Below are 114583 nucleotides of genomic sequence, written 5' to 3'. Positions count from 1 at the left end.
GCACCCCCCTCTGTCCTGCCGGACCTCTCCCCCGCAAGGGGGGAGATTGGCAGTCTTGCCGACGGCCTCGACCTGGCAACGTTGGAGATAGGCGAAGACAGGACGTACAGCTGATCTCCCCCCTTGCGGGGGAGACGGCCGGCAGGCCAGAGGGGGGTGCCTGGGCGAAAACCGCTCATCCTCAATTCCCCTCGAACACCGGCTTTTCCTTGGCCACGAACGCCTTGTAGGCGCGCTCGAAATCGCGCGTCTGCATACAGATCGCTTGCGCCTGCGCTTCCGCCTCGATCGCCTGGTCGAGACCCATCGACCATTCCTGGTTCAGCTGCGTCTTGGTGATGCCGTGCGCGAAGGTCGGGCCGGAGACGATGCGCGCCGCCATGTCGAGCGCGTCGGCTTCGAGTGCCGCCGCATCGACCAGCCTGTTGTAGAACCCCCAGCGCTCGCCTTCGGCTGCCGTCATGGTGCGGCCGGTGTAGAGCAGTTCGGCGGCGCGGCCCTGGCCGATGATGCGCGGCAGGATCGCGCAGGCGCCCATGTCGCAGCCGGCGAGGCCGACGCGGGTGAACAGGAAGGCGGTCTTGGCTTCCGGCGTGGCGATACGGATGTCGGAACTCATGGCGATGATGGCACCGGCGCCGACCGCGACGCCATCGACCGCGGCGATGATCGGTTTGCCGCAATTCAGCATCGCCTTGACGAAATCGCCGGTCATGCGGGTGAAGGCCAGAAGCTGCTTCATGTCCATCTTGACCAGCGGGCCGATAATGTCGTGGACATCGCCGCCGGAGCAGAAATTGCCGCCATTGGAGAGGAACACCACGGCGTCGACATCGTCGGCGTAGACGAGGTCGCGGAATGTGTCGCGCAGTTCCGCATAGCTGTCGAAGGTCAGCGGGTTCTTGCGCTCCGGCCGGTCGAGCCGGACCTTGGCGATCCTGCCCTCGACCTCCCACAGGAAATGCTTCGGCTTGAGGTTGGCCATCGCGGTCATTCGCGTCCCTCCCAGTTGCTGCGGAACGAGGTCAGCATGCCGGTCAGCCGGCGGGCATCCTCTTCGCTGACCTTGCCCAGCAATTCGCCGATCCAGCCCTCATGCGCCGCGGCGATGGTGGCAAAGGATTTGGTGCCTTCGTCGGTCAGTCGCACCATGGACGTGCGGCGGTCACCATTGCGGCGCGCGCGGGCGACCAGTCCCTCTGACACGAGCCGGTCGACAATGCCGGTGACATTGCCGTTGGAGACCAGCAGGAAACGCGACAGGTCGCTCATCAGCATGCCTTCCGGCACGCGGTAGAGTGCGGCCATCACATCGAAACGCGGCAGCGTCGTATCGAATTCTTTCTTCAAGCGTTCACGCAGTTCGGCCTCGATCGTGCGCGAGGCGCGCAGCAGCCTGATCCACAGGCGCAGCCTGTCCTTGCCGGGTCCCGACGGCGCGGGCAGGGGGCCGGCTACCATGTTTCGCCTCCTGAGATCGAAATTGCCTGTCCGGTGATCGATGCCGCCGCATCGCCGCACAGCCACAGCACGGCGGCGGCGACTTCCTGTGGCTGGATGAAGCGGCCTTGCGGATTGGTCGAGGCAAGGCTCGCCCGCGCCTCACCGGCCGAGCGGCCGGTCTTTTCGACAATCCGCTGGATGGATTCTTCCAGCATGTCGGTCTCGACGAAGCCCGGGCAGACCGCATTGACGGTCACGCCCGATTTCGCCGTCTCGGCGGCAAGCGCCCGCATCAGTCCGACGACGCCATGCTTGGCGGCCACGTAAGGCGCGACATAGGCGTAGCCCTTCAACCCAGCCGTGGAGGCGACGAATACGATCCGTCCCGATTTCCGCGCGGCCATGCCGGCCAGCGCCGGCTTCACCGTCAGGAAGGCTCCCGTCAAATTGACGTCGAGCGTCTTTTGCCAGTCGGCGAGCGTGGTCTTGTGCGTCGGCGTGCTGCCGGCCATGCCGGCATTGGCAATGACGATGTCGAAGGTCCCGCGCGCGGCTTGCGCCGTCTCATAGAGCGAGGCCATGGACGCCTCATTGGTAACATCGGCGGCGATGCCGAAAATGCCTTCGCTTTCGCCGGCCGTTTTTGCGAGTTCTGCTTCGCGGCGGCCGCAGATGGTCACATTGATGCCGGCGCCAGCCAATGCCAGTGCGATGGCCCGGCCGACGCCGGAGCCGCCACCGGTGACCAGCGCGTGCTTGCCGGAGATCGCTGTTGCGGCCGTCATACTTTCAGCCCCGCGGCGGCATCGCGCTCGGCCAGCCGGTAGATCTGGTCGCGCCCGGGCAGATAGGGATCCGGCCATTTGACGCCGCGGTCGCCAAGCGTCACCGCCGCATGCAGCGTCCAGTAGGGATCGGCAAGATGTGGCCGTGCCAGTGCCACCAGGTCGGCGCGGCCGGCCATCAGGATCGAATTGACATGGTCCGGCTCATAGATGTTGCCGACCGCCATCGTCGCCATGCCGACCTCGTTGCGGATGCGGTCGGAAAACGGCGTCTGGAACATGCGGCCGTACACCGGCTTCGCCTGCGCCGAAGTTTGCCCTGCCGAGACGTCGCAGATGTCGACGCCGGCCTCATGCAGCAGCTTTGCGATCTCCACCGCGTCGGCGGGTGTGACGCCTTCGATGCCGACCCAGTCATTGGCCGAAATGCGCATCGAGATCGGCTTCTCCGCCGGCCATGCGGCGCGCACCGCATGGAAGATTTCGAGGGGATAGCGCATGCGGTTCTCAAGCGAACCGCCGTAGTCATCCGTGCGCCGGTTGGTGACCGGCGTGATGAAGGACGATAGGAGATAGCCATGCGCGGCGTGGATCTCGAGCATGTCGAAGCCGCAACGGTCAGCCATCTCGGCCGAGGCCACGAACTGCTCGCGCACCAGATCCATGTCGGCGCGGTCCATCGCCTTCGGCACCTGGTTTTCAGGCGACCATGCGACAGACGATGCCGCCATCACAGGCCAGTTGCCCGAGGCCAGCGGCACGTCGGTGCCTTCCCAGCCGAGCCGGGTCGAGCCCTTGGCGCCGGAATGGCCGATCTGGGCGCAGATCTTTGCCTCGGTCTCGGCATGGACGAAATCGACCAGCCGCCTCCACGCCACCTCGTGTTCAGGCGCGTAGAAGCCGGGGCAACCGGGCGTGATGCGCCCTTCCGGGCTGACGCAGGTCATCTCGATATAAACGAGGCCGGCGCCGCCCTTGGCGCGCTCGGCATAGTGGGTGAAATGCCAGTCGGTCGGACAGCCGTCGACGGCCTTGTACTGCGCCATCGGCGAGACGACGACGCGGTTGTTGAGCTTCATGTCGCGCAGCTTGAACGGCGCGAACATCGGCGCACGGCGCAGCCTGTTGCCGCCGGCGCCCGCCTGGCGCTGGAACCATTCTTCGGCGCCGCCCAGCCACTCGGCATCGCGCAGCCGCAGATTCTCGTGGCTGATGCGCTGCGAGCGGGTCAGCAGCGAATAGTTGAACTGCACAGGATCAAGACCAAGATAGCGTTCGACCTCCTCGAACCATTCCAGCGAATTGCGGGCCGCCGACTGCAGCTTCAGCACCTCGGTGCGGCGCGCGTCCTCATATCTACGGAAGGCTGCATCGAGGTCCGGCTCGGTCTCGACATACTCGGCCAGCGCCACCGCGCTCTCCAAAGCGAGCTTGGTGCCGGAGCCGATCGAGAAATGCGCCGATGCCGCCGCGTCGCCCATCAGCGCCAGGTTCTTGTAGGACCAGCGTTCGCACAGCACGCGCGGGAAATTGATCCAGGCCGAACCCCTGATGTGGTTGGCATTGGTCATCAGCGCATGGCCGCCGAGATGCTTGGCGAAAATGCGCTCGCACACCGCGATCGATTCCTGCTGCGTCATCGCGCCGAAGCCGAAGGCAGCCCAGGTCTGTTCGCTGCATTCGACGATGAAAGTCGCGGTCTCGCTGTCGAACTGGTAGGCGTGCGCCCACACCCAGCCATGCTCGGTCTTCTCGAAGATGAAGGTGAAGGCGTCGTCGAATTTCTGGTTGGTGCCCAGCCAGACGAACTTGCATTTGCGCGTATCGATGTCGGGCTTGAAGATGTCGACGAAGGTATTGCGCGCCCTGGAATTCAGTCCGTCGGCGGCGACGACGAGGTCATGCGTCTCCATGTACGGACGGGGATCGGCGATATCGGTCTCGAACATCAGCTTGACGCCGAGCTCGCGGGCGCGGCGTTGCAGCAGGATCAGCAGCCGCTTGCGGCCGATGCCGCAGAAGCCATGGCCTGACGAGACCGTGCGCACGCCGTCATGGATGACGGCGATGTCGTCCCAATAGGCAAAATGCTTCTTGATCCAGACGGCGCTGACCGGATCGTTTTTGGCGAGATTTTCGAGTGTTTCGGCCGACAGCACGACGCCCCAGCCGAACGTGTCGTCGGCGCGGTTGCGCTCGAACACCGTCACATCGTGCGCGGCGTCCCTGAGCTTCATCGAAATGGCAAAGTAGAGGCCGGCTGGTCCGCCGCCGAGAACCGCAACCTTCATCCGTGCGATCTCCTCTTCGCTTGCTGTCTCGTCCAGTATCGCGCTGGCGGCAAGATATTTCAAGCTTAAAGTTTTATATCGAAATCATTGTGCGGACATCGGCAGCGCGCTTGCGTGTCGCCCCGCAAGCGCGCGCTAGAGCAATTCCAGGAAAAGTGTGAACGGTTTTCCGTCCGGAATTGCGTCAAAACAAAAGAGCTAGAGCAGTCCACCGTTTCCGTGAAACGGTGGACTGCTCTAGCTGATCACTTTTCCGGGTTCTTCGGGCTCCACAGCACCGTCTCGGCACTCTTCTCATAGGCCATGCCGTCGGGATAGCTGATCGCTTCCAGTTGCAAGCCCCACGGCGCCTGGAAGTAGAGAATGGTCTGGCCGGCGGCGGGGCCTTCCTTGACCGGCAAAGGCCCCATGCGCGTCTTGACGCCCTTGCCGTCGAGATAGGCTTTGGCGGCGGCGACATCGTCGACATAGAGGGCGATGTGGAATCCGCCAATGTCGCTGTTCTTCGGCGTCAAATCCTTCTGGTCGGGCGCGGTGTATTTGAACAGCTCGATGTTCGATCCATAGCCGCAACGCACCATCGTGACCTGCTCGATGACCGCCTTGGGATCGACGCCCAGCAGATCCTGCATGAAGGTGCCTTTGTCGTCGGCGAACGGGCCGAACGACATCGCCTTTTTGCAGCCGACCACCTCGGTGAAGAAGTCGACCGCCTGCTTCATGTCGGGAACCGTGATGCCGGTATGGTCGTGGCCGCGCATGCCGGGGATTGAATCCGCCGAGGCCATGCCGACACTGCCAAGGACAGCGGCGGCGAGCGTTGCATTTCGAAGTATCGTCTTCATGTCAGTCCTCTCCATTGGCGGGACCTGGGTCTTTGCGCTCGCACGTCCGAAACCCGCTTTTCGGCATGCGTATGCCTTCACACCGGCGGCTTGGCCGCCGAAGGGATGTCCAGCCAGCCGGCGTCGATTTCAGGCAGCGGAATGGCTGCGATGAGGTCGCGCGTGTAGGCCTGCCTGGGATTGTCGAACAAGGCGTCGGTGGCGCTGGCCTCGACGATCAGGCCTTCGCGCATGACGATGACCTGCCGGCACAGCCGCCGGATCACCGACAGATCGTGGCTGATGAAGGCGACGGTCAGGCCCATCTCCGCTGCAAGCTTCTCCAGCAGGGTGAGGATCTGCGCCTGCGTCGACACGTCGAGGCCGGAGACGATCTCGTCGGCCAGAACGAATTTCGGTGACAGCGCCAGCGCGCGCGCAATGCCGACGCGTTGGCGCTGACCACCCGACAATTCGTGGCGGTAGCGTGTGGCGAAGCTCTGCGGCAGGCCGACCCGCTGCAGCGCTTCGGCGACTCGTTCCTTGAGCCTGTCGCCAAGCCCATTCTGCTTGAGCGGCGCGGCGATGATGCTGGCGATGGTGCGGCGCGGATTGAGCGACGACATCGGATCCTGGAAAATCATCTGCAGGTCACGGCGCAACGGTCGCAACTCCGCCTCCGGCAGATGGGTGATATCGCGGCCCTCGAAGCGGATACCGCCGGCGCTGGGTTCCAACAGCCGCACCAAAGCGCGGCCGAGCGTCGACTTGCCGGACCCGGATTCGCCGACGATGCCGGTCACCGAGCCCCTCGGCAGGTCGAAATCGAGCCCTTTCAAAATCTCGGCCAGCGGCGCGCGGCCGATCAGCGGCTTGCGTGTCATGTCGGGTAGCGCGACCTTCAGCCCGCGCACGGAAAACAGCGGCTCAACCATGGCTGGGCCTCCACGCCTGGTCTGCCGTCGCTATCTCCGCTGCAAGCCCGGCCAGCACCGCCTCATCCACCGGCTTCAGCGAGGCGAACGGGTCGGTGTAGCGCGGCGTCGCCGCCATCAGCGCCCGCGTATAGGGGTGTTGTGGCGCGGCGAAGAGCGCTGTCGTGTCAGCCTCTTCCACCACCTTGCCGGCATAGAGCACCGAGACCTTCTGGCTGATCTTGGCGACGACGCCGAGATCATGGGTGACGAACAGGATCGCCGTGCCGTGCTCGCGCTGCAACGCGGCGATCAGGCGCAGGATCTGCTTCTGCACGGTGACGTCGAGCGCCGTGGTCGGCTCATCGGCGACGATCAACCGGGGTTCGGCGGCGAAGGCGGCCGCGATCAGCACGCGCTGGCGCATACCGCCGGACAGCTCGTGCGGATAGCATTTCAGCACGCGGTCAGGGTCGCGGATCTGCACTTCGTCCAGCAATTGCCGGATGCGACTGTTGGCCTTCTCGCCACTCCAGCCGAGGATGCGCACCAGCCGGTCGGTCATCTGCGGGCCGATGCGGCGCGACGGGTTGAGCGCGGTCAGCGGGTCCTGCGGGATCAGCGCCGTGCGTGCGCCGACCAGCGTGCGCCTTGCCTTCGGCTGCAGCTTGCCGAGGTCTTCGCCCTCGAGCAGCATGTCACCTTCGACGATGCGCACGCTCGACGGCAACACACCGAGCACCGCCTTGCCGATCATCGTCTTGCCGGCGCCGCTCTCGCCGACCAGCGCGCGGACCTCGCCAGGCTGCACGGAGAGTGACACCGAGCGCAGCACGCGCTGGCCGTTCGGCAGCACGGCGCTGAGATTGGCGATGTCGAGACAGGCGCTCATCGCAGCACCGGGTCGAAACGCGCTTTCAGCGCCTCGCCGAACTGGCTGAACGACAGCACGGTGAGGATCAGCGTGATCAGCGGGAACACCAGCACCCACCAGGCCTGATGGATCGACAGCCGGCCCTCGGCGATGATGCCGCCCCAGGTCGGATCGTCGGTCGAGATCGACAGATTGACGAAGGACAGGATCGCCTCGACGATGACGGCTATGCCCATCTCCAAGGACAGCAGCGCCACGATCGACGGCACCACATTGGGCAGCACTTCGCGCAGCATGATGCCGATGCGGCCATAGCCGGCAATGCGGGCATTCTCGACATAATCCATGCGCGACTGGCCCATCGCCTCGGCGCGGATCACCCGGCAAAAGCGCGTCCAGTCGATGATGGCAATCGCCAGGATGACGGAACTGAGGCCTGTGCCCAGCACCGCCACCAGCAGGATGGCGAACAGCACCGGCGGAAACGCCATCCAGATATCGACGATGCGCGAAATGATGCGGTCGGCCCAGCCGCCGAAATAGCCGGCGATCAGCCCGAGCGTCGAGCCGACGAGGCAGGCGGCGATGGCCGCGGCGAAGGCGACGATGAAGGCGATGCGGCCGCCGAAGATCAGCCGGGACAAGAGATCGCGGCCGAGGCTGTCGGTGCCCAGCCAATAGCCGGGCTCGGCGCCCTCGAGCCAGAAGGGCGGCAGCCGCTCCAGCATCAGATCCTGCGCCAGCGGATCCTGCGGCGCGACAAGCGGTGCGAAGATTGCCGCCAGCAGCGCCAGCAGCAGCCAGCCGCCGGCGAGCCACAACCTGGGGCTCAGTCCGCGCCTTGAGGCCCTATCCATGGCGCAGCCTCGGATTGAGCAGCGCATACATCATGTCGACGGTGAGGTTGATCAGCACGAACAGCAGCGCGAAGACCAGCACGATGCCCTGGATGAGCGGCAGGTCGCGGTTGATGACGGCATCGATCGCCATGTTGCCGAGGCCTTCATAGGAAAACAGCCTCTCGACGATGACCGTGCCGCCGATGAGGAAGGTGAACTGCACGCCGACCAGGGTCAGCGTCGGCAAAGCGGCATTCTTCAGCGCCTCGCGCAGGATGACCTGCGTCTCAGAAAAACCCTTCACCCGCGCCAGCACGACATAGTCGAGGTCGAGCACTTCCTTCAGCGACTGTTTCAACAGCTGCGAGATGATCGCCGCCAGCGGCAGCGCCAGCGCTACCGCCGGCATCAGCATGTGTTTCAACAGGTCCCAGGTCAGGTCGAAGCGCAGCCGCAGCAGGCTTTCGAAGAAATAGAACTGGGTGACGAAGGGCAGGTCGAGCTGCGGCGACACGCGGCCGGAAATGTCGAAGATCGGCACCAGCACACCGAACAAAAGGATCAGCACCAGGCCCCACAGGAAATCGGGAATGGAGAGCGCCGCGCCGCTGGCGATGTCGATGCCGGCTTCCACCGCCGTGCCGCGTTCACGCGCGCCGAGGATCGCCGTTGTGCCGCCAAGCAGCACCGCCATGACAAGCGCGACGATGGCCAGCTCCAGCGTCGCCGGCAACCGGTTGAAGACGAGGCCGAGCACGTCCTGCCGCAGCGAAATCGAGGTGCCGAAATCGCCCCTGACGACACCGGACAGCCAGATGAAGAATTGCTGCACGATGGTCTTGTCGAGCCCGTAGAGCGCGCGCAGGCGGGCGATGTCGTCATCCGTCGCACCGGGCGGCAGCATCATGGCGATCGGATCGCCGGGCGCGACGCGGATCACGACGAAGACGACGACGGCCACGCCGAACAGCGTGATCAGCATCGTCAGAAGACGGATCAGGAATCGTTGCAGGAGCATGTAAATCTTTGCAGGAGCCCGCAGGCTCGTATGCCGCAGAAATGCGCGCCGTCGCTCTGGACGGCGCGCGGCAAGTCCAGGCCGATATCAGGCCGGGATCATCAGGGCCGGCAACAGCGCGCCGGAAATGTGCTGCACGACATTGACCTTCTTGGAGTGCACGATCGGCTGGGCGTACTGGATCAGCGGCAGCACATAGGCCTCTTCGGCAATGTACTTGTCTACCGCTTTCCAGCCGGCGATGCGCTTGGCCTCGTCCTTCTCGCCCCAGAGCGGGCCGATCTTGGCATCGAGGTCGTCGGTCTTCCACGACGAATGCGGCGAGGGTCCGAACATGGCGAAGCCGGTCGAAGTGGTCGGATCGCCGATGGAATTGCCCCAGTTGTAGAACGCCGCCGGCGCCAGCTTGTGGGCGGCGCGCAGCTCATAGTGCTTGGCGATCTCATAGACCTCGATCTCGGCCTCGATGCCGACCTTGCGCCACATGCCGACGATCGCTTGCACCATCTCGTAGTCCTTGGGCTTGAAGCCCTTGGTCGTCTGGATGGTGAACTTTGCCGGCTTCTTGGTCGAATAGCCGGAGGCGGCCAGCAATTCCTTGGCCTTTTCCGGATTGTGCTCGACCTTGATCGACGGATCATAGGCCGCGTATTCCGGCGTCTCCAGCGTATCGATCGGCTGGCCGTAGCCGCGCAGCAGCCGCTTGACCAGAAGCTCCTTGTCCACCGCCATCACGGCCGCCTGGCGGACATTCTTGTCCAGCATGGCGTCCTTGTTGTTGAAGAAGATCATGCCGATGTCGGAGACGTTCTTGATCGAGCCGGCGAGCCCGCTCTTCTTGATGAGGCGGTCATATTCCTCGTAGGGGATTTCGAGGGTCACCTGCGAGGAGCCCGACTCGATTTCGGCGACACGGCTCGCCGCATCGGTGACGAACTTGATCGTCACATTCTCGAAGGCCGGCTTGGTGCCCCAATAGTTCGGGTTGGCCTTGAGCCGCAGGAAGGCGTTGCGCTCGAATTTGTCGACCATATAGGGGCCGGTGCCGATCGGTGCCTTCTCGAAGCCTTCGGCGCCGACTTTCTCGTAGTAGGCCTTCGGCAGGATGTAGCCGGTCAGGAACGACATCCACTTGAAATAGACCGGGTCGAACTGCACCACGTCGCCGGTGATCTTGTTGCCGTCGATCTTGAAATTGTTGACGTTCTTCCAGACGAACTGGATCGGGTTGCCGGTCTTTTCGTCGCCCGCCCGCTGCAGAGACCAGACGACGTCCTCGGGCGTGAAGGGCGAGCCGTCATGCCATTTCACGCCCTCGCGCACCGTCATCATCACCTTGGTGCGGTCGTCGTTCCAGCCCCATTCGGTGAGCAGGCCCGGCGCGAAGGACAGGTCCGGCTTTTGCGGAATGATCTGGTCGAACACCGACTGGTAGAGGCCCTGGATGGTCGGATTGACGGCCGAGGGTCCGGTGGTCGGATCCCAGGACGGCAGGTTGACATTGTAGGCGATGGTCAATTCGCCGGCAGCGGCCTTGGCTAATTTCGGCAGGCCAATGGCGGTCACGCCAAGTGCCGCGGCACTGTATCCCAGCAATTCGCGTCTGTTGATTTTCATGGTCGTTCCCCTTGTTGGTTATTGTCTTTGCGCGGCACTGTCCGTTCTTGGGTTCAGGCTTCGTGGGCAGCAGCGCCTTGCCTCTCGTCGCCTCGATAAAATCGTCGGAGCCTACCTCCCGCCAAGCTGTTGCGCGAGCATGAAACCCGAGGCCGCACCGGTGCCGGCGCCTGGCCATGTCGCGGCTCCCGTGAGATGCAGATTGGCCACCGGCGTGTTCCAGCCGGCATAGCCGCGCGCCGGGCGAAACAAAAAGTTCTGCGCCAGATGGTGGCTGCCGCACACCTGGTCGCCGCCGACCAGATTCGGGTTCTCGCGCTCGAGATCGATGGGCGAGAACACCGAACGGCCGAGGATTTTGCTCCGCAGGCCGGGTGCATAGGTCTCGATGATGTCGAGCACGCGCTCGGCGTAGGCGTCCTTAACCTGATCCCAATGCGCGGGCACGATCTTGGCCGACGCATCGCCCAGGATCTCGGCAGGCAGCATCCGCACCTGCACCCACAGCACATGCTTGCCCTGCGGCGCGCGCGACGGATCGATCGCTGAGGGTTGGCCGACGACCAGCACCGGTTCGTCCGGCAGCATGCCGGCCATCGCCTGCTGATAGATGCGCGACATGGCGTCGAGCGACGGTGACAGATGCACATAAGCGAACTGCCGCAACTCGGCCCCGGCGCGCCAGTCCGGCAGGTCGTCCAGCGCCAGGTGGATCATCATCGTGCCTGGCGCATGGCGGAATTTCTGCATTGCCGTGTCGAAGCCGGCATTGCCGGAACCGCCGGGCAGCAGCTTGCTGGCCAGCGCCTTGGGCGCGACACCGGCGATGACCGCCTTGGTCGCTGTATGCGTCTCGCCGGAGGCGAGCCGAACACCGGTCGCCTTGCCGGCGGAAACGGTGATCTCGGCCACCTCGGCGCCAGTGACGATCTTGCCGCCGGCCGACGTGACCATGCCGGCCAGCGCCCGGATGATGGTATCGGCGCCGCCTTTGCCCAGCACCATGCCGAAACTCTGGTTGGCCATCGATTCCAGATAGGGGAACACTGCGCCGCCAGCGATGTCGGGCGCGAAGTCGAGATGCATGCCCCAGGTGGCGAGGGTCGCCCGCACATGGGGCGACTCGAAAGTCTCCTCCAGCCAGGCGCGGGGCGACGACAGCAGCAGCCGGCCGGTGTCGAGCGCGCCGGCAACCCCCTTCTTGCGCCACAGGTTCCACGCCGTGCCGGCAAGCGCACGGGCGCTCATCGGCGAGCCCAGCAGCCGGAACAGATGCTCGGCCTCGGCCGGGAAGGCGGCAACCAGCCTGCGCCATGCCGCGGCGTCCGCAGCGGAGAAGGCAGCCATGCGCGTGGCGGTTTTTTCCAGGTCGTTGCTGACGCCGAACCAGCGTCCGTCCGGAAAGGCGCTGGCGAAACAGTCGGCGACCGGTGCGAATTCCAGCCCCTGTGCTTTCAATTCATTTGCATATTTCTGGTGGAAGGCCGAGCCGGCAAACAGGCTCAGATTCATCGCGCCGAAATCGTGACGGAAGCCGGGAAGGGTGAATTCGCGGGTCTGCACGGCGCCGCCGATTGTTGCGCTGCGCTCGAAAATCCCGGTTTTCCAGCCTTTGAGCGCCAGATGCGCGGCGCATGCCAGACTGTTGTGGCCCGCCCCGACAAAGATGGCGTCGAACTCGCTCACGCCCCGTTCCCATTTCCTTTATGCTTAAAGATAATTGCAGATGCATATGTTTTCGTCTAGTAGGATATTAAGGGCCGAGACGAGCCTCGATCATCATCGACAAAGAGGGAACAGAGACCATGGACACCCAAAAACTCCTCGGCGAAGTCGCCGGCCAGCTACTGTCAGGCGCCATCAAGGTGGTTGACCTCTCGGCACAGCTCGGGCCGGACACGCCGCTGATCAAGCTGCCGCCGGAACTCGCCGTCGACACGCCGAAGGTCGAGATCCACTCGATCTCCCGTTATGACAAGAATGGTCCGTGGTGGGCGTGGAACTGGCTGAAGCTCGGCGAGCATTCGGGCACGCATTTCGATGCACCGCAGCACTGGATCACCGGCAAGGATTATCCGGACGGCGCCACCGACACCATTCCGGCGCAGAATTTCGTTGGCCCGGTCAATGTCATCGACTGCTCCAAGGAAGCCGCCGCCGACCACGATTTCCTGCTCACCGTCGACCACATCAAGGCGTGGGAAGCCAAGCATGGCGCCATCAACCCGGGCGAATGGGTGGTGATGCGCACCGACTGGTACAAGCGCAACGGTTCGGAGGCTGAATTCCTCAACGCCAACGAGACCGGCCCGCATACGCCCGGCCCGACGGCCGAAGCCATCCAGTATCTGATAGCCAAGGACATCAAGGGCTGGGGCTCGGAGACGATCGGCACCGATGCCGGCAAGGCCGGCGGCATGGAGCCGCCATTCCCGGCGCACACGCTGATGCACAAGGCCAACCGCTACGGTCTCGCCAGCCTCTGCAACCTCGACCAGCTGCCGCCGAAGGGTGCCATCCTGATCGCGGCACCGCTCAAGATCGAGCACGGCACCGGCAGCCCGATCCGCGCGCTGGCGCTGGTGTCGGGGCAGTAAGGAGATCTTCGGGAGAAGATCATGCAGGTTGGCGATGGAGTGATGATGGGTGACGGGTGGCAGCCTTGCAGCGCTGGCGCTCACCCCCCTCTGTCCTGCCGGACATCTCCCCCTCAAGGGAGGAGATTGGCAGCTTCCGCGCCCTGCTCATTCTCGCGACTTTGGCGATTGGCGAAAGCCATCGCGACATCCGATCTCCCCCCTAGAGGGGGAGATGTCCGGCAGGACAGAAGGGGGCGCCGTAGAGCGCTAACCTATGCGCCTGAACGTCACTTCGCGACGACCGAGGGCATTCCCCAATGACCGCCCCCGATCACATCATCGTCGGCAGCGGCATCAACGCGCTGGTCTGCGCGGCGATGCTTGGCGGCAAGGGTGCGAAGGTGCTCGTGCTGGAGCGCAATGACCGCATCGGCGGCTGCATGCGCACCGAGGAGATCACCGCACCCGGCTTCATCCATGATGTGATGGCGACGACCTTCGTGCTGTTCATCACCTCGCCGGCCTTTGCCGCATTGGGCGGCGACCTTGCCCGGCACGGGCTGGAGTTCTGCCACACCGGCACGCCGACCGGCGTGCTGCGGCCGGACGGCCGCCATGCCGTGCTCACCACCAGCCGCGCCGCCAATGTCGCCGCCCTCAATGCGATCGCGGCGGGTGATGGCGACCGGCACGCGGATGATGTCGGCGGCATCGAGCGCAATGCCGGCCTGCTGTTCGGCCTGCTCGGCGGCGCGCTGTGGTCCTATCCGACGGCCAAGCTGCTGGCCGGCGACGCCTGGCGGCGAAGCCCGCGTGGCCTTGCCGCCTTTCTCGGCGAAGCGCTGGCGCCGGCGCGCGGCTGGCTGGAAAGTACCTACCAGTCCGAAACCATCCGGGCGCTCTGGGCGCCCTGGGTACTGCATGCCGGGCTAGGCCCCGAGGATGCGTTCTCCGGCCAGATCGCCAAGGTGATTGCCTTCGCGCTGGAGGCCGCAGGCGCCCCGATCGTCAAGGGCGGGGCGAAGAACCTGTTGGCGGCCTTCGAGGCATTGATCACCGAGCGCGGTGGCGTCATCTCCACGGGAGCGGACGTTGCTTCCATCATCCTGGATGGGGGCCGCGCCACCGGCGTGCGGCTGGCCTCGGGCGAAACGGTTCATGCGAAGAAGAGCGTGATCTGTTCGGTCACGCCGACGCAGCTTTATGGCCGGCTGCTGGGCAGCGAGGCGCCCAAAGCCGATATCGAGGCGACGCGGCAATATCGCTACGGCAAGGGCAATTTCCAGATCCACTATGCCTTGGACAAATCGCCGGCATGGCGCGGCGAAGGTCTGGACAAGGTGGCGCTGCTGCATCTGACGCCGGGGCTCGATGGCGTGTCGAAGGCCTGCAACGAGGCGGCACGCGGCATGCTGCCGGAAGTGCCGACCATTTGCGTCGGCCAGCCGCATGCGCTCGACCCGTCACGCTGTCCGGAAGGCAAGGCGATCCTGTGGCTGCAACTGCCCGAGGCGCCGCGCCACATCAAGGGCGATGCCACCGGCAAACTGCAGGCACCGGCTGACGGGCAGTGGACAGACGCGCTGCGCGAGGCCTACGCCGACCGGGCCGAAGCGATCCTTGCCAACCATATCGACGGCTTCAAGGACAGCGTCATTGCGCGCCGCGCCTATTCGCCGGCCGATCTCGAAGCGATGAACATCAATCTGGTCGGCGGCGACCCCTATGGCGGCTCGTCGACCATCGACCAGGCCTTCCTGTGGCGGCCGTTCAAGACCAGCCGCAACCACCAGACCGGTATCAAAAACCTCTACCATATCGGCGCCTCCACCCATCCTGGCGCGGGTCTCGGCGGCGGTTCCGGCTTCCTCCTGGCGGGGAGGCTGTGATGGAACAGAAGGTCGGAGAAAAACGCCAGCGCATTTCGACGCTCGGCCAGATCGGCCTGCAGCAATTCGCGCCCTATCTGATGAACCGCATCATGGGTCGCTACAACGCCACCTTGCGCGACGATTTCCGCAAGCAGGGCCTGACCATTCCGCAGGTGCGCACACTTGCCGTGCTGTCGGTCACCGACGGCGTCACCGTCAACGACCTCTCGGTCTACACGGTCATTGAGCAGTCGACCTTGAGCCGCACGCTCGACACGCTGGAGGGGCAAGGCTTCGTGCGGCGCGAGCAGGGCGTCACCGACAGCCGCATCCGCCATGTCTTCCTCACCGACGAGGGCCGCGCCGAGTTCACTCGCGCCTGGCCGGCCATGCACGACGCGTTCGAGGCGATGTTCGACGATATCGACGATACCGAATATGCGGCACTGATCGCCACGCTTTTGAAGATGCTGAAAAACATTCGCAAGCACGACATCTAGATGTACGCGCCGCCGACCAGCGGCGGCAACGGAAGGAGGCAGAGATGGCCGAACGGTCTTTTGCCAAGGAAGTCGAAAAACTGAGGCTCGGCGCCGGCGAGGAGTTTGCCGGCGAGGGCATCCTCGCCATCACCAAGGCGCTGCTGCAATGCGGCGTCGGCTATGTCGGCGGCTATCAGGGCGCGCCGATCAGCCATCTGATGGACGTGCTGGCCGACGCGCAGGACATTCTGGGCGAGCTCGGCGTGCATTTCGAGGCAAGCGCCTCGGAAGCCACCGCCACCGCCATGCTGGCCGCCTCGGTGCATTATCCCATTCGCGGTGCGGCCACCTTCAAGTCGACCGTCGGCACCAATGTCGCCTCCGATGCGCTGGCCAACCTCGCCTCCGGCGGCGTCACCGGCGGCGCGTTGATCATCGTCGGCGAGGATTATGGCGAGGGCTCCTCGATCATGCAGGAGCGCAGCCATGCCTTTGCCATGAAGAGCCAGGTCTGGCTGCTCGACCCGCGCCCGAACCTGCCGTCCATCGTCAAGGCTGTGGAAGACGGCTTCGAACTCTCCGAAATCTCCAATACGCCGGTCATGCTGCAAGTGCGCATCCGCTGCTGCCATGTGCACGGCCATTTCATCGCCAAGGACAACAAGCGCCCGCCGATGACGGTGGCCGATGCGCTGGAAGCCCCGCGCCGCGACACCGGCCGCATCGTGCTGCCACCGGCCTCGTTCCTACATGAGAAGGAGAAGGTGGCGAAGCGCTGGCCGGCGGCGGTCGACTTCATCCGAAAGAACAAGATCAACGAATTCTTCGGCTCGGACCACGGCTCGGTCGGCATCGTCATGCAGGGCGGCATGTACAATTCCGTCATCCGCGCCTTGCAGCGGCTCGGCCTTGCCGACACTTATGGCGAGACCGATGTGCCGCTCTACGTGCTCAACGCCGTCTATCCCTTGATCGACGATGAGTTCCTGTCCTTCTGCGAAGGCAAGCAGGCGGTGCTGGTCGTCGAGGAAGGCCAGCCCAACTACATCGAACAGGCCTTTGCCGCGATGCTGCACAAGGCCGGGCGTGGCACCCGATTGGTCGGCAAGGAATATCTGCCGATGGCCGGCGAATATACCGGCCAAGTGATGCTCGACGGCATCGGTACCTTCCTGCGCGCCGAGGCGCCGCATCTCTTGCCGGGCGAAGTGCGCGCGCCCAACAAGGTCGGCGACGGCGTCGATACAGCCGACCTGATCAACGTCGTGCCGGGCCGCCCGCCGGGCTTCTGCATCGGCTGTCCGGAACGGCCGATCTTCGCCGCGACGAAGCTGGTCGAGCAGGAACTCGGCAAGCACCATATCGCCTCCGACATCGGCTGCCATTTGTTCTCGATCATGCCGCCCTTCGAACTCGGCGCCACCACCATGGGCTACGGTCTCGGCCCGGCCTCGGCCTCGGCGTTCAATTCGCCAGACGCCAAGCGCCGCTCGATCTCCTTCGTCGGCGATGGCGGCTTCTGGCACAACGGTCTGACCTCCTCGATCGGCAATGCCGTGTTCAACAAGAATGACGGCGTCATCGTCATTGTCGACAATTTTTACTCCGCCGCCACCGGCGGGCAGGACATCCTGTCGTCGCGCGCGGGCAACAAGACCAAGTCGACCAAGCATCCGATCACCGAGGCGGTGAAGGGCATGGGCGTGAAATGGCTGCGCCATGTCGACCGCACCTACGATGTCGGCAAGATGCAGGACACGCTGCGCGAGGCGCTGACGACCGAGGAAAAGGGGCCGAAGGTCATCGTCGCCTCGTCCGAATGCATGCTGAACCGGCAGCGCCGCGAAAAGCCGCTGGTCGACAAGGCGATCAAGGGGGGGACAAGGGTCGTTAAACCGAAATTCGGCGTCGACGAGGACATCTGCACCGGCGACCATGCCTGCATGCGGCTGTCCGGTTGCCCGTCGCTGTCGGTCAAGTCGCTCGACGATCCGCTGCGCGACGATCCTGTGGCATCGATCGACCAGAGCTGCGTCGGCTGCGGCAATTGCGGGGAGGTGGCGGACGCCGCCGTGCTCTGCCCGTCCTTCTACCGCGCCGACGTCGTCCACAATCCGAACCGCTGGGACAGGTTTCTGGAAAGCGCGCGCCGCGCCACCATCGGCCTTCTGCAGCGCCGCCGCGAAAGCCGGCGCCTGACCTTCGCTGATGCTTGACGCTGTCCCCCCACTCCGCGCCAAGGCCGGCGCCCAGGATGACGAGCGTGTCATCAAGCTCGCCGTGCTGGCGGTCGGCGGCCAGGGTGGCGGCGTGCTGGCCGACTGGATCACCGATGTGGCCGAGCGCAATGGCTACGTCGCGCAATCGACCTCGGTCGCCGGCGTCGCCCAGCGCACCGGCGCCACGATCTATTACATCGAGATGGCCCGTGACACCGGCCGGCTGCCGGTCTTCGCGCTGTCGCCCTCGCAAGGCGATGTCGACATACTGATCGCGGCGGAACTGATGGAAGCCGGCCGCGCCATCATCCGTGGTTTCGTCACACCCGAGCGCACCACGCTGATTGCCTCCTCGCATCGCATCGCTGCCGTGTCGGAGAAGATCGAACCGGGCGACGGCCGGGCCTCGTCTTCCAAGGTGCACGCGACTGCGGAAGCCGCATCCAAGCGCTTCATCGCTTTCGACATGGAAAAGATCGCCGCCGACAACGGTTCGATGATCTCGGCCAGCCTGCTTGGCGCGCTGGCGGGGTCGGACGCGCTGCCGTTCACGCGCGAAAGCTATGAACAGGCGATTGGCGCCGGGGGCCGTGGCGTCAAGGCGAGCCTTGCCGCCTTTGGCGCCGCGTATGACCGCGCGCGCGGCACGGCCGCGCCGGCGTCAAAGCCGGCGGAGCCGGCGATTGTCGAATCGGCACTGGGCGCAGGGCGCGTCACCGGCCCGCAAAACCTGCTGCAAGGCTGGCAGGCGCTGGCGGCGCGTGTCGACGCATTGCCGGAGCCGGTGCGCGACATGGCGCTTCGTGGGTTACGAAAGGTCGTCGATTATCAGGACATCGCCTATGGGCGGGAGTATCTCGACCGGCTGGACAAGGCCGTCGCGCTGGATGGCACCGAGCATGCCCATGCGCTGTCGATCGCCGCCGCCAAGCATCTGGCCAACGCGCTCTGCTATGACGACATGATCCGCGTTGCCGATCTCAAGACGCGCTCGACGCGCGACAGGCGTGTGCGCAAGGAGGTCGGTGTCAAGGATGGCTCGATCCTGCAGGTGACCGAATATTTCCATCCGCGCATCGAGGAGTTCTGCGGCACGCTGCCGGCGGGGCTCGGCAGCTATATCGAGAGCCGGCCGAAACTCGCCGCCTTCCTCGACCGCCGCATCAACCATGGCCGCCGTATCCGCACCGACAGCTTCGCCGGCTTCGCCGCTTTGTGGTTCATCGGCGGCCTGCGCCGCTGGCGCCGCGGCCTGCTGCGCCACCAGGTCGAGATGACCCATCTCGATCGCTGGTACGCATTGGCGCTCAGCCACGCGCCCCAGGACTATGCGCTCGCCGTCGAAATCCTCAACTGCCGCCGGCTGATCAAGGGCTACAGCGACACCCATGTCCGCGCCCAGTCGAAATTCGACCGCGTGCTGTCGGCGCTTCCCATGCTCAAGGGCCGCGACGATGCCGCCGACTGGATCCGCCGCCTGCGCGAGGCGGCGCTGAAGGACGAGAAGGGCGACATGCTCGACGGCGCGCTGAAGACCGTGGCGACGCTCTAACCCGGTCCAGCAACTGGGGCGCCCTAATCCCGACAGACTCCACCGGCCGCCGGCTCCGTTTTGGGTGTGGTGAACACCGTTCATTTTTCGCTTGAACAATGTTCAAAACGTGATAGGTTGCGATTATGAACGATGTTCAATTCTGGCGAACCGAAAAGCCACGGATGAGCATCAAGCACAGTAAGGAAGTTTAACCAGCTCAAGACTATCACTGAGATTGAAACAGCGCCTGCAACCCGCGGGGCCTACGGCACACAGCCGTAGGGTTCCGCCAAATGGAAATCGCCATGAACACGCATCTGATGTTGTCCCGGCGCTTTGCGCCTCTGTTCTGGACGCAGTTCCTGTCCGCCTTCAACGACAATTTCCTCAAGAACACACTGGTGTTCCTGATCCTCTTCACACTCGCCGCCGGACAGGCGGCCTCGCTGGTCACGCTTGCCGGGGCCGTCTTCATGGCGCCCTTTCTGCTCTTGTCCGCCCTTGGCGGCGAGATTGCCGACCGCTTCGACAAGGCGCTGATCGCGCGTCGGCTGAAATTCGCCGAGATTGCCGCGGCGGCAGTCTCTGTCGCCGGTATCGCGCTGTCGTCGATCCCGGTGCTGATGACGGCGCTGCTGATGTTCGGCATCATCTCGGCGCTGTTCGGGCCAATCAAATACGGCATCCTGCCCGATCACCTCGAGCGCAAGGAACTGCCCAAGGCCAACGCCTGGATCGAGTCGGCCACGTTTGCCGCCATCCTCGGCGGCACCATCGCCGGCGGCGTCGTTTCCGCCGATGGCATCGGCGTCACCGTGTTCGGGCCGATCATGATGGCCCTGGCCGTCGGCTGCTGGTTCGTCAGCCGCTACATTCCGCCGACCGGTTCGGCGGCCCCCGACCTTGTCATCGACAAGAACATCTTCCGCTCGACCTGGCGCCAGGTCAGCGAATTGCGCACCGACACGCGCATCTGGCGCGCCGGCCTGATGACCTCGTGGTTCTGGCTGATCGGCGCCATCGTGCTGTCGATCCTGCCGACGCTGATCAAGGATTCTCTGGGCGGCAACGAGATCGCCGTAACCGTCTATCTCGCGGTGTTCGCCGTCTCGATCGCCATTGGATCGGCCATTGCCGCATGGATGTCACAGGGGCGCATCGTGCTTCTGCCCGCGCCAGTCGGCACCGCGTTGCTGGCGCTGTTCGGCCTGCATTTGGCCTGGACCATCTGGAGCATGCAGCCCTCGCCCAGGGTGGAGACCCTTGCCCTGTTCTTCGCCGGGCCAAACACGATCCGTGTCGCGATCGACCTCGCCGGCATGGCCATCGCCAGCGCCTTTCTCGTGGTGCCGACTTTCGCCGCCGTGCAGGCCTGGTCGCCGGAAGCGCGCCGCGCCCGCGTCGTCGCTGCCGTCAGCATCGTCAATGCCGGCTTCATGACGGTCGGCGGTATTGTTGTCGCCATGATCCAGACGAAAGTCTCCACCGGCGGCATCCTGTTCGGCCTCGCCGTGGCCAACGCCGTCGCCGCCTGGCTGATGCTGAAATTCCTGCCGACCAACGCCTTCCGCGACTTCGTCTCCATCCTGTTCCGCGCCTTCCATCGCCTGGAAGTCGAGGGCATGGACAACCTCAAGGCAGCCGGCAAGGCGCCCATCCTGGCACTCAACCATGTCAGCTTCCTCGACGGTCCGCTGGCGCTGACGTTGACCGATGAGGAGCCGGTCTTCGCCATCGACTACACCATTGCCCAGGCCTGGTGGATGAAGCCGTTCATGAAACTCGCCCGCGCTTTGCCGCTCAATCCCGCCAAGCCGATGTCGACCCGCACGCTGATCAAGGTCGTGCAGGGCGGCGATCCGCTGGTCATCTTTCCCGAAGGCCGCATCACCGTCACCGGCGGCCTGATGAAGGTCTATGACGGCGCCGCCATGGTTGCCGACAAGACCGGCTCGATGGTCGTGCCGGTGCGCATCGACGGGTTGGAGAAAAGCTACTTTTCGCGGCTGACCTCGCAACATGTGCGCCGCCGGCTGTTCCCGAAGGTCAAGGTGACGATCCTGGAACCCGTCAGGCTCGAAGTGCCACAGGAATTGAAGGGTCGCAAACGCCGCGCCGCGGCGGGGGCTGCTCTCTATCAGGTGATGTCGGACCTCGTCTTCCGCACGCAGGACATCGACAAGACGGTCTTGGAAAAGATCATCCAGACGGCGAACGAACGCGGGATGGGAGAGCTTGCCGTGCAGGATCCGGTCACCGGTTCGCTGAGTTATGGCAAGCTGCTGACGGCGGCCGCCGTACTCGGTGAGAAATTCCAGAACCTTTATGCCGATCAGCAGACGCTCGGCATCATGCTGCCCAACGCCAACGGCTCTTGCGCCACACTGCTTGGCGTGATGTCGGCCGGCAAGGTGCCGGCGATGATCAACTTCACCGCAGGTGCCGCCAACATCCTGTCGGCCTGCAAGGCCGCCGAAGTGCGCACGGTGCTCACGTCCCGCGCGTTTGTCGAGCAGGCAAAACTCGGCGCGGTGGTCGAGGAGATAGGCCGCTCGGTCGACATCGTCTGGCTCGACGATCTGCGCAAAACCATCGGTCTCAAGGACAAGTTGCTCGGCCTGCTGCGCAAGTCGACGCCGCGCGCGAAGCGCTTGCCGAACGACCCGGCGGTGATCCTGTTCACCTCGGGGTCGGAAGGCACGCCGAAGGGCGTGGTCCTTACCCACCGCAACATCCTGGCCAATGCCGCGCAGGCGGCCTCGCGCATCGACTTCCACTCGGGCGACAAGGTGTTCAACGTCTTGCCGATCTTCCATTCCTTTGGTTTGACGGCTGGCACGGTGCTGCCGCTGATTTCGGGTGTGCCGGTCTATTTCTACCCATCGCCGCTGCACTACCGCCTTGTGCCGGAACTGATCTACGCATCCAACGCGACCATCATCTTCGGCACGGATACGTTCCTCAGCGGCTATGCACGGACCGCGCACCCGTACGACTTCCGCTCGATACGCTATTGTTTTGCCGGCGCGGAGCCGGTCAAGGCAGCGACGCGCATGACCTATATGGAAAAGTTCGGCGTGCGTATCCTCGAGGGCTACGGCGTGACCGAAGCGGCACCTGTAATCGCCATCAATACGCCGATGTACAACAAGTCCGGCAGCGTCGGCAAAATCATGCCCGGAATGGAGTATCGCCTAGATGCGGTACCGGGCGTTGACGAGGGCGGACGTCTCTACGTGCGCGGCCCCAATGTAATGGCGGGCTATTTGCGCGCCGAGAAGCCGGGCGTGCTCGAAGCGCTGCCGGATGGCTGGCATGACACTGGCGACGTCGTCTCGGTCGACGAGGGCGGATTCATCACCATTCGCGGTCGCGCCAAGCGCTTTGCCAAGATCGGTGGCGAGATGATCTCGCTCGCCGCCGTCGAGGCACTGGCGGGTGAATTGTGGAAAGGCACGTTGTCGGCCGTCGCTTCCGTGCCGGATGCGCGCAAGGGCGAGAAGCTCATTCTCATCACCGAGGCTCCCGGGGCCACACGCGCGGATTTCCTGGCCTTCGCCAAGGCGAATGGCGCCATGGACCTGATGGTGCCTGCCGAAGTGCGCGTCGTCCAGAAAGTGCCAGTGCTCGGCTCCGGCAAGCTCGACTTTGCCGGCGTGACCAAACTGGTGCGCGGAGAGGACGCGCCGGTCGCCAAGGTCGAGGCCGCCTGATCAAGGTGACGACAAGACGAACGCCGCTGAAGACCGTGGCGTCGCTTGGCGAGCGCTTTAACCTAACGAATATGTGATCGGACCACTCACCCGGCATTCAGCCGGGTGAGTGGTATGCTGTTCCCGGGAATGTCAACCATGGAGGACACAATCATGCTCACCAGATACATTCTGCCAATCGCAGTCGCAGCAGGCACGTTGATGCTGTCGAGCGTAGGCTCGCAGGCCCTGCCCATGGCAAAGCCCAGCGCCGCTCCGTCGCCAATCGAAAGCGCCGGCTGGAGATGCGGCCCTGGCTGGCACGTGAACCGGTGGGGAAATTGCGTGCCCAACCGCCGTCGCGTGATAATAGTCCGGCCGGGACATTGGCGGTACCATCACCACCACCGCTGGCACCACCGCTGGTGATCACTGAGCCGATCGACGCGGCGCCGCCTCCGAAGTGACCTGAGCGTTTTTTGCTAGAGGTGGCGTCCCCTGTGACGCCACCAGTCCTTTTCATACGACGAGATCACGCATCGGCTTCATCGCTGCGGATTCCGGAAACACCTTGTCGCCGAGCACGGCGGCCGAGAGGCCGAACTGGTCGGCGAGCAGGCCTTTCAGCACCGCCCTGACATCGCTGGTCGGCGCCAGATCGCGCTGTTCGTAGAGCTGGGCCGGCTTCAATCCCGGCCAGTCGGCGATCACGCGGCCGCCCTTGATCGCGCCACCTGCGAGCAGCACCACCGTGCCGGTGCCGTGATCGGTGCCGACCGTGCCGTTGATTTGCGCCGTGCGCCCGAACTCGGTGATGGCGACGATCGCCGTGTCCTTCCAGCGCTCGCCAAGACCCTTCTCGAACTCCTCGAAGGCGCCGTCGAGGCCGCCGAGCAGCGTGGCGAGCCGGCCGGTCGCGCCGCCTTCGTTGACATGCGTGTCCCAGCCGTCGAAGGCAAGGGCTGCAACGCGCGGCCCATCATCGGCCGCGATCAGCCTGGCCGCACCTTGCGCGGCCTGCCGCATGCCGGCGGCACTGTCGAGGCCGCCCTTCGGCTTCATAGCCTTGGCGCCCATCTGGTCGTCGAGCGCCATGCGGTCGGCGTCGAGACCTTTTTGCAGGGCCACCGCCAGCACTGGGTCCCGATGCTGGTAGAGGTCGAGAACCCGCGTCGCGAGATCGCCGGCAGGTTCCGGCAGCGATTGCGGTGCCCAGCCGAGCACGGGGGCAGCACCACGGATCACCAGCGGTGTCGACGGTCCGACGGCCAGCCCGCCAAGCGTTGCCACGCGGTCGCCCGCCGGCAGGCTCTCCAGCGCCCGGTTGAGCCAGCCGGTGGCGACATGGCCGGGGCCGGCAAAACCACTTTCCAGCACGTCCTGCCCGTCGAAATGCGAGCGTTCCCGATAGCCTGTCGCCGCCGCGTGCACGACAGCGGCCTGCTTGTCCTTGAACAGGCGCGCAAACACCGGCATCGCCGGATTGACCGCGAAGAAACCATCGAGCGGCAGCGCCGCACGCGGGCCGGCGAGCGACAAAGCGATGTCGCCATGCAGGCCGGCATAATCGGGGTCGCCGACCGGACCGACCGCCGACAGGCCGTCGAGCGCGCCGCGCAGGACGATGACGATCAGGCGCGGATCGCGATTGTCGGCGGCGCGGGCGAAGCGCGGCAGATAGGCCCAGGCAAACAGGGCGCCGCCGGTCATCAGCACGGCGCGGCGGGAGGGGGGTTCACACAGCAGGCTCATGACTTGGTCTCCATGGGAGTTGTCGGCGCCGGACCTGTCGCTCGAACTATCGTCTCTGGAATTCGGGCGCCATCAGCAGCAGCGCCAGGCCTTGCTGCTTGGACTCGGCACGGGCGACCGCTTGCCGCGTCTCCGGCGAGGCGGAAGGACCGATGACGGCGTCGAGCATGTCGCTGGGATTGCCGATATCCTTGACCTGGCGGGCCGCCTGCCAGGCGATGTCGAGGCGGATCTTCATGCCTTCGGCCGACGCCCAGCTGGCCGCCTGGTCGGAAAAGCCGTTCGGTCCCGGTGGCTGCCACAGCGGCTCGCCAAGCGCATTGAGCCAGTTGAGCGACTGGCCGGGATCGTTCGCCGGACCCGGGCCGGCCGCCCGGCGGATGGCGGCGATGTAGTCGAAGGGCGAGCGCATCTTGGCCAAGGGCGCCGACCAGGCCTCCGGCATGTCGATGAGGGTCGCCGCCAGCGCTCTGAGATTGCCGTCGCTCTTGGTGAAAACCTTGGCCAGGCGCGCGACCGCCGCGGGCGGCGGCTCGTCCGCGATGAAATGACGGGCAAGTTCGGTGGCGATGTGCTGCGCCGTCGCCGGATGGCTGGCAATGTCGTTGAGTGCCGCTTCGGCCTGGCCCATGCCGCCGGCCGGATAGGTCTTGCCGAGCAGCACCGCGTCGCCCGGCTCATGGGCATTGGCGTTGAAGACGGAACTGCCGGGTTCGCCCAGCCGGCCTTCGCGCCCGGCCATCGTCCAGCCGGTCAGGATGCGGGCGAAGCTGGTGACATCAGCCTGGGTATAGCCGCTGCCGACGCCGAGCGTATGCAGTTCCATGATCTCGCGGGCGAGGTTCTCGTTGAGGCCGCGCTGGCGGTTTTTGCCGGCGCGGGAGTCCGGGCCGATCGACTGCTGGTTGTCGAGATAGAACAGCATCGCCGGATGCCGCTCGACCGCCATCAGCATGTCCGCGAAACGGCCGAGCACGAAGGGCCGGATGGCTTCCCGTTCGAAGGCGCCGGCGCTCGCCCGCACGATGTTGTCTTTCGCCACGGAGACGCAGAAATGGTTCGACCAGAAATAGACCAGGCGTTCGACAAAGCCGGCCTCGGCCCGAAAAGCCTTATCGAAGCGCGCCTGGGCTTCGGCGCGAAACAGCGTGGCCTCGATCGGCGGTGTGGGTTTGGCCGGGGTCGCGGGCGATGGAACGGGTTGGGCAGGCGCAATTGGGGCCGATGTGGCCTGGGCCGGCATGGTCTGGGCGCCTGCCATTGCCGGCTGTGCTGTGGCGGCCATATGCTCGCGGTCGAGCTTGCGCTGGAAATTTGCCGCCATGCTGGCCTGGATGGCCGGCGTGCTGCCCAGCAGGCCGGCATAGGCAGGGTCGTCAAGCGGGATCATGGCGATGTCGGGCTGCCGCAGTTCCGCCTTCAGGTAGCCGCGCGGGTCGTGGGCCACCCTGTCGCGGTCGCCGGGCCTTGCGCCGAGCCCGAAGCGGTTGAAAGCGACAAGGGCTGGATCTGGGGCTGGATCTGGCGGGGAATTGGAGGCCGGGATAGCCAAGTCAGCTCTCCATTGCTTGGGCTTCCCGCGCGCGGCGCAAGAAGCCCGTTCGAGCCGTTTCGTGCCTGTTCAACTGGGGGCAAGGGGCCGACGAAGGTGTCGGCCCCGGAGGCCCTTACCAGCGATGCCAGCGGTGCCAGTGACGGTGCGGATGCCATCCGTAGAAGGCCGGGCGATGCCAATAGTAGTAACCGGGGTAGACGACCACGCGATTGGGCACGCAGCGCCCCCAGGGATTGGGATGCCAGCCAGGCCCGCAACCCCAGGCGACGTGCTCGACCAGCGCCGGGGCGGCCAGCGGGGCCAGCGGCATCGCCGAGGATGCCGCAACCGTGGCAACCGTTCCTGTCACCGCGAGAGCGGCGGTGATCGCGTATTTTGTCAGATAGTTCATAACCATGCTCCGAAGGTGTCCGAGGTTGAAACCTGTCGGCGCCAGATGGTCCGGCAGGTCCTGCCCTTCATTCCGTTAAACGGGCGCCGTCGGCATTTTCCGTCGGTCGTCACGGCGATTTTTTTGGCGGTGTCGACGGCTGCGGCCCGGCGCGCCTCGAGAGCCCTTCCGCCAGCACGCTGCGATCCTCGGCGGAGCCTGCCGCTGCGAACTCGATGATGCGCTGTTCCAGCCGCGTGCGCACGGTGACGTCGGCATTGCGGGCCCGCTCCAGGGCGGCCGCCAGGGCAGCCGTATCGAGGACTGGCTGCCGCAGCAAATCAGCCGCCTCGCGCCTGGCCCGCTGGCCGTCGCGAATGATTTCGCGCGACTCTTGGCGGACCTCGCGCAGCGCCTTGCGGAACAGCGTGCGCTGCTGGTCGGGAAGCCGGCCGCCGGCCGCCTCCAGCGAAGCGCCCTGGCCCTGCTTGCCGCCTTTTATCCAGACGGCCCCGCCGGCAAGCGCGCCGGCCAGGAAGACGTTCAGCACCACTGACGCGATGAGAAGGTTGCGGCCGGTGCTCATAGGTCTTCCTCGATCGTGTCTGGTCCGGCATCGCCGAAGGCCGTCGCATTGGCATCGAGCACGTAGTGGTCGGGCGGAACCTCGGGCGTGACGACGGTCACCAGGGCCAATCCGGCGATGGCGCCGGCGAGCCCGATGCCGGCAAGCCCCAACCCCAGCCACCAGAAACGCTGACGCCGGCGCCGGACGATGTGCCGGTCGGCAACCTGCAGGATGCTGTCATGCAGCGCCCTGCCGGGGTGCGGGACACTGTAGCTGTCAAGCAGGGCGTCAAGCGTGCCGGCCTTTCGCGAAATGGCCTGGCCCGTCTCGCTTGAAGCAAAGGCGGAGGCTGCTTCGCGCTCCGCTTGCGGCCAGCGCCGCAAATCGCCGCCATAGGCTTCGGCCAGCGCGGCGAAACGCTTGACGTCCATTGCCGGGCCGTCCTCGATGTCTTCAGCCATCTGTCTTCCCCTTGCCTCTTGGTGCCGCGTGCCCACGCGGGTTGGAAACGAGGCGGCCCCGCCGAACGCCGGCAAGGCGCGATGACTGTGCGCCATTCATGGTCGCGTTCTTCTCAGTCATGGACGCCATCCCTGGCCAATATCATGTGCAAGGCCCGCCGGCCGCGCGAGAGCAGGCTCTCCAGCGCATCGACGCTGATCTCCAAGGTCGCGGCCGCCTCGATGTTGGACATCTCCTGATAATAGACCAGGATGATCGCCTCGCGCTGGCGCGGCGCGATCGCCTGCAAGGCCTGCTCGATCCTCTGCGGCTCTTCGCGAGCATCGGGAAGCGGCGCCGGATCGACCATATCCAGCAAATCGTCGGTCACCAACTCGCGACGCCGGCGCAGCCGGTCGTAGCAAAGGTTGAGCGTCACCCGGTGGATCCAGCTGTCGAAACGTGCATTGCCGCGCCGCCAGCTCGAGGCATGACGCCAGATGCGCACGAAGGTTTCCTGGGCGACATCCTCGGCCTCCGCCGCGTCGCCCAGCATGCGCACGGCAAGCGAAAGAATGCGCGGCAATTTGCGCGCGACGAGCGTCTGCACCGCCGCGGAATCGCCGGCACCGACCCGACGAACCAGCTCCTCGTCCGGATCGGCGCTCATCGGCTGGCGCACTCCCGATATCCATCACGCGTCATGGCCTCTTGGTCATTGCTCCGGCTTGGGAGCGGATTTGTGGCCTGGCATCTCGTCGGCCGTCAGAATGCCGTCGCCATTCTTGTCCAGTCTGGCAAAGCGCTTGGCGAAGAATGCGTCGAGCTCGGCGCGATCGATGAAGCCGTCATGGTTCGAATCGATGCGCGCGAAGGATTTGGCGGCGTCGCCCTTGACGTTGCGCTTGGCCTGAAAGGCCTCCCACTCCAGCAGGCTGATCTTGCCGTCACCATCCGTGTCGGCCGCCATGATCGCCTTCTCCCGCCGCTTCTGGAACTTGGCCAGCGTGATGTCCGACTTGGCTTTTGGCGCCGCAGGGGCGGCGGCCGGCGGCGTGGCGCCAGAAGACGTGGCGGCCGGGGGCTGCGTCGCCGTCTGGGCGAGCGCCGCAGCGGTCAGCAGGCTCCAGGCAGCGGCAAGGATCGAACGGCGTATCATGCTTCGGCGTCTCCGGTTGGCGCGTCGGCCACGGCCCATGCCGTGGTCACGCTTCAACCGTTAAACGCCGCGGCGACGGAAATCCGTCGGTTGCCTGTGCCGATACTTTCGATGGTCGGCGATGCCGACCTGGATATTGGTATCGAGAACGACATAAACCTCATCCGGCGTCATCCGAATTCACGCCGGCCGGCCACCACCCGTGGCGAACGGGCAGGAGCTATGCCGATGGGTCGGCGGCCACCAATTGATCCGGCTTGAAACCCGCATGCTGCGGGATCCACACATCGCCCTCGCGGTTGAACCAGTGGCAGAGATACATGCCGGAAGCGGCACCGTCGCTGACCGTCATCTTCGGCCCTCCCGACTTCAGCCTGACGACGTCTCCGGTCTTGAAAGTATTGGGCATTTTCGACCTCCCATGCTGAGGCCCATGAGTTTCCCACCAAAGCTGAGTCTCGACAATGGCGGATATGGGGTGCCGGCAGCGCGATCCACCGCACCCCGCTCGCAGGCCCTTCGTCATTGTCGTCGTATTGCGCTCAGCCGAGTTCTTGGGCGAGGCCGATGAGAAGCCCTCCGGGCCCGCGTATGTAGCAGAGCCGATAGACGTCTTTGTACCGGACGACTTCGCCTGCGAGCTACGCGCCGCGCTTGCGGAGCCTTTCAAGCGTGTCGTCGATGTCGTCCACGGTGAACATGACGCGAAGGTAGCCCAGAGCGTTGACCGGAGCATTGCGGTGATCCTCGACGACAGGCGGCGTGAGGAAGCGGGATAGTTCGAGCCGGCTGTGGCCGTCCGGCGTGCGCATCATGGCAATATCGACGCGCTGATCGGCCAGTCCGGTGACACGTCCGGCCCATTCGCCTTCGATCGTGGCCCGCCCTTCGAGCTCAAGGCCGAGCTCGCGAAAGAAATCGATCGTCTCTTCGAGATCGTCGACGACAATGCCGACATTGTCCATCCGTTTGAGCGCCATGTGTCCAATCTCCAAGGGGCCGTGCAGGCCGCAAACATAAAACTGCTCGCCAGGTGAGCAAGGGTTGATCCAGGGCTCTGGAGGCGAGCCTTGCAATGCGTCGCCGGTTTGAACTGACGGATTTTGAGTGATCGCTATGGCGCCACAAAGAGCAGGGCGCATATCCGCGGCTTTACGCTCGATGGCTTTGACCTTCGCCGAGGCCATGGCGGCGTAATTCGTTGGCCTCGACCCACTGTGATCCTTCGTTCGCTATAGAGCCTCTTTGGCGAAGCGCGGACGCCGTCGCATCCTGAGCGTGCTCAAAATGACCGAGTTGATAGCGGAGCCGATACCAAACCTTCCGCTATCGACTTTCTGAGCCACGATTTGGTGCCCGACATGGAGAACTTTAATTTCCTTGCGTCTGGAAGCCACGAAAACATTGATGGCTTCTTCCGGCCTCGTTTCGATCGGTTGTTTCCGTTCCCAAGCGTAATCGTCCCAGATAATGGTCCCGCCATTCTTGAGTAGAGGCCACGCCAGAAGGGAATCGACGTGAACCGCGTCCCGGTCGTGGGCACCATCGATATAGATCAGGTCGTAAGATTTTTTTTGGTCCTGCAGGTCGAGCAATGCCTTGCTGGAAATCGACTTCAGCTTTGTGACGCGCCCGGCATACGATGCCGTGTTGGCATCGAAGCGCTGTTCTACTTGGGAAAATCCGCCGGCCAAAGTTACGTATTCGTTCTGCCCTCCATCGAATGGATCGATGCACGTAATCCGCGACAGATGGCAGTACTCAAGAAAAAAGATCGCGGAACGTCCTTCCCAAGATCCGATTTCCAAGATGTTGAGAGGTCGATCCCGCATACTTGCAAGGCAAGAGCTCCAGACATGAAAGTTATTAGACGTCCAATCGGAAGAAAATTCTTTCCCTTCATACCACTTAGCAAAATCGACCACTGCTCACTCCTCTATTCCAGGATCGTCTAGCGCCACTCTCCGCTTCAATGCAACCCCGCAAGTGGGACCTACAATTGATCGTCATGTTATCGGGCTGCACGAACGTACCGCTTCCCAGCTTTATCAGCAGATCGGCGCGCTAAACCCGATGCAAGGCGATCTCACACCAAGAACAAAAGGGCAAAAAGCGCCGCCAGGAAGTGCTGCCAGAGTGCTACCACGGCGTTTTTCGCTCTACGCCTCTGGAACCCGCAAACCCTTGGGAAATATTTGGTGCCGCTTAGGTGACTCGAACACCTGACCCCATCATTACGAATGATGTGCTCTACCAACTGAGCTAAAGCGGCCCGGGAGGCCAAGGCCTCCAAGATGGGCTGGGTGATAGACTCAACCGGCGGCGAATTCAAGATGCGACTTGCCAAATCATGCACGAGCGCTCGCCGCGGTCGAAACAAGGGCTTCACGCCACCCGGCATGCGGGAATCGCCGGCATGGTCCGATTTTATTTGCCGGAATACCGCCAAGATGGACTTTGGACGGCCCGTCGAGGCAGAATGCGGCTGCCCGCCCGTTGATTGATTGGTCGCCTACCGCTAACCATCAGGGAAGATTGGGGCAATTTGCAGAGGGATCCCGCTTGGACGCGATCGAAAAAGCGATCCGGAACGCCTTGGAAAAGGGCAATGCCGACGACCGCGCGTTCCGCGAAAGGGTCTATCGGTCGGCCTTTGCCGCGCTCGACCGTGCGCTCCAGGCCAATCCCGGCGTGACCGTGGAAGTCGCCATCAAGCGCCGCAAGGCGATCCAGGCGACGATCACCGAAATCGAATCGGAGTTCCTGCCGGCGGTGCCGGATGTGGGCCTGGAGGTCGACGCACCGGCGGCCGAGCCCGCGGTCGCTGCGGCACCCGCGATCGAGATCGGCGACAAGACGCCATCGCCCGCCGTCACTGTCGACGGGCCCGCAGAGCCCGCGTCCGATGCGCCGCGCTCGCGCGTGCTGCCGGTCGTTCCCGACATCATGCCGGACGCGACGCTTCCAGGTGCGCCGGCGATCGACATGTCCACCCCTGCCGCTTCGGGGGCAGCGACGGAAGTGGCGCCCGATCGCGATGAGCGGCGCATTCGTGGACGTCGCTTGCCGCTGACCGCCATTTTCTTCACCGTGACCCTGCTTGCGGCGATCGGCATCGGCGTGTTCTTCGCCATCCAGACCGGTGTGTTCAAGACGGCGGCACAGCTCAACACAGCGCCGCCGGAGGCGCCGCCAACCGTAGAGGATGACGATTTCACCCCGGCTGACGGCGCCAACGCGCCGGCAAAGCCTGGTGCCGCGGACCAGTCGCGCAACTGGATCAATGTGTTCTCGCCGGCAGACCCGACGCATGTCGCCGCTCCGTCGGACGCCAAGGCCTCGGTGATGAAGGACGACACCGGTCCGTTCCTGCGCATCCAGTCCGGTCCCTCCGGTTCGGCAATCGCTTTCGATGTCGGGCAGGGCGTGCTGGAGAAGCTCGCCGGCAAGCACGCCGTGTTCGATATCATAGCGCGTGCCGAGGATGGCAAGGACACGCAGATTTCCGTCGATTGCAATTTCGGCGAGCTTGGCGATTGCGGCCGCAAGCGCTACGCGGTCGGCCAGCAGCGCAACGAATATCTGTTCGATGTGCAGTTCCCCGCCAAGCATCCGGGCTCGGCCGGAACCATCGCCGTCAATTCCGATTTCGACAAGCAGGGCAAGGCGGTCGACATCTACGAGATCCGCGTCTCGATCGAGCCGTAGGACTTTAGCGGTCGAGCAGCGCCTGCAGCGTCTCGATGCGGTCGGCCTCGTTGGCCGGCTTGTCCCAGCGCAGCCGTGAAATGCGGGGAAAGCGCATGGCGACGCCGGATTTGTGCCGGGTCGAGCGGTTGAGCCCCTCGAAGGCGACTTCCAGCACCAGGCCATTGTCGCGATCGGCCCGCACTGAACGCACCGGCCCGAAACGCTCGACCGTGTTGTCCCGCACATATTTGTCGATCTGCTTCAGCTCCTCGTCGGTGAAGCCGAAATAGGCCTTGCCGACCGGCACCAGTTCCTCCTCGCCTTCGGCCCCGGACCAGACGCCGAACGTGTAGTCGGAGTAGAAACTCGAGCGCTTGCCATGGCCGCGCTGGGCATACATCAGCACCGCGTCCACCGTATGCGGATCGCGCTTCCACTTGAACCACGGGCCTTTCGGCCGGCCGGCGACATAGGGCGAATCCCAGCGCTTCAGCATCACGCCCTCGATGATCGGATGCGGCGGCGCGCGGCGCAGGTCTTCAAGCGCCTGCCAGTCAGCGAAGGCGACGAAGGGCGACAGGTCGAAACGGCTGGGATCGAGCGTCTTGACGAAGGCTTCGAGGCGGCCACGCCGTTCCCGGAACGACAATGCGCGAAGGTCTTCGTCGCCGAGCTGAAGCAGGTCGTAGCAGCGCATGAAGGCCGGATATTGCTGCTGCATCTTCGGTGTCACCGTCTTGCGGTTCAGCCGCTGCTGCAGGTCCGAGAAGGTTCCCGTCGCCTCTCGCGGGTCGCCGACCAGCAACTCGCCGTCCAGCGTCGCGGAAAAATGCATGGCGTCGGCGAGATCGGGAAAGGCGCCGGAGACATCGTCGCCGGTGCGAGAATAGAGCCGGCGGATGCCGCCTTCCGCCACCGCCTGGACACGGATGCCGTCCCATTTCCACTCGGCCGCATAATCCGCCGGATCGAGCTTTTCGAGATCGCCATCGCCGACCGGATTCGACAGCATTACTGGGCGAAACAGCGCCAATGCCGTGTTACGCGGTTTTTCGGCCTTGCCTTCCAGCCAGGCGAACAGCCCCGTGTAGGGCGGCGATAGCCCGTGCCAGAGCTCCTCGATTTCGGCGACCTCGACCTTGCCGAAATCCGCCAGCGCCTGTTTGGCCAGCCGCGCCGAGACGCCGATGCGTAGGCCGCCGGTGACCAGCTTGATGATGGCAAAGCGCGCCGAGATGCCGGCGCTGTCGAGCAGGCTGGCCAGCACCTTCGGCCCGTCGGAGCGGCTTGCCGCCTGCAGTTTTGCCACGACCTCGCCAAGCGTCGGCTCACGGTTGGGGATCTTGCCTGATGTCTGCGGCCAGACCAGCGACACCGTCTCGGCGAGGTCGCCGACATAGTCGTAGGAATAGCCGAACAGCACCGGATCCATGCGTTCGGTGACCAGCATACGCAGCATCGCCGGCTTGACCGCAGCGATTGTGAGGTCACCGGTGATGGCGGCCAGCGCCAGACCGCGATCCGGGTCCTCGACGGTTCGGAAGTAGTCGACCAGCAGCGTCAGCTTGCCGTTGCGCGACGGCGTCAGCACCAGGCGATCGAGGAGTTCGGCGAAGCGGTTCATGGCTGGGTGCGCCCCGCCAATAGCGAAAGCCGGCGCGAGGCACCCCTCTCTGGCCTGCCGGCCATCTCCCCCTCAAGGGGGGAGATCGGATGTCGCGCCGGCTTTCGCCAATCGCCGACGTTGCAGAAAGAGCGGAGCCAATGAAGCTGCCAATCTCCCCCCTTGAGGGGGAGATGTCCGGCAGGACAGAGGGGGGCGACATAAAGCGCTGCATCAACGATTGCTCTCATGCTCAATCGCCCTCATCCTCATAGCCCACCAGATGCAGTGGCCTCGCCGCTATGCCTTCCAGTTCGCACCAGCGGACCAGCGCTTCCTCGCGGCCATGCGTCACCCAGATTTCCTCGGCGCCGGTTTCCTTGATGGTGGCGGTGAGTTCGTCCCAGTCGGCATGGTCCGAGATGATCAGCGGCAGTTCGACGCCACCTTGCTTGGCGCGCTGGCGGATGCGCATCCAGCCCGACGCGAAGCACGAGATCGGATCGGGAAAGCGCCGCGCCCAGCGATCGGCGAAAGCCGATGGCGGGCCGACGACGATGGCCCCAGTGAAGTCATCCTTGCCGCCCTCGACCGTAGCCGGTTCGAGGATTCCCAAATCTATGCCCTGGCTTTGATAATACTCGCTGAGCCTGGCCAGCGCGCCATGGATGTAGAGGGGCCTGTCATAGCCGGCGTCGCGCAGCAGCCGCATCACCCGCTGTGCCTTGCCCAAAGCATAGGCGCCGACCAGATGCGAGCGTTCGGGAAACTGCGCCGCCGACTTCAGCAGGCGGGCGATCTCTTCCGTGTCGGGTGGGTGGCGAAACACCGGCAGGCCGAACGTCGCCTCGGTGATGAACACGTCGCAGCGGATCGGCTCGAACGGCGCGCAGGTTGCGTCCCTTTGCCGTTTGTAATCGCCGGAAGCGACGATGCGCATGCCCTGGTGCTCGACCGATATCTGCGCCGAGCCCAGCACGTGGCCGGCCGGATGGAAGCTGATGTTGACGCCAGCGAGCGCGATCGTCTCGCCGAACCGTGCCGCCTGGGTCGTTCCGGCAAAATCCTCGCCATAGCGCAGGCCCATAATGTCGAGCGTCTGCTGCGTCGCCAGCACCGAGCGGTGGCCGGAGCGCGCGTGGTCGGAATGGCCATGCGTGATCAGCGCCCGGTCCACCGGCCGCACCGGGTCGATGAAGAAGTCGCCCGGCGGGCAGTAAAGGCCTTCGGGCCGGGGATGAAGCAGGTCGCTGGCGCGCATGGTCCCCAAGATAGGATATAATTCCGTTGCGGGAAGTCTGTTGCCACGGACTGCTGACTCCAGCATACAGCACCATCGGCCTCATGCGCCGATAGGACCCATGACATGAAACCGCTTCAGGCCTCGTCCGGCGACTTGAACGCCGATCGCCGCGCCGATTATGCCGAAATGCTCTTTGCGGATGGCGATCACGCCGCTGCGGCGGAATTGCTGCTCGGAGCACTCGAATTGACGCCGCAATGGGCGATGGGCTGGTTTCGTCTCGGCGAAATGCAGCAGGCGGCGGGTGCATCGGATCTGGCCGCGCAGGCATGGAGGGTGTCGCTGCAACTCGATCCGACGGATCGTCAGGGTGCTGCGCCGTACCTGCAATTGATCGGCAAGGCGCCGGTGTCCGACGCGCTCCCCAGCGCTTTCGTTGAAACACTGTTCGACCACTACGCCGGGAGCTTCGATGAATCACTGGTCGACAAGCTGGGTTACCGGCTGCCTGAGCTGCTGGATCAGGCGATTCGAACGGCAAGGCCGGGTCGCTTCCCGCTGGCGCTCGATCTCGGCTGCGGCACCGGCCTGATGGGGCAGAGGCTGCGGCCGATTGCCGGCCGGCTTGAGGGCTATGACATTTCGACCGGAATGCTGAAACGGGCGCGGGCCAAGGGCGTCTACGATTTCCTCGGCAAGGCCGATCTGCGGGATTTTTCCTATGCCGGCCCGAAGGCCGAGCTGGTGACAGTAGCAGACGTCTTCATCTATGTCGGCGCGCTCGACGGCATGGTGAAGACGATCGCCGGCTTGCTGGCCGAGAATGGCCTGTTCGCCTTTTCCGTAGAGAGGTTGAGCGGCAGTGGCGATTTCGTGTTGCTGCCATCGCGCCGCTACGCGCACTCTGAAACCTATGTGCGTGAAATCCTGGCCGCCAACGGATTTTCGATCCTGTCCCTGGAAACAACCGTGATCCGGCAGGATCGTCGGGAACCGGTCGACGGGCTGGTCGTTGTGGCCGGGGAAGTCCACGCAGCCTGAAGCGTTCACAATCGGGTCAATGCGGCGATCCTTCCCAACCTCAAAGGGGTACTGCCCCACTTGTCTCGGTGAAGCTTCTGCTGCGAAAAAGCCCGAATCGCGTGCGCGGTTAACACGGGGCGCGCGCGCGCGGAATATCAGGAGGGAGCATATTCGATGCGCTGGCACATGATGATCTTGGCATCTTGCCTGGCAACGGCCGGCTGCGTCGGCAATTCGATGTCCGAACGCCAGGACGCCAACATCGAGTCCTCCCTGCAGTATGACACCGTGCCATGCGATCAGTTGCTGGTGCAGCGCAATGACCTGGCGCAGCAGAACAACCTTCCGGTGACCGCAAAGCCGACCTTCTACAATCCCGCGATGGGTTTTGGCCCGTTCACGCCCGACATGCGCTCCAAAGCCCAGCGCGACAGCGACAAGGCGGCAGGCGAGATCGATGCCATGAACCGGTCGATCGAGCGCCGCGACTGCGGCAAGCCGGACAATCAGAAGAAGAAGCTCGCTCTGCCCAGTTGAAGATACGAAACAGCTATTGGCCGGGACTTTGTCGCGGACAGCAGGCCGCGTTCTCCTGAAGGTGCGATCGGATGAAACTCTCGGATCTTGGCGACCGCATCTGCATTCTGGGGCCGTCCAACAGCGGCAAGTCGACCCTGGCCGACGCGATTGCCCGCAAGCGTGGCCTGGAGCCCGTTCACCTCGATCTGCTTCATCATCTGCCCAACACCGACTGGGAGCCGCGTCCAAAAGGCGAATTCATTGCCTTGCACGACGCCGCGATCGCCGGCGAGCGTTGGGTCATGGACGGGAATTACTCGATCTGCATGCCGCAACGCTTTCAGCGGGCGACGGGATTGATCCTGCTGGATATCTCCACCCCGGCAAGTCTGCTGCGCTATTTCAAGCGAAGCTGGTTTGAGACGAACAGGCGCGGTGCCTTGGAGGGCAGGCGCGACAGCGTCAAATGGGACATGATCCACCATATTGCCGTGACCACGCCGAAAAACCGCCAGAGATACCAGGCGATGTTCGAAGAGCTCGACCTGCCAAAGCTGCAGCTATCGTCCTTGAGGGAAATCAAGCGATGCTTCGGGCAGTGGGATCTTGCCAGGTAAGTATCCTGGCTAATACCCCGCCTTGCGGTCCACCAGATTCTCGAGCTTTTCGCCGCGCTCGAAGGCGTCCATCTGGCGCAGCATGATCGGCGCCAGATGCATGGGATCGGAGGTCGCCGCGGCATGCGGCGTCACGAACACCTTTGGATGGTTCCACAACGGGCTGGTCTTGGGCAGCGGTTCGACCTCGAACACGTCGAGGCTCGCCTCCTTCAGCGTGCCGTCATCCAGCGCCCGCACAATGTCGGCGTCCTTCTGCAGGCGGCCGCGTCCGGCGTTGATCAGCACCGAGCCGCCGAGGCCATTGCGCTTGCGCAATTCCTTCAGCACGCCGTAATTGATGATGCCTTGTGTGTCCGGCGTCAGCGGCAACAGCACGACAAGGATATCGGTCGCCTTGAGGAAGGGGATCAAACCGACCTCGCCGGAATAGGTCGCGACCCCTTGCATCGGCCGGTCGTTGCGCGACCAGCCATTGACCGCGAAGCCGAGCGACAGCAGCACCGAGGCCGCGGCGCGGCCGAGATTGCCGAGCCCCATTATGCCGACGGAAATGTCGCCGGCCGGCCTCTGTTGCGGCTCGTGCCAGATCTTTTTTTGCTGCTGCTGCCGGTAGAGCAAGCCCTGGCGATGATGATCGAGCACCCGCCAGACGACATATTCGGTCATGTACTGGGTGAGGTTGTCGGCGACGACCTTGACGATCGGCACGTCGGGCAGGCCGGGGTCGGCGAAGATATGGTCGACGCCGGCGCCGATCGAGAAGATGGCGCGCAGATTGGGCAGCGACGACAACAGGTTCGGCTTCTGCTTCCACACCACCGCATAGGTGATAGACGGATCCTTGGCGCCGTCCGGCTCCAGCACCACCTCGCGCTCGGCCGACAAAAGGTCGCGCCAGCGCTGCGGATGAAAGCCGGTGACGGCTAGCAGGATGCGGCCTTTTTCCATCGCGGTATTCTAGTCCTTTTTTATGCAAATTACTCGCTGACGATGCCAACCGGCGCCGTCTCTATCTTGAAGGCGGCCGAGATCAGTGCCCGAGTATAGTCGGTTTGCGGATTTTCAAAAATCTGCTGGGAAGGGCCGGCCTCGACGATCCGGCCATTGCGCATGACGATGACGTCGTTGGCAAGCGCCCGGACGACCTTGAGATCGTGGCTGATGAAGAGATAGGCGAGGTCGTACTTGGCCTGCAGATTGCGCAGGAGGTCGACGACCTGCGCCTGCACGCTCATGTCGAGCGCCGATGTGGGCTCGTCCAGCATGACGAAGCGCGGGTTGAGCACCATGGCGCGTGCGATGGCGACGCGCTGGCGCTGGCCGCCGGAAAATTCGTGCGGGTAGCGGTTGCGGGTCTCCGGATCGAGGCCGACCTCTTTCAGCACGGCCGCCACCTTGTCGTCGCGCTCATCGGCTGACAGCTTCGGCTCGTGGATCTTCAGCCCTTCCTCGATGATCTCGGCGATCGACATGCGCGGGCTGAGCGAGCCGAACGGATCCTGGAAGACGATCTGCAATTCGCGCCTGAGCGGCCGCATGGCGTTGAAGGTCAGCTGGTTGATGTCGCGTCCGTTGAACTGGATGGTCCCGGTCGACGAGATCATGCGCGCCAGTGCCAGGCCGAGCGTCGTCTTGCCCGAACCCGACTCGCCGACCACGCCCAGCGTCTGGCCGGCGCGCACGGTGACATCGATGCCGTCGACCGCCTTCACATGATCGACGGTGCGCCGGAAGAAGCCCTGCTTGATCGGAAACCAGACCTTGATGTCCTTGCCGGTCATCACCGGCTTGGCGCCGGCATTGGCCGCCGGCGGCTTGCCTTTAGGCTCGGCCGCCAGAAGATGCTTGGTATAGGCGTGCTGTGGGTTGGCGAAGATGTCCTTGGTCGGTCCGGCCTCGACGATCTTGCCCTTGGTCATAACGCAGACCCGGTCGGCAATCTTGCGCACGATGCCGAGGTCATGGGTGATGAACAGCATCGACATGCCCTTGCGGCTTTTGAGGCCCGCGAGCAATTCGAGGATCTGTGCCTGCACGGTGACGTCGAGCGCCGTCGTCGGCTCGTCGGCGATCAGCAACTCCGGTTCGTTGGCCAGCGCCATGGCGATCATGACGCGCTGCCGCTGGCCGCCGGACAGCTGGTGCGGATAGGCGTCGAGGCGTTTTTCCGGCTCACGGATACCCACTTCCTTGAGCAAGGCCAGCGTGCGTGCCTTGGCCGGGCGGTCGGCCATGCCCTGATGCAGCTTCAGGATTTCGACAATCTGGTGCTCGATCGTGTGCAGCGGATTGAGCGAGGTCATCGGCTCCTGGAAGATCATGGTGATCTTGTTGCCGCGCACCTGCCGCAACTGCTTCTCGTTCATGGCCAGCAGGTCGGCGCCCTGGAACAGGATCTTTCCCGAGGGGTGGCTGGCCGTCGGATAGGGCAGGAGCTTCAGCACGGACAGCGCCGACACCGATTTGCCGGAGCCGGATTCGCCAACCAGCGCCACTGTCTCGCCTCTGGCGATGTCGAACGATATGTGGTCGACGGCGACAGACTGGCCGCCGCCTTGGCTGAAGGCGACGCTGAGGTCCTGTATGCTGAGCAGAGGCACTTGGCTCATTTGAACGTCTTGCGCGGATCGAAGGCGTCGCGCGTTGCCTCGCCGACAAAGACCAGCAGCGACAGCATCAGCGAAATGACGACGAAGCCGGAAATGCCGAGCCACGGAGCATTGAGGTTGCGCTGCGCCTGCTTGAGCAGTTCGCCGAGCGAGGCGGAACCCGGCGGCAGGCCGAAGCCGAGATAGTCGAGCGAGGTCAGCGTCGAGATCGAGCCAGAGAGCAGGAAGGGCAGGAAGGTCAATGTCGCCACCATGGCGTTGGGCAACAGATGCCGGAACATGATCGTGCGATTGGGCACGCCGAGCGCCCGGGCCGCGTTGACATATTCGAAGTTGCGGGCGCGCAGGAACTCTGCCCGCACCACGCCGACCAGCGCCACCCAGGAGAACAACAGCATCAGCCCAAGCAGGATGAAGAAGCCCGGCGGCAGGATGGCGGCGACGATGAGCAGCAGATAAAGCACCGGGATCGCGGACCAGATTTCGATGAAGCGCTGGAACAGCAGGTCCGTCCAGCCGCCGAAATAGCCCTGCAAGGCGCCGGCGCCGACGCCGATCAGAGCCGAGCCGGCGGTCAGGATCAGGCCGAACAGCACCGAAATGCGGAAGCCGTAGATGACGCGCGCCAAGACGTCGCGCGCCTGGTCGTCAGTGCCGAGCCAGTTCCAGTTGCCGACGATACAGGCCGGATCGGCGGCCCCTTGCGGATACTGGTTGCAGCGCATCTTGGCGTCATATTCCCACGACGGCTTGGCCGGTGCTGCTTCCGGAATGGCGTTGTTGACGGTCTGGTAGGAATAGCGGATCGGAGGCCAGATCATCCAGCCATTGGCGTTGATCTCGTCCTGGATCACCGGATCGCGATAGTCGGTGACGGCATAGAAGCCGCCGAATTTTTCCTCGGGATAGGCGACCAGCACCGGAAACAGGATCTCGCCCTTGTAGGAAGCGATGATCGGCTTGTCGTTGGCGATGAATTCGGCAAACAGCGACAGCACGAACAGGACGAGGAAAACCCACAACGACCAGTAGCCGCGCCGGTTGGCCTTGAAATTCTGCAGGCGACGCTTGTTGAGCGGCGACAGAAATGGCCGTTTGATCCGCGCGGGAACCGTCTCCGCCGTGGCACTGGCCTCCGACATCAGACGTCTCTCCGCTCGAAATCGATGCGCGGATCGACCCAGGTGTAGATGAGGTCGGACAGCAATCCGACAAACAACCCAAGCAGCGAGAAGATGTAGAGGTTGGCGAACACCACCGGGTAGTCGCGCTCGACCACCGAGCGGAAGCCTAGCAGGCCGAGGCCATCGAGCGAAAAGATGTTCTCGATCAGCAGCGAGCCGGTGAAGAAGGCCGAGATGAAGGCACCGGGGAAACCGGCGATGACGATCAGCATGGCATTGCGGAAGACATGGCCGTAGAGCACCTGCCGCTCCGAAAGGCCCTTGGCGCGCGCCGTTACCACATACTGCTTGCGGATCTCCTCCAGGAACGAGTTCTTGGTGAGCAGCGTCGTGGTGGCGAAGGCAGACAGCACCAGCGCCGTCAGCGGCAAGGTCATGTGCCAGAAATAGTCGACGATCTTGCCTGGCCAGGACAACTGGTCCCAATTGTCCGAGACGATGCCGCGCAACGGAAACCAGTCCCAGAAGGACCCGCCGGCGAACAGCACCATCAGCATGATGCCGAACAGGAAGCCCGGAATGGCATAGCCGACGATGACGACGCCGCTCGTCCAGATGTCGAAAGGCGTGCCGTCCTTCACCGCCTTGCGGATGCCGAGCGGGATGGAGATCAGATAGGACAGGAGCGTGATCCAAAGCCCGATCGAAATTGAAACCGGCATTTTCTCGAGGATCAGGTCCAGCACCGAGATATCGCGGAAATAGCTGTTGCCGAAATCAAAGCGGGCGTAGTTCCACAGCATCATGCCGAAGCGCTCGAGCGGCGGCTTGTCGAAGCCGAACTGCTTCTCCAGCTTCTTGATGAATTCCGGATCGAGGCCCTGTGCGCCGCGGTATTTCGAGCTGACATCGCCGGCGACATCGAAGTTGGAGCCGCCCGCATCGCCGCCGCCACCGCCGAGGCGGTCGCTGCCGCCCTGGTTGGTCAGCTTGGCGATGACCTGCTCGACCGGGCCGCCTGGGGCAAACTGGATGACGGCGAAGGAGATCGCCATGATGCCGAACAGCGTCGGGATCATCAAAAGGATGCGGCGCAGTATATAGGCGCCCATCAGGCGTCCTGCCCGCGTTGGACTGCTATCTCAGCCTTTGCCAATTTTTGCCGCCTTGCCCTTATCGACCCACCACAGCGCCTCGACCGGAAAGCCGAAATCGGGTTTTTGCTCAGGAAAGCCGAACATGTCCCAATAGGCGCTTCGGTGATTCGCCAGGAACCAACTAGGAATCCAATCGCACCGCGCGCGCAAGACCCGGTCGAGCGCCCGCATTGCGACCGTCAGGCTTTCACGGTCTTTTGCCGCGCCCACTGCGCCGATCAGCGCATCGATCGCGGGGTCTGACGTGCCCGGCAGATTGCGTGAACCGGAGAGGTTGGCCGTCCTGGAATGGAAGAAGCCTTCGAGATCGTCCCGCGTCGGTGTCGCTGTGAACGAGAAAGCAGCTGACAGCAGATCGAAATCGAACGTCGCCTGCCTGGCCTGGTATTGCGCCGAATCCACCAGTCGGATCGTGGCGTCGATGCCGATCGCCTTCATGTTGGCGACCCAGGGCGAATAGACTTGCACGAAGGTGTCGTCGTCGACCATGAATTCGGCCGAAAGCCTGCCGCCCTTGCCGTTGACGACGAAATCGCCCGACCGTTTCCAGCCGGCTGCGGCCAGAAGCTTTGCCGCCTGGCCGAGCAGCTTGCGGTCGCGGCCGGAGCCGTCGGACGCGGGCTGGGTTACCGCCTCGCCGAAGACCGCCGCTGGCACCTGGCTTCGCAGCGGCTCCAGCAGCGCCAGCTCTTGCGGCGATGGCACACCTTCAGCGCGAAAATCCGATTTTTCGAAGCAGGATTGCGAGCGCTCGTAGGAGCCGTAGAAGAAGTTGCGTCGTGTCCACTCGAAATCGAAGCAGAGCGCGATCGCCTGGCGCACGCGCGGATCGCGAAACTGTTCACGCCGCTGGTTGACCGCCGTTCCCTGCATTGTCGGCCGCTTCTCGGCCGGGAATTCGTGCTTGATCACCTTGCCGGCGGTCAGTGCCGGGAAGTCGTACGCCGTCGCCCACACGCGCGAGGTGAACTCCTCGCGGTAGGTGATTTCACCCTTCTTGAAGGCTTCGAAGCCGGCTGTGCGGTTCTGGTAGAACTCGATGCGGATACGCTCGAAATTGTTCTGGCCACGATTGACCGGAAGGTCGCGGCCCCAATAGTCCGCCACCCGCTCATATTCGATCCACGCGCCGGCCGAGAAGCGCCCGACCTTGTAGGCGCCGGAGCCAAGCGGCGGGTTCAACTGCGAAGAGTCGAACGGATTGGCCGTGTAGAAGGCCTTCGACAGGATCGGGAACTCCACGACGTTGAGCACGGTGCGGGCCGATTGCTTGCCGGAAAAAGTAAGCCGCAGCGTGCGGTCGTCGACGGCAACGGCCTCGACCATGTGCGTCAGGGAAAGCGACAGGTCGGGGTGGCCCTTGTCTTTGTAGAGCTTGAAGGTGAAGGCGGCGTCCTGCGCCGTCAGTGGTGACCCGTCATGGAAGTGCGCTTCCGGGCGAAGCGAGAAGGTGAAGGAGTTCCGGTCGTCGGACAGCGTTACGCCGTCGGCGATCTGGCCATAGACGGCGTCCGGTTCGTCGAGTGCCCGCACCATCAGCCCATCGAAACACATCTCCATGCGCGGCGGCGCATCGCCCTTGTCGGCGAAGGAGTTCATCGTGTTGAAGGTTTGTGTGTCCTGGTTGTAGCCCCAGTTCGGTGGTGAGAAATTGAAGATCCCGCCAGTCGGCGCGTCGACATTGACATAGTCGAAATGGGTGAAATCCGGTCTGTATTTGAGGTCGCCGAAAGCGGAGAGCCCATGCAGCTTGGTGCCGGTTGCAATGTCGGCGAAGGCTTTGCCCGGCAGCAAGGCCGCGGCAGCGGCGGCGCCGCCCAATGCCAGGAAGCCGCGGCGGGGCAGCACTGCCATCGATCGCCGCCCCATCAATTGCCACCCTTGTATTTGGCCGCCAGTGCCTTTTCCTTGTCGAGGTCGATCCACCAGGAGTCGGGATCATAGCCGGCATAGGCGGGCTGCTTCTCGGGAATGCCGAACTTGTTCCAGTAAGCCAGCCAGATCGCCGAGCGGTAATATTGCGGCACGACGTAGAAATTCCACAAAAGTACACGGTCGAGCGCATGGGTGGCTGCGACGAGATCCTCGCGGTCGGTGGCGAAGATGACACGGTCGACCAGCGCGTCGACGGTCGGGTCCTTGATGCCCATCAGATTGCGGGAGCCCGGCGTGTCGGCGGCCTTCGAACTCCAGAAATCGCGCTGCTCGTTGCCGGCCGAATCTGATTGCCCGAACAGACCCGTGACGACGTCGAAATCGAAATGGGTGACGCGATTGACGTACTGCGTCTGGTCGATGATGCGCAACGAGGCGTCGACGCCGATCTTGCGCAGATTGGCGATGTAGGGGCTGGCGATCACCTGGTCGGTGTCGTTCCAGCCCAGAATCTCGAACTTGAACGGTTCGCCGGTCTTGGCATTGACCATCTTGCCGCCCTTGATCACCCAGCCGGCCTTGGCGAAGAGGTCGACTGCCTGTTTCAGGTACTTCCGTTCCGCTTGCGGCGAATCGTAGACCGGCAGCTTGTACTCTTGCGTGAAGAGCTCTGGCGGCAGCTTGTCGCGATACTTTTCCAGGATTTCCAGTTCCTTGCCTTGCGGCAGTCCGCTTGAGGCCAGGTCCGTGCCCTGGAAATAACTGGATGTGCGGGTGTTGAAGCCGAAGAACAGGGTGCGGTTCATCGACTCGAAATCGAACGGAATGGTCAGCGCCTCACGCACCAGCCGGTCCTGGAACAGTGGCCGCCGCTGGTTGAGGACGAAGCCCTGCATCGGCTGCGGCGAGTGGCTCTCGAAACTCTCCTTGATGACGTCGCCAGCCTTGATGGCCGGGAAAGTATAGGCCGTCGCCCATTTGCGCGAGCTGTATTCGCGGTTGAGATCTTCCAGTCCGCCCTTGGTGAAAGCCAGCCATGCGGCATTGTCGTCGAGGATATAGGTGAAACGCTGCGTGTCGAAATTCTCGCGGCCGATCTTCACCGGCAGCTTGGCCGCCCAATAGTCCGGCACGCGCTGCCAGACGACTTCCGAGCCCGGCTTGAAACTGGCGATCTTGTAGGCGGCTGAACCCAGTGGAATTTCCAGCGTTGGCTTGGTGACGTCGCGCTTCTTGCCGCTGGCGTCGGTGCCTTCCCACCAGTGCTTTGGCAGGACGGCGAGGTCGCCGATGATCTTCGGCAGTTCGCGGTTGCCCTTCTGGTTGAAATGGAACTCGACCTCGCGGTCGGAGATCGCCACCGCGTCGGTGACATTCTCGAAATAGCGGCTGTATTGCGGGCTGTTGGCCTTCAGCACCTGGAACGACCAGATCACGTCGTCGGCGGTGATCGGCTGGCCGTCATGCCATTTCGCGCGTGGATCGAGCCGGTATGTGGCCGAGGAATAGTCATCAGGATATTTGTAGGCGTCGGCGATCAGCGGATGACTGGTGCTGCCTTCATCGGTCGCCTGCTCCATCAGCGTGTCGTAGAGCAGGCCGCCGCCGAATCCGAAGAGACCCGCCGCCGGCGATCCCCGCACGATATAGGGATTGAAGCTGTCGAATGTGCCGAGCACCACCGAATTCAACGTGCCGCCCTTGGGCGCGTTCGGGTTGACGTAGTCGTAGTGCTGGAAATTGTCGCCGTATTTGGATTGGCCGATCAGCGATGAGGTGGTGCGCCACTCGTCGGCTCGGGTCGCTTGCAAGCCCGCCGCCAGCAGGCCCGCCGCCAGCAGCGACTTGAGAAGCGTTCGGCCAACCGTCATGCACTATCCTCTTCGCGATGCGTGCCAGATCATCCAGAAAGGCAATCTAGATGATTTGCCGCGCGTGAAAACCGCCATGCGCGGCTTTGTCGCCGCATATGCGTTTTTCCTAACGAAAAAGCCGGGCAGAACCCGGCTTTTCTATGAACGCTTCCATGACAACTTGGTTATTTGGCCGGCGCGGCCGGTGCCGGAGCCGCAGGCTTGGCCGGAGCGGCTGCATCGGCCGGCTTGGCCGGCGCCGTTGCGTCGGCCGCGGCACCCGGTGCCGGCAGCGGCTTGGGATTGTCCGACAGCGTGCGCAGATAGGCGATGACGTTGGCGCGGTCCTCGTCCTTGGGCAGGCCGGCGAAGCCCATGGCCGTGCCCTTCACGAACTTCTTCGGCGAGGTGATGAAGTGGTTGATGTTGTCGTAGGTCCACTTCTCGGTGCCGCCCTTGGAAAATTCCTTCATGCCGGCCGAATAGGCAAAGCCTTCATGCTCGGCGACCGGGCGGTCGACGAGGTCCCACAGATCGGGGCCGACCTTGTTGGGGCCGCCCTTTTCGCCGGAATGGCAGGCCTGGCACTTCTTGAACACGGCAGCGCCGGCCTCGACATTGGCGGTCTGCAGCAGATCGGCGATCGGCTTGGCTTCGGCGGCGGGTGCCGCCGGGCCGCCTTCGGCGGGCTCCGTGGCTTCGATGATGAAGCCGGGCTTTTCCGGGGCCGGCGAGGCAAACAGCGCGTCCGACACCAGGCCGACCGAGAAAACGACGAACACGGTTCCGAGCAATCCGGCGAGCAGTTTGTTGACTTCGTTGGAATCCATACGCCCCTTGCTCCCTTTTCCGGCGGACCGAACCGTCCACTCCGTCCGTCGGTATCGAGACCTGCCCTCCAGAGCCGGTCAAATCGGGCGGAAACTAGGTCTTTTGCTCGGGCGTTGCAACACCTATAAGGGCGCTGCCAGTGAGACCTTTTGCCACTTTTCCCCTCCTCTTTTCGAACGCCTTGCCATAGCGATGTCCACCTTGATCCTGATCCCGGCCCGCATGGCCTCCACCCGCCTGCCGGGCAAGCCGCTGGCCGACATTGCCGGCGCCCCGATGATCGTCCATGTCGCCCGCCGCGCGGCCGAAGCCGGCCTCGGCCGGGTGGTGGTGGCGACCGACACGCAAAGCGTCGCCGAAGCGGTGCGCACGCATGGTTTCGAGGCGGTGATGACGCGCATCGACCATGAATCCGGCTCTGACCGCATCCACGAGGCGCTGGTCGCGCTTGATCCCGGGCGCAAGGTGGAAACCATCGTCAATGTCCAGGGCGACCTGCCGACCATCGATCCCGGTATCATCGCCGCTTCGCTAAGGCCGTTCGAGAATGCGGCGGTGGATATCGCCACGCTCGGCGTCGAGATCGTCCGCGAGGAGGAAAAGACCAATCCCAACGTCGTCAAGATCGTCGGGTCGCCGCTGTCGGCCACCAGGCTGAGGGCGCTCTATTTCACCCGCGCCACAGCACCTTGGGGCGAGGGGCCACTCTATCACCATGTCGGCCTCTACGCCTATCGCCGCGCGGCACTCGAACGCTTCGTCGCGCTGAAACCATCGCCGCTGGAGCGCCGCGAGCGGCTGGAGCAGTTGCGGGCGCTGGAAGCCGGCATGCGCATCGACGCCGAAATCGTCCAGTCGCTGCCGCTCGGCGTCGACACGCCGGAAGACCTTGAGCGCGCCAGGATGATCCTGGCAAATTGACGGTCCCCGTAAACCGAGATCCCTTCGACCCCTTGAATCGAGACCCGGCCCATGCCTGAAAAGACCAACAGAATATCCTTCCAGGGCGAGCCGGGCGCCAATTCCGACACCGCCTGCCGCAACGTCTATCCCTCGATGGAGCCGTTGCCCTGCCCGACTTTCGAGGATGCCTTCAACGCAGTCGAGACCGGCAAGGCCGATCTCGCCATGATCCCGATCGAAAACACCATCGCCGGACGCGTCGCCGACATCCACCATCTGCTGCCCGAATCGAGGATGCATATCGTCGGCGAGTATTTCCTGCCGATCCATTTCCAGCTGATGGTGCTGCCCGGCGTCAGGCGCGACGAGATCAAGACCGTGCATAGCCACATCCACGCGCTTGGCCAGTGCCGCAAATACATCCGCAAGAACGGCTGGAAGGCGGTCGTCGCCGGCGACACGGCGGGTGCGGCCAAGATGGTCTCCGAGGTCAAGGACCGCACCATGGCGGCGCTGTCGCCGACGCTGGCCGCGACGCTCTACGGGCTCGACATCATCGAGGAGAATGTCGAGGACACGGATTCCAACGTCACCCGTTTCGTCGTCCTGACCAAGAGCAAGCAGTGGGCTGAGCGCCCTTCACCGGACGTCAAGATGATGACCACCTTCATCTTCCGCGTCCGCAACGTGCCGGCGGCGCTCTACAAGGCTATGGGCGGCTTCGCCACAAACGGCATCAACATGACCAAGCTGGAGAGCTACCAGCTCGGCGCCTTCACGGCGACGCTGTTCTACGCCGACATCGAGGGCCATCCCGACGATCCGCTGGTCAAGCTGGCGCTGGACGAGCTTCGCTTCTTCTCCCGCGAGGTGCGCATCCTGGGCGTCTACCCGGCCAGCGAGTCGCGCGAGCAGTGGAAGGTGGCGGACTGATCGCTGTTGAGCATGATCTCGGACAAACGGAAACCGTTTGTCCGAGAAAACCGGTTCCCACTTTTCGGGATCATGCTCAAATCACCGCGCCCAGCGGCACATAGTCAATCTCGAGAAATTTCTCGACCTCCGGCACCCAGCGGTCGCGCACGAAGGCGACATGGTCGGGATGGTCGTTGTACCTGGTGTAGGCGGCCTGGTCGGCGAACTCCATCGAGAAGCCGAACCGATAGTCGTTCTTGGGGCTGATCTGCCGCAACTGTTCGAAATGCGTGACGCCCCGGATCGCGGTGAGGATTTTCTTGGCATCGACGAGGAACCGCTTTTCCTCGAGCGAGTGCGGTGCATGCTTCAGCGTGAAGACGACGGTGTGCCGGATCATTTGTCTCTCCTGCAGTGACTTCCAGTATTGGCTATTCGCTGTCGACCCAGGCGCGGATCAGGTGATGCGCGATCGCCCCTTTCGGCGGCGTGACCAGGTTATCGGCATGCTCCCGGGCCAGCATCAGGCGCACCTCGTCGCGGCCGAACCAGCGGCAGTCTTCCAACTCGTTGAGGTCGGCCTGGATGTCTTCATTGAGCGGTTCGCCGAAGCAGCCGATCATCAGTGAATAGGGGAACGGCCAGGGCTGGCTGGCGTGGTAGACGACGCGGCCGAGCCGGATGCCGGCCTCCTCCAGCGTTTCGCGGCGCACCGCCGCCTCGATCGTCTCGCCCGGTTCGATGAAGCCGGCAAGCGCGGAATACATGCCCGGCGCGAAATGCCGGCCGCGCCCGAGCAGGCATTTCTCCCGCGTGGCCGTCAGCATGATCGCCACCGGGTCGGTGCGCGGGAAATGCTCGGTGCCGCAATTCGGGCAATGCCGCTTGTAACCGCCGGCCCGGATTTGAGATTCGGTGCCGCATTTGCTGCAGAAACGATGGCTGGCATGCCAGGCGAGCAGAGCAGCCCCTTGCGCCATGGCGCCGGCGGCCGCCTCGTCGATGAGCCCTTGCATATAGACCGATCGGTAGTCGATCGCCTTGACGGTCTCGGGCAACTGTTCGGCGTCGATTGCGACTGGCATCGCCAGCACCGGCCCCTGTTCGGAAAAGCCGAGCAGCACAGCCCCGGCAAAGGAAGGCTTGAAGGGCTCGCTGTCGGCGGCGCCGAACCATGGGTCCAGGCGGTCGCCCTGGCCGAGCTTCAAGTGGAGCCGGCCGCCATTCATCAAAAGCAGCCGCGTCGTTGGATCCGCCAGCGCCTTGTCGACCGAATCGTCGGCGCGATTCTCGGATTGCCGGTCGATCGTGTTGCCGGCAAAGCCGACGAACTGGCTCGGCTCGCGCAAAGGCGCGTCAAACAGGCGGAAGCTCATGCGGACTCTGGATGCTTTGGGATGAACACTGGGGAAGGCTTATAGCGCCGCCCTTATCGTTTCGGCAAACCGGCGCAGGTCGGAACCTTGATAGGGCTCGCGCAGGCCGTGCCCCCACACCGGGCCGGGCCAACCGGGATCGCCTTCGGACCGTGCGACGATATGGATATGCAATTGACGCACGATATTGCCGAGCGCGCCGGTGTTGATCTTGGTGCAGCCGGTCACTTTCTTCAGCGCCTGCGCCACCATATTGGTCTCGAAGGTCAGCATCGCCTGGTCGAGCGGCGTCATGTCGTGGATTTCTTCCGCTCCTGGCCGCTGCGGCACCAGAAGCAGCCAAGGCCAGCGGCGATCGTTCATCACCCGCAATTCGCACAGCCCAAGCCACATCAACTGCTCGCTGTCCGCCTCCAGCCGGGCATCCAGCGTGAATCCGGCCTTCAGGCCCGGCAGCATCGGCGTTTCCCTTGCTTTTCTTGGTTTACTCAAACCATGAACGCTAGAGCGGCTACATCGGGGCTGCAAGCGAATCTCTTGTGTGATCGCGCCGATTTGCCTGCGCACTTGCATTTCGTCGCGCAATTGCCGATATGGACAGCGGGAGGTTGGTGGTGGACGATCCACTCGCCAACCGGGTCAGGTCCGGAAGGAAGCAGCCCTAACGAGCCCGGAACGGGTCATTGTTCCAGCCTCCCACCTCTTCGGCCCTCCTCGCCACATTGACGACGCATTGCAGCGCGGGCGAGATTATGCGCAGGAATCGGCGCCTTTGGGCGCGGCCTTTTGGAGCTTAACGGGCGAATGAGCGAAGCCGGAAATTCGGGGCCAAAAAGCCTGGAGCCAAAAAGCCCGGATAATGAAAAGGCTGCTGCCTACCGCGTTCTGGCGCGCAAATACCGCCCGTCGAATTTTTCCGAGCTGGTCGGCCAGGAGCCGATGGTACGCACCCTCACCAACGCCTTTGCCACCGGCCGCATCGCCCAGGCCTGGATGCTGACCGGCGTGCGCGGTGTCGGCAAGACCACCACCGCGCGCATCCTGGCGCGGGCGCTGAACTACAAGACATCATCCGTGGACCAGCCTTCGGTCGACCTTGCCGTGCTCGGCGAGCATTGCCAGGCGATCATGGAAGGCCGCCATGTCGACGTCATCGAGATGGACGCCGCCTCGCATACCGGCATCGACGACATCAGGGACATCATCGAGCGCGTGCGCTACGCGCCGGTCTCGGCCCGCTACAAGGTCTACATCATCGACGAAGTGCACATGCTGTCGACGCAGGCCTTCAACGGCCTGCTGAAAACGCTGGAAGAGCCGCCGCCGCACGTCAAATTCATTTTCGCCACCACTGAAATCCGCAAGGTTCCGATCACCGTCCTGTCGCGCTGCCAGCGCTTTGACCTCAGGCGCATCGATGCCGGTGCGCTGGTCGCGCATCTTTCCTCGATCGCCGCCAAGGAAGGGATTTCGGTCGACGACGACGCGCTGGCGATGATCGCGCGCGCCGCCGAAGGCTCGGCCCGCGATTCGCTCTCCATCCTCGACCAGGCGATCGCGCATGGCGCCGGCTCCGTCAGCGCCGAGGCCGTGCGGGCCATGCTGGGCCTGGCCGACCGCGCCCGCATCGTCGACCTGTTCGAACATGTGATGAAGGGCGACGTGGCGGCAGCCTTGGCCGAGTTCCGCACGCAATACGACACCGGCGCCGATCCGGCCGCCGTGCTGACCGATCTTGCCGAGTTCAACCACCTCGTCACCCGGCTGCGTTTCGTGCCGACCGCCATGGACGATGCTTCGCTGTCGCAGGACGAGCGTGAGCGCGGAGCCGATTTCGCCAGGGCGCTGTCGGTCAGGGTGCTGTCGCGCACCTGGCAGATGCTGCTCAAGGGCATTCCCGAGGTGCAGTCCTCCAACCGGCCGGTCAGTGCCGCCGAAATGGTGCTGATCCGGCTGGCGCACGCCGCCGACCTGCCGACATTGGACGAGGCGCTGCGATCATTGGACGGGGCGGCACCGGCTCAGAATGGCGCATCGCGCCCGAACGGCGCGCCTGCGGGTTCCGGCAACGGCAATGGCGGTGGTGCGGGCGCGGTGGCGCAGACGCGCATGCCGTCCGGGTCCGGTGGCGCGCAGACCATGCGGCTGGTCGAGGCCACGCCCGCGCCGGCCGCCTTCGTCGCGCCGCCCGCGCCGGTGTCCGAGCCGCAACACGTGCCGGTCAGGTCGCTGGCGGACATCGTTGCCCTTGCCGGCGCGCAGCGCGACATCGCCTTCAAGGTGCTGGTCAAGCGCTGCATCCGTCCCGTGCGCTTCGAGCCCGGCCGCATCGATGTCAGCCTGACCGACGATGCGCCGAAGTTGCTGCTCAACGATTTGACGACGAAACTGCGTGCCTGGACCGGCCGCAGCTGGCTGGTGTCGCTGTCGAAGGAAGAGGGCGGCCAGACGCTGGCCGAAATGGAATCGACCAAGCGCGAAAACGCCTTCCTCGATGCCAAGAGCGATCCGACGGTTGCCGCCTTCCTGGCGCGCTTTCCCGGTGCCAAGATCATCGACGTGCGCATCCCCGACGCGCCGGAGGCGGAAACGGCCGAGGCCGAAGTGCCGGTCGAGCCGCCAGCGGATGACGACGAGACCTGATAAACCAAGACAAGGACCGGACCATGAAAGATCTTCTCGGCCTGATGGGTAAGGCGAAGGAAATGCAGGCCAAATTCCAGGCCATGCAGGACGAGATCGCCACGCTGGAAGCATCCGGCCAGGCTGGCGGCGGCCTGGTCAACGTCACCTTGACCGGAAAATTCGAGATGAAGTCGCTGAAGATCGATCCGTCTCTGTTCAAGGAGGACGATGTCGAGATCCTCGAGGACCTGATTCTTGCCGCCCACAATGACGCCAAGGCCAAGGTCGAGCAGATCATGCAGGAAAAGACCAAGGCGCTGACCGCCGGCCTGCCGATCCCGCCGGGAATGAAACTGCCCTTCTGATGCATGTCGCCCGGAACCGTGCAGCGGTTTTGGGGCAACGACATGCATGAAAGTTGAACCCAGCGGCGATGCGCCCATGACCGAAGAGCCGTCCGAAAGACTGATCGAGCAGCGTATCCGCAACAGGATCTACGAGATTCTGGAAATCCTTGCCGATAGCGACGCCGGCGTCGATATCGTCGGCATCAAAGGCTACTTCCACCTGTTCGAGGATTTCGTGCACCGCCCGTCGATCGAGGCCGGCACGTCGGCGCTGTCAAAGGAGGAGCGCGCAATCGTGCTGGAAATCGCCGAATTCCTCGAGGCGGCCTCCGAAACAAATCCCGATTTCACCAAGGCCGAATTCATCGACAGCGACTGGCCGGGAAGGATCGCGCCGGCGGCCAGGGACGCGCGGGCTTTGTTCCTCAGGCGCGGCCTGTTTTCGGAGAAGGTCGAGGAGCTCGAGCCGGGTCAGTCGGCCGTGATTGCGGCCGGGCGGTAGCGATTCCCAGGAAAAACGTTACGCGGTTTTTCCTGGAGCAATTGCGGCGAAACCAAGAGAGAGCGGTCATCGCCTTTGTGAAATGACGGCTCGATCTATCTGGAAAGCCTCGAAATTGTGCCTTTTCGGCAACAGTACGTTGTTAATAACGTTTTAGCCATCATTTTGCCTGAAAGTGTCTCATTCTTGCCGCAGCCTGGGGGCGGGCATCGAAGTGAGAGGGTAACCTGTTGATCGTCACGCGATGGAAGGCGCCGCTGTTGCTCGGCGTCATCACGTCTCCCCTGTTCCTGGCTGCCTGCAGCCAGACCACTTCGCACGGCATGTCTGTTGCAAGCCTGACCGATGCCATCACGCCGAGTTTCCTGAGCCGGCCCTTCAGCCACACGCCGAAGGACAGGGAATGCCTGGAAAGGGCGATGTTCTTCGAATCCAACCGGTCGAGCCGCGACGGCATGATCGCCGTCGGCACGGTGGTGATGAACCGCTTGCGCTCCGGCAACCACGGCAGCACCATCTGTGACGTGGTGGGTGAACCCGGGCAGTTCGCGCCGGGCGTCATGACCAGGCCGATGAATTCGCGCGCAATGCCCGATGTCGAGGAAGCCGCCGACGCCGTGCTCAAGGGCGAGCGCAAGGCCAAGCTCAAGAACACCATGTATTTCCACACCGCCGGCCTGCATTTCCCCTACAAGAACATGCACTACACCATGGTCGCCGGCGGCAATGCCTTCTACGAAAAGCGCGGCCGCAACTGGCAGCCGTTGCCGGATGAGCCAATGGTTGCCTCGGTGGCGCCGCAAGTGGTGAAGCCCGCCGCGCCGGTGACGATGGTCGCCTCGGCCGAGCCGGTGAGCACGGCCAAAACGTCCCGCACCGCTCCGGCGCAACAGGTCTTTATGACCGCCTCGGTGGAGCCGACGCGTCCGGCCAAAACCGCTGTTCGCACCGCTCCGTCGCAGCAGGTCTTTATGACTGCTGCTGCGGAACCGACACGTCAGCCCAAGACCAAGACCGCTCCGGTGCAAGAGACTTATGTGACCGCGGCTGCGGCGCCGACGGCAAAGTCGGCACGCGTGACCGTGAAGCAGACGGTGGTCGCCATGCAGGAACCGATGGAAGAACCGGATGCCGCCCGTTTTGGCGGAACCTTGAACACGAAGGTCATCAGTTCGGTTCAGGGGGAGCCGCAAGAGGCGGCGATGGGCTTCCAGTCGACGCCTGAGAACACCGATGCCATTGGCGCGATGATCGTCAGCCAGGGGCGGCCGCTCGAAGCCAACTGACCCGTATCGCCAAGCTTCGCATGGCAGCATGATGGATCGTGCTGGACGGGAACTGTTCCAAAGCGCTCTGAAAAATCCTAGATCAGGGCGATGTCCAAGCGAATCGCCGGTCCCGAGATCGAACGCCTGATCCAGCTGCTCGCCAAAGTGCCAGGGCTTGGCCCCCGTTCGGCCAGGCGCGCCGCCCTTCATCTGATCAAGAAGAAGGAACAGCTGCTGTCGCCGCTCGCCGCCGCCATGGGCGAGGCAGCCGACAAGGTGCGTATCTGCACGACCTGCGGCAATGTCGATACATCCGACCCCTGCATGATCTGCACCGACCCGCGCCGCGACGCTACCACCCTTATCGTCGTCGAGGACGTTTCCGATCTCTGGGCGCTGGAGCGGGCGGCGGCGATGAACGTACGCTATCATGTGCTCGGCGGCACGCTGTCGCCGCTCGACGGCATCGGCCCCGACCAGCTCAACATCCGCTCGCTGGTCGACCGCGTCGCCGGCGGCGAGGTCAAGGAGATCATCATCGCCGTCAACGCCACGGTCGAAGGCCAGACCACCGCGCATTATCTCACTGACCAGCTGTCGGGCTTCGACATCAAGGTGACAAGGCTGGCGCACGGCGTGCCGGTCGGCGGTGAGCTCGATTATCTTGACGAGGGCACGCTCGCCGCCGCGCTACGCTCGCGGACGGCGTTTTGACAACGTTGCGGGAAAGGATGCGGATCATGATTGCTGCGCGTCCTTCCAGGCTGGTGCCAGGCACCCCCCTCTGTCCTGCCGGACATCTCCCCCTCAAGGGGGGAGATTGGCAGTTTCGCGCTTGGCATTTTTTCTTGAGCGGTGGTGGTTGGCGAAAGCAGAGACAACAGTCGATCTCCCCCCTTGAGGGGGAGATGTCCGGCAGGACAGAGGGGGGCGACACAGAACGCGGCATTCGCCAGTTTTGTCTTGTATTCTTCCTGGCTGCTCTCGCCTTCCTTGTCTTTTCTGCCCCTGCCTCCGCCGCCAAGATCGACGACCAGTTCCGCGCCTGGCTGCAGGATGACCTCTGGCCGCAAGCCAAGGCCAAAGGCATCTCCAAACAGACTTTCGATGCCGCCTTCGACGGCATAAAACCCAATCTGAAGCTGCCCGACCTTGTCATGCCCGGCGAGAAGCCCAAGACGCCGCAGAAGCAGCATCAGGCCGAGTTCGGCTCGCCCGGCGCCTATTTCGCCGAGAAGACGGTTCGTGCGGTGACATCGGGCGGACGCGCGCGCGAAGCCACCAACGCCAAGACGCTGGCCGCGATCGAAAAACGCTACGGCGTGCCTGGCGAAATCCTTCTGGCGATCTGGGGCCGGGAGACCGGTTTCGGCGCGGCGAAGATGCCTTACGATGCCTTCGAGGTTCTCGGCACCAAGGCGTTCATGTCGACCAAGAAGGATTTCTTCCGCACTGAGTTGCTTGCCGCGCTGGAAATCGTTCAACGCGGCCTGGCCCCGGTCGGCGCGATGAAATCGTCCTGGGCCGGTGCACTCGGCCAGCCGCAATTCATGCCGACCTCTTTCCTCAAGCATGCCGTGGATTTCGACGGCGATGGCCGTGTCGACATCTGGAACTCGACGCCCGACGTGCTCGCCTCGATCGCCAACTATCTCGTCCATTATGGCTGGGTGAGGGGACGCGGCTGGGGGTTCGAGGTGACCGTTCCCGAGAGCGTTTCCTGCTCGCTGGAAGGCCCCGATCAAGGCAAGAAGATATCTGAATGGGCGGCAATGGGCATCAAGCGCGTTGGCGGAAAGCCGTTTCCGCCGAGCGAGTTGAAGGCGGAAGGCTTTCTGCTGATGCCGGCCGGCCGTAGCGGGCCGGCTTTCATCGCCACCCCCAATTTCTACGTGCTGAAGGAGTACAACACCAGCGACCTCTACGCGCTGTTCATCGGCCATGGTGCGGACCGCATTGGGCATGGCGACCAGACTTTTTCCGGCAACTGGGGACCGGTCGGCGATCTCCACCGTTCCGACATTGCCGGCTTGCAACGGACGCTGGAAGCCAAGGGCTATGATGTCGGCAGCGCCGACGGCCTGCCCGGCTTCAAGACGCGCCGCTCGATCGGCAAATGGCAGGTCAAGAACGGCCAGGCCGCGACCTGCTTTCCCGACGCCGGCCTGGTCGCCGCGCTGAAATAGCGCCGAAATTAGTAGATTTTTCCTTTTCCACGGCCTCGATTGGCCGGCCTGTTCGTCGACGTGCTGCCCGCCATTCTGGTCCAATGGGCCGTCGTATAAATGCTCGTTGCCGGCCACGAGGCCGCCGGATATGGTGTTGACCAACTGGACAAAAACCGCAACGGTAAGGGGTCGGAGGGCCGTCCTTAGGCCCCGAAAAGAGTTCTACAATCCTGAGCCGGGAACTCAGGTCAACAAACAACAAAACAGGGAACAATCACCATGATGATGGAAAAGTTTGCTCTACGCTCGCGCATCCTGCTTGCGGGTGCCGCCATGTCCGCGCTGCTTCTGGCCGGAGCGCCGGCGGGTGCGGTCACGCCCGCCGACACGCTGGTCGAAGGCTTCGCGATCGACGACATCATCTCCATGGATCCGGGCGAGGCGTTCGAGCTGTCGACCGCCGAAGTCACCGGCAACACCTATGATCTACTTGTCCGCCTCGACCTCAGCGATACCTCCAAGGTCAAGCCGGATCTCGCCGCGAGCTGGACCGTTTCTGATGACGGCCTGACCTATACATTCAAGCTCAAGCCGGGCCTCAAATTCGCCTCGGGCAACCCGATCACCGCCGCCGATGTCGCCTATTCGTTCGAGCGCGCCGTCAAGCTGGACAAGAGCCCGGCCTTCATCATCGGTCAGTTCGGCATCAGCGGCGACAACGTCACCGAAAAGGCCAAGGCCGTCGACGACTCAACCTTCCAGTTCACTGTCGACAAGGCCTATGCGCCGAGCTTCGTGCTGAACTGCCTCTCGGCAACGGTCGCCTCGGTGGTCGACGCCAAACTGGTCAAGGAACACGTCGCGGCGGTGACGCCGAGCGCCGACTACAAATGGGACAATGACTTTGGCAACGCCTGGCTGAAGACCGGCTATGCCGGTTCCGGCGCCTACAAGCTGCGCGAATGGCGCGCCAACGAGGCGGTCGTCATGGAGCGCAACGACAATTATTACGGCGAGAAGGCCAAGCTCGCCCGCGTCATCTACCGCAACATGAAGGAAAGCTCGGCGCAGCGCCTGGCGCTCGAAGCCGGCGACATCGACGTTGCCCGCAACCTCGAGCCGAACGATCTCGACGCCATTGCCAAGAACGCGGATCTTACCACCACCAGCGCGCCGAAGGGCACGGTCTATTACATCAGCCTCAACCAGAAGAATCCGAACCTCGCCAAACCCGAGGTACGGCAAGCCTTCAAATATCTGGTCGACTACGATGCGCTGAGCACGACCATCCTCAAGGGCATCGGCGAGATCCACCAGTCCTTCCTGCCCAAGGGCGACCTCGGCGCTGTGGACGACAACCCGTTCAAGCTGGATGTCGCCAAGGCCAAGGAATTGCTGGCCAAGGCCGGCCTGCCCGACGGCTTCAGCGTCACCATGGACGTGCGAACGGGACAGCCGACGACAGGCATGGCGGAATCGATCCAGCAGACGCTGGGACAGGCCGGCATCAAGCTGGAGATCATTCCTGGGGACGGCAAGCAGACGCTGACCAAGTACCGCGCCCGCAACCACGACATCTATATCGGCAATTGGGGCCAGGACTATTTCGATCCCAACTCCAATGCCCAGACCTTTGCCTCGAACCCCGACAATTCGGATGCCGGCAAGTCCCACACGCTCGCTTGGCGCAACAGCTGGGACATTCCGGACCTGACCAAGGAAACGGAAGCGGCCCTGCTGGAGAAGGATTCTGGCAAACGTGCCGACATGTACAAGGACCTGCAGAAGAAGATCCTCGACACCAGCCCCTTCGTCATCATTCACCAGCAACTGGAAGTGGTTGGTCTGCGCAAGAACCTCAAGGGCCTCGTGCTTGGCCCGAGCTTCGACACCAATTTCGTCGGGTCGGTCTCGAAGGAGTAACGCCTACGGACGCGCCGCATGAGCGCGATTGAAAACGAGAGCGGGCGCGGTAGCGCCCGCGCCGTCGCCCTTGCATCGGCGATCGGCCGCTTCCTGGTCATCGCGGTCACGACCTATCTTGGTCTGCTCGCGGTCACCTTCTTCATTGGCCGGGTCATCCCGATCGATCCGGTGCTGGCCGTGCTCGGTGATCGCGCGCCTCTCAATGTCGTCGAACGCACGCGCCGCGAGATGGGGCTCGACCTGCCGCTGGTCGAGCAGTTCTACATCTATGTGAAGAATGCCCTCAGCGGCGATTTCGGCACGTCGGTGCTGACCACCAATCCGGTCATGACCGACATCCGCCGCGCGCTTCCGGCAACGACGGAACTGGCGACGCTGGGGACACTGATCGGCGCGCTGTTTGGCGTACCGCTTGGCGTGCTGGCCGCGGTCAAGCGCGGCAGCCTCATCGATCAGGTCGTGCGTGTCATCGGCCTGATCGGCTATTCCGTGCCGATCTTCTGGCTCGGCCTGCTCGGGCTTGTGCTGTTCTATGCCAAGCTGCAATGGGTGGCCTTCCCGGCACGGCTCGACGTCGTCTACGAATACACCTTCACGCCGATCACCGGCTTCTACCTTCTCGATTCGGCGATGCAGGGTCAGTGGGATGTCTTCTACGACGCCTTCCGGCATATCATCCTGCCGGCCTCGCTGCTCGGCTATTTCTCGCTCGCCTATATCAGCCGCATGACGCGCTCGTTCATGCTCAACGAATTGACGCAGGAATACATCGTCGCGGCGCGCGCCAAGGGCTTGTCGGAAGCCCGCATCATCTGGGGCCACGCGCTGCGCAACGCTGCCGTGCCGATGGTCACGGTGATCGCGCTTTCCTATGCCGGGCTGCTCGAAGGTTCGGTGCTGACGGAGACCGTTTTCTCCTGGCCGGGCATCGGCCTCTATATCACCAATTCGCTGCAGAACGCCGACATGAATGCCGTGCTCGGCGGCACCATCGTCATCGGCTCGGTGTTCATCGGCATCAATCTCCTGTCCGACCTGCTTTACCGTGTGCTCGATCCAAGGACGAAATCCGCATGAGCGCCGAGGCGATCCAGAGCCGTCGCGACTGGCTGCTCAGCGAGCGGCCGGCCTCGCGCATGCAGGCAAGACTCGGCCGCGCCTATGTCGCGTGGCGGCGTTTTTCCGCCAATCGGCTGGCCTTTGTCGGCCTGCTGATCATCATCGCCCTGCTGGTCATCGCGGCCCTCGCCGGCGTGCTGGCACCTTACTCGCCGACATTCGGCGATCTCAAGAATTCGCGGCTGCTGGCGCCGAGCGCCGAACACTGGTTCGGCACCGACGACCTCGGCCGCGATATCCTGTCGCGCATTCTCTACGGCTCGCGCTGGACGCTCTATGTCGTCATTCTGGTCGCCATCATCGCCGCCCCCATCGGCCTTCTGGTCGGCACCGTCGCCGGCTATGCCGGCGGCTGGACCGACGCGATCCTGATGCGCATCACCGACATCTTCCTTGCTTTCCCCAAACTGATCCTGGCGCTGGCGTTCGTCGCAGCGCTGGGTCCCGGCATCGAGAATGCGGTGCTGGCCATCGCCATCACCTCCTGGCCGCCTTATGCGCGAATTGCCCGGGCGGAAACGCTGACGGTGCGCAATTCCGATTACATCAAGGCCGTGCAATTGATGGGCGCCTCGCCCTTCCGCATCGTGCTGCGCCACATCATGCCGCTCTGCATCTCCTCGCTGATCGTCAGGGTGACGCTCGACATGGCCGGCATCATCCTGACCGCCGCCGGCCTCGGCTTTCTCGGCCTCGGCGCGCAGCCGCCGCTGCCGGAATGGGGCACCATGATCGCGTCGGGCCGCCGCTTCGTCCTCGACCAGTGGTGGGTGGCCGGCGCGCCGGGTTTTGCCATCCTCATCGTCAGCCTCGGCTTCAACCTGCTTGGCGACGGCCTGCGCGACGCGCTCGATCCCCGGAGTGGTGACCAATGAGCGGCGACCAATGAGCACGGAGACGAAGACACTTCTCGACGTCGACGATCTGCGCGTCACCTTCCCGACCCGCACCGGGCTGATCGAAGCGGTGCGCGGCGTCTCCTTTTCGCTTGGCCGCGAGCGCCTCGGCATCGTCGGCGAGTCCGGCTCGGGCAAGTCGCAGACCGGCCGCGCCATCATGGGCCTGACGCCACCGCAGGCCAGGATATCGGCCAACAAACTGGTCTTCGACGGCATCGACCTGCTCGGCATCTCGCCACGCGAACGCCGGGCGCTGCGGGGCAACCGCATCGCCATGATCCTGCAGGATCCGAAATATTCGCTCGACCCGGTGATGAGCATCGGCCGCCAGATCGTCGAAACACTGCGCACGCATGAGAAAGTCTCCAAGGCAGAGGCGCGCGAGCGCGCGCTGGCCATGCTGGAAGCCGTGCAGATCCGCGATCCCAAGCGTGTTTACGACCTGCATCCGCACGAAGTCTCCGGCGGCATGGGCCAGCGAGCGATGATCGCGATGATGCTGATCGCCGGGCCGGAGATGATGATCGCCGACGAGCCGACTTCGGCGCTCGACGTCACGGTGCAACTCGACGTGCTCGGCATCCTCGATAAATTGGTCAGCGATCGTGGCATGGGGCTGATTTTCATTTCGCATGATCTGCGTCTGGTCTCGTCCTTCTGCGATCGCGTCATCGTCATGTATGCCGGCAAGGTGGTCGAGCAGCTCAAGGCGTCGGAATTGGGCCAGGCCCAGCATCCCTACACGCGCGGCCTGCTCAACTGCATGCCCAGGATCGGCTTCGAGCGCCACCCACTGCCGGTGCTCGACCGCAAGCCGGAGTGGGCGGCATGACAGCTGCGATCACCGTTGACGGGCTGGAAGTGATCTTCGACCGGTTTCGCGCGCTGAAAGGCGTCAGCCTCGAAGTCAGGTCAGGTCAATCCTTCGGCTTGGTCGGCGAATCCGGTTCCGGCAAATCGACGCTGCTCAGGGCGATCGCCGGGCTGGCGCCAGTCGCATCGGGCAGCATCACCGTCAACGGCAAGAAGCTTGGCGCGCGCCGCGACAAGACCTTTTACCGCGAGGTGCAGATGGTCTTCCAGGACCCGTATGGCTCGCTGCATCCGCGCCAGACGGTCGACCGTCTGCTGCAGGAGCCGCTGGCCATCCATGGCTTTGCCGACGGCGAAAAGCGCATCCAGCAGGCGCTCGACGAGGTTGGCCTCGGCAACGGTTTCCGTTTCCGCTACTCGCACCAATTGTCGGGTGGCCAGCGCCAGCGCGTCGCCATTGCCCGCGCGTTGATCCTCGAACCCTCGATCCTGCTGCTCGACGAGCCGACCTCGGCGCTCGATGCCTCGGTGCAGGCGGAAGTGCTCAACCTGCTGGAAGAAGTCCGCCGGCGGCGCAAGCTGACCTTCCTGATGGTCAGCCACGACCTCGCCATCGTCACCCATATGTGCGAACGGCTGATGGTGATGCAAAGCGGCGAGGCGGTGGAGAACCTCACGGCGGCCCAACTTGTCGCGCACCGCGTGACAGAGGATTACACGCGCAATCTGTTGCGGGCCAGCGAGGGGTTTGTGAGGACAGCCTGAATTCGTTTCTTGCTCTGTGCAGAACAGTCGTCTTGGGGAATTCCCATGGAGAAATGGAAGTTTGCGGACCCACCCAACGTCGCGGTGTTTCTGGATAGGGGCATCATAACTCGCGGCGATTGGATTGCATACGTCTCGCATGACGATGACGACGGCAGTTGGCAATTCCACAACAGCGAAACTGGACCTGTTGACGAAGGCGACATAATGATCGTCAGCTTGCAAAACGTTGTGCAGCGAGATGAAAGCATCCTGGCGTTGGCCGATTTGCCGGAAGGCTGGCACGCCTGGCGCACTTCAAGATCGTCGCCGTGGCAGCGCGCCAGGTCGCGCCATGTACCCTCCAACGACAACGAATGACCCGTCAAAACCTTAAGCTGGATCTTGCACTGGCTCGCCATTCTCCGGAACGGGCGGTTCTTTTCTGCCCTTCGGCTCCTTGATTCTGAACCACGTCACATAAAGCGCCGGCAGGAACAAAAGCGTAATCGCGGTGCCGGCGATGATGCCGCCCATCATGGCGTAGGCCATCGGGCCCCAGAAGACTTCGCGCGCGATCGGGATGAGTGCCAGGCTCGCCGCGGCCGCGGTCAGCGCGATCGGCCGCATGCGGTGCTCGGTTGCCTCGATGACGGCCGCCCAGCGGTCCTTGCCCTCCCGGACGAGGTCCTCGATCTGCACGATCAGGATGACAGAGTTGCGGATCAGGATGCCGATCAGCGCCAGCACGCCGAGGATGGCGACGAAGCCGAGCGGCGCGCCGCTCGGCACCAGGGCCGCGACCACGCCGATCAGCCCGAGCGGCGCCACAGCCACGACCAGGAACAGCCGCTGGAAGCTCTGCAACTGGATCATCAGGATTGTGGCCATGACGAAAAGCATCAGTGGCACGACGGCCGCGATCGGTCCCTGGCTTTTGGCGCTTTCCTCGACCGAGCCGGCGGTCTCGACCGAATAGCCCGGCGGCAGCTTGGCGATGAAGGCATCGACCGACGGCTTCAGTTCGTTGACCACGGTCGCCGGCAGCACGTCACCGACCAGGCCGGCGCGCACGGTGATCGTCGGAATGCGGTCGCGCCGCCATACTGTCGGTTGCTCCAGCTCGTAGCGGAAATTGGCCACCGCCGCGAGCGGGATGGCCTCGCCGGTGCTGGTCGGCAGCTGCATGTTCTGCAGCGTGCCGATCGAGCCGCGTTCGGCATCGCGTGAGCGCGCCACGACATTGATGAGATAGGTGGCGTCGCGCACCTGGGTGATGGTGGCGCCGCCGACCGTGCTGTTCAGCGCGCTGGCGATATCGGAGGAGGTGATGCCGAGCTGGCGCGCCTTGTCCTGCAGCACGTCGACCCTCAGCACGCGTTGCGGCTCGTTCCAGTCGAAAGTGGGTGCCGCGAGCTTCGGATTGGCCGAGATCAGGCCGGCGAATTCCTGCGCCAGGCCGCGCACCGTCTGGATGTCGGGACCGCCGACGCGGTACTGCACCGGACGGCCGACCGGCGGTCCGAGTTCGAGCAATTTGACGAAGGCGTCGGTGCCGACGAACTCCTCGCGCAGCAGCTTCTCCAGCGCTGGCTTGACCCGGTTGCGGGCCTCAAGGCTCTTGGTGACGATCACGGTCTGGCCGAAATAGGGGTTGGCCGGCTGCACGTCATAGGCCAGCACGAAGCGCACCGCGCCCTGGCCGATATAGGACGAGAAATGGTCGATGTCGGGATTGCCGACCAGCGCCCGCTGCTCGAAGCGCTCCATCTGGTCGCGCGTCTCGGCGATCGAGGAATTCTGCGGCAGGTTCCAGTCGACGATCAGCTCGGGCCGATCGGAAGGCGGGAAGAACTGCTGCTGGACGAGGCCGAAGCCGGCGATCGAGGCAGCGAACAGAAGCACCGTGACGATGATGGTCAGCCAATGGCGGCGCACCGAGCCGACAAGCACGCTCCGGAACAGCGAGGTGAAGCGTCCCGGCTGGTCGTGGTGCTTCGCCTTCATTGTCGCCGGCAGGATGGTGACGCCGAGCAGTGGCGCGAACAGCACCGCCACGATCCATGACACCAAAAGCGACACGGCGATGACGACGAACAGCGTGAAGGTGTATTCGCCGGCGGCACTCGAGTTGAGGCCGATCGGGATGAAGCCGGCGACCGTCACCAGCGTGCCGGTCAGCATCGGGAAGGCGGTGGACGTGTAGACATAGGTTGCCGCCTTGCGCAGATTGTCGCCAACCTCCAGCCGCGCCACCATCATCTCGACCGCGATCATGGCGTCATCGACCAAAAGGCCGAGCGCGATGATCAGCGCGCCGAGTGAAATGCGCTGCAGCGAGATGCCGAGATAGGCCATGACGGTGAAGGTGATGGCCAGCACCAGCGGGATCGACAGCGCCACGACGAAGCCGGCGCGCATGCCGAGGCTGATGAACGACACCGCGAGCACGATGGCCACGGCCTCGAACAGCGCCCGCGTGAAGCCCGAGACGGCCTCCTCGACGATAACCGGCTGGTCGGCGACCAGATGCACGCCAACGCCGACCGGCAGGTCGGCCAGCACCTTGCTCATCTCCTCATGCAGCGCCTCGCCAAACTGCAGCAGATTGGCGTTGGGCTTCATGCCGATGGCAAGCCCGATCGCGTCCTGGCCATTGAAACGGAACAACGCGCTAGGCGGATCGGCATAGCCGCGTGTGATCGTCGCCACGTCGCTCAGCCGGAAGAAGCGGTCGTTGACGCGCAGGTTGATGGCACGCAGGCTGTCCTCGGAGGTGAACTGGCCGCCGACGCGCACGCTGATACGCTCAGGCCCGGACTGGATGACACCGGACGGCGTGATCGCGTTCTGCGCCTGCAGGCTTGCCACGATCGCTTGCTGGTTGAGGCCGAGCGCCGCGATCTGGCGGGTCGAGAATTCGAGATAGATGGCCTCGTCCTGCGCGCCGACCAGGTCGACCTTGCCGGCATTCGGCACGGTCAGGATCTTGGTGCGGACATCCTCGACATAGTCGCGCAATTGGCGCGGCGTCAGCCCGTCCGAGGTGAAGGCGTAGATGTTGCCGTAGACGTCGCCGAAGCGGTCGTTGAAGAACGGCCCCTGCACGCCTTGCGGAAACTGCGCCTTGATGTCGTTGACCATGTTGCGCACCTGAATCCAGTTCGGCACGACATCGCGCGCCTTGGTGGTGTCCTTCAGGTTGACGAAGATGACGGTCTGCCCAGCGGTGGTGACGGACTTGGTATAGTCGAGGCTGTCGAGCTCCTCGAGCTTCTTCTCGATGCGATCGGTGACCTGTTGCAATGTCTCCTTGACCGACGCGCCCGGCCAGTTGGCCTGGATGATCATCGTCTTGATGGTGAAGTTGGGGTCTTCCTCACGACCGAGATTGAGATAGGAGAAGATGCCGGCCACCACGAAGACCAGCATGAAATACCAGACCATGGAGCGGTGGCTGAGCGCCCAGTCGGACAGATTGAAGCCCTTCATCAGACGCCGCCCTCCGGCACTTTGACTTTCTGGCCTTCGCTCAGACTGTGGACGCCTGCGGTGACCACGCGCATGCCGGCTTCAAGCCCTTCGGCGACCGTGAAGGTTTCGCCATTCTTCGAGGCGACCTTGATGTCGCGTGCGCTCACGCTCGATGTCTGCGGATCGACGATCCACACCTTGTCGGAACCGTTCTTTTCCAGCAGCGCCGAGATGGGCAGTTCGATCGTCGGCACCACCTTGGCCATGCGGGTCGCCGTCACCGTTGAGCCGAGCCGGAAGGCCTGCGGCGGGTCGGTGAGCGCGAGCTTGACGCGCCGGGTGCGGGTCGAGCCCTCGGCCTGCGGTGCGATTTCGCGCAGCTTGGCCTCAGTCTCGATCGTCGGCAGCGATTGCAGGATGACCTGGAACGGCGTGCCGGCGGTGAGGTCGCCGATCAACTGATCGGGAATATCGACCACCGCTTCACGCAGATCCGACCGCGCCACGGTGACGACCGTCTGGCCGGCCGAGACCGTCTGTCCGACCTCGGCGCCGACTGCGGTGACGACGCCGTCGAAATCCGAAAACAGCCTGGCATAGCCAAGCTGTTCCTGCGATTTCGCCAACGCGGCCTTGGCCCGTTCGACGTTGGCTTCCGCTGCTTTGCGTGCCTGCTGCGCGGCATCGAAGACGGCCTGCGTGGTATTGGCCGAGGCGAGCAGCTGGCGCTGACGCTCCTCGCTGGCGGCGGCGTTGGCGAATTGTGCCTCGGCATTGGAGAGCTCGGCCGTGGCCGCTTGCACCGCCAGCTCCAGCGCGGTCGGGTCGAGCGCGGCGATCGTCGTGCCCTTGCTGACTATGTCGCCGACCTTGACGTCGCGCGAGACAACCCGGCCGAGCAGGCGGAAGGCAAGGTCGGCGCTGATCTGCGGCTCGATCGAGCCGGCAAAGCCGAAGGTCTGGGTCGTGCGCGGCTCGACCACGACCGACAGCACAGGCCGGATGATCTCCGGCGGCTTTTGATCCGATTTCGAACAGGCGGCGACCGCGCCAAGCGCGAACAGGCCAAGCAGGATCCGTGGCGGCCGGTTCATTGGCCCGCTCCCAATATCTCGACAGTCTGGCCGGGATTGAGCAACTGCCCGCCTGCGGTCACGACGCTTTGGCCTTCGTTCAGCCCGCCGGCGATGACGACCGTGCCCGAATCGTAGGCCAGCACCTCGACCGGCGTCGGCGTCACCGCCTTGGTCGAAGGATCGACGATCCAGACCGCCGGTTTGCCGGCGCTGGAGGTCAGCGCCTGCCAGGGCAACAGGATCGCCTTCGTCGGCTTGGCGCTGACCGAGCCGATGACGGCCGCCCCCAGCGGCATGCCGGCGGGCGTGTCGGCAATGCCGATCTTGACCCGGATCGAACCGGAAGCCTGGTCGACCGCCGGCGAGATTTCGCGCACCTTGCCTGTCGCCCGGACCTGCGGGTCGGACAACAGCGTGATCGTCACCGCCGGCGCTGGCGCCGTCTTGGCGACCAGCGTCTCCTGCACGTTGAACACCGCGTCGCGGTCGCCATCCTCGGCGATGGTGAAGACGGTTTGCGCCGCTTGCACCACCTGGCCGGTTTCGACCTGGCGGGCGGTGATGACGCCGGGCGCGCCGGCCTTGAGCTCGGTGAAGGACAGGTTTTGCTGGGCGTTGGCGAATGCGCTCTGTGCGGCATCGACGCTGCCTTGCGCCACTTTCAGCGCCTGGTCGGCGGCGTCATAGTCGCGCCTTGTGGTGAAACCCTGGGCAAGCAGCGTCTTCTGTCGCTCGAAGGCGGCGGCGGACTGGGTCAGCTGCGCCTGTGCCGCGTCAAGATCGGCCTGTGCCGAGCGCAGATCGGATTGTTGTTCCTGCGGATCGATGCGGGCAAGCACGGCACCCTTGTCGACGTGCTGGCCGACATCGACAAGCCGCTCGGCGACGCGGCCGCCGACCCGGAACGACAGATTGTTCAGCGTGCGCGCGGCGATCACCCCGGTCAGCGAGGTCCTCGGCGCATAGTCGGCGATGACCACCGTTTCGGTGCGCACCATGACCGGCAGTTTCTTGTCCGCCGCTTCCTGCTTCTGGCAACCGGCCAACAGCAAGACGGCTGCGCAGGCGCACGCGGAGGCGATCGGAAAAGACAAAAGGCTGGAGGTTTTGACGGATGGCGGCGAGACGGACGATGTCGCGTTCCTGCTCATGGGCTCCCCCAGCCGCCGGTCGCTCGCTGACAGCGATGCCTTGCGGATGTCAGGAGGATAATCGATCTCCGCAAAAAGGAAACCGGTCTCGTACGCGTATCGGATGACTGGTTAAGGAGGCACCGAGATCAGGCCCAATCGCCAACCGGTGGTGCCGACTTGAGGAAAACGTGAAATAAGGTCAGAAGACATCTGATCAACGAGAACGGGCGCCGGCCCGATGAGGGATATCATGAAGAATTCAGCCATTTCCGAACGCAAGAACCAGTCGATCTCGCGCGGCGTCGGCATGACCACGCAAATCTATGCCGACCGGGCCGAAAATTCGGAAATCTGGGATGTCGAAGGCCGTCGCTACATCGACTTTTCCTCGGGCATCGCCGTCGTCAACACCGGCCACCGCCATCCCAGGGTCATCGAGGCGGTCAAGGCGCAGCTCGACCGTTTCACCCACACCTGCCACCAGGTCGTGCCCTATGAGAGCTATGTCAGGCTGGCCGAACGCCTGAACGCCATGCTGCCCGGCAAGTTCGACAAGAAGACGATCTTCGTCACCACCGGCGCCGAGGCGGTCGAGAACGCCATCAAGATCGCCCGCAACGCCACCGGCCGCCAAGCCGTCATTGCCTTCGCCGGCGGCTTCCATGGCCGCACCTTCATGGGCATGGCGCTGACCGGCAAGGTCGTGCCCTACAAGGTCGGCTTCGGCGCCATGCCGGGCGACGTCTACCACGCACCGTTCCCGGTGCCGCTGCACGGCGTTTCAGTCGCCGATTCGCTGGCCGCGCTCGACCGGCTGTTCAAGGCCGATGTCGATCCGGCCCGCGTCGCCGCCATCATCGTCGAGCCGGTTCAGGGCGAGGGCGGCTTCTACGAGGCGCCGCGCGAATTCCTGACCGCGCTGCGCAAGCTCTGCGACCAGCACGGCATGCTGCTCATCGCCGACGAAGTGCAGACCGGCTTTGCCCGCACCGGCAAGATGTTCGCGATGGACCATCATGAGGTCGCGGCCGACATCACCACCATGGCCAAGAGCCTGGCCGGCGGCTTCCCGCTGTCGGCCGTGACTGGCCGCGCCGAGATCATGGATGCGCCCGGCCCAGGCGGCCTCGGCGGCACCTATGGCGGCAGCCCGATCGGCGTTGCCGCGGCACACGCCGTGCTTGACGTAATCGAGGACGAAAAACTGTGCGACCGCGCCAACACGCTGGGTGCGCGGCTGAAGCAGCGCCTGCAGTCGATCCGCGACGACGTGCCCGAGATCGTCGACATAAGGGGCCTTGGCTTCATGAACGCGGTCGAGTTCAACGACGTCAAGAAAGGCCTGCCCTCGGCCGAGATCGCCAACGCCGTCCGGCTGAAGGCGCTGGACAAGGGCCTGATCCTGCTGACTTGCGGCGTCTACGGCAACGTCATCCGCTTCCTGGCGCCGATCACCATCCAGGACGAGGTGATGAACGAGGCGCTCGACATTCTGGAAAGCTCGATCCGCGAAGTCTGCGCTGCCTGAACCTCTTTACCTCCCCCTCGTGGGGAGGTCGGACCGCAGGGTCCGGGTGGGGGGCTTGGCGCCGACCCCCACCCCGCTGCTTCGCAGCGACCCTCCCCACAAGGGGGAGGGTAAGGGTGTCTATCCCGCAGCCCTTGCAGGCTCCTCCTGCTGAAAAGCAGCCAGCGCCGCTTTCAAGCCTTCAGGACCCATGGCCACGGTTTCCGGTGTCGGCGAGAAGCCGGCGCCGAGCATCTTGCGGCCGAGCATGTGGTCGCCGGGGCGGTTGACGGATTCGATGCCGAGCAGCCGGTCGCCGGCATAATGGTAGATGGAAAACTTGTTGTCGGGCAGGTCGCCCAGCACGACATGGCTGTCGCCGCCGGCGGTCAGCCCGACCATCTGAAGCTTCATGTCGCCAATGTCGGACCAGAACCATGGCACTGCCGAATAGGCGTCCGCGTGACCGGTAATCGTGCGCGCCGCAAGGCGGGCCTGGTCGGTGGCGTTCTGCACCGATTCCAGCCGCACGTCGCCGCCGGTGAACCAGTGCCGGTAAGAGGCGGCATCGCCGATCGCCAGGATTTCCGGCACCGAGCTGCGCATATGGTGGTCGACGCGGATGCCATTGGCGATGGTGAGGCCGGCGTCCTGGGCCAGTTCGACATTGGGCACGGCGCCGATGCCGACAATGACCATGCGCGCCGGCAGCCTTTCGCCCGACGAGGTGATCGCGGCGACGACATGGCCGTTTTCGCCTTCAAGCCTTGAAATCGAGGTTCCGGTGAGGATGCGCACGCCTGTCGCTTCCAGCCTTTGCCGGACATGGCTCGCCACCACGGGTGCCACGGCGCGGCCGAGCAGCCTGTCGACCGCTTCCACCACTGTTACCGTGCGGCCGGCCGCCCGCAGCGTCGCGGCGATCTCCAGTCCGATAAAGCCGCCGCCGAGGATGACGACATCTTCGCTCTGCGCGCTCAAGTCACGGATCAACCGTGCATCGGCCAGCGAACGCAACGACAAAACGCCGGACAGATCCGAGCCAGGCAGCGGCAAGGTGCGCGGGCGCGATCCGGTCGCCAGGATCAGATGGTCGAAGGCAAGCGCGCCGCCGCCTGATATCTCCAGGCAGTGTCCGCCGGCATCGATGCGGTCGATCCGCATGCCCGGCCGGTAGTCGATGGTGTTGCCGGTATAAAAGGCCTCGCCACGCAAGGGTTGCGGCTTGGCCTCGGCGTCCTTGATGAAGGTCTTCGACAGCGGCGGCTTGTGATAGGGCAGCTCGTTCTCGTCGCCGATAAGGATCACCGGTCCGTCATAGCCGTCCTCGCGCAGACTGGCGGCCGCTTGCACGCCCGCATGACCCGCACCGACAATGACCACGCCGTTCTTCATCGCATTCCAATCCTGATTCGATCCTAGGATGTCTCGCCAGCTGGCAATTGTCTGGCGCCGCCGCAAGACGGCGTTTGCGGGTCGCACCCGGAATGGTGGCTGTCAATCGTACAGTTCCGCAGCGAGACCGCTGCAGGATTGTGTAAAGTTGAGCTTTGTAGTTTAGAATAATTCTAAACTATTGTTTCGATTGGCTTTTCCTGTCGATTTTCATTGACTTCCACCGACGTCGAAGCTTTATGGAAGCCTGCGCGTTGGCGCATCCCTTTGATGTTTGGGCCTTGAACCCGTTCGATTGGAGGCATTTTGGTGTCTTTCTTCCGCGAACCGCGCGATGACGCGGCAAGTTTTGCGCCTTTTGGCATCGAAATGGCCTGGCGTCGGCCGCCGCGCGCGGCGTTTATGGAATTTCCGAGAAACTGGAGAGCGATAATGACAGCACGATACGGCGGCAGGTTTGCGGCGATTGGTGCCACGGCGCTGCTGACGGCGGCGGTGTTTGTGTTGCCTGCCAAGGCGGAGACCGAGGCAAAGGCCGTTATCAAGACCTATGCCGACATCGGGCTCGCCAAATACGAGGATTCGCTGACCACGGCGCAGGCCCTCGACAAGGCGGTCGACGCGCTACTGGCCAACCCGTCGGCGGACACGCTCAACGCCGCCCGCGACGCCTGGAAGGCCGCGCGCGTGCCCTATCAGCAGACCGAAGTCTATCGCTTCGGCAACAAGGTCGTCGACGATTGGGAAGGAGAGGTGAATTCCTGGCCGCTGGATGAAGGCCTGATCGACTATGTCGCCAAGAGTTATGGCACGGAATCGGACGCGAATTCGCTCTATACGGCCAATGTGATCGCCAACAAGGAAATCGAGATCAACGGCAAGAAGGTCGATGCCTCGAAGCTTTCGCCGGAATTCCTCTCTGGCACCTTGCAGCAAGCCGGCGGCATCGAGGCCAATGTCGCCACCGGCTATCACGCCATCGAATTCCTCCTCTGGGGCCAGGACCTACACGGCACCGGCCCGGGCGCCGGCGAGCGCCCCCACACTGACTACGACCTCAAGAACTGCACCGGCGGCAATTGCGATCGCCGTGCCGAATATCTGAAGTCCGTCACCACCCTGCTGGTTTCGGACCTGCAGAAGATGGTCAACGACTGGAAGGAAGACGGCGCGGCGCGCAAGAACCTCGTCGATGGCGAGCCGAATACGGCGATCTCGGTCATCTTCACCGGCATGGGCTCGCTGTCCTATGGCGAACTGGCGGGCGAGCGCATGAAACTCGGCTTGCTGCTGCATGATCCGGAGGAGGAGCAGGACTGCTTCTCCGACAACACCTACAATTCGCATCTCTACGACGCCATCGGCATCCGCGCTGCCTATCATGCCAACTATGTCAGGCTCGATGGCACCGTCGTTTCAGGCCCCTCGGTGGCCGATATGGTCAAGGCGGCCGACCCGGCGATCGACAAGGAACTGTCTGACAAGCTCGACGTCACTGTCGCCAAGATGGAGGCGATCAAGGCCCGGGCCGAAGCCGGCGAGGCCTATGACCAGCAGATCGCTGAAGGCAACACGGCAGGCAACGCCACTGTGCAGGCGGCGATCGATGCGCTGATCGACCAGACCAAGTCGATCGAACGTGCCGTCGGCTCGCTGAAACTCAACGCCATCGCCTTCGAGGGATCCGACAGCCTCGACGCACCTGACAAGGTGTTCAAGTAAGACCTGGAACCTGATCTGGAGCCGGGCGACCGGCTTCGGAATGGGCTTCGGGACCAGAACAAGCCACACGGCGCGGGAGGCGCCGTCAGCCATCCGAGCACTGTAAATGCTGATCTGCCATTGCAACATCATCACGGAGAAGGAGATCGAGCAGACGATCATCGGGCTGCTGGACCAGGACCCTTGGCAACTCATCGTGCCGGCCAAGGTCTATCACTCGATGCAGAAGCGTGGCCGCTGTTGCGGCTGCTTCCCAAATGTGGTCGAAACGATCATTCGGGTCACCGAAAATTACCACGCCCGCTCGGAGGCGAGCGGCGTGGATATCGTTTCACATCTGGATCGCGTCAGAGGCCTGCGCGTCCAATACGGGAGCAGAACCCATGAAAGGCGAAATTCAGATCATCGAGCGGCTTAACGAGGCTCTTTTCCTGGAGCTTGGAGCCGTCAATCAATATTGGGTGCATTTCCGTCTGCTCGAGGATTGGGGGTACACCAAGCTGGCCAAGAAGGAGCGGGCTGAATCGATCGAGGAGATGCATCACGCCGACAAGCTCATCGCCCGCATCATCTTCCTTGAAGGCCATCCGAACCTGCAGTCCGTGGCGCCGCTGCGCATCGGCCAGAACGTCAAGGAAGTGCTCGAATCCGACCTTGCCGGAGAATATGACGCACGCACTGCCTACAAGCGTTCGCGCGAGATCTGCCACGAGATTGGTGATTACGTGACGATGAAGCTGTTCGAGGATCTGCTGGCTGACGAGGAAGGTCACATCGACTTCCTCGAGACGCAGCTCGACCTGCTCGCCTCGATCGGCGAGGAGAAGTACGGCCAGCTCAACGCCGACGCGGCCAACGAGGCGGAGTAAAGGCATGCGGGAATGCGGCGCCTGCTAGAATTCTTGCGCCGCTCGCGGCGGGCCGCCGGCTCGCCGCTTCTCCTGAAAAGACCAGCCGGACTGGCTCGTCGCACCGTTCTGGTGTTGGCGCTGACATCGTCGGCGATTGCCGGCGAGCTTCAGCCAGCCGGGCTCGCCACCACGCGTAGTGACCTCGATCCAAAAGATCAGGCGCGTGTCATCGCCGTCACCAGGCCGACCACGGATTTCTCCAAACCCGAGCCGTTCGAGCTGATGCAAGGCGGCGCCGGCACGTCTGAGAAAGACGTCAGCCGCGACGCCTTCTCGCAATCCTCGGCCACCCTCACCTTCGAGGAAGAGGGCACTTTCAAGCTGGGCAACGCTTTGTTTCGCAAGAACTGGGTGTCGTCGCCATCCTCGACACAAGCGTCCGACGGGCTTGGTCCGCTGTTCAATGAACGCGCTTGCCAGAACTGCCACCTGAAGGACGGCCGCGGTCGTCCGCCACAAGGCGATACCGGCACCACCTCGATGTTCCTGCGGCTGGCGCGCGACGCCAGCAGCGCCGACGAAAAAGCAGCCATTGCCAGCCACCAGATGCTGAATTTTCCCGATCCGGTCTATGGCACGCAGTTGCAGGAACTGGCGGTGCCCGGCCTGCCCGGCGAAGGCCGCATGCATGTCGACTATCAGGAACGTAAGGTGGAGCTGACGGATGGCGACGTGGTTTCGCTGCGCGAGCCCAGCTACTCCGTCACCGATCTCGGCTACGGGCCGCTCGATCCGCGCACCACCCTGTCGCCGCGCCTGACGCCGCCGATGATCGGCCTTGGCCTGATCGAGCAGATCGCGCCGGCCGATATTTTGGCTCATGCCGATCCGGACGATTTGGACGGTGACGGCATTTCCGGCAGGCCCAACACTGTGCGCGACGGTCAGACCGGTGAGCTGACACTTGGCCGTTTCGGCTGGAAGGCGCAGACCGCGTCGATCCGTCAGCAGGCGGCGGACGCCTTTGCCGGCGACATCGGCATCTCGACGCCGGAAGAGCCAAAACATTGGGGCGATTGCACCGCGGCGCAAGCAAAATGCCTCGCCATGCCGAATGGCGTGCAGGCGCGTCTTGGTCCGGTCGAGGCGCCGCCGCCGGTGATGGATCTCGTCACCTTCTATTCGCAGAATCTTGCCGTGCCGGCGCGCCGCGATCTCGCTGCACCTGATGTGCTCGCCGGCAAGAAGCTCTTCTACGAGATCGGCTGCGTTTCCTGCCACACGCCGAAATTCGTCACCCGTCGCGATGCGCCCAACAAGGCGCAAGCCTTCCAACTGATCTGGCCCTATTCCGACTTCCTGCTGCACGACATGGGTCCCGACCTGGCCGACGGCCAGGCGGTGGGCGATGCGACGGGCAGCGAATGGCGCACCCCGCCACTGTGGGGCATCGGCCTCACCGAGACCGTGAACGGCAATTCCTTCTTTCTGCACGATGGCCGCGCGCGCAACCTGACCGAGGCGATCCTGTGGCATGGTGGCGAGGCGCAGAAGGCGCGCGCCCGCTTTGCCGCTGCCAACGCGGCCGAGCGCGATGCGCTGGTCAAATTCCTGGAGTCACTGTGATGCTGAAGCGCTCTGCCCTGGTTCTCATTTTTCCGCTGGCTTTGCTCGGTGTTTTCCCGGCCTCGGCGGCGGTGAAAGCCTCCGACATCATCCAGCGGGCGATCGACGGCTTTGTCCGCCCGGCCTATGCCGATTTGCACCAGCATACCGAAATCCTGACGAAGGCGATGCACAAGCTCTGCGACGCGCCTTCGCAAGGGGAACTCGATGCGGCGCGAGCCGAGTTCTCGGCCACGGTCTATTCCTGGTCGTCGGCCGAAATCATCAGCTTTGGGCCGATCAAGGAGAACAACCGGCTGGAGCGCATCCTCTACTGGCCGGATCGCAAGAGCATTGGCCTCAAACAGGTGCAGGCGGCACTGGCGGACAAGGACCCGACCGCTACCGATCCGGCACAGCTCGCCGGCAAGAGCGTCGCCATGCAAGGGCTGGGTGCGCTGGAATTCGTGCTTTTCGGCGACGGCGCCGATGCGCTGGCGGGCAAGGACGATCCCTATCGATGCGCCTATGGTGCTGCGGTCGCGGGCAATATCGAAACCACGGCTGGTGACGTCAGCGCCGCCTGGAACAAGCCGGACGGTTTTGCCGCGCTCTGGGCCAATCCGGGGCCGCAGAACCCGCTCTACCGCGACGGCAACGAAGCGGTGACCGAGCTGGTCGGTGTCTTCATCAACGAGCTGGAGATGGTGAGGGATGTCCGGCTGAAAGGTTTCCTTGGCGGCAAGCCGGAGGCCGACAAGCCGAAACAGGCGATCTATTGGCGGTCGCAAAACACCGCCAATGCGCTGGCCGGAAATCTCGCCGGCATCGACGCGCTGTTCCAGGCCTCGAAGCTTGGCGATGCCCTGCCGCCCGATGCGCGCTGGATGGCGGAGTCGATCCATATCCAATTGGTCAACGGCGTCGCCACCGGCAAATCCATTCAGGGTCCGATCGACAAGGCGCTGACGGACGCGGCGCGGCGCGAAAAACTTGAGCATTTCGCGTTGATCACCTCCAGCCTTTCGACCCTGATCGGCACCAGGCTGACCGCCGAATTCGGCCTGACCGCTGGGTTCTCCTCGCTGGATGGGGACTGAGCATGCGCACGCCGCTCGTTGATCGTCGTGACTTTCTGAAAGCCGCAGGCATCGGCTTTGCCGCCGCAATGGCGCCACCTGCGTGGGCGGCGACGCTCGCGGCAGACGCCGTCTTCGCCACCGCTTTCGTCAAACGTGACGGCAGTTTTGGCGCGGCCGTCCTGTCCGAGGCCGGCAAGGTGCTGCATGCGATCGACCTGCCCGATCGCGGCCATGACGTCACCTTCGATCCCCTGTCGAAGCGTTCGGTGGTCTTCGCCCGCCAGCCCGGTACCTTCGCCGTGGTGTTCGACCACACCGGGCGCGATGCCCCGCAGACCATCGCCAGCATCACTGGCCGACATTTCTTCGGTCACGGCGTGTTCTCACCCGACGGCGCGCTGCTCTATGCCACCGAGAATGATTTCGACAACGCGGCCGGCGTCGTCGGCGTCTATGATGCGCGGGCGAAATTCAGCCGTATCGGCGAATTCCCGACCTATGGCATGGGCCCGCACGAGCTTCTGCTCATGGGTGACGGCCGGACGATCGCGGTCGCCAATGGCGGCATCGAGACCCATCCCGATTACGGCCGCGCCGAGCTCAACATCGCCACCATGAAGCCGTCCTATGTGCTCATCGACCGCGTCACCGGCGACCTCATCGAAAAGCATGAACTGCCGGCTTCCCTGCACCAGCTGTCGATCCGCCATATGGACACCGACCAGGCCGGCACGGTCTGGTTTGGCTGCCAGTACCGGGGGCCGGGCAGCGATCGTCCACTGCTGGTCGGCCGCGCCGCGCGCGGCAAGGAGTTGCAGCTTCTCGACATGCCGCCGGACGTGTTGTCCGGCTTCCGCAACTATATCGGCTCGGTCGCCGCCAATGCGACAGCCGGCACCGTCGCCGTCTCGTCGCCGGAAGGCAATTCGCTTGTCGTGATCGATGCCGCCAGCGGCCGGGTCGTCTCGACCAGCGCGCTGGTCGAGGTCTGCGGCCTGGCGCCGGTTGGATCGGGCTTCATGGCCACCACCGGCGCCGGCGAGATCATCGAGGGCAGCGGCGCGACCCGGGTAGAGCCGGACTATGTCTGGGACAACCACATGCTGCGCATCGAACGAGTCTGACAGCGCGCCGGCGGAACCGAAGCCGCTTAACAAATTATGCTTGCGGTGGCGCGCCTTGGCGGGCACAGGGAAGTTGTTTTTCGGAACCGGTCGTTTCATGAAAGTGCTCGCCATCGACTGTGCCGCCAGCCTCTGCGCCGCCTGCGTCTACGACGCGGCGGCCGGGCGGGAGCTTGGCCGCACGGTGCTCGATCTCGGCAAGGGCCATGCCGAGCACCTGATGGCCGTCATCGCCGAGGCGTTGAAGGCGGCCGAAACCGACTATGCCGGCCTTGGCGCCATTGCCGTTTCTGTCGGTCCCGGTTCGTTCACCGGCCTGCGTGTCGGGGTCTCTACGGCACGTGGCCTCGCGCTGGCGTTGAAAATTCCGTCGATCGGTGTGACAACGCTCGAAGCGCTGGCCGCCGAGGCCGCAGCGGCATTTCCCGGCCGTGCCGTGCTGGCGGCGCTCGATGCCGGCCGCGAGGAGATCCATGCCGCGCTGTACGACAGAACGTTAGTTTTGACTTACGGTCCGGCGGTGACCACATTGCCGGAAGCCACTGCCTTGGCGATCGAGAACTCTGCGGTGCTCGCCGGTACCGCGGTGGCACAGATAGCGGCCTTGGCCGGGCGTGGTTTCGATATCGGGCCTCAGACGGCCACCGCTGATATTCTCACCTACGCCCGTCTGGCTGCGGCAAAGGGGCAAGGCGAAAGGCCGAAACCGCTTTATCTGCGCGGTGCCGACGCCAAGCCGCAGGCCGGATTCATTTTATCAAGGCTCAGACCATGATCCCGAAAAGTGGAAGCCGGTTTTCGGAAAAGATCATGGTCAAAAAAGAAAACGAAAATTAATGCGCATACCTTTTCTCCAGCCGCGCCGCCGGGACTATGCTCTCGAGCCGCTCAGGATCACCGACAGCCCCGCGGTGTCGTTGCTGCACCGCGAGGACTTTGTCCGCCCGTGGACCGATGGCGAGTTCGCCGCTCTGCTCGAACAGGACACCGTGTTCGGTTATGCCGCGCGCGAGACCGGGCAGGGCGCCAAGCCGCCGGTCGGCTTCGTGCTGGCGAGGCTGGCGGCAGGCGAGGGCGAGATCCTGACCGTCGCGGTGGCGCGCTCGCATCGCCGGCAGGGACTGGGTTGGCAGCTGATGGACGCGGTGCTGCGTGAACTGCACGCGCAGCGCGCCGAAGCGCTGTTCCTCGAGGTCGACGAGACCAACGTCGCCGCGATCGCCCTCTACCGTCGGCTGGGCTTCCGCGAGGTCGGCAAGCGCCCGGATTACTACAAGTCGCCCGATCGCGGGCCGACCGGCGCGCTTGTCATGCGCCGCGATCTTCGCTAGCCAGAGATCGGGTAGGCGCAGGACAGTATGATCGGAAAAATCAGGATTTTCCTGGCCCTGGGCCTTGTCGTCGCCGGTTCGCTGGTCCTGGTGCCATTGCAGATCCTGTCGATGAAGACCGGCTGGTGGCCGGAAACCGTCATTCTCAAGATCTGGCACAGGCTGATCCTCAGGGCGCTCGGCATGCGCGTCCATGTCAAGGGGACGCTGTCCGACAAAAGGCCTTTGCTGGTTGCCGCAAACCACATCTCCTGGACCGACATCATGGTGCTGGGCTCTTTTGCCGATGTGAAATTCATCGCCAGGGCCGATATGGAAGGCTGGCCGCTGATCGGCATGCTGTCGAAACTGCAGCGCACCGTCTTCATCGAGCGCGAACGCAAGCGTTCCTCGGGCGACCAGGCCAGCGAGATCGCCAGCCGCATGGCCAAGGGCGACGCCATGGTGCTGTTCGCCGAGGGCTCGACCGGTGACGGCAATGCCGTCCTGCCGTTCAAGAGCACGCTGTTCGGCGCCGCCTCGATGGCGATTTCGGAGGGGGCGGCCGAACAGGTGTTCATCCAACCGGTGGCGATCGCCTATACGCGCCTGCACGGCGTGCCGCTCGGCCGCCGTCACCGGCCGATCTCGGCCTGGATCGGCGACGAGGATCTGATGCCGCATCTGAAAGTGCTGATGACGGAAGGCGCGCTCGACGTCGAGGTGCATTTCGGCGAACCGATCGCCTTTGCCAGGGGCTCGAACCGCAAGGAAACGGCCAGGTTGATGGAAGGCCAGGTGCGCGAGATGATGCGGGCGGCACTCGCCGATCCGCGCCCGAGCCGCTAGCCCAAGCCCCGCGCCTTCGGGTGTACGCCGAGAATCGTCTGTTTTTTGTCACGGAAAGGCGTTAGAAGCCGCCGGATGGACTTGAACACGATCGAAAACGACAACATCGCTACCTCGGCCGGAGAGCCGGCGGTGCGTGCCACGGCAGCGAAGAAGGTCTTCATCAAGACCTATGGCTGCCAGATGAACGTCTATGATTCACAGCGCATGGGCGATGCGCTGGCCGCCGACGGCTATACCGCGACCGATGCCATCGACGAGGCGGACCTGGTGCTGCTCAACACCTGCCACATCAGGGAGAAGGCGGCGGAAAAGGTCTATTCCGAGCTCGGCCGTATCCGCGACATGAAGGCGGAGCGCGCCAATGCCGGCCGCGAATTGCTGATCGGCGTCGCCGGCTGCGTGGCGCAGGCCGAGGGTGCGGAGATCATCAGGCGCTCGCCAGCCGTCGATCTGGTCATCGGGCCGCAGACCTATCACCGTCTGCCCGACGTGCTGGCACGGGTTCGCGGCGGCGAGAAGATCGTCGAGACCGACTACGCCATCGAAGACAAATTCGACCATCTGCCGCAGCCCAAGCGCGCCGAGGTGATCAAGCGCGGCGTCACCGCCTTCCTCACCGTGCAGGAAGGCTGCGACAAGTTCTGCACCTTCTGCGTCGTGCCCTATACCAGGGGCTCCGAAGTGTCGCGGCCGGTGGCGCAGATCGTCGCGGAGGCCGAGCGCCTGGCTGAAGCCGGCGTGCGCGAGGTGACGCTGCTTGGCCAGAACGTCAATGCCTGGCATGGCCAGGGCGAGAACGGCGAGGAATGGGGTCTTGGCCGCCTGCTGTTCCGGCTGGCCGAAATCCCCGGACTGGCGCGGCTGCGCTACACCACCAGCCATCCGCGCGACATGGACGACGAACTGATCGCTGCCCACCGCGACCTGCCGTCGCTGATGCCCTATCTGCATCTGCCGGTGCAATCGGGGTCCGACCGCATTCTCAAGACGATGAACCGCAGGCATACGGCCAGGGATTATCTGGCGCTGCTCGATCGCATCCGCACCGCCCGGCCCGATATCGCACTGTCCGGCGATTTCATCGTCGGCTTCCCCGGCGAGACGGAGGCCGATTTCGAGGCGACCATGGAACTGGTGCGCCAGGTGAACTACGCCTCGGCCTTTTCGTTCAAATATTCGCCGCGCCCCGGCACGCCGGGCGCCGAAATGGCCGATCACGTGCCCGAAACGGTCAAGGACGAGCGCTTGCAGCGCCTGCAGGCGCTGCTCTTGAAGCAGCAGCAGGACTTCGGTTCGAGCCTGGTCGGCCGCACCATCGACACGCTGATCGAGAAGCCCGGCCGGCAGGCCGGCCAGAAGGTCGGCCGCTCACCTTGGCTGCAGCCGGTTATTGTTGATGAAAAGGCCGGCGAAATCGGTGACATTATCCAGGTGCGAATCACGAAGACGGGCTACAATAGCCTGTTCGCCGAGTTGGCCTGATGCATGTCGCTCAAAAGTGGTCCCGGTTTTGGGACAACGACATGCATAGCAACAGATCTCGGCAGATGAGGAGAGACGGTTGAGCGCAGCAGAGCTGAAGAACCTGCCCCCGGTACCGGCATCTGGGGCTTCTGACATGGCGCACATCGTTCTGACTTTCGACAACAACAAGCTTGCCAGCGCCCTTTACGGTCAGTTCGACGAGAACCTCGCCCGGCTCGAGCAGAAGCTCGGCGTCGACATCCGCTCGCGCGGCAACCAGCTGACCATCAAGGGGTCGGCTTCTGCCGCAGAACAGGCGCGCCGCGCCTTGGACAATCTCTACGGGATTTTGCAGAAAGGCGTCGATATCGGCCAGTCCGACGTCGATGGCGCCGTGCGCATGGCGGTCGCCGCCGACGATCAGCTGACCCTGCCGACGCTGGAGCGCAAGGGCAAGGTCTCCGCCGCCCAGATCGCCACCCGCAAGAAGACGATCTATGCCCGTTCGCTGAACCAGGACGCCTATATGCGGGCGCTGGAGCGGTCGGAACTGGTGTTCGGCATCGGTCCGGCCGGCACCGGCAAGACCTATCTGGCGGTGGCGCACGCGGCGATGCTGCTTGAGCGCGGCATGGTCGAGCGCATCATCCTGTCTCGACCGGCCGTCGAGGCCGGTGAGCGGCTGGGCTTCCTGCCCGGCGACATGAAGGAAAAGGTCGATCCCTATCTGCGGCCGCTCTATGACGCGCTCTACGACATGATGCCGGCCGACAAGGTCGAGCGCGCCATTGCCGCCGAAGTGATCGAAATCGCGCCGCTCGCCTTCATGCGCGGCCGCACGCTGGCGCATGCCGCGGTCATCCTCGACGAGGCGCAGAACACCACGCCGATGCAGATGAAGATGTTCCTGACCCGTCTTGGCGAGAATTCTCGCATGATCGTCACGGGCGATCCGACGCAGATCGATCTTCCGCCGAGCACCAAATCGGGCCTGGTCGAAGCCTTGCGTGTCCTCGACGGTGTGGCCGGCGCGGTCACCGTGCGTTTCAACGATGTCGACGTCGTTCGCCATCCTCTGGTGGCCGAGATCGTCAGGGCCTATGACCGTGACGCCAAGCTGGCGCGCGGCCTCGGCGCCGAGAATTGATTTTTGACGATGCGGCTTCATGCCTGAAGACAAAATATCCGGCGACGGGAGGCCTCCCGTCGACATAGATATATCGGTCGAAGCGGGCGACTGGCCCGATGAGGCAAGCCTGACGCGGCTGGTCGATCGCGCGGTTGACGCGGCTTTCGCCGAGACCGGCGTGACGGGCCGTTCCGAACTCAGCATCGTTTTTTCCGACGACGCCCATATCCGGACACTCAATGCCGACTGGCGCGGCAAGGACAAACCCACCAACGTCTTGTCTTTCCCGGCTTTTCCGTTTGTGGAAGGCGGCCCACTGCCGCCCATGCTGGGCGATATCGTGCTCGCCGCCGAGACGGTTTCACGCGAAGCGGCACTGGAAGACAAGCCGGTGCAGAACCATATCACCCATCTCGTCATCCACGGCCTGCTGCATTTGCTGGGCTATGATCACGAGACCGATGCCGAGGCCGAGGAGATGGAGGCCATCGAACGCGCAGCGCTCGCAAGGCTTGCCATTCCCGATCCCTACGCGTAACTACATCTGACAATTGACCGGACGACGATGAACGACAAACCAGAGACTGCCGCCCGCCCCGACGCCGGCAGTGCGCCCAAGGCTTCCGATACGTCGGAAGAGGGATCAAGTCCGAGTACCGTAACCGGCAGCGCTGCCAGCGAGCCTTCGCCTGCCGGACCTTCCCTGTTCGACCGTGTCTTGGGCTTGTTTCGGCAACGCAACGGCACCAGCCTGCGTGAGGAAATCGCCGGCGCGCTGGCCGAGACCGCCAGCGACGCCGAATCCTTCTCGCCTGGCGAGCGCGCCATGCTCAACAACATATTGCGCCTGCGCGAGGTGCGCGTCGAGGACGTCATGGTGCCGCGCGCCGACATCGAGGCGGTCGAGATCACCACGACGCTCGGCGATCTCCTGGGCACCTTCGAACAATCCGGCCATTCCCGCATGCCGGTCTATTCCGAAACGCTCGATGACCCGCGCGGCATGGTCCATATCCGCGACGTGCTGGCCCACATCACCAAGCTCGCGCGCGTCAAGAAGGGCCGCACAACCCGGAAAACACCTGTCGCCACGCAGCTCGATCTCGCCCAGGTCGACCTTGCGCGCACCATCGGCGAGCTCAATCTGATCCGCCAGGTTCTCTTTGTGCCGCCATCGATGCTTGCTTCCGACCTGATGGGCCGCATGCAGACGACGCGCACGCAGATGGCGCTGGTCATCGATGAGTATGGCGGCACGGACGGGCTCGTCTCGCTCGAGGACATTGTCGAGATGGTCGTCGGCGACATCGAGGACGAGCATGACGACGACGAGCCGATGATCACCCAGGCCGGCGACGGCGCCTTCATCGTCGACGGCAAGGCCGAGATCGACGAGGTCGCCAAGATGATCGGCGAGGACTTCGCCGCCGGCGAACATGGCGAATATGTCGACACCATCGGCGGCATGATCTTCAACACGCTCGGCCGCGTGCCGGCGCGGGGCGAGGTGGTGCAGGCCATTCCGGGCTTCGAGTTCCATGTGCTCGATGCCGATCCGCGCCGCGTCAAGCGTGTGCGCATCGTGCAGAGCCAGAAGGGCGAGCGCCGCCGGCGCGCCACGGCCCGTACCGAACAGGCCTGAGATCTCCGCTCGCCGATGACGATCGACGACCCGTTCAAGCATGCGAGCCTTGGGTCCGGCGTCATCTACAGGGATCCTCGCGCGGCACTGGTGTGGCTCGAAGCGGCTTTCAGCTTCGAGCGCAGCATGGTGGTGAGCGACGCGGAGGGAAAGCTGATCCACGCCGAGATGCGGTTCGGCGACAGTTACATAGTCGTCGATTCCGAATGGGCTGATTATGTCGCGAGCCCGGCGTCGGTCTCGGGCAAGAACACGCAGTCCGTGTATGTCAGGCTGAGGGACGGCCTGGATGCGCATTGCGAGCAGGCGCGGGCGGCCGGCGCTGACATAATCCAGGAGCCCACGGACCAATTCTACGGCGAACGTCAGTATCGGGCGCGCGATCCCGAGGGTCATGTCTGGACCTTCACGCAGCCCATCCGTTCCGTTTCCCGCGAAGAGGCCGAGCAGTTGAGCGGTCTGCGCATCGAGGGTTGGCACCGGTAGAGCGCGACGGGTCATCGCCGCTGACAGCCCGGCGTTTGGAGCGCGGGCCGCGGCCTGATAAATCTTGCGTCGTGATTCGCGCGACTCGGAAGTATGCATGGAGCGCCTTGCCGGCCGGATAATTCTGCTTTGGGGCTGGCGACGTGCGCTCGTGGCCTTTCTTGCCGGGGCGCTGGCGGTGCTTGGCCAGGCTCCCTACGATTTCTTCGCCGCCTGCTTCATCTCGTTTCCGCTGCTGGTCTGGCTGCTCGACGGCGCGACCGGTGAAGCCTCCGGCAGCCTGTTCCGGCGCTTGCGGCCGGCCTTCGCCGTCGGCTGGTGGTTCGGTTTCGGCTATTTCCTCGCCGGGCTCTGGTGGATCGGCTCGGCGCTGCTGGTCGAGGCCGACGAGTTTGCCTGGGCGCTTCCCTTCGCCGTGGTCGGCATTCCGTTCGCGCTCGCCTTTTTCTATGGCTTCGCGACGATGGTCGCCCGGCTCCTGTGGAGCAGCGATATCGGCCGCATCGCCGCCCTTGCCTTCGGCTTCGGCCTGACGGAGTGGCTGCGCGGCTTCCTGTTCACCGGTTTTCCCTGGAATGCCATCGGCTACGCGGCAATGCCGGTGCCTCTTCTCATGCAAAGCGTGTCGGTGACAGGCATGATCGGCATGAACGCGCTCGCGGTGTTCCTCTTTTCTCTGCCGGCGCTGCTGGCGGCGCGCCGGCATCTGCGCCTGGGCGCCGCATTGTTTGTCTTGCTTGTCGTGGCCCATGTCGGCTTCGGCTATGTCAGGCTTGCCGCACCGGAAAAGCCGGCGGAGCGCAGCCTGGATGTCCGCATCGTTCAGCCGGCCGTCGACCTCAGTGAAAAATGGGACGCTTCGGTGCGCGATCGCATCTTCGCCACCTTGCTCGGCCTGTCCGCCAAGGCGCCAGACCCTGGTCACGGCAAGCCGCAACTCATTCTCTGGCCGGAAACCTCGGTGCCGTTCCTCTTCACCGAACGCCCCGACGCGCTGACGGCGCTGGGCGACATGCTGGCGGATGGCCAGATGCTGATCGCCGGCGTCGTTCGCGAGGAAGGTGGCTCGGCGGCCAGTGCCGACAGCCGCTATTACAATTCCGTGGTGGCGATCAACGACAAAGGTGAAATCGCCGACGCCGTCGACAAGGTCCATCTGGTGCCGTTCGGCGAATATCTGCCTTTCGCCGACCTGTTCAACCGTTTCGGCATCGCACAGCTTGTCGCCGGCCCGGTGACGTTCGCCGCCGGCAACGAGCGCCACGCCATCACGCTGCCGGGCGGCATCCTTGCCTTGCCATTTATCTGTTACGAGGTGATCTTTCCCGATCTTGTGGCAGTTGACGCTACGTCAGCGCAGCTTATTGTGAACGTTACCAATGATGCCTGGTTCGGGGACACACCGGGACCGTATCAGCATTTCAGGCAGGCCCAGATTCGCGCGGTGGAGAACGGATTGCCCTTGCTGCGTGCTGCCAATAACGGCATCTCGGCCGTCGTCGACCCACACGGACGCATCGTCGATGCGCTGGCGATCGATGCGCGCGGAGCCATCGATGTGAAGGTGCCGATTTCCGCACAGGCGGTCGTTTCCTCGGGCCAGCGGCGCATTAACGGAATGCTGATCATGTTGCTGTTTGCGCTTGTGGGGGCGCTGTCGAATGTAAGGCAACGGCTACGGGTGAATTGACAGTCGACACATTAGAAACTCATACTGTATCGCCTGAAATTTCTCGAAGCCGGTGGATCGTTCTGTTGGGGCAGTCGCCCCCGGCTTTTTTTGGGCGGGAAAAAAATCACAAAGCCGAAAAAATTCGGCGAGGAAAAAATGACAGAAGAAAACAAGAAGAAACCGAATCCGATCGACATCCACGTTGGAAGCCGCGTCCGGCTTCGCCGCAACATGCTCGGAATGAGCCAGGAAAAGCTGGGCGAAAATCTCGGCATCACATTTCAACAGATCCAGAAATATGAAAAAGGCACCAACCGCGTCGGCGCCAGCCGGCTGCAGGCGATAGCCTCCATACTCGGCGTGCCCGTCGCCTTCTTCTTCGAGGATGCGCCGGGCCAGGAAGCCGTGGCTGGCCGTGGCTTTTCCGAGGATGCATCGATGGCTTTCGCCGTCGAATTCTGCGGCAGTCCCGAAGGCCTTCAGCTCAACCGGGCCTTCGTCAAGATCGCCGACGTCAAGGTGCGCCGCAGGATCATCGACCTGGTGAAGTCGCTCGCTGCCGACGATCTCGACTGACCGACAAGGCGCTGCCAACCGGCGGCAGTCGCCGCCGGTGGCACAAGATATCGACATCGACAGTCGTGCCAGAATGGCGGCAACGCTTGACGAGCGGCGCTTTGCCCCGCTAACACGTGGCGCGCCAAAATCGGCAGCCTGCCGATCGTTTTTCAAGAGGGGACACCCGTGACGCGGCAGAACTACTTCTTTACCTCGGAATCCGTTGCCGAGGGCCACCCCGACAAAGTCTGTGACCGGATCTCCGACGAGATTGTCGATCTGGTCTACCGTGAAGCCAAGAAGACCGGCATGGACCCGTGGAAAGTCCGTGTCGCCTGCGAGACGCTGGCGACCACCAACCGTGTCGTCATCGCCGGCGAAGTGCGCGTCCCCGAGACGCTGCTGAAGAAGGACAAGGCCGGCAATATCCTCAAGGATGCCGCGGGCCACCCGGTCGTGAACCCGGCAAAATTCAAATCCGTCGCCCGCAAGGCGATCCGCGAGATCGGCTACGAGCAGGCCGGCTTCCACTGGAAGACGGCCAAGATCGAGGTGCTCCTGCACGGCCAGTCGCCCGACATCGGCCAGGGCGTCGACAACGCCGCCGACCGACAGGGCGAGGAAGGTGCAGGCGACCAGGGCATCATGTTCGGCTACGCCTGCCGCGAGACGCCGGATCTGATGCCGGCGCCGATCTACTACAGCCACAAGATCCTCGAACTTCTGGCCGCCGCCCGTCACGAAAACAACGGCGAGGCCGGCAAGCTCGGCCCGGACGCCAAGAGCCAGGTCACGGTCCGCTACATCGACGGCAAGGCCGCCGAGGCAACGCAGATCGTGCTGTCGACCCAGCATCTCGACGCGACTTGGGATTCCAAGAAGGTCCGCAAGGTCGTGGAACCCTACATCCGCGAGGCGCTTGGCGATCTCAAGATCGCCGACGATTGCATGTGGTACATCAACCCGACCGGTAAGTTCGTCATCGGCGGCCCGGACGGTGACGCCGGCCTCACCGGCCGCAAGATTATCGTCGACACCTATGGTGGCGCGGCACCGCATGGCGGCGGCGCCTTCTCCGGCAAGGACACCACCAAGGTCGACCGTTCAGCGGCTTACGCGGCGCGCTATCTGGCCAAGAATGTCGTGGCGGCGAAGCTTGCCGACCGCTGCACCATCCAGCTTTCCTACGCCATCGGCGTCGCACAGCCTCTGTCAGTCTATGTCGACCTGCACGGCACCGGCAAGGTCGACGAAGCGAAGCTCGAGGATGCGCTCCGCACGGTGATGGACTTGTCGCCGTCGGGCATTCGCCGTCATCTCGACCTCAACAAGCCGATCTACGCCAAGACGTCGTCTTACGGCCATTTCGGCCGCAAGGCAGGCCGTGACGGGTCTTTCTCCTGGGAAAAGACCGATCTCGCCAAGGCGCTCAAGGATGCTGTCGCGGCCTGAGCCGCGACAGACCTGCCACCAGATGAGCCCGCAAGACAGGCCAAGCCGTGCGACCGAAGCCTTCTTCGGTCGTCGGCGCGGCAAGCCGGTTCGCCCGCAGCAGGCGGCGGCGCTGGAAAGCGGGCTTGGCGCCTATCGGCTCGATCTGGCGGCTGAGGCGCCGTCGGATCTGCGCACTTTGTTTGAGACTGAAGTTTCGACTGTCCGGCTCGAAATCGGCTTTGGCGGCGGCGAACATCTTCTGCACCGCGCCATCGAGGCGCCGACAACCGGCTTCATTGGCGTCGAGCCCTTCGTCAACGGCATGGCCAAGATGATGATGGCGGTGCGGGCGAGGCCGCTGGCCAATCTCAGGGTCCATGATGACGACGCCACCCTGCTGCTCGACTGGCTGCCGCCGGCCTCGCTCGATGGTCTCGATCTTCTCTATCCCGATCCCTGGCCGAAGAAGAAGCACTGGAAGCGGCGTTTCGTCAGCCCCGTCAATCTCGACCGTTTCGCGCGCGTCCTGAAACCGGGCTCAAAATTCCGCTTCGCGTCCGATATCGACACCTATGTGAACTGGACCTTGCTGCATTGCCGGGCGCATGGCGCCTTCACATGGCAGGCAGCGGAAGCTGCCGACTGGCATCGCCCCTATGAGGGCTGGCCGGGCACGCGTTACGAGGCGAAGGCCATTCGCGAGGGCCGGCGGCCTGCCTATCTGACTTTTGTCAGGAAATAGGCCGCCTCACGGCGCCTCCCGCGAAGTTTTCAGAAACGGCCGATCCTGTTGAAGATGGCTGGGTCCATGCCGAGCTTGCGCAAATCGTCGGCGCGCGGCTTGCGGCCGGCTTCCACGGCGCGCGATGCGGCGACCGCGCTGCCGAATGCGGTGAAGAGATCGCCCAGGGCGGAAAATAGTCTGCGGTTGCTCATGATCTTGTCCTTTCGCGCGCCACCGCGCGCCGCTTCTGTTCGTGTCGTGGCTAACAAATAGGAGCGCCCCGCCGGCTCTCACAGGGGGATTGGCGCATGGTGGCCATGCGCCTGGAGCAATGCTGCGCCGTCAGGCCTTTTGCCGAACCGGTACGGCGGGCTTGAAACACCGGCCATGTTGGTTTATATCAGCCTCAAATTCTTGGTCGGTATGACGAAGAGTGGGTCCACCCGGTCCCGCTCTTTTTTATTACCTGCCGATAGGTTCGAAACGACAGGTACTTGATGACTGCAACGGCAAGCGAAGGTGACGACCGCATCATCCGCGAAAGCGGCATCGATGCGCGCATTGCGCTGATCGTTCAGCCGGTGCTGCGCGGCATCGGCTTTCGCCTCGTGCGGGTGCATCTGTCCGGCCAGAACGGGCTGACGCTGCAGATAATGGCCGAACGCGAGGACGGCACCATGACCGTCGAGGATTGCGAAGAGGTCAGCCGCGCGGTGTCGCCGGCGCTCGATGTCGATGATCCGATCGAAAAGGCCTATCATCTCGAAGTCTCTTCGCCTGGCATCGACCGGCCGTTGGTGCGCAAATCGGATTTCGTGACCTGGACTGGTCATCTGGTGAAGATGGAAACGTCGGTCATCGTCGCGGATCGCAAGCGCTTCAAGGGCAAGATCGCCGAGGCCGGCGAGAACGACGTGCTGATCGAGCGCGACAAGGCGGCCTATGGCGAGGAGCCGACAGTGCGCGTGCCTTACGACGCCATTGCCGAAACCCGGCTGATCCTGACTGACGACCTCATCCGCGACGCGTTGTCGAAGGACAACAGGGCGCGCAAGGAAGCCAAGAAACGCCGCGGCGAACCGGATGACGACGTGCCCGAGGGTGCGGAAGCGGACGCCACGGAAGAACACGAACAGGAAAGTTGATTGAGCTGCTGGGCGCAAAGGTCCGGCAAACAGGCTCGGGAGAAAAAACATGGTTGTAAGCGCCAACAGACTTGAACTGCTGCAGATTGCCGACGCGGTCGCGCGTGAAAAGTCGATCGACAAGTCGATCGTCATCGCCGCCATGGCCGACGCGATTCAGAAGGCGGCGCGCTCGCGTTATGGCCAGGAGACCAACATCCGCGCCGACATCAACCCGAACACCGGCGAGATGAAGCTGCAGCGGCTGATGGAAGTGGTCGAAAAGGTCGACGACTACGCCACGCAGATCGCCATTTCCTCGGCCCGCGAGCGCAATCCCGACGCCCAGCTCGGCGACTTCATCGCCGAACAGCTGCCGCCGATGGATTTCGGCCGCATCGCCGCGCAGTCGGCCAAGCAGGTCATCGTGCAGAAGGTGCGCGAGGCCGAGCGCGACCGGCAGTATGACGAGTACAAGGACCGCATCGGCGAGATCGTCAACGGCACCGTCAAGCGTGTCGAATATGGCAATGTCATCGTCGATCTCGGCCGTGGCGAGGCGATCATCCGCCGCGACGAGTTGATTCCGCGCGAAAACTACAAATATGGCGACCGCGTCCGCGCCTATGTCTACGACGTGCGCCGCGAGCAGCGCGGCCCGCAGATTTTCCTGTCGCGCACCCATCCGCAGTTCATGGCCAAGCTCTTCACCATGGAAGTGCCGGAAATCTACGACGGCATCATCGAGATCAAGTCGGTTGCCCGCGACCCGGGTTCGCGCGCCAAGATCGCCGTCATCTCGCGCGATTCCTCGATCGATCCGGTCGGCGCCTGCGTCGGTATGCGCGGCAGCCGCGTCCAGGCCGTCGTCGGCGAACTGCAGGGCGAGAAGATCGACATCATTCCGTGGTCGCCCTCGGCGGCCTCCTTCATCGTCAATGCGCTGCAGCCGGCGGAAGTCGCCAAGGTCGTGCTCGACGAGGACGCCGAGCGCATCGAAGTGGTGGTTCCCGACGATCAGCTGTCGCTGGCCATCGGCCGCCGCGGCCAGAACGTGCGTCTGGCCTCGCAGCTCACCGGCTGGGATATCGACATCCTGACCGAGGCCGAGGAATCCGAGCGCCGCCAGAAGGAATTCGTCGAGCGTTCGGCGCTGTTCATGGAAGCCCTCGACGTCGACGAGATGGTCGGCCAGGTGCTGGCCTCCGAAGGCTTCACCAGCGTCGAGGAAGTCGCCTATGTCGACGCCGGTGAGATCGCTTCGATCGACGGCTTTGACGAAGACACCGCTTCGGAAATCCAGACCCGTGCCCGCGAATACCTCGAAAAGATCGAGGCCGAGCATGACGACAAGCGCAAGGCGCTGGGCGTCAAGGACGAGCTGCGCGAAATCCCCGGCATCACCACCGCCATGATGGTGACGCTCGGCGAGGATGGCGTGAAGACGATCGAGGATTTCGCCGGCTATGCGGCCGACGACCTGACCGGCTGGAAGGAACGCAAGGACGGCGAGACCAAGGTCTATCCGGGCGTGCTGGCCAATCACGGAGTTTCGCGCGCCGACGCCGAGCAGATGGTGCTCAATGCCCGTCTCAAGGCCGGCTGGATTTCCGAAGACGAGCTTGCGGCCGAAGAAGCATCGGCTGACGAAGCCGTTGGTGCGTGAGGTGAAACCGCATCGCACACAACCCGCCCTTGGACGAGATGAACGATCGCACCTGCATCGTTACCCGCAAGCAGGCCGAACCGGATGAACTGATCCGGTTCGTCGTCGGCCCGGATTCGGCCGTCGTTCCCGATCTCAAGAGAAATCTGCCCGGCCGCGGTTGCTGGGTGAGCGCTGACCGCCTACATATCGACAAGGCGGTGGCCAAGAACCTTTTTGCCCGCGCCTTCAAGGCACAGGTGATCGTGCCGCCCGATCTTGGCGGCATGGTCGATGGGCTGCTTTCCAGATCCGCTCTGGGCATGCTGGGTCTCGCCCGCAAGGCAGGCGCAATTTCTCTTGGTGCCACCAAGGTTGAGAGTGCCGTGCGCGGCGGGCTGGCGCTTTTCGTGCTCCATGCGACCGAAGCGTCGGACGATGGCGTGCGCAAGATCAGCCAAGCGCGGCGGGCGACCGTCCATATTGGCGGCCCTTCCATCCTTGCCTACAAACTTTTCTCCGAGGCCGAGTTGAGCTTGGCATTGGGGGGCACAAATGTGATACATGCTGCCGTCCTCGCGGGAGACGCGGGTAAGGCGGTCCAGAAGCGCATGGTTGCGCTCGACCGATATCGGGGCGGTACCCCGGACGATCTGGCAATGCTTGCGGCCGTTGCTGACGAAGATGAGCCCGCAGAGGATATGGAATGAGCGATACGAAATCGGGCGACGACAAGACGTTGAGTGTTACACCGAAGAAGACCTTGACGCTGAAGCGCCCCGGCATGGAACAGGGCACCGTGCGCCAGAACTTCTCGCATGGCCGTACCAAGTCGGTCGTGGTCGAGACCAAGAAGCGCAAATTCTCCCTGCCCGGCGATAAGCCGGAGCCGGTTGCCGCTGCCCCTGTGCCCGTCTTCACGCCGAAGCCGCCGGTTGCCGCGGCACCTGTCGTGCAGGAAGCGCCCAAGGCGCCGCCTCCGCCTCCCGCGCCGCCTCAGGTCGAGCGCAGCGGCATGGTGCTGAACGAGCTGTCGCGCAGCGAAATGGAAGCGCGTCGCAGGGCGCTCGAGGGCTCGAAGGTCCGCGAGGTCGAAGACCGTCAGCGCGCCGCCGAAGAGGCCAAGCGCCGGGCCGAGGACGAAGAGCGCCGCAAGCGTGAGCGCGAAGAATCCGCGCGCCGCCAGGCCGAGGAAGAGGCGCGGTTGCAGACCGAAGCCGAATCGCGCCGTCGCGCCGAGGAAGAGGCACGCCGCCGCGCGCCGCTGGCCGCCGAGCTGGCAACCGCGGACGAAGAGGAAGAGGCCAAGCCGAAGCGGACGGGCGCCGGTGCACCGGTACGCCGCCTGGTCACGCCCGAAGTGGCGCGCCCGGCCAAGCCGACCAAGGGCGAGGAAGATCGTCGCCGTGGCAAGCTGACGTTGAATTCCGCGCTGTCCGATGAGGATGCGCGGGCCCGTTCGCTGTCGTCGATGCGTCGCCGCCAGGAGAAGTTCAAGCGCGCGATGCATAATGAGCCGCGCGAGAAAGTCATGCGCGAAGTGATCCTGCCCGAGACCATCACCATCCAGGAACTGGCGCAGCGCATGTCCGAACGTGCGGTCGATGTGGTCAAGTTCTTCATGAAGCAGGGCCAGATCCTGAAGCCGGGCGACGTCATCGACGCCGACACGGCCGAACTGGTCGCCACCGAATTCGGCCACACGGTCCGCCGCGTCGCCGAGTCCGACATCGAGGAAGGCCTGTTCAACATCGCCGATCGTCCGGAAGACCTCGTGTCGCGTCCGCCGGTGGTGACGATCATGGGTCACGTCGACCACGGCAAGACCTCGCTGCTCGATGCGATCCGAAATGCCAACGTCGTCTCCGGCGAGGCCGGCGGCATCACCCAGCATATCGGTGCCTATCAGGTCGAGAAGAATGGTCAGAAGATCACCTTCATCGACACGCCCGGCCACGCCGCCTTCACGGCGATGCGCGCCCGTGGCGCCCAGGCCACCGACATCGCCATCCTGGTGGTGGCGGCTGATGACAGCGTCATGCCGCAGACGATCGAATCGATCAGCCATGCCAAGGCGGCCGGCGTTCCGATCATCGTGGCTATCAACAAGATCGACAAGCACGACGCCGATCCGCAGAAGGTGCGCTCCGAACTGCTGCGCCATGAGGTCTTCGTCGAATCGATGGGCGGTGAAGTGCTTGACGTCGAAGTGTCGGCGACCAAGGGCACCAATCTCGACAAGCTGCTCGAGGCGATCCTGCTGCAGGCCGAAATCCTCGACCTGAAGGCCAATCCGGACCGTACCGCCGAAGGCGTCGTCATCGAGGCGCAGCTCGACAAGGGCCGTGGTCCCGTCGCCACCGTGCTGGTGCAGACCGGCACGCTGATGCCGGGCGACATCCTCGTCGCCGGCAACGAATGGGGCCGCGTGCGCGCTCTGGTCAACGATCGCGGCGAGCAGATCAAGGAAGCGCCGCCGGCAATGCCGGTCGAGGTGCTCGGCCTTCAGGGCACGCCGCAGGCTGGCGACCGCTTCGCCGTGGTCAACAACGAGGCCCGCGCCCGCGAGATCACCGAATATCGCCAGCGTCTGGCGCGCGAGAAGGCGGTGGCCAAGCATGCCGGCCAGCGCGGCTCGCTCGAACAGATGATGTCGCAGTTGCAGACGAGCGGGCTGAAGGAATTCCCGCTGGTCATCAAGGGCGACGTGCAGGGTTCGATCGAGGCGATCAACGCCGCGCTCGACAAGCTCGGCACCGACGAGGTGCGTGCGCGTATCGTCCATGCCGGCGCCGGCGCCATCACCGAAAGCGACGTCTCGCTGGCGGAAACCTCTGGTGCGGCAATCATAGGCTTCAACGTCCGTGCAAACGTGCAGGCACGTGCCGCGGCCGCGGCCGCGGGCATCGAAATCCGCTACTACTCGATCATCTACAACCTCGTGGATGACGTGAAGGCGGCTTTGTCGGGCCTGCTGTCGCCGGAGCGTCGCGAGACCTTCATCGGCAATGCCGAGATCCTCGAGATCTTCGACATCACCAAGGTCGGCAAGATCGCCGGCTGCCGTGTCACCGAAGGCAAGGTCGAGCGTGGTGCGGGCGTGCGCCTGATCCGCGACAACGTCGTCATTCACGAAGGCACGCTGAAGACGCTGAAGCGCTTCAAGGACGAGGTTTCGGAAGTCCCCGGCGGCCAGGAGTGCGGCATGGCCTTCCAGAACTACGAGGACATGCGCGTCGGCGACATCATCGAGTGCTTCCGCGTCGAGATGGTGACCCGGACGCTCTGAGTTCGAGTGACTTGTCCATTCCAGGCGGTGGTCTGACGACCGCCGCCTGGAGTTTATTGTGAAATTATGCATCGTGCTTTTCGAAACCGAATTCGATTTCGGGCCGATGCGTTGACATATGAGACATGCGGCACGGTCCCATCCCGCGCCTCACGCTTCAGGATTGAGAATAATGCCCCGTCCAACCACATCCAGCCCGTCCCAGCGCATGCTGCGCGTTGCCGAACAGGTGCGCCACGCGCTCTCGGAAACCTTGCAGCGCGGCGAGATCATCGATCCGCTGATCGAGAACACCGTGGTTTCGGTCTCGGAAGTGCGCATGTCGCCCGACCTCAGGGTTGCCACCGCTTTCGTCTCGCCGCTGGGCGCAAAGGACACCGATGCGGTTGTCGAGGCGTTGAACAAGCATGCGAAATTCGTCCGTGGCCGTGTCTCCGGCGCTCTGCGGCAGATGAAGTTCATGCCGGAGTTCCGCTTCAAGCTCGACACCTCCTTCGACAATTTCGCCAGGATCAACGATCTGCTGAAGTCGCCCGAAGTGGCACGCGATCTCGATGCGGACGACGACAAGGCCGTAGACGACAGGGCCAAAGACGACAAGGACAGCGAATAATGGGACGCCGCGGCAAGAAGAAGGGTCGGCCGATCTCCGGCTGGGTGGTGCTGGACAAGCCGGTTGGCATGGGCTCGACCGAGGCCGTCTCCAAGATCAAATGGCTGTTCCAGGCGGAAAAGGCCGGCCATGCCGGCACGCTCGATCCGCTGGCCTCCGGCATGCTGCCGATCGCGCTCGGCGAAGCGACCAAGACCGTGCCTTATGTGCAGGATGGCGCCAAGATCTATCGCTTCACTGTCGCCTGGGGGCAGGAGCGTTCCACCGACGATCTTGAAGGGCCCGTGACCAAGAGTTCCGACCTGCGTCCGGCGGAAGCCGAGGTCAGGGCGCTGCTGCCGAAATACACCGGCGTCATCATGCAGACGCCGCCGCAATTCTCGGCCATCAAGATCGCGGGCGAACGCGCCTACGACCTCGCCCGCGAAGGCGAGACGGTCGACATCCCCGCGCGCGAGATCGAGATCGGGCGTTTGGATGTCATCGAGCACCACGCCGACCACACCGTTTTCGAAATCGAATGCGGCAAGGGCACCTATGTGCGCTCGCTGGCCCGCGACATGGGCCGCGACCTCGGCTGCTTCGGCCATATCAGCGAATTGCGTCGGGTCGAGGTCGAGCCGTTCACGCCCGAGGATTTCGTCACCATCGCCGAATTGGAAGCGGCCCGCTTCGGCACGCAAGATGAGGACAAGCCGGAGCCCGCGGACGATGCTGATGCGATTGACGTGCCGGTGGACTTCGGCGCGATCGACGCGCTTCTGGTCGATACGTCAGCGGCTCTCGACTGCCTGCCGCAGGTCGCCATCAGCGACGATGCGGCGACGAAGATCCGCCTCGGCAATCCGGTTATCATTCGTGGCCGCGATGCGCCTGTCGAGGCGGAGGAAGCCTGTGCCACGGCCCGCGGCAAACTGGTTGCCATCGGCGCGATCGAACAAGGCATGTTCAAGCCCAAGCGGGTCTTTGCCGGGTGACGGCTAAAGCAATTCCAGGAAAAGTGTGAAACGGTTTTTCCGTTCGGAATTGCGAGAAAATAAGGCTCTAATTTCAGCTGGACGCTACACTCGAGGGGCACATGGCAAAGGCCGATGCGGTGAAAAAGCGGGCGCCGGTGAAGACGCGGCGGCCGCCGGTCGGCGCCTCGCCGGGCACGCTGATCGCCGATCCGGCGGCGCGGCGCAGCGAGCTCAGGCTGACACTGATTTCGCCCGAAAAATTCAAGACCATCGACAATGCCAGCATCGATGATCTCAATACCCATTGCGACCATTGGCCGGTCGTCTGGCTGGACTGCACCGGGCTCGCCAATATCCAGCTGATCGAAGAGATCGGCCGGATCTTCAGCCTGCATCCGCTGGCCCTGGAGGATGTCGTCAACACCGGCCAGCGGCCGAAGGTCGATTTCTTCGAGGACCACGCCTTCGTCGTCGTGCGCATGATCGACGACGTCACGGCCCATCGCTACGAACAGATCGCCGTGTTCTTCGGCAAGAATTTCGTCGTCACTTTCCAGGAACGCGAGGGCGATCCCTTTGATCCCGTGCGCAAGCGTATCGAGAGTTCCGCGCCCAACCGGTTGCGGGCCCGCGGCGCCGATTATCTCGCCTACGCGCTGATCGACGCCATCGTCGACAGCTATTTTCCGCCGATCGAGGCGGCAGGCGACCTGGTCGACGGTATCGAGGATGAGATGCTGCATTCAACGCACAAGCATCAGATGCGGCAACTGCACGAATTGCGGCGCGACGCCAATGTGCTGAAGGGCGTGCTGTGGCCGATGCGCGATGCCGTGGCCACGCTGATCCGCAACGATGTGCCCTATGTGAAGGCCGAGACCAAAATCTTCCTCAATGACACACTTGACCACACGCTGAGGCTGATCGAACTGGTCGAGACCCAGCGCGACATGCTGACCGGCCTGATCGAGATGCATCTGTCCCTAAGCCAGGCGCGCACCAACGACGTCATCAGCTATCTCACCATCGTCTCGGTCATCTTCATGCCGCTCACCTTCCTGGTCGGCGTCTGGGGCATGAATTTCAGTCCCGACGCCTCGCCATGGAACATGCCGGAGCTGCGGGCCTACTACGGTTATCCCGCTTCGCTCTTGTTCATGGCCGTTGTCGCGATCGGCTTGATTGTCTTCTTCAAATGGAAGAAATGGCTTTAACGGCGGTAAAACTGGCCGTTTCGGGCTGAAAAGCCGGCTTCGTGAATTGGGCTGGTGTTTTCCCGGGAATTGCACTATATGCGCCGCAGCATAGCGCCACGACGCTTTGCTTGCACCGGCCCCTGCTGGACGACATCCCGGCTGAGGGCGACCCGTTTCCTCAAACAGATAAGGAAAAACACGATGTCGATTACTGCCGAGCGCAAAAAGGAATTGATGGGTGAATTCGCGACCGCCAAGGGCGATACCGGGTCTCCGGAAGTCCAGGTGGCCATCCTTTCCGAGCGCATCAAGAACCTGACCGACCATTTCAAGGACCACAAGAAGGATAACCATTCCCGCCGTGGTCTGCTCGCTCTCGTGTCCCAGCGCCGCAGCCTGCTTGATTATCTCAAGCGCAAGGACGACGCGCGCTATCAGACACTGATCGAGAAGCTCGGTCTGCGCCGTTGACGAATTGACCGGCGGGCTCTCTCAAGGAGTCCGCCGGTCGCGCATTTGAGCCCCCGGACCAATCCGATCTCGAATGCAGGACTGGAGCGCCGCACCCATCCGGATGCCGGACGGACGCTCCAACAAGTGAATTTGCGCATGACGCGTTCCGCAAGCCGTAGGTTTCGGGGTCATGCGCAGGCCGATCGATCGATTGGCCATATCCGGCTTCGAGCGCGCAGAGGGCCACTCGAAGCCACCCATGGACGGTCATGGGGCAGGATTGCAGGACGCTCGTATGGCCACCGTGCCGATGAAACCCGAGCCTCCCGTTGTCTTGCCCGTGGCTGCCCGAGAAAGGAAGCCAGAGGAAAGGGCACCCGCGCACGCTGAAACGGCGCGGCCCTTCCTCATATAAAGGACAAGACATGTTCAATCAGCACAAAGTGGAAATCGAATGGGGCGGTCGCCCGCTCATCCTCGAAACCGGCAAGATCGCGCGTCAGGCTGACGGCGCCGTGCTCGCCACCTACGGCGAGACCAAGGTTCTGGCCACCGTCGTTTCGATGAAGGAGCCCAAGCCCGGCCTCGATTTCTTTCCGCTGACCGTCAACTACCAGGAAAAGACCTATGCCGCCGGCAAGATCCCGGGCGGCTACTTCAAGCGCGAAGGCCGTCCGAGCGAAAAGGAAACGCTGGTTTCGCGCCTCATCGACCGCCCGATCCGTCCGCTCTTCGCCGACGGCTACAAGAACGATACCCAGATCGTCGTCACTGTTGTCCAGCATGATCTGGAAAATGATCCGGACATCCTGTCGATCGTTGCCACCTCGGCCGCTCTGACGCTGTCGGGCGTTCCCTTCATGGGCCCGGTCGGCGGCGCCCGCGTCGGCTACATCAACGGCGAATATGTTCTCAACCCGCACATCGACGAGATGCAGGAATCCAAGCTCGATCTCGTCGTCGCCGGCACCGCCGACGCCGTGCTGATGGTTGAGTCGGAAGCCAAGGAACTTGGCGAAGAGCTGATGCTCGGTGCCGTCATGTTCGGCCACAGGGGCTTCCAGCCGGTCATCGACGCCATCATCAAGCTGGCCGAAGTTGCCGCCAAGGAGCCACGCGACTTCACCGCGCCGGACTATTCCGCGCTTGAAGCAGAGATGCTGAAGATCGTCGGCGACGAGCTTCGTGAGGCTTACAAGATCACCGACAAGCAGCAGCGCTATGCAGCCGTCGACGCCGTCAAGGCGAAGGTCAAGGCAGCCTATGCTCCGGCCGAAGGCGAAGACGCCAAGTACACCTCCGAGCAGATCGGTTCGGTGTTCAAGGAACTCCAGGCCAAGGTCGTGCGCTGGAACATCCTCGATACCGGCTCGCGCATTGATGGCCGTGACCTCAAGACGGTCCGCAAGATCGTCTCCGAAGTCGGCGTCCTGCCGCGCACCCACGGTTCGGCGCTGTTCACCCGCGGCGAGACCCAGGCGCTGGTCGTTGCCACGCTCGGCACCGGCGAAGACGAGCAGTACGTCGATTCGCTGACCGGCATGTACAAGGAGAAGTTCCTCCTTCACTACAACTTCCCTCCCTACTCCGTCGGTGAGACCGGCCGCATGGGTTCGCCGGGCCGCCGCGAAATCGGCCACGGCAAGCTCGCCTGGCGCGCCATTCGTCCGATGCTGCCGAGCGCTGACCAGTTCCCCTACACGCTGCGTGTCGTCTCGGAGATCACCGAGTCCAACGGTTCGTCCTCGATGGCCACCGTCTGCGGCACCTCGCTGGCGCTGATGGATGCCGGCGTTCCGCTGGCGAAGCCCGTTGCCGGCATCGCCATGGGCCTGATCAAGGAAGGCGAGCGCTTCGCGGTGCTCTCCGACATCCTGGGTGACGAAGATCACCTCGGCGACATGGACTTCAAGGTCGCTGGCACCGCCAACGGCATCACCTCGCTGCAGATGGACATCAAGATCGAGGGCATCACCGAGGAGATCATGAAGATCGCGCTGGACCAGGCCAAGGATGGCCGCCAGCATATCCTCGGCGAAATGGCGCATGCCCTGACCGGCGCCCGCCCCGAACTCGGCGAGTTCGCGCCGCGCATCGAGGTCATGCACATCCCGACCGACAAGATCCGCGACGTCATCGGTTCGGGCGGCAAGGTTATCCGCGAGATCGTCGAGAAGACCGGCGCCAAGATCAACATCGAGGACGACGGCACGGTCAAGATCGCTTCCTCGAACGCCAAGGAGATCGAGGCGGCGAAGAAGTGGATCCACACCATCGTTGCCGAGCCGGAAGTCGGCGAAATCTACGAAGGCACGGTCGTCAAGACCGCCGACTTCGGCGCTTTCGTCAACTTCTTCGGCCCGCGTGACGGTCTCGTCCACATCTCGCAGCTCGCCAATGAGCGCGTTGCCAAGACCTCCGACGTCGTCAAGGAAGGCGACAAGGTCTGGGTCAAGCTGATGGGCTTCGACGAGCGCGGCAAGGTCCGCCTGTCGATGAAGGTCGTCGACCAGGCCACCGGCAAGGAGATCGTGCGCGACAAGAAGGCCGAAGGCGAAGAAGACGCCGCCTGAGCGATCTGACAGAAAAATCGAAGCGGGCGCGGCTTATGTCGCGCCCGTTTTCGTTTGGAGCAAGTTCCAGGAAAGTATGAAGCGCTTTCCCTTGGAAATTGCGTAGACATCTGGGAGCATGGCTATGCCCGCTGAAGCGCTGAAGACGCTTTTCCATCCGTTCGAGGCCGAGGCTCTTGCCTTGCCGCGAAAGGGCGAGCGCATCCTCTTCCTCGGCGCCGAGCCCGGCCTGCGCTTGCCGTCCGGCTTCGAGGCCACGCTGCATATCGTACAAGGCTTCCGGCCGCATTTCCGCGCAGTGCAGGCGGCGGGCTTTACCGTCTCGCCGCGAACCGAGGGCGACGGCTTTGATGCCGCCCTGGTGCTCGCCGGCCGTCATCGCGGTCAGAACGAACTGCGTATCGCCGAGGCCCTCGAGCGCGTGGCGCCGGGCGGACTGGTCGTCATCGCCGGTGCCAAGGACGACGGCATTGCCAGCCTGCGCAAGCGTGTCGACGAACTCGCGCCGCTCGACGGCCATATGCCGAAATATCACGGCATCGCCTTCTGGCTGCGCCGCCCGGCGGATATGCAGGCAGCCGCCACGCTTCGCGCCGCCAATCCCGCTTTGCTGATTGAGGAGCGGTTCCACACCGCGCCCGGCATGTTCTCCTTCGATCGCGTCGATGCGGGTTCGAAACTGCTGGTCGACAACCTGCCCGGTGACCTGCGCGGCAGTGCGGCCGATTTCTGCGCCGGCTGGGGCTATGTCGCGGCTGAAATGGCTGCGCGTTCGCCAGGCCTGTCGGCGCTTGATCTCTACGAAGCGGATTTCGATGCGCTGGAGGCGGCCAAGGGCAACCTCGCCAACACAGTGGCGCAAGGCTTCTTCTGGACGGATCTGCTCGCCGAGCCTGTCGAGCGCCGCTACGACGTCATCGCCATGAACCCGCCCTTCCACCGCAGCCGCGCGGCCGAGCCCGAGATCGGTGCCGGCATGATCCGCGCGGCAGCCAAGGCGTTGAAGCCCGGTGGCAGGCTGTTCATGGTCGCCAACCGCCAGCTTCCCTACGAGCCCGTTCTGTCGGCCGCCTTTGCCAGCCACGCGGAACTCGCCCGCGACGGCATGTTCAAGGTGTTTTCTGCGCGGCGCTGAAACGATGCGTATGGCGTTCAGTGCAGATTGACGACGCGCCGGACTTCGTCGGTGGCGTGCGCGTCACCAGCGCTGAACTTGAGCGGCGCTGGCCGGCCGAACAGGTAACCCTGCACGACCTCGCAGCCGGCGGCGCGCAGCAAAGTCGCCTGGTTCTCGGTCTCGACGCCTTCGGCAATGATGCTGACGCCGAGTGCACGCGAAAGTCCGACAATGGTCGAGACGACGGCGCCGGAGCTGGAATCGGTATCGATGCGGCTGACGAAGGAGCGGTCGATCTTCAGCTTGCCGAACGAGAAATCGATCAGGTAGCTCAGATTGGAATAGCCGGTGCCGAAATCATCGACGGCAACGGAGATGCCCATGTCGGCAAGCTCCTTCAGGATGGCGGCCGCGCGGTCGCGGTCCTGCATCATCGCCGTTTCGGTGACTTCCAGCTCCAGCCGCGACGGCTTGATGCCGGTGGCCCGCATCGTGTCGCGCACGATGCCGACGAAATCCTTGGTCATGAACTGGACCGGCGAGATGTTGACGGCGACAAAACAGTCTTCCGGCAAATGGCGGGCGTCGTTGCAGGCCTTGCGCAGAACCCATTCGCCGATCGGGTTGATCATCCCGGTTTCCTCGGCGATCTGGATGAACTCCATGGGTGGGATCATGCCGCGTTCGGGATGGTTCCAGCGGATCAGCGCTTCGTAGCCGATGATACGGCCGGTCGGCAGGTCGAGCTGCGGTTGATAGTGGAGGTCGAAGTCTCCGCGTTCGAAAGCGGTGTGCAATTCGGATTCGACCCATTGGCGATAATCGGCGACACGCCCCATCTCGCTGTCGAACACCGACCAGTTGCCGACGCCGCTGGCGCGCGCATTCTGCAGCGCCAGATTGGAACGGCGCAGGATAAGGACCGGATCGACGCCATCCTTGGGCATGGCGACAATCCCCACCGACAGGCTCACCGATTGCTGATGGGTGCTCAGTTCATAGGGCTCCATCATCTCGTCGATGAGCCTTTCGACCATGCTTTCCATCGTTCCCTGGATCTGATGATCCGCAAGCAGCACCGCGAACTCGCCGGCGCCGATACGTCCGATCACGGCGCGTGCGGGCACACTCTCTTGCAGCCGCTTGGTGAAGGCGCGGATCAACTCATCGCCCTGGCTATAGCCGATCGCGTCGTTGATCTGCTTGAACCGGTCGATGTCGATGTCGATCAGGAACACCGGTTCCCCGGTCCGGCTTGTCGCGCATGCCGCCTCGGCGATCTTGCCGACCATCGCAGGGCGCGCCAAGAGTCCGGTCAGCTTGTCGAAATGGGTTTCGTTGAACACGTAATCCGCCGATTCATCGATACCGGCGAAGAAGGACATTGCCGCCACCGAAGCCGCCAGCGCGCAAAGCGCGGCCATGATCGCGACCATCATATCCACCGAAATGCCGGCAAACCCGTCGCCGAGACCGTGCTTCAGGCCCCAGATGCCGAGCACGAAACTGCCAATGCCCGAACTTGCTATCGTGAGCAGTCGGAACACCGGTGTTCGCTTCGGGTTGCTAACGGCAGACATTCAAAGGTCCCCAGATTGCGGGACTCTATAGCGGAAATCCTCTTAAAATGAGTTTCCGCGAATGCATCCAATTTTACTGGAGAAGAATTATTTCGTTACTGGAAAAGCACCATTTCTCCGAAACGGTTGCCCAAAGCGTGTCGCCTTGATCCATTTCAGGGCTGGTTAACCATCCGTCTGCTTCAACTCATCGAGCGTCGGCATCGAGACGATGTGATAGCCGGAATCGACATAGTGGATTTCACCGGTGACGCCGGAGGCGAGGTCGGACAGCAAATAAAGCGCCGAGCCGCCGACTTCGTCGATGGTCACTGTACGGCGCAGCGGCGAGTTGCGCTGCTGGTAGGAAAACATGTGGCGGGCGTCCGAAATGCCGGCGCCGGCGAGCGTGCGTACTGGCCCCGCCGAGATGCCGTTCACCCGGATGCCGCGCGGACCGTAGTCGTTGGCAAGGTAGCGCACGCTGGCCTCGAGGCCGGCCTTGGCGACGCCCATGACATTGTAGTTCGGCATGACGCGGACTGAACCGGCATAGGTCAGCGTGATCATCGAGCCGCCCTGCGTCATCAGCGGCGTGGCGTTGCGGGCCACTTCCGTGAAGGAGTAGCAGGAGATCACCATGGTGCGGACGAAATTGTCCCGGCTGGTGTCGGCGTAAAGGCCCTTCAACTCATTCTTGTCGGAAAAGCCGATGGCATGGACGACGAAGTCCAGTCCGCCCCATTCCTTGCCAAGCGTCTCGAACGTGGCGGCGACCGAAGCGCTGTCCTCGACATCGCAGGGAACGACCAGCGAAGCGCCCAGTCTGTCGGCGAGCGGCTTGACCCGCCGGCCGAAGGCCTCGCCCTGGTAGGTGAAGGCGAGCTCCGCGCCATGTTCGGACAATTTCTGCGCGATGCCCCAGGCGATCGAATGATCGTTGGCAACACCCATGACAAGCCCGCGCTTGCCCTTCATCAGTCCGTCCATGGCTGGCAATCCCTTTAGAAAAAACGCTGGCCTTATGCGGAGTAGCGCTGGAAAACGAGCGTCGCGTTGGTGCCACCGAAACCGAAGGAATTCGACAAAACGGTGTCGATCTTGGCGTTGTCGATGCGCTTGCGCACGATCGGCATGCCCTCGAATTCAGGGTCGAGTGTCTCGATATGGGCGCTTTCGCCGATGAAGCCGCCTTGCATCATCAGGATCGAATAGATCGATTCCTGCACGCCGGCCGCGCCCAGCGAATGGCCGGTCAGTGATTTGGTTGAGGTGATGAACGGCATTTTTTCGCCGAACACTTCGCGGATGGCGCCCATTTCCTTGGAATCACCCACCGGTGTCGAGGTGCCATGGGTGTTGATGTAGTCGACCGGCGTGGTCACTGTCGCCAGCGCCTGGCGCATGCAGCGGACCGCGCCTTCGCCGGAGGGTGCCACCATGTCGTAGCCGTCCGAGGTCGCGCCGTAGCCGACGATCTCGGCGTAGATCTTGGCGCCGCGCGCCTTGGCATGCTCCAGTTCTTCCAGCACCAGAACACCGGCGCCGCCGGCGATGACGAAGCCGTCGCGATTGGCGTCATAGGCGCGGGAAGCGGCGGAAGCCCGGTCGTTGAACTTGGACGACATGGCGCCCATGGCGTCGAACAGGTCCGACATCGTCCAGTCGAGATCCTCGTGGCCGCCGGCAAAGACGATATCCTGCTTGCCCCACTGGATCAGCTCGTAGCCATTGCCGATGCAATGCGCCGAGGTCGAGCAGGCCGACGAGATCGAGTAGTTGACACCGTGGATCTTGAACCAGGTGGCCAAAGTCGCCGAGGCCGTCGACGACATCGCCTTCGGCACGGCGAAGGGGCCGATACGTTTGGGGCTGCCGTTCTTCAGCGTCGTTTCGGCCGCCTCGACGATGGTGCGGGTGGAGGGGCCGCCCGAGCCCATGACGATGCCGGTGCGTTCATTGGTGACGTCGCTTTCGCCGAGGCCGGCGTCGGCGATCGCCTGGTCCATGGCGACGTGGTTCCAGGCCGCGCCTTGGCTCAGGAAGCGCATCGCACGGCGGTCGATCATGGCGGAGGGGTCGAGCGTCGGTGCGCCCCAGACCTGGCACCGGAAGCCATGCTCGGCGAAGGAATCGGAAAAGCTGATGCCGGATCTGGCGTCATGCAGCGAGGTCTGCACCTCGTTGGCATTATTGCCGATCGACGACACGATGCCGAGGCCTGTGACTACGACACGTCTCATTCGCAACTCCTTCCAGGGATGCTGGCCAATGGGCAGGCCAAGGCTGCGGTCAAGCGACCGCCGACTGCTTGGACAGACCGACCTTCAGGTCCGTCGCCGCATATATGGGCTCGCCATCCGCCTTCATCCAGCCATCAGCGATGCCCAGAACCAACCGGCCGCGCATCACGCGCTTGAAATCCACGCCATACTCGACCTTCTTGACCGATGGTGTGACCATGCCCTTGAACTTGACCTCGCCGGTCGACAGTGCCATTCCCTTGCCGGGTTCGCCGAGCCAGCCGAGATAGAATCCCGTCAACTGCCACAAGGCGTCGAGGCCGAGGCATCCTGGCATGATCGGATTGCCGATGAAATGGCAGGCAAAGAACCACAGGTCCGGCTTGATGTCGAATTCCGCACGGATGAAGCCCTTGTCGAAAGCGCCGCCGGTCTCGCTGATCTCGGTGATACGGTCGAACATCAGCATCGGCGGGTAGGGCAGTTGGGCATTGCCCTCTCCGAACAGCTCGCCGCGGGCGCAGGCCAGCAATTCTTCGTAGTCGTAGCTGGATTTACCCGCCATCAATCTCGTCCCCATATCGTCCGGGCGGTAGCGCGCCCTTGTCGTTGGTGTCCTAACACAATCTGTTTCAGGCCGGAAACCGGCGTTTGCGCTTAACCCGCAAGTCTGCCCGGGTCAATGCGCGCTATTGATCGCTTTCGGACGACAGAATATATGTCAACAGGGGTCCGGTTTCGGCAGTCGTTCATTTTTTTGCCATTCTGGGCGTGTCTTGAAGCGGGACTGCGAGCTTGGAAGACCAGATGGACCGGGGCTGCCGGAAGGAAAATGTCGCTGTGGACAAGCGGGTACGTGAAGCCGGCCTGAGGCCGACGCGGCAGCGTATCGCGCTGGCCGACCTGCTTTTCGCCAAGGGCGACCGTCATCTCTCAGCCGAGGAACTGCACGAGGAGGCACTGGCCGCCGGCGTGCCGGTATCGCTGGCCACCGTCTACAACGCGCTCCACCAGTTCACCCAGGCGGGACTGCTGCGCATCCTCGCCGTCGAGGGCGCCAAGACCTATTTCGACACCAACACCTCCGACCACCACCATTTCTACATCGAAGGCGAAAACCGGATTTTCGATATCGAAAGCGGCCCGGTGACCGTCTCCAACCTGCCGGAGCCTCCCGAAGGCATGGAGATCGCCAATGTCGATATCGTGGTAAGGCTGCGCGCCAAGCGCCAGGAATGACCGGCCAGACCAGCCCAATCGGGCACGCCAGAATGATCTGCCAGGCCCGAATAATCGGTCGGGCCCGAATAATCGGTCAGGGATGAAGCCTCTCGACCTGATTATCCGGTTCGAATGGGCTGCCGTGGCCGCGGTCGCGGTCGTCTTCTACGCTTCGTCGGGCGTTTCCTGGTGGCTCTTTGCAGTGCTCATCCTGGCGCCGGACCTGTCGATGTTCGGCTATCTCGGCGGACCGCGCATCGGCGCCATCGCCTACAATGCCTTGCACATCCTCATCGTACCGGTGCTGCTGCTGCTCGTCGGCTACCTGTCCAGTCATGCGGTCGCGATCGCGGTCGCACTGATCTGGATCGCCCACATCGCCATCGATCGTGCGCTAGGTTACGGCCTGAAACTGTCAACCGGTTTTCAGGACACCCACCTTGGCCGTATCGGGCGCAAGCGGAACGACCTCAGTCCTTGACCCGCTCGCCTGGATAGGCGCCCCAGACCGCCGCCTGGGCGAGCCAGCCGGTGTGGCCGTCAAGCGTCATTTCGCACCACTGGCCATCGCAGGACTTGATCGTGCCCATGACGCCCGGCTCGACGATCGCCACCACACGGGCGTCCTTGTCGGGACTTTTCATAAGATTGATCTGCGCGCCCTTGCCGCGCTGCCAGGGCGCGATGATTGCGGTGCGCCGGCCCGACAGCAGCGACTGGTTGATCCAGCCCTCGGAACCGTCGGCATCGCGCACGCGGCGCCAGGTATCGAATTCCTGGATGATCTCCATCGGCAGGCCGGCCTTCAGATACATCCAGTCGACCGAGTAGTTGGCGCCGGGGCCGACGCGAGAATTGACGCGGCCGGACTTCAGGCTGACGAATCGCGGCAGCGGCAGGCCGCTCGGCCCGAGCGTGACGGCGCTCTGGGCGGGTGCGGCCGCGCTCTGCGCCACGGCAAGCGGGGAATAGAGGAGAGCGCCGAGCAATGCTGCGCTGAGGGCCAGGCGAAGCGACGCGAAACCAGACACTTTCGTTCCTTTCGGCGCTTGCCTCTCGGCCTCGGCGCCCCTTTTTCTTTGTCTTCGGCGGCACCGCTTGTTACATGGGTAAATCGGCTACCGCGACCGGCTTTCAGTTTCGCCGGTCTTGGTTAAAGAGGTCTCAACGAGGGAAACAATGGCAGGCAAAAAGAAGCCTCTCGTGGTCATCACGCGAAAGCTGCCCGACCCGGTCGAGACCCGCATGCGTGAGCTGTTCGACGCCAGGCTGAATGTCGAGGACCGGCCGATGACGCAGCCGGAACTGGTTGCGGCGGTCAAGGAAGCCGACGTGCTTGTGCCGACGGTGACCGATCACATCGACGCGGCGCTGATCGCCCAGGCCGGCGACAACCTCAAGCTGATCGCCAATTTCGGCAACGGTGTCGACAAGATCGACGTGACGGCGGCGGCCAAGAAGGGCATCACCGTCACCAACACGCCCAATGTGCTGACCGAAGACACTGCCGACATGACCATGGCGCTGATGCTCGCGGTGCCGCGACGCTTGGCGGAAGGCGCCAATGTGCTGACCGGCGACAAGAAATGGGCCGGCTGGTCGCCGACCTGGATGCTCGGCCGGCGCATCTGGGGCAAGCGGCTCGGCATTGTCGGCATGGGCCGTATCGGCACCGCCGTTGCCAGGCGGGCCAAGGCCTTCGGCCTTTCCATCCACTACCACAACCGCCACCGCGTATTGCCGGCGGTCGAGGACGAACTGGAGGCGACCTATTGGGAGAGCCTTGACCAGATGCTGGCCCGCATGGACATCATCTCGGTCAATTGTCCGTCGACGCCGGCGACCTTTCATCTCCTGTCGGCGCGGCGGTTGGCGCTGCTGCAGCCCACGGCCTACATCGTCAACACCGCGCGCGGCGACATCATCGACGAGGATGCGCTGGTCAAGCTGGTCCAGGACGGCAAGCTCGCCGGCGCCGGCCTCGACGTCTACGAGCATGAGCCGGCGCTCAATGCCAAGCTGCTCAAGCTCGCCGCCAGAAACAAGGTCGTGCTTTTGCCGCATATGGGCTCGGCGACGCTCGAGGGCCGCATCGATATGGGCGAGAAGGTCATCATCAACATCCGGGCCTTCGTTGACGGTCACCGTCCCCCGGATCGTGTGTTACCGCTCAGAACGTGATGTTATCGGCGCTCATCGTCCTTTAAGTAAGTAAAAACTCACGAAAGCGCCTTGCGCATGGTGATCGAGGTCGGCCTGGCGTAGCCTTCATGCGCCGTCCGGCCGGTCTCGTGAAAGCCGAGGCGGGCAAAGGCGGCGTGATTGGCGGTGAGCTCGATCCGCGTCTGCAGCTCCAGCGCTGCCTTGCCGCGGTCGAGCGCAAGAATCTCGATCGCCCGCATCAGTCGCCGGCCGATGCCTTGCCCCTGGCAGTCCGGGGCGACGGCGAGCTTGCCGACATAAAAGTCGTCGGCCCTCTCAAGAGCAAAGACGCAACCGACGATCCTGTCGCCGTCGAGCGCCACGAAACCGGTCTCCTGTCGTGCCTTGTCGCGCAGTGTGTCGACGGTGAGCAGGTGGGCCGAGGACGGCGGGTCGATGATCCCGTCCATGAAGGCGAAGGCACGCATGATCAAGGCAAGCACCTCGTCCCAGCGGCTGAAATCGGCCGCAATGCGGTCGATGGAAAGGGGTACGGTCCGCTCCAAGATCAGCGCCTGGCGTAGCGGATCGTTTCGAAGCGCGCGGCGAGCGCATCGTAGAGCAGCAGTCGGCCGACCAGCGGCTCGCCGATGCCGGTGATCAGTTTGATCGCCTCCATCGCCTGCAGCGTGCCGATGACGCCGGTCAGCGCGCCAAGCACCCCGGCCTCGGCGCAGGATGGCACCAGGCCAGGCGGTGGGGCTTCGGGAAAGAGATCGCGATAGCCAGGGTTCGGCTTGCCATCCCTGCCGTCCTCGAAAGGCTTCAGCACCGTCACCGAACCGTCGAAGCGGCCGACGGCGGCATGCACCAGCGGTTTGCGCTCGTTCGCACAGGCATCGGCCACCGTATAACGGGTCTCGAAATTGTCGGACCCGTCGACGGTGATGTCATAGCCGGCGATCAGGGCAGGGGCGTTGTCCGTGTTCAGCCGGACTGTGTGCGTCTCGACCGCCGTGTTGGGATTAATGCGGGTGATTGCCGCCTTGGCGCTGTCGGTTTTCAGCATGCCGACCGTATCGGTGCCGTGGATGACCTGGCGCTGCAAATTGGAGAGCGACACGGTGTCGTCGTCGACGATGCCAAGCGTGCCGACGCCGGCCGCCGCAAGATATTCGAGCACCGGCGCGCCCAGGCCGCCGGCGCCGATCACCAGGACCCGCGCTTGCTTGAGCTTCTGCTGGCCCGCGCCGCCGACCTCGGGCAGCACGATGTGGCGGGCATAGCGTTCGATCTCGTCAGCGGTGAGCGCGGTGGTCATGTCAGCAGCATATAGCGGCTGAAAAACCTTGTCAGGCGTCTTCGGTTGGCCCAACCGTGCCGTGGTCGACGGTCAGGAATTGCGCACGCCCCTTGAGGCTGGAAAACAGCGCCGCATCGGTCCCCGTCATGAACGCCTGACAGTTCAATTCCTCCAGGATCGAAAACAGTGCTGCCCGCCGCCCACCGTCGAGATGGGCGGCGATTTCGTCGAGCAGCAGGATCGGTGTCATACCCGACATCTCGCCGGTCAGCCGGGCATGCGACAGGACGATGCCGACCAGCAGCGCCTTCTGCTCGCCGGTCGAGCAAAGCTCGGCTGGCATCGCCTTGGGCCGGTGCCTGACCAGGAGATCGGAACGGTGCGGGCCTTCGAGTGTTCGTCCCGCGGCGCGATCGCGATCGCGGCCACCAGCAAGCGCCCGGCGGAACCGCTCCTCGACGTCGACCGCCGGCGCGGTGGAAACCTCGGCTTCCAGATCGCCCGAAAGGCTGATGTCGGCCTGCGGGAACGGTCCCGTGTCGGGCAGCCTGTCGATCATGGCGGCGAGCAGGCGCACCAGTTCGGCGCGCGCCGCCGCAATGGCGACGCCGGTTTCGGCCATCTGAGTCTCGATCGCCTCGAACCAGCGATCATCCCGCGAGCCCTCGGTAAGCAGACGATTACGGCCGCGCATCGCCTTTTCGTAATCGAGAGCGCGCTGGCCGTGGCCCGGATCGATCGCCAGCACCAGCCGGTCGAGAAAGCGCCGGCGGTCCGCGGCCGGTCCGGTGAACAGCGCATCCATGGCCGGCGTCAGCCACACGACGCGCAGCCATTCCAGCATCTCCTCGGCCGAGCGGGCAGTCGCGCCATTGATGCGAACCCGCCGCCCGCCTTCGCCCTCGCCAACCGAAATCCCCGTGCCGATCTCGATCTGGCCGTCGGGTCCGTCGAGCCGGGCGTGCAGCGCAAAGCCGCCGTCGCCGCCCTCGCGCGCGACATCGGCGTAAGGGGCACGGCGCAGGCCGCGCCCGGGCGTCAGAAAAGAAATCGCTTCGAGGAGATTGGTCTTGCCCGCGCCGTTGTCGCCGGAAAACACCACGGCGCCCGGGGCGAGATCGATCGCCAGCGTCGCATAATTGCGGAAATTAGTAAGTGTAAGCTTACTTATATGGGTTTGTCCGGGCAACCGCTATCCGCCTGTAGAAGTCGCCGCAACCATTGTACTTGCTACCGGTCCCGTCGCAGAGCCGGATCGACGATGCAGCGCCGGCTACACCCGCATCGGCATCAGCACGTAAAGTGCGGTCTCGTCGGCCATGTCGTGGATCAGCGTCGGCGAACCGGCATCGGCCAGCATGAATTTGGCTTCCGTTCCGGTCAACTGAGCGGCGACGTCGAGCAGATATTTGGCGTTGAAGCCGATCTCGATCGGGTCGGACGAATAGTCGGCGGCCAGTTCTTCGGTGGCGCTGCCTGAATCCGGATTGTTGACCGCAAGCGTCACCTGGCCTTCGCTGATCGAAAGCTTCACCGCACGGCCGCGTTCGGAGGAAATGGTCGAGACGCGATCGACCGCCGCGGCAAAGCTCTGGCGGTCGAGGATCAGCTTCTTGTCATTGCCGGTCGGAATGACCCGTTGATAATCCGGGAAGGTGCCGTCGATCAGCTTCGAGGTCAGGACCACGCTGCCGATGGTGAAGCGGATCTTGGTGTCGGACAGTTCGGTGGTCACGGCGACATCCGGATCATCGACCAGCTTCTGCAACTCGCTCACTGTCTTGCGCGGGATGATGATGCCCGGCATGCCCTCGGAACCCGCCGGCGCGTCGATTTCGGCCCGCGCCAGGCGGTGGCCGTCGGTGGCCACCGAGCGCAGCTTCAGCTTGCCGCCGACCTCATGCGTGTGCAGGTAGATGCCGTTGAGATAATAGCGCGTCTCCTCGGTGGAAATGGCGAACTGCGTCTTCTCGATCAGCCCCTTCAAGGCAACCGAGTCGAGCCGGAAGATATGCGAGAAGGATCCGGCCGAAAGCTCGGGAAAGTCGGATTGCGGCAGGCACTGCAGGCGGAAGCTCGAGCGGCCCGACGTCACCGTCATGGCGTTGCCGTCCTCATCCGTCTTCAGCATCACCTCGGCGCCGTCCGAGAGCTTGCGCACGATGTCGTAGAGCAAATGCGCCGGAACCGTCGTCGCCCCGCCGCGCTCGACCTTGGCGGGCGTCGCCTCCGTCACCTCCAGATCGAGGTCGGTCGCCTTCATTTCAAGGCTGGCGCCCTCGGCGCTGAGCAGCACGTTGGACAGGATCGGTATCGTGTTGCGCCGTTCGACCACACGGTGGACGTGGTTGAGCGACTTCAGGAGATTTGACCGTTCCAGGATAACACGCATGACGAAACAGGCTCGCTTGAAAGGATGAGCGGGTCTCCGGCTGGCGGCGCCCCGCGAAAGGTCTGAACAGGCTCAGAATCTGCGTAAACTGACAGGAAAAAGCCAGCAAACGCAAGCCCGCGCCACCGGTTCCGGCCGGCTGCGCGGGCTTTCTGGGGATAAAGGCCGAGAAGACCGCCAGCCGATGTGCTGAATCCGGAATCCGGATCGTCGCCGAGCTCTGTCTTGACGCAACTCCGGACGGAAAACCGTTTCCCACTTTTCCTGGAATTGCCCTAAGCCGCGAACCCATTTCGAGCTCACGGCTGGACAGGCAAGCCGTTGAATTCCAGCGCAGTTCTGGCTTGCCTGTCCTGAGCCGGTCAGGCCTGGTCGTTGATCAGCCGTCGCAGCAGTTCGAGTTCCTGGGCCAGCGTGTTGTCGTTGCCGGAAAGGTCCTCGATCTTGCGCACGGCGTGCAGCACCGTGGTGTGATCGCGGCCGCCGAAGCGCCGTCCGATTTCGGGCAGCGAGCGCGGCGTCATCACCTTGGACAGGTACATGGCGACCTGCCGCGGCTTGACGATGGTGCGCGTGCGCCGGTTGGACAGCAATTCCGTCTTGGACACGTTGTAGTGGCGCGCCACGATGCGCTGGATATCCTCGATGCGGACCCGCTTCGGCTCGCCGGTGCGATAGATGTGGCCGAGGATCTCGTCGATGCGGTCGATGGTGATCTGCGGCTCGAACGACTGGCGGAACAGCAGTTGATTGAACGCGCCCTCCAGTTCGCGTCCGCTGCCGGTCACGGTGCGGGCGACGTGGTTGAGGATTTCGTCGGAAATATCGAGCGACGCGTCGTCGACCCTGGCCGTCGCCAGGCGCAGTTTGAGCATGCCGAGGCGCATGGCGAAATCAGGCGCCGACATTTCAAGCGCGACGCCGCCATTGAGGCGCGAGCGGACGCGCGGCTCGAGCGATTCCAGCTCGGACGGCGGCCGGTCGGCGGCGACGACGACCTGCTTGGCGCTGTCGAGCAGCATGTTGATCAAATGGCAGAATTCATGCTGGATCGACTTGCCCTGCAGGAACTGCATGTCGTCGATGATCAAGAGGTCGATGTCGCGCAGCTGCTCCTTGAGCGTCAGCGCATTGTTGTCGCGGATCGCGGTGGCGAAGCGCCACATGAAATATTCCGCGGTGAGATAGACGACGCGGGATTTCGGGTTCTGCTTCAGCGATTCCGCCGCGATGGCCTGCAGCAGGTGGGTCTTGCCGAGGCCCACGGTCGCGTGCAGGAAAAGCGGGTTGAAGCGCACGGCGCTCGACTGCGATTCCGCCACGGCCTTGGCGGCGGCGAAGGCCACCCGGTTCGACGGGCCTTCGATGAAGGAGCCGAACGTGTAGCGGGGATCAAGCGGGGATCCCAGCACGTTGTGGCGGAACTCGGTCTCGACCGCAGCACCCGGGCGCGGCACGGGAGGCCGTTCCACCCTGCCAGGGCTCACAGTACCGGCGGCCAGCACCGTCTGTGTCTGCCGTGTCATCTTGCGCGCCGGCGCCAGTTCCGGCTCGACATGGCTGCGCCCCTGGCGGGTGGCCGTACGCACCACGATCTCGATCTTGAGGAGATCGGCATCCTCCTGCTTCCACAGTTCGGAGATGAGGTCGAGATAGTGGCCGTTGATCCACGAGCGCAGGAACGCGGTGGGCACCGAGATGCGGACAATGCCCTTGGATGCCTCCGCGACCTTCATGCGGCCGAACCAGCTCGAATAGACTTCAGCCCCCAGGCGCGCCTTCAACTGGGTCTTGACCCGGTCGAACTTCTGTTCCGCGTCGCTGGAGACCGCCATCTCGTTTGCTCCGATCAAAGTTCCAGGAAATGGGAGGTCGCCCGTAAGCTCCCTTTCGATGCCGCTCTGCATGATCGAGTTCCTTGCTTTTCTGTACCTG

At 63.7% G+C, this 114583-nt stretch carries 105 protein-coding genes, 1 tRNA gene, 1 other RNA gene and 1 pseudogene; 59 read left to right on the top strand and 49 right to left on the bottom strand.

Annotation, left to right across the window (positions count from 1 at the left end):
- Positions 1–181 precede the first annotated feature (181 nt).
- The 11 genes from JN279_RS00530 to JN279_RS00480 form a co-directional block, all read right to left on the bottom strand.
- On the bottom strand, positions 182–994 hold the full coding sequence (locus JN279_RS00530) for an enoyl-CoA hydratase family protein (RefSeq protein ID WP_096453202.1): 813 nt from the start codon (positions 992–994) through the stop codon (positions 182–184).
- Positions 991–1461: a MarR family winged helix-turn-helix transcriptional regulator gene (locus JN279_RS00525; protein WP_027043615.1), complete on the bottom strand. Its 471-nt coding sequence runs from the start codon at positions 1459–1461 to the stop codon at positions 991–993. The genes JN279_RS00530 and JN279_RS00525 overlap by 4 nt, the downstream gene beginning before the upstream one ends.
- On the bottom strand, positions 1455–2228 hold the full coding sequence (locus tag JN279_RS00520; RefSeq protein WP_096453203.1) for an SDR family NAD(P)-dependent oxidoreductase: 774 nt from the start codon (positions 2226–2228) through the stop codon (positions 1455–1457). Before JN279_RS00520 ends, JN279_RS00525 begins: the two co-directional genes overlap by 7 nt.
- Positions 2225–4519, bottom strand: coding sequence for a bifunctional salicylyl-CoA 5-hydroxylase/oxidoreductase (locus tag JN279_RS00515; protein ID WP_096458456.1), 2295 nt, complete (start codon positions 4517–4519; stop codon positions 2225–2227). The genes JN279_RS00520 and JN279_RS00515 overlap by 4 nt, the downstream gene beginning before the upstream one ends.
- Positions 4520–4764: 245 nt before the next feature.
- Complete coding sequence (locus JN279_RS00510) at positions 4765–5364, bottom strand: VOC family protein (protein WP_096453204.1); 600 nt, start codon at positions 5362–5364, stop codon at positions 4765–4767.
- Positions 5365–5441: 77 nt separating this feature from the next.
- The gene (locus JN279_RS00505) at positions 5442–6278 is read right to left on the bottom strand and encodes an ATP-binding cassette domain-containing protein (RefSeq protein WP_096453205.1); all 837 of its coding nucleotides are present in this window, start codon (positions 6276–6278) and stop codon (positions 5442–5444) included.
- Positions 6271–7149, bottom strand: a complete 879-nt coding sequence (locus JN279_RS00500; protein ID WP_096453206.1) for an ABC transporter ATP-binding protein — start codon at positions 7147–7149, stop codon at positions 6271–6273. The genes JN279_RS00505 and JN279_RS00500 overlap by 8 nt, the downstream gene beginning before the upstream one ends.
- Positions 7146–8015, bottom strand: coding sequence for an ABC transporter permease (locus tag JN279_RS00495; RefSeq protein ID WP_202351733.1), 870 nt, complete (start codon positions 8013–8015; stop codon positions 7146–7148). The genes JN279_RS00500 and JN279_RS00495 overlap by 4 nt, the downstream gene beginning before the upstream one ends.
- Positions 7981–8988: an ABC transporter permease gene (locus JN279_RS00490; RefSeq protein WP_096453208.1), complete on the bottom strand. Its 1008-nt coding sequence runs from the start codon at positions 8986–8988 to the stop codon at positions 7981–7983. The genes JN279_RS00495 and JN279_RS00490 overlap by 35 nt, the downstream gene beginning before the upstream one ends.
- 87 nt (positions 8989–9075) lie before the next feature.
- Positions 9076–10605 carry an ABC transporter substrate-binding protein gene (locus tag JN279_RS00485; RefSeq protein WP_096453209.1) on the bottom strand — a complete coding sequence of 510 codons (1530 nt, stop codon included), beginning with the start codon at positions 10603–10605 and terminating at the stop codon, positions 9076–9078.
- A 111-nt stretch (positions 10606–10716) separates the two neighbouring features.
- On the bottom strand, positions 10717–12291 hold the full coding sequence (locus tag JN279_RS00480; protein WP_096453210.1) for a phytoene desaturase family protein: 1575 nt from the start codon (positions 12289–12291) through the stop codon (positions 10717–10719).
- A gap of 119 nt (positions 12292–12410) precedes the next feature.
- Here JN279_RS00480 and JN279_RS00475 point away from each other — a divergent pair, with 119 nt between their 5' ends.
- The 7 genes from JN279_RS00475 (at position 12411) to JN279_RS38905 (ending at position 23411) form a co-directional block, all read left to right on the top strand.
- Positions 12411–13202, top strand: a complete 792-nt coding sequence (locus JN279_RS00475) for a cyclase family protein (protein ID WP_096453211.1) — start codon at positions 12411–12413, stop codon at positions 13200–13202.
- 299 nt (positions 13203–13501) lie between these two features.
- Entirely contained in the window at positions 13502–15073 is a 1572-nt protein-coding gene (locus tag JN279_RS00470; RefSeq protein WP_096453212.1) for a phytoene desaturase family protein, read from the top strand.
- Positions 15073–15555: a MarR family winged helix-turn-helix transcriptional regulator gene (locus JN279_RS00465; RefSeq protein WP_096453213.1), complete on the top strand. Its 483-nt coding sequence runs from the start codon at positions 15073–15075 to the stop codon at positions 15553–15555. Before JN279_RS00470 ends, JN279_RS00465 begins: the two co-directional genes overlap by 1 nt.
- A gap of 44 nt (positions 15556–15599) precedes the next feature.
- Positions 15600–17753 (top strand): thiamine pyrophosphate-dependent enzyme, encoded by a 2154-nt coding sequence (locus tag JN279_RS00460; protein ID WP_096453214.1) that lies wholly within the window; start codon positions 15600–15602, stop codon positions 17751–17753.
- Complete coding sequence (locus tag JN279_RS00455; RefSeq protein WP_096453215.1) at positions 17746–19308, top strand: indolepyruvate oxidoreductase subunit beta family protein; 1563 nt, start codon at positions 17746–17748, stop codon at positions 19306–19308. Before JN279_RS00460 ends, JN279_RS00455 begins: the two co-directional genes overlap by 8 nt.
- 287 nt (positions 19309–19595) lie before the next feature.
- A complete protein-coding gene (locus JN279_RS00450; RefSeq protein WP_096453216.1) occupies positions 19596–23003 on the top strand; it encodes an acyl-[ACP]--phospholipid O-acyltransferase in 3408 nt (1135 codons plus the stop codon).
- Between the two features lie 153 nt (positions 23004–23156).
- Complete coding sequence (locus tag JN279_RS38905; protein WP_446720390.1) at positions 23157–23411, top strand: GCG_CRPN prefix-to-repeats domain-containing protein; 255 nt, start codon at positions 23157–23159, stop codon at positions 23409–23411.
- A 90-nt stretch (positions 23412–23501) separates the two neighbouring features.
- Here JN279_RS38905 and JN279_RS00445 read toward each other — a convergent pair whose 3' ends face one another.
- From JN279_RS00445 to JN279_RS00395, 11 genes and pseudogenes are all read right to left on the bottom strand, one after another.
- On the bottom strand, positions 23502–24734 hold the full coding sequence (locus tag JN279_RS00445; protein ID WP_202351732.1) for a DUF1501 domain-containing protein: 1233 nt from the start codon (positions 24732–24734) through the stop codon (positions 23502–23504).
- A 46-nt stretch (positions 24735–24780) separates the two neighbouring features.
- Positions 24781–26286 carry a DUF1800 domain-containing protein gene (locus JN279_RS00440; RefSeq protein ID WP_096453219.1) on the bottom strand — a complete coding sequence of 502 codons (1506 nt, stop codon included), beginning with the start codon at positions 26284–26286 and terminating at the stop codon, positions 24781–24783.
- Between the two features lie 115 nt (positions 26287–26401).
- A complete protein-coding gene (locus tag JN279_RS00435) occupies positions 26402–26680 on the bottom strand; it encodes a GCG_CRPN prefix-to-repeats domain-containing protein (protein ID WP_096453220.1) in 279 nt (92 codons plus the stop codon).
- Positions 26681–26789: 109 nt separating this feature from the next.
- Entirely contained in the window at positions 26790–27245 is a 456-nt protein-coding gene (locus tag JN279_RS00430; protein WP_202351731.1) for a periplasmic heavy metal sensor, read from the bottom strand.
- Positions 27242–27688, bottom strand: a complete 447-nt coding sequence (locus JN279_RS00425; protein WP_244734346.1) for a hypothetical protein — start codon at positions 27686–27688, stop codon at positions 27242–27244. The genes JN279_RS00430 and JN279_RS00425 overlap by 4 nt, the downstream gene beginning before the upstream one ends.
- A 113-nt stretch (positions 27689–27801) precedes the next feature.
- A complete protein-coding gene (locus JN279_RS00420) occupies positions 27802–28338 on the bottom strand; it encodes an RNA polymerase sigma factor (RefSeq protein ID WP_096453223.1) in 537 nt (178 codons plus the stop codon).
- Positions 28339–28383: 45 nt separating this feature from the next.
- The gene (locus JN279_RS00415) at positions 28384–28827 is read right to left on the bottom strand and encodes an EF-hand domain-containing protein (protein WP_096453224.1); all 444 of its coding nucleotides are present in this window, start codon (positions 28825–28827) and stop codon (positions 28384–28386) included.
- A gap of 220 nt (positions 28828–29047) precedes the next feature.
- A complete protein-coding gene (locus JN279_RS00410) occupies positions 29048–29236 on the bottom strand; it encodes a YodC family protein (RefSeq protein ID WP_032932854.1) in 189 nt (62 codons plus the stop codon).
- A 133-nt stretch (positions 29237–29369) separates the two neighbouring features.
- A pseudogene (locus JN279_RS00405) lies at positions 29370–29807 on the bottom strand (VOC family protein).
- A gap of 252 nt (positions 29808–30059) precedes the next feature.
- The gene (locus JN279_RS00400; protein WP_202351730.1) at positions 30060–30752 is read right to left on the bottom strand and encodes a class I SAM-dependent methyltransferase; all 693 of its coding nucleotides are present in this window, start codon (positions 30750–30752) and stop codon (positions 30060–30062) included.
- 271 nt (positions 30753–31023) lie between these two features.
- Positions 31024–31099 (bottom strand) — tRNA-Thr (locus JN279_RS00395).
- 290 nt (positions 31100–31389) lie between these two features.
- On the opposite strand from JN279_RS00395, the gene JN279_RS00390 reads away from it, so the two are divergent.
- Entirely contained in the window at positions 31390–32535 is a 1146-nt protein-coding gene (locus tag JN279_RS00390) for a hypothetical protein (protein ID WP_096453226.1), read from the top strand.
- 4 nt (positions 32536–32539) lie between these two features.
- On the opposite strand, the gene JN279_RS00385 is transcribed toward JN279_RS00390, so the two are convergent.
- A complete protein-coding gene (locus tag JN279_RS00385; RefSeq protein ID WP_202351729.1) occupies positions 32540–34141 on the bottom strand; it encodes a cisplatin damage response ATP-dependent DNA ligase in 1602 nt (533 codons plus the stop codon).
- Positions 34142–34373: 232 nt separating this feature from the next.
- Positions 34374–35381, bottom strand: a complete 1008-nt coding sequence (locus JN279_RS00380) for a ligase-associated DNA damage response exonuclease (RefSeq protein WP_202351728.1) — start codon at positions 35379–35381, stop codon at positions 34374–34376.
- A 105-nt stretch (positions 35382–35486) separates the two neighbouring features.
- On the opposite strand from JN279_RS00380, the gene JN279_RS00375 reads away from it, so the two are divergent.
- The 3 genes from JN279_RS00375 (at position 35487) to JN279_RS00365 (ending at position 37522) form a co-directional block, all read left to right on the top strand.
- A complete protein-coding gene (locus tag JN279_RS00375; RefSeq protein ID WP_202351727.1) occupies positions 35487–36404 on the top strand; it encodes a class I SAM-dependent DNA methyltransferase in 918 nt (305 codons plus the stop codon).
- Between the two features lie 156 nt (positions 36405–36560).
- Positions 36561–36923 (top strand): hypothetical protein, encoded by a 363-nt coding sequence (locus JN279_RS00370; protein WP_202351726.1) that lies wholly within the window; start codon positions 36561–36563, stop codon positions 36921–36923.
- A gap of 71 nt (positions 36924–36994) precedes the next feature.
- On the top strand, positions 36995–37522 hold the full coding sequence (locus JN279_RS00365; RefSeq protein ID WP_202351725.1) for an AAA family ATPase: 528 nt from the start codon (positions 36995–36997) through the stop codon (positions 37520–37522).
- Between the two features lie 9 nt (positions 37523–37531).
- Here the strand turns inward: JN279_RS00365 and JN279_RS00360 are convergent, their stop codons facing one another.
- The 7 genes from JN279_RS00360 to JN279_RS00330 form a co-directional block, all read right to left on the bottom strand.
- Positions 37532–38473, bottom strand: coding sequence for a 2-hydroxyacid dehydrogenase (locus JN279_RS00360; RefSeq protein WP_202351724.1), 942 nt, complete (start codon positions 38471–38473; stop codon positions 37532–37534).
- 29 nt (positions 38474–38502) lie between these two features.
- On the bottom strand, positions 38503–40134 hold the full coding sequence (locus tag JN279_RS00355; RefSeq protein WP_202351723.1) for an ABC transporter ATP-binding protein: 1632 nt from the start codon (positions 40132–40134) through the stop codon (positions 38503–38505).
- Positions 40131–41276: an ABC transporter permease gene (locus tag JN279_RS00350; protein WP_096453241.1), complete on the bottom strand. Its 1146-nt coding sequence runs from the start codon at positions 41274–41276 to the stop codon at positions 40131–40133. The genes JN279_RS00355 and JN279_RS00350 overlap by 4 nt, the downstream gene beginning before the upstream one ends.
- Positions 41276–42370: a microcin C ABC transporter permease YejB gene (locus JN279_RS00345; RefSeq protein WP_202351722.1), complete on the bottom strand. Its 1095-nt coding sequence runs from the start codon at positions 42368–42370 to the stop codon at positions 41276–41278. The genes JN279_RS00350 and JN279_RS00345 overlap by 1 nt, the downstream gene beginning before the upstream one ends.
- A 30-nt stretch (positions 42371–42400) precedes the next feature.
- Positions 42401–44269 carry an extracellular solute-binding protein gene (locus JN279_RS00340; RefSeq protein WP_202351721.1) on the bottom strand — a complete coding sequence of 623 codons (1869 nt, stop codon included), beginning with the start codon at positions 44267–44269 and terminating at the stop codon, positions 42401–42403.
- A gap of 14 nt (positions 44270–44283) precedes the next feature.
- Positions 44284–46161, bottom strand: a complete 1878-nt coding sequence (locus JN279_RS00335) for an extracellular solute-binding protein (protein ID WP_202351720.1) — start codon at positions 46159–46161, stop codon at positions 44284–44286.
- A 167-nt stretch (positions 46162–46328) separates the two neighbouring features.
- Entirely contained in the window at positions 46329–46973 is a 645-nt protein-coding gene (locus JN279_RS00330) for a c-type cytochrome (RefSeq protein WP_096453248.1), read from the bottom strand.
- 193 nt (positions 46974–47166) lie between these two features.
- Here JN279_RS00330 and JN279_RS00325 point away from each other — a divergent pair, with 193 nt between their 5' ends.
- Together JN279_RS00325 and JN279_RS00320 are read left to right on the top strand one after the other, a co-directional pair.
- Positions 47167–47895 carry a 3-deoxy-manno-octulosonate cytidylyltransferase gene (locus tag JN279_RS00325; RefSeq protein ID WP_202351719.1) on the top strand — a complete coding sequence of 243 codons (729 nt, stop codon included), beginning with the start codon at positions 47167–47169 and terminating at the stop codon, positions 47893–47895.
- Between the two features lie 51 nt (positions 47896–47946).
- Complete coding sequence (locus JN279_RS00320) at positions 47947–48810, top strand: prephenate dehydratase (RefSeq protein ID WP_096453252.1); 864 nt, start codon at positions 47947–47949, stop codon at positions 48808–48810.
- 76 nt (positions 48811–48886) lie between these two features.
- Here JN279_RS00320 and JN279_RS00315 read toward each other — a convergent pair whose 3' ends face one another.
- From JN279_RS00315 to JN279_RS00305, 3 genes are read right to left on the bottom strand one after another with little or no spacing between them, the layout of a single operon-like run.
- Positions 48887–49192, bottom strand: a complete 306-nt coding sequence (locus JN279_RS00315; RefSeq protein WP_095198416.1) for a Dabb family protein — start codon at positions 49190–49192, stop codon at positions 48887–48889.
- Between the two features lie 31 nt (positions 49193–49223).
- Positions 49224–50168, bottom strand: coding sequence for an NAD(+) diphosphatase (gene nudC, locus JN279_RS00310; RefSeq protein ID WP_096453254.1), 945 nt, complete (start codon positions 50166–50168; stop codon positions 49224–49226).
- A 39-nt stretch (positions 50169–50207) separates the two neighbouring features.
- Complete coding sequence (locus JN279_RS00305) at positions 50208–50627, bottom strand: HIT family protein (RefSeq protein ID WP_096453256.1); 420 nt, start codon at positions 50625–50627, stop codon at positions 50208–50210.
- 144 nt (positions 50628–50771) lie between these two features.
- On the opposite strand from JN279_RS00305, the gene ffs reads away from it, so the two are divergent.
- From ffs to JN279_RS00240, 13 genes are all read left to right on the top strand, one after another.
- Positions 50772–50868: signal recognition particle sRNA small type (ffs, locus tag JN279_RS00300), an RNA gene on the top strand.
- Between the two features lie 104 nt (positions 50869–50972).
- Positions 50973–52811: a DNA polymerase III subunit gamma/tau gene (locus JN279_RS00295; protein WP_202351718.1), complete on the top strand. Its 1839-nt coding sequence runs from the start codon at positions 50973–50975 to the stop codon at positions 52809–52811.
- A 23-nt stretch (positions 52812–52834) separates the two neighbouring features.
- Entirely contained in the window at positions 52835–53158 is a 324-nt protein-coding gene (locus tag JN279_RS00290) for a YbaB/EbfC family nucleoid-associated protein (protein ID WP_172347094.1), read from the top strand.
- A gap of 76 nt (positions 53159–53234) precedes the next feature.
- Complete coding sequence (locus JN279_RS00285; RefSeq protein ID WP_202353611.1) at positions 53235–53642, top strand: hypothetical protein; 408 nt, start codon at positions 53235–53237, stop codon at positions 53640–53642.
- A gap of 230 nt (positions 53643–53872) precedes the next feature.
- Complete coding sequence (locus tag JN279_RS00280; RefSeq protein WP_202351717.1) at positions 53873–54928, top strand: cell wall hydrolase; 1056 nt, start codon at positions 53873–53875, stop codon at positions 54926–54928.
- A 90-nt stretch (positions 54929–55018) separates the two neighbouring features.
- Positions 55019–55624: a recombination mediator RecR gene (gene recR / locus JN279_RS00275; protein WP_096453266.1), complete on the top strand. Its 606-nt coding sequence runs from the start codon at positions 55019–55021 to the stop codon at positions 55622–55624.
- 194 nt (positions 55625–55818) lie between these two features.
- On the top strand, positions 55819–57096 hold the full coding sequence (locus JN279_RS00270; RefSeq protein ID WP_202351716.1) for a lytic murein transglycosylase: 1278 nt from the start codon (positions 55819–55821) through the stop codon (positions 57094–57096).
- A 261-nt stretch (positions 57097–57357) separates the two neighbouring features.
- A complete protein-coding gene (locus tag JN279_RS00265; RefSeq protein ID WP_202351715.1) occupies positions 57358–59001 on the top strand; it encodes an ABC transporter substrate-binding protein in 1644 nt (547 codons plus the stop codon).
- Positions 59002–59019: 18 nt separating this feature from the next.
- Positions 59020–60081, top strand: coding sequence for an ABC transporter permease (locus JN279_RS00260; RefSeq protein WP_096453272.1), 1062 nt, complete (start codon positions 59020–59022; stop codon positions 60079–60081).
- Complete coding sequence (gene nikC / locus JN279_RS00255) at positions 60078–60998, top strand: nickel transporter permease (protein WP_202351714.1); 921 nt, start codon at positions 60078–60080, stop codon at positions 60996–60998. The genes JN279_RS00260 and nikC overlap by 4 nt, the downstream gene beginning before the upstream one ends.
- Before the next feature lie 10 nt (positions 60999–61008).
- Positions 61009–61854: an ABC transporter ATP-binding protein gene (locus JN279_RS00250; protein ID WP_202351713.1), complete on the top strand. Its 846-nt coding sequence runs from the start codon at positions 61009–61011 to the stop codon at positions 61852–61854.
- Positions 61851–62600, top strand: a complete 750-nt coding sequence (locus JN279_RS00245) for an ABC transporter ATP-binding protein (RefSeq protein WP_202351712.1) — start codon at positions 61851–61853, stop codon at positions 62598–62600. Before JN279_RS00250 ends, JN279_RS00245 begins: the two co-directional genes overlap by 4 nt.
- 45 nt (positions 62601–62645) lie before the next feature.
- Positions 62646–62960, top strand: coding sequence for a hypothetical protein (locus tag JN279_RS00240; RefSeq protein ID WP_202351711.1), 315 nt, complete (start codon positions 62646–62648; stop codon positions 62958–62960).
- A gap of 12 nt (positions 62961–62972) precedes the next feature.
- Here JN279_RS00240 and JN279_RS00235 read toward each other — a convergent pair whose 3' ends face one another.
- From JN279_RS00235 to JN279_RS00225, 3 genes are read right to left on the bottom strand one after another with little or no spacing between them, the layout of a single operon-like run.
- Positions 62973–66071, bottom strand: coding sequence for an efflux RND transporter permease subunit (locus JN279_RS00235; protein WP_274608634.1), 3099 nt, complete (start codon positions 66069–66071; stop codon positions 62973–62975).
- Complete coding sequence (locus tag JN279_RS00230) at positions 66071–67147, bottom strand: efflux RND transporter periplasmic adaptor subunit (protein ID WP_202351710.1); 1077 nt, start codon at positions 67145–67147, stop codon at positions 66071–66073. The genes JN279_RS00235 and JN279_RS00230 overlap by 1 nt, the downstream gene beginning before the upstream one ends.
- Positions 67144–68175, bottom strand: coding sequence for an efflux RND transporter periplasmic adaptor subunit (locus JN279_RS00225; protein WP_446720447.1), 1032 nt, complete (start codon positions 68173–68175; stop codon positions 67144–67146). Before JN279_RS00225 ends, JN279_RS00230 begins: the two co-directional genes overlap by 4 nt.
- On the opposite strand from JN279_RS00225, the gene JN279_RS38100 reads away from it, so the two are divergent.
- Together JN279_RS38100 and JN279_RS00220 are read left to right on the top strand one after the other, a co-directional pair.
- Positions 68126–68341, top strand: a complete 216-nt coding sequence (locus tag JN279_RS38100) for a hypothetical protein (protein WP_244734344.1) — start codon at positions 68126–68128, stop codon at positions 68339–68341. The genes JN279_RS00225 and JN279_RS38100 overlap by 50 nt on opposite strands.
- A gap of 171 nt (positions 68342–68512) precedes the next feature.
- Positions 68513–69790 (top strand): 4-aminobutyrate--2-oxoglutarate transaminase, encoded by a 1278-nt coding sequence (locus JN279_RS00220; RefSeq protein WP_096453286.1) that lies wholly within the window; start codon positions 68513–68515, stop codon positions 69788–69790.
- Positions 69791–69910: 120 nt separating this feature from the next.
- On the opposite strand, the gene JN279_RS00215 is transcribed toward JN279_RS00220, so the two are convergent.
- The gene (locus tag JN279_RS00215; protein ID WP_202351708.1) at positions 69911–71164 is read right to left on the bottom strand and encodes an NAD(P)/FAD-dependent oxidoreductase; all 1254 of its coding nucleotides are present in this window, start codon (positions 71162–71164) and stop codon (positions 69911–69913) included.
- A gap of 432 nt (positions 71165–71596) precedes the next feature.
- Here JN279_RS00215 and JN279_RS00210 point away from each other — a divergent pair, with 432 nt between their 5' ends.
- From JN279_RS00210 to trmB, 18 genes are all read left to right on the top strand, one after another.
- Positions 71597–72886: an imelysin family protein gene (locus JN279_RS00210; protein ID WP_202351707.1), complete on the top strand. Its 1290-nt coding sequence runs from the start codon at positions 71597–71599 to the stop codon at positions 72884–72886.
- Positions 72887–72992: 106 nt separating this feature from the next.
- On the top strand, positions 72993–73304 hold the full coding sequence (locus JN279_RS00205) for a (2Fe-2S)-binding protein (protein WP_095198398.1): 312 nt from the start codon (positions 72993–72995) through the stop codon (positions 73302–73304).
- Positions 73270–73755: a bacterioferritin gene (gene bfr / locus JN279_RS00200; RefSeq protein ID WP_096453290.1), complete on the top strand. Its 486-nt coding sequence runs from the start codon at positions 73270–73272 to the stop codon at positions 73753–73755. The genes JN279_RS00205 and bfr overlap by 35 nt, the downstream gene beginning before the upstream one ends.
- Positions 73756–73767: 12 nt before the next feature.
- Positions 73768–75363, top strand: a complete 1596-nt coding sequence (locus tag JN279_RS00195; RefSeq protein WP_202351706.1) for a di-heme oxidoreductase family protein — start codon at positions 73768–73770, stop codon at positions 75361–75363.
- Positions 75363–76442 (top strand): imelysin family protein, encoded by a 1080-nt coding sequence (locus JN279_RS00190; RefSeq protein WP_202351705.1) that lies wholly within the window; start codon positions 75363–75365, stop codon positions 76440–76442. The genes JN279_RS00195 and JN279_RS00190 overlap by 1 nt, the downstream gene beginning before the upstream one ends.
- A gap of 2 nt (positions 76443–76444) precedes the next feature.
- The gene (locus JN279_RS00185; RefSeq protein WP_202351704.1) at positions 76445–77548 is read left to right on the top strand and encodes a DUF1513 domain-containing protein; all 1104 of its coding nucleotides are present in this window, start codon (positions 76445–76447) and stop codon (positions 77546–77548) included.
- Positions 77549–77645: 97 nt separating this feature from the next.
- Positions 77646–78323: a tRNA (adenosine(37)-N6)-threonylcarbamoyltransferase complex dimerization subunit type 1 TsaB gene (gene tsaB, locus JN279_RS00180; protein ID WP_202351703.1), complete on the top strand. Its 678-nt coding sequence runs from the start codon at positions 77646–77648 to the stop codon at positions 78321–78323.
- Between the two features lie 61 nt (positions 78324–78384).
- On the top strand, positions 78385–78879 hold the full coding sequence (gene rimI, locus JN279_RS00175) for a ribosomal protein S18-alanine N-acetyltransferase (protein WP_096453298.1): 495 nt from the start codon (positions 78385–78387) through the stop codon (positions 78877–78879).
- Positions 78880–78906: 27 nt separating this feature from the next.
- The gene (locus tag JN279_RS00170) at positions 78907–79707 is read left to right on the top strand and encodes a lysophospholipid acyltransferase family protein (protein WP_202351702.1); all 801 of its coding nucleotides are present in this window, start codon (positions 78907–78909) and stop codon (positions 79705–79707) included.
- 75 nt (positions 79708–79782) lie between these two features.
- Positions 79783–81192, top strand: coding sequence for a tRNA (N6-isopentenyl adenosine(37)-C2)-methylthiotransferase MiaB (miaB, locus tag JN279_RS00165; RefSeq protein ID WP_202351701.1), 1410 nt, complete (start codon positions 79783–79785; stop codon positions 81190–81192).
- Between the two features lie 136 nt (positions 81193–81328).
- The gene (locus tag JN279_RS00160; protein WP_019863063.1) at positions 81329–82321 is read left to right on the top strand and encodes a PhoH family protein; all 993 of its coding nucleotides are present in this window, start codon (positions 81329–81331) and stop codon (positions 82319–82321) included.
- Positions 82322–82340: 19 nt separating this feature from the next.
- Positions 82341–82841 carry an rRNA maturation RNase YbeY gene (gene ybeY, locus JN279_RS00155; RefSeq protein ID WP_202351700.1) on the top strand — a complete coding sequence of 167 codons (501 nt, stop codon included), beginning with the start codon at positions 82341–82343 and terminating at the stop codon, positions 82839–82841.
- A gap of 27 nt (positions 82842–82868) precedes the next feature.
- Positions 82869–83945: a hemolysin family protein gene (locus JN279_RS00150; protein WP_202351699.1), complete on the top strand. Its 1077-nt coding sequence runs from the start codon at positions 82869–82871 to the stop codon at positions 83943–83945.
- Between the two features lie 15 nt (positions 83946–83960).
- The gene (locus JN279_RS00145; protein WP_202351698.1) at positions 83961–84431 is read left to right on the top strand and encodes a VOC family protein; all 471 of its coding nucleotides are present in this window, start codon (positions 83961–83963) and stop codon (positions 84429–84431) included.
- A 97-nt stretch (positions 84432–84528) separates the two neighbouring features.
- Complete coding sequence (gene lnt, locus JN279_RS00140; RefSeq protein WP_202351697.1) at positions 84529–86121, top strand: apolipoprotein N-acyltransferase; 1593 nt, start codon at positions 84529–84531, stop codon at positions 86119–86121.
- Between the two features lie 138 nt (positions 86122–86259).
- On the top strand, positions 86260–86679 hold the full coding sequence (locus JN279_RS00135) for a helix-turn-helix domain-containing protein (RefSeq protein ID WP_027032979.1): 420 nt from the start codon (positions 86260–86262) through the stop codon (positions 86677–86679).
- Positions 86680–86847: 168 nt separating this feature from the next.
- The gene (gene metK, locus JN279_RS00130) at positions 86848–88113 is read left to right on the top strand and encodes a methionine adenosyltransferase (protein WP_095198385.1); all 1266 of its coding nucleotides are present in this window, start codon (positions 86848–86850) and stop codon (positions 88111–88113) included.
- A gap of 22 nt (positions 88114–88135) precedes the next feature.
- A complete protein-coding gene (gene trmB / locus JN279_RS00125; RefSeq protein WP_202353609.1) occupies positions 88136–88837 on the top strand; it encodes a tRNA (guanine(46)-N(7))-methyltransferase TrmB in 702 nt (233 codons plus the stop codon).
- A gap of 29 nt (positions 88838–88866) precedes the next feature.
- On the opposite strand, the gene JN279_RS00120 is transcribed toward trmB, so the two are convergent.
- Complete coding sequence (locus tag JN279_RS00120) at positions 88867–89031, bottom strand: hypothetical protein (protein ID WP_096453312.1); 165 nt, start codon at positions 89029–89031, stop codon at positions 88867–88869.
- Between the two features lie 285 nt (positions 89032–89316).
- Here JN279_RS00120 and rimP point away from each other — a divergent pair, with 285 nt between their 5' ends.
- From rimP to JN279_RS00070, 10 genes are all read left to right on the top strand, one after another.
- Positions 89317–89964, top strand: coding sequence for a ribosome maturation factor RimP (gene rimP, locus JN279_RS00115; RefSeq protein WP_010913319.1), 648 nt, complete (start codon positions 89317–89319; stop codon positions 89962–89964).
- Positions 89965–90013: 49 nt separating this feature from the next.
- Entirely contained in the window at positions 90014–91609 is a 1596-nt protein-coding gene (gene nusA, locus JN279_RS00110) for a transcription termination factor NusA (protein WP_096453314.1), read from the top strand.
- 38 nt (positions 91610–91647) lie between these two features.
- Positions 91648–92298: an RNA-binding protein gene (locus JN279_RS00105; RefSeq protein WP_202351696.1), complete on the top strand. Its 651-nt coding sequence runs from the start codon at positions 91648–91650 to the stop codon at positions 92296–92298.
- Positions 92295–94877 carry a translation initiation factor IF-2 gene (gene infB, locus JN279_RS00100; RefSeq protein WP_202351695.1) on the top strand — a complete coding sequence of 861 codons (2583 nt, stop codon included), beginning with the start codon at positions 92295–92297 and terminating at the stop codon, positions 94875–94877. The genes JN279_RS00105 and infB overlap by 4 nt, the downstream gene beginning before the upstream one ends.
- 172 nt (positions 94878–95049) lie before the next feature.
- Positions 95050–95490 carry a 30S ribosome-binding factor RbfA gene (gene rbfA, locus JN279_RS00095; RefSeq protein WP_183456066.1) on the top strand — a complete coding sequence of 147 codons (441 nt, stop codon included), beginning with the start codon at positions 95050–95052 and terminating at the stop codon, positions 95488–95490.
- The gene (gene truB, locus JN279_RS00090) at positions 95490–96467 is read left to right on the top strand and encodes a tRNA pseudouridine(55) synthase TruB (protein ID WP_202351694.1); all 978 of its coding nucleotides are present in this window, start codon (positions 95490–95492) and stop codon (positions 96465–96467) included. Before rbfA ends, truB begins: the two co-directional genes overlap by 1 nt.
- Before the next feature lie 101 nt (positions 96468–96568).
- Positions 96569–97663: a magnesium/cobalt transporter CorA gene (gene corA / locus JN279_RS00085; RefSeq protein ID WP_096453321.1), complete on the top strand. Its 1095-nt coding sequence runs from the start codon at positions 96569–96571 to the stop codon at positions 97661–97663.
- A gap of 78 nt (positions 97664–97741) precedes the next feature.
- A complete protein-coding gene (gene rpsO / locus JN279_RS00080; protein ID WP_269465810.1) occupies positions 97742–98116 on the top strand; it encodes a 30S ribosomal protein S15 in 375 nt (124 codons plus the stop codon).
- Positions 98117–98523: 407 nt separating this feature from the next.
- Complete coding sequence (pnp, locus tag JN279_RS00075; RefSeq protein WP_096453323.1) at positions 98524–100671, top strand: polyribonucleotide nucleotidyltransferase; 2148 nt, start codon at positions 98524–98526, stop codon at positions 100669–100671.
- A 124-nt stretch (positions 100672–100795) separates the two neighbouring features.
- Positions 100796–101806, top strand: coding sequence for a class I SAM-dependent methyltransferase (locus JN279_RS00070; RefSeq protein WP_096453325.1), 1011 nt, complete (start codon positions 100796–100798; stop codon positions 101804–101806).
- 17 nt (positions 101807–101823) lie between these two features.
- Here the strand turns inward: JN279_RS00070 and JN279_RS00065 are convergent, their stop codons facing one another.
- From JN279_RS00065 to fabA, 4 genes are all read right to left on the bottom strand, one after another.
- On the bottom strand, positions 101824–103368 hold the full coding sequence (locus tag JN279_RS00065; RefSeq protein WP_202351693.1) for a putative bifunctional diguanylate cyclase/phosphodiesterase: 1545 nt from the start codon (positions 103366–103368) through the stop codon (positions 101824–101826).
- 165 nt (positions 103369–103533) lie between these two features.
- Positions 103534–104337, bottom strand: coding sequence for an enoyl-ACP reductase FabI (fabI, locus tag JN279_RS00060; protein WP_096453329.1), 804 nt, complete (start codon positions 104335–104337; stop codon positions 103534–103536).
- A gap of 32 nt (positions 104338–104369) precedes the next feature.
- Positions 104370–105590, bottom strand: coding sequence for a beta-ketoacyl-ACP synthase I (fabB, locus tag JN279_RS00055; protein WP_202351692.1), 1221 nt, complete (start codon positions 105588–105590; stop codon positions 104370–104372).
- A 49-nt stretch (positions 105591–105639) separates the two neighbouring features.
- A complete protein-coding gene (gene fabA / locus JN279_RS00050; RefSeq protein WP_010913332.1) occupies positions 105640–106155 on the bottom strand; it encodes a 3-hydroxyacyl-[acyl-carrier-protein] dehydratase FabA in 516 nt (171 codons plus the stop codon).
- A 242-nt stretch (positions 106156–106397) separates the two neighbouring features.
- On the opposite strand from fabA, the gene irrA reads away from it, so the two are divergent.
- Together irrA and JN279_RS00040 are read left to right on the top strand one after the other, a co-directional pair.
- A complete protein-coding gene (irrA, locus tag JN279_RS00045) occupies positions 106398–106829 on the top strand; it encodes an iron response transcriptional regulator IrrA (RefSeq protein ID WP_096453333.1) in 432 nt (143 codons plus the stop codon).
- An 82-nt stretch (positions 106830–106911) separates the two neighbouring features.
- Positions 106912–107292 carry a DUF4260 domain-containing protein gene (locus JN279_RS00040; RefSeq protein WP_202351691.1) on the top strand — a complete coding sequence of 127 codons (381 nt, stop codon included), beginning with the start codon at positions 106912–106914 and terminating at the stop codon, positions 107290–107292.
- On the opposite strand, the gene JN279_RS00035 is transcribed toward JN279_RS00040, so the two are convergent.
- Positions 107282–107842, bottom strand: coding sequence for an SH3 domain-containing protein (locus JN279_RS00035; protein WP_202351690.1), 561 nt, complete (start codon positions 107840–107842; stop codon positions 107282–107284). The two genes, JN279_RS00040 and JN279_RS00035, sit on opposite strands and share 11 nt — an antisense overlap.
- Before the next feature lie 148 nt (positions 107843–107990).
- Here JN279_RS00035 and JN279_RS00030 point away from each other — a divergent pair, with 148 nt between their 5' ends.
- On the top strand, positions 107991–108992 hold the full coding sequence (locus JN279_RS00030; RefSeq protein WP_202351689.1) for a 2-hydroxyacid dehydrogenase: 1002 nt from the start codon (positions 107991–107993) through the stop codon (positions 108990–108992).
- A gap of 38 nt (positions 108993–109030) precedes the next feature.
- On the opposite strand, the gene JN279_RS00025 is transcribed toward JN279_RS00030, so the two are convergent.
- The 5 genes from JN279_RS00025 to dnaA all read right to left on the bottom strand — a co-directional run bounded on the left by JN279_RS00025 (position 109031) and on the right by dnaA (position 114555).
- The gene (locus tag JN279_RS00025) at positions 109031–109519 is read right to left on the bottom strand and encodes a GNAT family N-acetyltransferase (protein WP_202351688.1); all 489 of its coding nucleotides are present in this window, start codon (positions 109517–109519) and stop codon (positions 109031–109033) included.
- 2 nt (positions 109520–109521) lie between these two features.
- A complete protein-coding gene (locus JN279_RS00020) occupies positions 109522–110274 on the bottom strand; it encodes a molybdopterin-synthase adenylyltransferase MoeB (protein WP_096458475.1) in 753 nt (250 codons plus the stop codon).
- A 31-nt stretch (positions 110275–110305) separates the two neighbouring features.
- Entirely contained in the window at positions 110306–111445 is a 1140-nt protein-coding gene (recF, locus tag JN279_RS00015; RefSeq protein ID WP_096453341.1) for a DNA replication/repair protein RecF, read from the bottom strand.
- A gap of 84 nt (positions 111446–111529) precedes the next feature.
- The gene (gene dnaN / locus JN279_RS00010; protein ID WP_010913340.1) at positions 111530–112648 is read right to left on the bottom strand and encodes a DNA polymerase III subunit beta; all 1119 of its coding nucleotides are present in this window, start codon (positions 112646–112648) and stop codon (positions 111530–111532) included.
- Between the two features lie 362 nt (positions 112649–113010).
- Positions 113011–114555 (bottom strand): chromosomal replication initiator protein DnaA, encoded by a 1545-nt coding sequence (gene dnaA / locus JN279_RS00005; RefSeq protein WP_096453343.1) that lies wholly within the window; start codon positions 114553–114555, stop codon positions 113011–113013.
- Positions 114556–114583: the final 28 nt, after the last annotated feature.

It is taken from the genome of Mesorhizobium sp. 113-1-2 (assembly GCF_016756475.1).
Classification (GTDB): domain Bacteria; phylum Pseudomonadota; class Alphaproteobacteria; order Rhizobiales; family Rhizobiaceae; genus Mesorhizobium; species Mesorhizobium loti_C.
The sequence above is the reverse complement of the archived record's forward strand: the minus strand, read 5'-3'. Positions and strand labels throughout refer to the sequence as shown.

Coding starts and splice junctions, on each gene's coding strand:
- JN279_RS00365 (WP_202351725.1), top strand. CDS start 36,995: ATGAAACTCTCGGATCTTGGCGACCGCATCTGCATTCTGGGGCCGTCC.
- JN279_RS00375 (WP_202351727.1), top strand. CDS start 35,487: ATGAAACCGCTTCAGGCCTCGTCCGGCGACTTGAACGCCGATCGCCGC.
- rpsO (WP_269465810.1), top strand. CDS start 97,742: ATGCGCCGCAGCATAGCGCCACGACGCTTTGCTTGCACCGGCCCCTGC.
- JN279_RS00465 (WP_096453213.1), top strand. CDS start 15,073: ATGGAACAGAAGGTCGGAGAAAAACGCCAGCGCATTTCGACGCTCGGC.
- JN279_RS00295 (WP_202351718.1), top strand. CDS start 50,973: ATGAGCGAAGCCGGAAATTCGGGGCCAAAAAGCCTGGAGCCAAAAAGC.
- JN279_RS00495 (WP_202351733.1), bottom strand. CDS start 8,015: ATGCGCTGCTCAATCCGAGGCTGCGCCATGGATAGGGCCTCAAGGCGC.
- JN279_RS00320 (WP_096453252.1), top strand. CDS start 47,947: ATGCCTGAAAAGACCAACAGAATATCCTTCCAGGGCGAGCCGGGCGCC.
- JN279_RS00020 (WP_096458475.1), bottom strand. CDS start 110,274: ATGACCACCGCGCTCACCGCTGACGAGATCGAACGCTATGCCCGCCAC.
- JN279_RS00425 (WP_244734346.1), bottom strand. CDS start 27,688: ATGGCTGAAGACATCGAGGACGGCCCGGCAATGGACGTCAAGCGTTTC.
- JN279_RS00230 (WP_202351710.1), bottom strand. CDS start 67,147: ATGAACCGGCCGCCACGGATCCTGCTTGGCCTGTTCGCGCTTGGCGCG.
- JN279_RS00360 (WP_202351724.1), bottom strand. CDS start 38,473: ATGGAAAAAGGCCGCATCCTGCTAGCCGTCACCGGCTTTCATCCGCAG.
- JN279_RS00030 (WP_202351689.1), top strand. CDS start 107,991: ATGGCAGGCAAAAAGAAGCCTCTCGTGGTCATCACGCGAAAGCTGCCC.
- JN279_RS00515 (WP_096458456.1), bottom strand. CDS start 4,519: ATGAAGGTTGCGGTTCTCGGCGGCGGACCAGCCGGCCTCTACTTTGCC.
- JN279_RS00475 (WP_096453211.1), top strand. CDS start 12,411: ATGGACACCCAAAAACTCCTCGGCGAAGTCGCCGGCCAGCTACTGTCA.
- JN279_RS00260 (WP_096453272.1), top strand. CDS start 59,020: ATGAGCGCGATTGAAAACGAGAGCGGGCGCGGTAGCGCCCGCGCCGTC.
- JN279_RS00325 (WP_202351719.1), top strand. CDS start 47,167: ATGTCCACCTTGATCCTGATCCCGGCCCGCATGGCCTCCACCCGCCTG.
- JN279_RS00070 (WP_096453325.1), top strand. CDS start 100,796: ATGCCCGCTGAAGCGCTGAAGACGCTTTTCCATCCGTTCGAGGCCGAG.
- JN279_RS00215 (WP_202351708.1), bottom strand. CDS start 71,164: ATGAAGAACGGCGTGGTCATTGTCGGTGCGGGTCATGCGGGCGTGCAA.
- JN279_RS00270 (WP_202351716.1), top strand. CDS start 55,819: ATGTCCGGCAGGACAGAGGGGGGCGACACAGAACGCGGCATTCGCCAG.
- JN279_RS00235 (WP_274608634.1), bottom strand. CDS start 66,071: ATGAAGGGCTTCAATCTGTCCGACTGGGCGCTCAGCCACCGCTCCATG.
- JN279_RS00210 (WP_202351707.1), top strand. CDS start 71,597: ATGACAGCACGATACGGCGGCAGGTTTGCGGCGATTGGTGCCACGGCG.
- JN279_RS00430 (WP_202351731.1), bottom strand. CDS start 27,245: ATGAGCACCGGCCGCAACCTTCTCATCGCGTCAGTGGTGCTGAACGTC.
- fabI (WP_096453329.1), bottom strand. CDS start 104,337: ATGGACGGACTGATGAAGGGCAAGCGCGGGCTTGTCATGGGTGTTGCC.
- JN279_RS00340 (WP_202351721.1), bottom strand. CDS start 44,269: ATGGCAGTGCTGCCCCGCCGCGGCTTCCTGGCATTGGGCGGCGCCGCC.
- JN279_RS00490 (WP_096453208.1), bottom strand. CDS start 8,988: ATGCTCCTGCAACGATTCCTGATCCGTCTTCTGACGATGCTGATCACG.
- pnp (WP_096453323.1), top strand. CDS start 98,524: ATGTTCAATCAGCACAAAGTGGAAATCGAATGGGGCGGTCGCCCGCTC.
- JN279_RS00220 (WP_096453286.1), top strand. CDS start 68,513: ATGAAGAATTCAGCCATTTCCGAACGCAAGAACCAGTCGATCTCGCGC.
- fabA (WP_010913332.1), bottom strand. CDS start 106,155: ATGGCGGGTAAATCCAGCTACGACTACGAAGAATTGCTGGCCTGCGCC.
- tsaB (WP_202351703.1), top strand. CDS start 77,646: ATGAAAGTGCTCGCCATCGACTGTGCCGCCAGCCTCTGCGCCGCCTGC.
- JN279_RS00185 (WP_202351704.1), top strand. CDS start 76,445: ATGCGCACGCCGCTCGTTGATCGTCGTGACTTTCTGAAAGCCGCAGGC.
- JN279_RS00285 (WP_202353611.1), top strand. CDS start 53,235: ATGACCGAAGAGCCGTCCGAAAGACTGATCGAGCAGCGTATCCGCAAC.
- JN279_RS00135 (WP_027032979.1), top strand. CDS start 86,260: ATGACAGAAGAAAACAAGAAGAAACCGAATCCGATCGACATCCACGTT.
- JN279_RS00410 (WP_032932854.1), bottom strand. CDS start 29,236: ATGCCCAATACTTTCAAGACCGGAGACGTCGTCAGGCTGAAGTCGGGA.
- rbfA (WP_183456066.1), top strand. CDS start 95,050: ATGCCCCGTCCAACCACATCCAGCCCGTCCCAGCGCATGCTGCGCGTT.
- JN279_RS00120 (WP_096453312.1), bottom strand. CDS start 89,031: ATGAGCAACCGCAGACTATTTTCCGCCCTGGGCGATCTCTTCACCGCA.
- JN279_RS00530 (WP_096453202.1), bottom strand. CDS start 994: ATGACCGCGATGGCCAACCTCAAGCCGAAGCATTTCCTGTGGGAGGTC.
- JN279_RS00520 (WP_096453203.1), bottom strand. CDS start 2,228: ATGACGGCCGCAACAGCGATCTCCGGCAAGCACGCGCTGGTCACCGGT.
- JN279_RS00385 (WP_202351729.1), bottom strand. CDS start 34,141: ATGAACCGCTTCGCCGAACTCCTCGATCGCCTGGTGCTGACGCCGTCG.
- JN279_RS00505 (WP_096453205.1), bottom strand. CDS start 6,278: ATGGTTGAGCCGCTGTTTTCCGTGCGCGGGCTGAAGGTCGCGCTACCC.
- JN279_RS00145 (WP_202351698.1), top strand. CDS start 83,961: ATGACGATCGACGACCCGTTCAAGCATGCGAGCCTTGGGTCCGGCGTC.
- JN279_RS38905 (WP_446720390.1), top strand. CDS start 23,157: ATGCTCACCAGATACATTCTGCCAATCGCAGTCGCAGCAGGCACGTTG.
- JN279_RS00445 (WP_202351732.1), bottom strand. CDS start 24,734: ATGAGCCTGCTGTGTGAACCCCCCTCCCGCCGCGCCGTGCTGATGACC.
- JN279_RS00370 (WP_202351726.1), top strand. CDS start 36,561: ATGCGCTGGCACATGATGATCTTGGCATCTTGCCTGGCAACGGCCGGC.
- JN279_RS00345 (WP_202351722.1), bottom strand. CDS start 42,370: ATGGGCGCCTATATACTGCGCCGCATCCTTTTGATGATCCCGACGCTG.
- JN279_RS00510 (WP_096453204.1), bottom strand. CDS start 5,364: ATGAAGACGATACTTCGAAATGCAACGCTCGCCGCCGCTGTCCTTGGC.
- JN279_RS00435 (WP_096453220.1), bottom strand. CDS start 26,680: ATGAACTATCTGACAAAATACGCGATCACCGCCGCTCTCGCGGTGACA.
- bfr (WP_096453290.1), top strand. CDS start 73,270: ATGAAAGGCGAAATTCAGATCATCGAGCGGCTTAACGAGGCTCTTTTC.
- truB (WP_202351694.1), top strand. CDS start 95,490: ATGGGACGCCGCGGCAAGAAGAAGGGTCGGCCGATCTCCGGCTGGGTG.
- rimI (WP_096453298.1), top strand. CDS start 78,385: ATGCGCATACCTTTTCTCCAGCCGCGCCGCCGGGACTATGCTCTCGAG.
- JN279_RS00420 (WP_096453223.1), bottom strand. CDS start 28,338: ATGAGCGCCGATCCGGACGAGGAGCTGGTTCGTCGGGTCGGTGCCGGC.
- JN279_RS00460 (WP_096453214.1), top strand. CDS start 15,600: ATGGCCGAACGGTCTTTTGCCAAGGAAGTCGAAAAACTGAGGCTCGGC.
- JN279_RS00290 (WP_172347094.1), top strand. CDS start 52,835: ATGAAAGATCTTCTCGGCCTGATGGGTAAGGCGAAGGAAATGCAGGCC.
- JN279_RS00485 (WP_096453209.1), bottom strand. CDS start 10,605: ATGAAAATCAACAGACGCGAATTGCTGGGATACAGTGCCGCGGCACTT.
- ybeY (WP_202351700.1), top strand. CDS start 82,341: ATGCCTGAAGACAAAATATCCGGCGACGGGAGGCCTCCCGTCGACATA.
- dnaA (WP_096453343.1), bottom strand. CDS start 114,555: ATGCAGAGCGGCATCGAAAGGGAGCTTACGGGCGACCTCCCATTTCCT.
- JN279_RS00170 (WP_202351702.1), top strand. CDS start 78,907: ATGATCGGAAAAATCAGGATTTTCCTGGCCCTGGGCCTTGTCGTCGCC.
- JN279_RS00330 (WP_096453248.1), bottom strand. CDS start 46,973: ATGGATTCCAACGAAGTCAACAAACTGCTCGCCGGATTGCTCGGAACC.
- JN279_RS00470 (WP_096453212.1), top strand. CDS start 13,502: ATGACCGCCCCCGATCACATCATCGTCGGCAGCGGCATCAACGCGCTG.
- JN279_RS00065 (WP_202351693.1), bottom strand. CDS start 103,368: ATGTCTGCCGTTAGCAACCCGAAGCGAACACCGGTGTTCCGACTGCTC.
- JN279_RS00355 (WP_202351723.1), bottom strand. CDS start 40,134: ATGAGCCAAGTGCCTCTGCTCAGCATACAGGACCTCAGCGTCGCCTTC.
- JN279_RS00525 (WP_027043615.1), bottom strand. CDS start 1,461: ATGGTAGCCGGCCCCCTGCCCGCGCCGTCGGGACCCGGCAAGGACAGG.
- JN279_RS00040 (WP_202351691.1), top strand. CDS start 106,912: ATGAAGCCTCTCGACCTGATTATCCGGTTCGAATGGGCTGCCGTGGCC.
- nusA (WP_096453314.1), top strand. CDS start 90,014: ATGGTTGTAAGCGCCAACAGACTTGAACTGCTGCAGATTGCCGACGCG.
- JN279_RS00105 (WP_202351696.1), top strand. CDS start 91,648: ATGAACGATCGCACCTGCATCGTTACCCGCAAGCAGGCCGAACCGGAT.
- JN279_RS00455 (WP_096453215.1), top strand. CDS start 17,746: ATGCTTGACGCTGTCCCCCCACTCCGCGCCAAGGCCGGCGCCCAGGAT.
- recR (WP_096453266.1), top strand. CDS start 55,019: ATGTCCAAGCGAATCGCCGGTCCCGAGATCGAACGCCTGATCCAGCTG.
- corA (WP_096453321.1), top strand. CDS start 96,569: ATGGCAAAGGCCGATGCGGTGAAAAAGCGGGCGCCGGTGAAGACGCGG.
- JN279_RS00350 (WP_096453241.1), bottom strand. CDS start 41,276: ATGTCGGAGGCCAGTGCCACGGCGGAGACGGTTCCCGCGCGGATCAAA.
- JN279_RS00195 (WP_202351706.1), top strand. CDS start 73,768: ATGCGGCGCCTGCTAGAATTCTTGCGCCGCTCGCGGCGGGCCGCCGGC.
- JN279_RS00450 (WP_096453216.1), top strand. CDS start 19,596: ATGAACACGCATCTGATGTTGTCCCGGCGCTTTGCGCCTCTGTTCTGG.
- infB (WP_202351695.1), top strand. CDS start 92,295: ATGAGCGATACGAAATCGGGCGACGACAAGACGTTGAGTGTTACACCG.
- JN279_RS00315 (WP_095198416.1), bottom strand. CDS start 49,192: ATGATCCGGCACACCGTCGTCTTCACGCTGAAGCATGCACCGCACTCG.
- JN279_RS00245 (WP_202351712.1), top strand. CDS start 61,851: ATGACAGCTGCGATCACCGTTGACGGGCTGGAAGTGATCTTCGACCGG.
- JN279_RS00415 (WP_096453224.1), bottom strand. CDS start 28,827: ATGATACGCCGTTCGATCCTTGCCGCTGCCTGGAGCCTGCTGACCGCT.
- irrA (WP_096453333.1), top strand. CDS start 106,398: ATGGACCGGGGCTGCCGGAAGGAAAATGTCGCTGTGGACAAGCGGGTA.
- dnaN (WP_010913340.1), bottom strand. CDS start 112,648: ATGCGTGTTATCCTGGAACGGTCAAATCTCCTGAAGTCGCTCAACCAC.
- JN279_RS00250 (WP_202351713.1), top strand. CDS start 61,009: ATGAGCACGGAGACGAAGACACTTCTCGACGTCGACGATCTGCGCGTC.
- JN279_RS00240 (WP_202351711.1), top strand. CDS start 62,646: ATGGAGAAATGGAAGTTTGCGGACCCACCCAACGTCGCGGTGTTTCTG.
- JN279_RS00305 (WP_096453256.1), bottom strand. CDS start 50,627: ATGCTGCCGGGCCTGAAGGCCGGATTCACGCTGGATGCCCGGCTGGAG.
- nikC (WP_202351714.1), top strand. CDS start 60,078: ATGAGCGCCGAGGCGATCCAGAGCCGTCGCGACTGGCTGCTCAGCGAG.
- lnt (WP_202351697.1), top strand. CDS start 84,529: ATGGAGCGCCTTGCCGGCCGGATAATTCTGCTTTGGGGCTGGCGACGT.
- JN279_RS00265 (WP_202351715.1), top strand. CDS start 57,358: ATGATGATGGAAAAGTTTGCTCTACGCTCGCGCATCCTGCTTGCGGGT.
- JN279_RS38100 (WP_244734344.1), top strand. CDS start 68,126: ATGACCGGCAGTTTCTTGTCCGCCGCTTCCTGCTTCTGGCAACCGGCC.
- JN279_RS00205 (WP_095198398.1), top strand. CDS start 72,993: ATGCTGATCTGCCATTGCAACATCATCACGGAGAAGGAGATCGAGCAG.
- JN279_RS00160 (WP_019863063.1), top strand. CDS start 81,329: ATGGCGCACATCGTTCTGACTTTCGACAACAACAAGCTTGCCAGCGCC.
- fabB (WP_202351692.1), bottom strand. CDS start 105,590: ATGAGACGTGTCGTAGTCACAGGCCTCGGCATCGTGTCGTCGATCGGC.
- JN279_RS00500 (WP_096453206.1), bottom strand. CDS start 7,149: ATGAGCGCCTGTCTCGACATCGCCAATCTCAGCGCCGTGCTGCCGAAC.
- JN279_RS00380 (WP_202351728.1), bottom strand. CDS start 35,381: ATGCGCGCCAGCGACCTGCTTCATCCCCGGCCCGAAGGCCTTTACTGC.
- nudC (WP_096453254.1), bottom strand. CDS start 50,168: ATGAGCTTCCGCCTGTTTGACGCGCCTTTGCGCGAGCCGAGCCAGTTC.
- JN279_RS00335 (WP_202351720.1), bottom strand. CDS start 46,161: ATGACGGTTGGCCGAACGCTTCTCAAGTCGCTGCTGGCGGCGGGCCTG.
- JN279_RS00150 (WP_202351699.1), top strand. CDS start 82,869: ATGAACGACAAACCAGAGACTGCCGCCCGCCCCGACGCCGGCAGTGCG.
- trmB (WP_202353609.1), top strand. CDS start 88,136: ATGAGCCCGCAAGACAGGCCAAGCCGTGCGACCGAAGCCTTCTTCGGT.
- miaB (WP_202351701.1), top strand. CDS start 79,783: ATGGACTTGAACACGATCGAAAACGACAACATCGCTACCTCGGCCGGA.
- rimP (WP_010913319.1), top strand. CDS start 89,317: ATGACTGCAACGGCAAGCGAAGGTGACGACCGCATCATCCGCGAAAGC.
- JN279_RS00190 (WP_202351705.1), top strand. CDS start 75,363: ATGCTGAAGCGCTCTGCCCTGGTTCTCATTTTTCCGCTGGCTTTGCTC.